Origin of the sequence: Ostreiculturibacter nitratireducens (assembly GCF_032670585.1) — a bacterium.
In the GTDB taxonomy this organism is placed as follows: domain Bacteria; phylum Pseudomonadota; class Alphaproteobacteria; order Rhodobacterales; family Rhodobacteraceae; genus Ostreiculturibacter; species Ostreiculturibacter nitratireducens.
In genome coordinates this window covers 444646-555518 of the sequence record NZ_JAVQHL010000002.1, presented here as the reverse complement: position 1 = coordinate 555518, position 110873 = coordinate 444646, and the positions used below count along the sequence as shown (strand labels likewise).

Annotated in this window: 110 protein-coding genes, 1 tRNA gene and 1 pseudogene (2 of these 112 only partly in view); 52 read left to right on the top strand and 60 right to left on the bottom strand. The window is 67.1% G+C overall.

Going from position 1 to position 110873, the window contains the following annotated elements:
- The 4 genes and pseudogenes from dapA to ABCN56_RS09975 all read left to right on the top strand — a co-directional run.
- A protein-coding gene (gene dapA / locus ABCN56_RS09990) for a 4-hydroxy-tetrahydrodipicolinate synthase (RefSeq protein WP_343080655.1) crosses the window boundary here: on the top strand, positions 1-223 show its 3' portion. The gene continues 653 nt to the left of window position 1, outside the view; only the last 223 of its 876 coding nucleotides appear in the window; its start codon lies off the left edge, out of view; its stop codon occupies positions 221-223.
- A gap of 115 nt (positions 224-338) precedes the next feature.
- Positions 339-1376 (top strand): annotated as a pseudogene (locus ABCN56_RS09985) (AMP-binding protein); the annotation flags it as partial.
- A gap of 85 nt (positions 1377-1461) precedes the next feature.
- Positions 1462-1896: an AMP-binding enzyme gene (locus tag ABCN56_RS09980; protein WP_343081472.1), complete on the top strand. Its 435-nt coding sequence runs from the start codon at positions 1462-1464 to the stop codon at positions 1894-1896.
- A 93-nt stretch (positions 1897-1989) separates the two neighbouring features.
- A complete protein-coding gene (locus ABCN56_RS09975) occupies positions 1990-3018 on the top strand; it encodes a trans-3-hydroxy-L-proline dehydratase (protein WP_343080654.1) in 1029 nt (342 codons plus the stop codon).
- 25 nt (positions 3019-3043) lie between these two features.
- On the opposite strand, the gene ABCN56_RS09970 is transcribed toward ABCN56_RS09975, so the two are convergent.
- Positions 3044-3487, bottom strand: coding sequence for an ion channel (locus ABCN56_RS09970; RefSeq protein ID WP_343080653.1), 444 nt, complete (start codon positions 3485-3487; stop codon positions 3044-3046).
- 111 nt (positions 3488-3598) lie between these two features.
- Between ABCN56_RS09970 and smpB the strand changes: the two genes are divergently transcribed.
- The 3 genes from smpB to ABCN56_RS09955 are packed head-to-tail and all read left to right on the top strand — an operon-like array spanning position 3599 to position 6170.
- The gene (smpB, locus tag ABCN56_RS09965) at positions 3599-4069 is read left to right on the top strand and encodes an SsrA-binding protein SmpB (protein WP_343080652.1); all 471 of its coding nucleotides are present in this window, start codon (positions 3599-3601) and stop codon (positions 4067-4069) included.
- A gap of 60 nt (positions 4070-4129) precedes the next feature.
- Positions 4130-4984, top strand: coding sequence for a 3-mercaptopyruvate sulfurtransferase (sseA, locus tag ABCN56_RS09960; RefSeq protein ID WP_343080651.1), 855 nt, complete (start codon positions 4130-4132; stop codon positions 4982-4984).
- A 1-nt stretch (position 4985) separates the two neighbouring features.
- A complete protein-coding gene (locus ABCN56_RS09955; RefSeq protein WP_343080650.1) occupies positions 4986-6170 on the top strand; it encodes an amino acid aminotransferase in 1185 nt (394 codons plus the stop codon).
- Between the two features lie 174 nt (positions 6171-6344).
- Here the strand turns inward: ABCN56_RS09955 and ABCN56_RS09950 are convergent, their stop codons facing one another.
- Together ABCN56_RS09950 and ABCN56_RS09945 are read right to left on the bottom strand one after the other, a co-directional pair.
- Complete coding sequence (locus ABCN56_RS09950) at positions 6345-7718, bottom strand: ammonium transporter (protein WP_343080649.1); 1374 nt, start codon at positions 7716-7718, stop codon at positions 6345-6347.
- 31 nt (positions 7719-7749) lie between these two features.
- A complete protein-coding gene (locus ABCN56_RS09945) occupies positions 7750-8088 on the bottom strand; it encodes a P-II family nitrogen regulator (RefSeq protein WP_343080648.1) in 339 nt (112 codons plus the stop codon).
- A gap of 257 nt (positions 8089-8345) precedes the next feature.
- Between ABCN56_RS09945 and ABCN56_RS09940 the strand changes: the two genes are divergently transcribed.
- The gene (locus ABCN56_RS09940; protein WP_343080647.1) at positions 8346-10685 is read left to right on the top strand and encodes a transglycosylase domain-containing protein; all 2340 of its coding nucleotides are present in this window, start codon (positions 8346-8348) and stop codon (positions 10683-10685) included.
- 15 nt (positions 10686-10700) lie between these two features.
- Here ABCN56_RS09940 and ABCN56_RS09935 read toward each other — a convergent pair whose 3' ends face one another.
- Complete coding sequence (locus tag ABCN56_RS09935; protein WP_343080646.1) at positions 10701-11306, bottom strand: MlaC/ttg2D family ABC transporter substrate-binding protein; 606 nt, start codon at positions 11304-11306, stop codon at positions 10701-10703.
- On the bottom strand, positions 11296-12021 hold the full coding sequence (locus ABCN56_RS09930) for an MlaA family lipoprotein (RefSeq protein WP_343080645.1): 726 nt from the start codon (positions 12019-12021) through the stop codon (positions 11296-11298). Before ABCN56_RS09930 ends, ABCN56_RS09935 begins: the two co-directional genes overlap by 11 nt.
- A 207-nt stretch (positions 12022-12228) precedes the next feature.
- Between ABCN56_RS09930 and ABCN56_RS09925 the strand changes: the two genes are divergently transcribed.
- The 7 genes from ABCN56_RS09925 to ABCN56_RS09895 all read left to right on the top strand — a co-directional run bounded on the left by ABCN56_RS09925 (position 12229) and on the right by ABCN56_RS09895 (position 18969).
- Complete coding sequence (locus ABCN56_RS09925) at positions 12229-13968, top strand: type I secretion system permease/ATPase (RefSeq protein WP_425466093.1); 1740 nt, start codon at positions 12229-12231, stop codon at positions 13966-13968.
- Positions 13965-15257: an HlyD family type I secretion periplasmic adaptor subunit gene (locus ABCN56_RS09920; protein ID WP_343080644.1), complete on the top strand. Its 1293-nt coding sequence runs from the start codon at positions 13965-13967 to the stop codon at positions 15255-15257. Before ABCN56_RS09925 ends, ABCN56_RS09920 begins: the two co-directional genes overlap by 4 nt.
- 133 nt (positions 15258-15390) lie before the next feature.
- A complete protein-coding gene (locus ABCN56_RS09915) occupies positions 15391-15855 on the top strand; it encodes a RidA family protein (RefSeq protein WP_343080643.1) in 465 nt (154 codons plus the stop codon).
- An 8-nt stretch (positions 15856-15863) separates the two neighbouring features.
- Positions 15864-16631, top strand: coding sequence for a glycerophosphodiester phosphodiesterase family protein (locus ABCN56_RS09910; protein WP_343080642.1), 768 nt, complete (start codon positions 15864-15866; stop codon positions 16629-16631).
- Positions 16632-16678: 47 nt separating this feature from the next.
- Entirely contained in the window at positions 16679-17860 is a 1182-nt protein-coding gene (locus ABCN56_RS09905; protein WP_343080641.1) for a GNAT family N-acetyltransferase, read from the top strand.
- 125 nt (positions 17861-17985) lie between these two features.
- Positions 17986-18603: a glutathione S-transferase family protein gene (locus tag ABCN56_RS09900; RefSeq protein ID WP_343080640.1), complete on the top strand. Its 618-nt coding sequence runs from the start codon at positions 17986-17988 to the stop codon at positions 18601-18603.
- A 3-nt stretch (positions 18604-18606) separates the two neighbouring features.
- The gene (locus tag ABCN56_RS09895) at positions 18607-18969 is read left to right on the top strand and encodes a 4a-hydroxytetrahydrobiopterin dehydratase (protein ID WP_343080639.1); all 363 of its coding nucleotides are present in this window, start codon (positions 18607-18609) and stop codon (positions 18967-18969) included.
- A 37-nt stretch (positions 18970-19006) separates the two neighbouring features.
- On the opposite strand, the gene ABCN56_RS09890 is transcribed toward ABCN56_RS09895, so the two are convergent.
- Positions 19007-19495 carry a peroxiredoxin gene (locus ABCN56_RS09890; RefSeq protein ID WP_343080638.1) on the bottom strand — a complete coding sequence of 163 codons (489 nt, stop codon included), beginning with the start codon at positions 19493-19495 and terminating at the stop codon, positions 19007-19009.
- 78 nt (positions 19496-19573) lie between these two features.
- On the opposite strand from ABCN56_RS09890, the gene ABCN56_RS09885 reads away from it, so the two are divergent.
- The 4 genes from ABCN56_RS09885 to ABCN56_RS09870 all read left to right on the top strand — a co-directional run bounded on the left by ABCN56_RS09885 (position 19574) and on the right by ABCN56_RS09870 (position 23136).
- Positions 19574-20779 carry an NAD(P)/FAD-dependent oxidoreductase gene (locus tag ABCN56_RS09885; RefSeq protein ID WP_343080637.1) on the top strand — a complete coding sequence of 402 codons (1206 nt, stop codon included), beginning with the start codon at positions 19574-19576 and terminating at the stop codon, positions 20777-20779.
- Entirely contained in the window at positions 20779-21342 is a 564-nt protein-coding gene (rsmD, locus tag ABCN56_RS09880; protein WP_343080636.1) for a 16S rRNA (guanine(966)-N(2))-methyltransferase RsmD, read from the top strand. Before ABCN56_RS09885 ends, rsmD begins: the two co-directional genes overlap by 1 nt.
- A gap of 173 nt (positions 21343-21515) precedes the next feature.
- Positions 21516-22388 (top strand): DUF2189 domain-containing protein, encoded by an 873-nt coding sequence (locus tag ABCN56_RS09875; RefSeq protein ID WP_343080635.1) that lies wholly within the window; start codon positions 21516-21518, stop codon positions 22386-22388.
- 100 nt (positions 22389-22488) lie between these two features.
- Positions 22489-23136: an HAD family hydrolase gene (locus ABCN56_RS09870; RefSeq protein WP_343080634.1), complete on the top strand. Its 648-nt coding sequence runs from the start codon at positions 22489-22491 to the stop codon at positions 23134-23136.
- 21 nt (positions 23137-23157) lie between these two features.
- Here the strand turns inward: ABCN56_RS09870 and map are convergent, their stop codons facing one another.
- Entirely contained in the window at positions 23158-23943 is a 786-nt protein-coding gene (map, locus tag ABCN56_RS09865; RefSeq protein WP_425466106.1) for a type I methionyl aminopeptidase, read from the bottom strand.
- 146 nt (positions 23944-24089) lie between these two features.
- Between map and ABCN56_RS09860 the strand changes: the two genes are divergently transcribed.
- The 4 genes from ABCN56_RS09860 to ABCN56_RS09845 are packed head-to-tail and all read left to right on the top strand — an operon-like array spanning position 24090 to position 27056.
- Positions 24090-24821, top strand: a complete 732-nt coding sequence (locus tag ABCN56_RS09860) for a competence/damage-inducible protein A (protein WP_343080632.1) — start codon at positions 24090-24092, stop codon at positions 24819-24821.
- Positions 24818-25522 carry a GNAT family N-acetyltransferase gene (locus ABCN56_RS09855; RefSeq protein WP_343080631.1) on the top strand — a complete coding sequence of 235 codons (705 nt, stop codon included), beginning with the start codon at positions 24818-24820 and terminating at the stop codon, positions 25520-25522. Before ABCN56_RS09860 ends, ABCN56_RS09855 begins: the two co-directional genes overlap by 4 nt.
- Positions 25523-25581: 59 nt before the next feature.
- Positions 25582-26115, top strand: coding sequence for a peroxidase-related enzyme (locus ABCN56_RS09850; protein WP_343081470.1), 534 nt, complete (start codon positions 25582-25584; stop codon positions 26113-26115).
- Positions 26112-27056 (top strand): OmpA family protein, encoded by a 945-nt coding sequence (locus ABCN56_RS09845; protein WP_343080630.1) that lies wholly within the window; start codon positions 26112-26114, stop codon positions 27054-27056. Before ABCN56_RS09850 ends, ABCN56_RS09845 begins: the two co-directional genes overlap by 4 nt.
- Before the next feature lie 72 nt (positions 27057-27128).
- Here the strand turns inward: ABCN56_RS09845 and ABCN56_RS09840 are convergent, their stop codons facing one another.
- From ABCN56_RS09840 to ilvD, 6 genes are all read right to left on the bottom strand, one after another.
- Entirely contained in the window at positions 27129-28034 is a 906-nt protein-coding gene (locus ABCN56_RS09840; RefSeq protein WP_343080629.1) for a LysR family transcriptional regulator, read from the bottom strand.
- A gap of 139 nt (positions 28035-28173) precedes the next feature.
- The gene (locus ABCN56_RS09835) at positions 28174-30195 is read right to left on the bottom strand and encodes an oxidoreductase (protein WP_343080628.1); all 2022 of its coding nucleotides are present in this window, start codon (positions 30193-30195) and stop codon (positions 28174-28176) included.
- A gap of 126 nt (positions 30196-30321) precedes the next feature.
- Positions 30322-30699 (bottom strand): hypothetical protein, encoded by a 378-nt coding sequence (locus tag ABCN56_RS09830; protein ID WP_343080627.1) that lies wholly within the window; start codon positions 30697-30699, stop codon positions 30322-30324.
- A gap of 7 nt (positions 30700-30706) precedes the next feature.
- Positions 30707-31477, bottom strand: a complete 771-nt coding sequence (locus tag ABCN56_RS09825; protein ID WP_343080626.1) for a DUF6478 family protein — start codon at positions 31475-31477, stop codon at positions 30707-30709.
- Between the two features lie 100 nt (positions 31478-31577).
- Complete coding sequence (locus tag ABCN56_RS09820) at positions 31578-32243, bottom strand: cation transport ATPase (protein WP_343080625.1); 666 nt, start codon at positions 32241-32243, stop codon at positions 31578-31580.
- On the bottom strand, positions 32224-33957 hold the full coding sequence (gene ilvD, locus ABCN56_RS09815) for a dihydroxy-acid dehydratase (RefSeq protein ID WP_343080624.1): 1734 nt from the start codon (positions 33955-33957) through the stop codon (positions 32224-32226). The genes ABCN56_RS09820 and ilvD overlap by 20 nt, the downstream gene beginning before the upstream one ends.
- Before the next feature lie 118 nt (positions 33958-34075).
- On the opposite strand from ilvD, the gene ABCN56_RS09810 reads away from it, so the two are divergent.
- The 4 genes from ABCN56_RS09810 to ABCN56_RS09795 all read left to right on the top strand — a co-directional run bounded on the left by ABCN56_RS09810 (position 34076) and on the right by ABCN56_RS09795 (position 38365).
- On the top strand, positions 34076-34981 hold the full coding sequence (locus ABCN56_RS09810; protein WP_343080623.1) for a CPBP family intramembrane glutamic endopeptidase: 906 nt from the start codon (positions 34076-34078) through the stop codon (positions 34979-34981).
- Between the two features lie 62 nt (positions 34982-35043).
- Entirely contained in the window at positions 35044-35976 is a 933-nt protein-coding gene (accD, locus tag ABCN56_RS09805) for an acetyl-CoA carboxylase, carboxyltransferase subunit beta (protein WP_343080622.1), read from the top strand.
- Entirely contained in the window at positions 35973-37247 is a 1275-nt protein-coding gene (locus tag ABCN56_RS09800) for a bifunctional folylpolyglutamate synthase/dihydrofolate synthase (protein ID WP_343080621.1), read from the top strand. Before accD ends, ABCN56_RS09800 begins: the two co-directional genes overlap by 4 nt.
- A gap of 86 nt (positions 37248-37333) precedes the next feature.
- Positions 37334-38365, top strand: a complete 1032-nt coding sequence (locus tag ABCN56_RS09795; protein ID WP_343080620.1) for an LLM class flavin-dependent oxidoreductase — start codon at positions 37334-37336, stop codon at positions 38363-38365.
- A 4-nt stretch (positions 38366-38369) separates the two neighbouring features.
- Here the strand turns inward: ABCN56_RS09795 and zapE are convergent, their stop codons facing one another.
- Positions 38370-39458 carry a cell division protein ZapE gene (gene zapE / locus ABCN56_RS09790; protein ID WP_343080619.1) on the bottom strand — a complete coding sequence of 363 codons (1089 nt, stop codon included), beginning with the start codon at positions 39456-39458 and terminating at the stop codon, positions 38370-38372.
- A 126-nt stretch (positions 39459-39584) separates the two neighbouring features.
- Here zapE and ABCN56_RS09785 point away from each other — a divergent pair, with 126 nt between their 5' ends.
- Positions 39585-40823, top strand: coding sequence for an MFS transporter (locus ABCN56_RS09785; RefSeq protein WP_343081469.1), 1239 nt, complete (start codon positions 39585-39587; stop codon positions 40821-40823).
- Here the strand turns inward: ABCN56_RS09785 and ABCN56_RS09780 are convergent.
- The 9 genes from ABCN56_RS09780 to ABCN56_RS09740 all read right to left on the bottom strand — a co-directional run bounded on the left by ABCN56_RS09780 (position 40820) and on the right by ABCN56_RS09740 (position 48547).
- On the bottom strand, positions 40820-41731 hold the full coding sequence (locus ABCN56_RS09780; RefSeq protein WP_343080618.1) for an ornithine cyclodeaminase family protein: 912 nt from the start codon (positions 41729-41731) through the stop codon (positions 40820-40822). The genes ABCN56_RS09785 and ABCN56_RS09780 overlap by 4 nt on opposite strands.
- On the bottom strand, positions 41728-42351 hold the full coding sequence (locus tag ABCN56_RS09775) for an HAD family hydrolase (protein WP_343080617.1): 624 nt from the start codon (positions 42349-42351) through the stop codon (positions 41728-41730). The genes ABCN56_RS09780 and ABCN56_RS09775 overlap by 4 nt, the downstream gene beginning before the upstream one ends.
- An 82-nt stretch (positions 42352-42433) precedes the next feature.
- The gene (locus tag ABCN56_RS09770; protein WP_343080616.1) at positions 42434-42892 is read right to left on the bottom strand and encodes a YaiI/YqxD family protein; all 459 of its coding nucleotides are present in this window, start codon (positions 42890-42892) and stop codon (positions 42434-42436) included.
- Complete coding sequence (fghA, locus tag ABCN56_RS09765) at positions 42892-43722, bottom strand: S-formylglutathione hydrolase (protein ID WP_343080615.1); 831 nt, start codon at positions 43720-43722, stop codon at positions 42892-42894. The genes ABCN56_RS09770 and fghA overlap by 1 nt, the downstream gene beginning before the upstream one ends.
- Positions 43723-43730: 8 nt before the next feature.
- Entirely contained in the window at positions 43731-44432 is a 702-nt protein-coding gene (locus ABCN56_RS09760) for a nitroreductase family protein (RefSeq protein ID WP_343080614.1), read from the bottom strand.
- Between the two features lie 91 nt (positions 44433-44523).
- A complete protein-coding gene (gene mbfA / locus ABCN56_RS09755; RefSeq protein WP_343080613.1) occupies positions 44524-45504 on the bottom strand; it encodes an iron exporter MbfA in 981 nt (326 codons plus the stop codon).
- A gap of 81 nt (positions 45505-45585) precedes the next feature.
- Positions 45586-46338: an NYN domain-containing protein gene (locus ABCN56_RS09750; protein ID WP_343080612.1), complete on the bottom strand. Its 753-nt coding sequence runs from the start codon at positions 46336-46338 to the stop codon at positions 45586-45588.
- Between the two features lie 246 nt (positions 46339-46584).
- Complete coding sequence (locus tag ABCN56_RS09745) at positions 46585-47358, bottom strand: potassium channel family protein (RefSeq protein ID WP_343080611.1); 774 nt, start codon at positions 47356-47358, stop codon at positions 46585-46587.
- Between the two features lie 61 nt (positions 47359-47419).
- On the bottom strand, positions 47420-48547 hold the full coding sequence (locus ABCN56_RS09740; protein WP_343080610.1) for an S-(hydroxymethyl)glutathione dehydrogenase/class III alcohol dehydrogenase: 1128 nt from the start codon (positions 48545-48547) through the stop codon (positions 47420-47422).
- Positions 48548-48621: 74 nt separating this feature from the next.
- Between ABCN56_RS09740 and ABCN56_RS09735 the strand changes: the two genes are divergently transcribed.
- Positions 48622-48891: an I78 family peptidase inhibitor gene (locus ABCN56_RS09735; protein ID WP_343080609.1), complete on the top strand. Its 270-nt coding sequence runs from the start codon at positions 48622-48624 to the stop codon at positions 48889-48891.
- 7 nt (positions 48892-48898) lie between these two features.
- Here ABCN56_RS09735 and ABCN56_RS09730 read toward each other — a convergent pair whose 3' ends face one another.
- Positions 48899-49333 carry a c-type cytochrome gene (locus ABCN56_RS09730; protein WP_343080608.1) on the bottom strand — a complete coding sequence of 145 codons (435 nt, stop codon included), beginning with the start codon at positions 49331-49333 and terminating at the stop codon, positions 48899-48901.
- A gap of 163 nt (positions 49334-49496) precedes the next feature.
- Between ABCN56_RS09730 and ABCN56_RS09725 the strand changes: the two genes are divergently transcribed.
- Positions 49497-51167, top strand: a complete 1671-nt coding sequence (locus ABCN56_RS09725) for a Y-family DNA polymerase (RefSeq protein WP_343080607.1) — start codon at positions 49497-49499, stop codon at positions 51165-51167.
- Positions 51168-51184: 17 nt separating this feature from the next.
- On the opposite strand, the gene ABCN56_RS09720 is transcribed toward ABCN56_RS09725, so the two are convergent.
- The 3 genes from ABCN56_RS09720 to paaI all read right to left on the bottom strand — a co-directional run bounded on the left by ABCN56_RS09720 (position 51185) and on the right by paaI (position 53602).
- Entirely contained in the window at positions 51185-51772 is a 588-nt protein-coding gene (locus tag ABCN56_RS09720; protein ID WP_343080606.1) for a TetR/AcrR family transcriptional regulator, read from the bottom strand.
- A 3-nt stretch (positions 51773-51775) separates the two neighbouring features.
- Positions 51776-53086 carry a phenylacetate--CoA ligase PaaK gene (paaK, locus tag ABCN56_RS09715; RefSeq protein WP_343080605.1) on the bottom strand — a complete coding sequence of 437 codons (1311 nt, stop codon included), beginning with the start codon at positions 53084-53086 and terminating at the stop codon, positions 51776-51778.
- A gap of 84 nt (positions 53087-53170) precedes the next feature.
- Positions 53171-53602 carry a hydroxyphenylacetyl-CoA thioesterase PaaI gene (gene paaI, locus ABCN56_RS09710; RefSeq protein ID WP_343080604.1) on the bottom strand — a complete coding sequence of 144 codons (432 nt, stop codon included), beginning with the start codon at positions 53600-53602 and terminating at the stop codon, positions 53171-53173.
- A 145-nt stretch (positions 53603-53747) separates the two neighbouring features.
- Between paaI and ABCN56_RS09705 the strand changes: the two genes are divergently transcribed.
- Positions 53748-54095, top strand: a complete 348-nt coding sequence (locus ABCN56_RS09705) for a DUF2794 domain-containing protein (protein ID WP_343080603.1) — start codon at positions 53748-53750, stop codon at positions 54093-54095.
- On the opposite strand, the gene ABCN56_RS09700 is transcribed toward ABCN56_RS09705, so the two are convergent.
- From ABCN56_RS09700 to ABCN56_RS09690, 3 genes are all read right to left on the bottom strand, one after another.
- Positions 54092-54919 carry a C40 family peptidase gene (locus ABCN56_RS09700; protein ID WP_343080602.1) on the bottom strand — a complete coding sequence of 276 codons (828 nt, stop codon included), beginning with the start codon at positions 54917-54919 and terminating at the stop codon, positions 54092-54094. The two genes, ABCN56_RS09705 and ABCN56_RS09700, sit on opposite strands and share 4 nt — an antisense overlap.
- Positions 54916-56301, bottom strand: coding sequence for a leucyl aminopeptidase family protein (locus ABCN56_RS09695; protein ID WP_343080601.1), 1386 nt, complete (start codon positions 56299-56301; stop codon positions 54916-54918). The genes ABCN56_RS09700 and ABCN56_RS09695 overlap by 4 nt, the downstream gene beginning before the upstream one ends.
- A 76-nt stretch (positions 56302-56377) precedes the next feature.
- The gene (locus tag ABCN56_RS09690) at positions 56378-56785 is read right to left on the bottom strand and encodes a hypothetical protein (protein WP_343080600.1); all 408 of its coding nucleotides are present in this window, start codon (positions 56783-56785) and stop codon (positions 56378-56380) included.
- 147 nt (positions 56786-56932) lie between these two features.
- Between ABCN56_RS09690 and ABCN56_RS09685 the strand changes: the two genes are divergently transcribed.
- From ABCN56_RS09685 to ABCN56_RS09675, 3 genes are all read left to right on the top strand, one after another.
- Positions 56933-57583, top strand: a complete 651-nt coding sequence (locus ABCN56_RS09685) for a carbonic anhydrase (RefSeq protein ID WP_343080599.1) — start codon at positions 56933-56935, stop codon at positions 57581-57583.
- A 121-nt stretch (positions 57584-57704) separates the two neighbouring features.
- Entirely contained in the window at positions 57705-58685 is a 981-nt protein-coding gene (locus ABCN56_RS09680; RefSeq protein ID WP_343080598.1) for a sodium-dependent bicarbonate transport family permease, read from the top strand.
- Between the two features lie 3 nt (positions 58686-58688).
- Positions 58689-59000, top strand: coding sequence for a P-II family nitrogen regulator (locus ABCN56_RS09675; RefSeq protein WP_343080597.1), 312 nt, complete (start codon positions 58689-58691; stop codon positions 58998-59000).
- Positions 59001-59050: 50 nt separating this feature from the next.
- Here the strand turns inward: ABCN56_RS09675 and ABCN56_RS09670 are convergent, their stop codons facing one another.
- The 6 genes from ABCN56_RS09670 to ABCN56_RS09645 all read right to left on the bottom strand — a co-directional run bounded on the left by ABCN56_RS09670 (position 59051) and on the right by ABCN56_RS09645 (position 64999).
- Entirely contained in the window at positions 59051-60118 is a 1068-nt protein-coding gene (locus ABCN56_RS09670; protein ID WP_343081468.1) for an FAD-binding oxidoreductase, read from the bottom strand.
- Between the two features lie 13 nt (positions 60119-60131).
- Positions 60132-61367: an aromatic ring-hydroxylating oxygenase subunit alpha gene (locus tag ABCN56_RS09665; RefSeq protein WP_343080596.1), complete on the bottom strand. Its 1236-nt coding sequence runs from the start codon at positions 61365-61367 to the stop codon at positions 60132-60134.
- Between the two features lie 209 nt (positions 61368-61576).
- Entirely contained in the window at positions 61577-62407 is an 831-nt protein-coding gene (locus ABCN56_RS09660; RefSeq protein ID WP_343080595.1) for a metal ABC transporter permease, read from the bottom strand.
- Positions 62407-63264 carry a metal ABC transporter permease gene (locus ABCN56_RS09655; RefSeq protein ID WP_343080594.1) on the bottom strand — a complete coding sequence of 286 codons (858 nt, stop codon included), beginning with the start codon at positions 63262-63264 and terminating at the stop codon, positions 62407-62409. Before ABCN56_RS09655 ends, ABCN56_RS09660 begins: the two co-directional genes overlap by 1 nt.
- Positions 63261-64112, bottom strand: coding sequence for a manganese/iron ABC transporter ATP-binding protein (locus ABCN56_RS09650; RefSeq protein WP_343080593.1), 852 nt, complete (start codon positions 64110-64112; stop codon positions 63261-63263). Before ABCN56_RS09650 ends, ABCN56_RS09655 begins: the two co-directional genes overlap by 4 nt.
- Positions 64109-64999, bottom strand: coding sequence for a metal ABC transporter substrate-binding protein (locus tag ABCN56_RS09645; RefSeq protein WP_343080592.1), 891 nt, complete (start codon positions 64997-64999; stop codon positions 64109-64111). Before ABCN56_RS09645 ends, ABCN56_RS09650 begins: the two co-directional genes overlap by 4 nt.
- Before the next feature lie 125 nt (positions 65000-65124).
- On the opposite strand from ABCN56_RS09645, the gene ABCN56_RS09640 reads away from it, so the two are divergent.
- Positions 65125-65568 (top strand): Fur family transcriptional regulator, encoded by a 444-nt coding sequence (locus ABCN56_RS09640; protein WP_343080591.1) that lies wholly within the window; start codon positions 65125-65127, stop codon positions 65566-65568.
- Positions 65569-65693: 125 nt separating this feature from the next.
- Complete coding sequence (locus tag ABCN56_RS09635) at positions 65694-66308, top strand: MliC family protein (protein ID WP_343080590.1); 615 nt, start codon at positions 65694-65696, stop codon at positions 66306-66308.
- An 89-nt stretch (positions 66309-66397) separates the two neighbouring features.
- On the opposite strand, the gene ABCN56_RS09630 is transcribed toward ABCN56_RS09635, so the two are convergent.
- From ABCN56_RS09630 to ABCN56_RS09595, 8 genes are all read right to left on the bottom strand, one after another.
- On the bottom strand, positions 66398-67420 hold the full coding sequence (locus tag ABCN56_RS09630) for an aspartate-semialdehyde dehydrogenase (protein WP_343080589.1): 1023 nt from the start codon (positions 67418-67420) through the stop codon (positions 66398-66400).
- A 99-nt stretch (positions 67421-67519) separates the two neighbouring features.
- Positions 67520-68728, bottom strand: a complete 1209-nt coding sequence (locus ABCN56_RS09625) for a trans-sulfuration enzyme family protein (protein WP_343080588.1) — start codon at positions 68726-68728, stop codon at positions 67520-67522.
- Positions 68729-68824: 96 nt separating this feature from the next.
- Positions 68825-69445 carry a glycosyltransferase family 29 protein gene (locus ABCN56_RS09620; protein WP_343080587.1) on the bottom strand — a complete coding sequence of 207 codons (621 nt, stop codon included), beginning with the start codon at positions 69443-69445 and terminating at the stop codon, positions 68825-68827.
- A 107-nt stretch (positions 69446-69552) separates the two neighbouring features.
- Positions 69553-70740 carry an MFS transporter gene (locus ABCN56_RS09615; protein ID WP_343080586.1) on the bottom strand — a complete coding sequence of 396 codons (1188 nt, stop codon included), beginning with the start codon at positions 70738-70740 and terminating at the stop codon, positions 69553-69555.
- A gap of 84 nt (positions 70741-70824) precedes the next feature.
- A tRNA-Pro gene (locus ABCN56_RS09610) sits at positions 70825-70901 on the bottom strand.
- Between the two features lie 63 nt (positions 70902-70964).
- Entirely contained in the window at positions 70965-71942 is a 978-nt protein-coding gene (locus ABCN56_RS09605) for a DMT family transporter (protein ID WP_343080585.1), read from the bottom strand.
- A 154-nt stretch (positions 71943-72096) separates the two neighbouring features.
- The gene (gene leuB / locus ABCN56_RS09600) at positions 72097-73206 is read right to left on the bottom strand and encodes a 3-isopropylmalate dehydrogenase (protein WP_343080584.1); all 1110 of its coding nucleotides are present in this window, start codon (positions 73204-73206) and stop codon (positions 72097-72099) included.
- 55 nt (positions 73207-73261) lie between these two features.
- Entirely contained in the window at positions 73262-74149 is an 888-nt protein-coding gene (locus tag ABCN56_RS09595) for a LysR family transcriptional regulator (protein WP_343080583.1), read from the bottom strand.
- A 92-nt stretch (positions 74150-74241) separates the two neighbouring features.
- Here ABCN56_RS09595 and ABCN56_RS09590 point away from each other — a divergent pair, with 92 nt between their 5' ends.
- On the top strand, positions 74242-75123 hold the full coding sequence (locus ABCN56_RS09590) for a Rossmann-fold NAD(P)-binding domain-containing protein (protein WP_343080582.1): 882 nt from the start codon (positions 74242-74244) through the stop codon (positions 75121-75123).
- Here the strand turns inward: ABCN56_RS09590 and ABCN56_RS09585 are convergent.
- The 4 genes from ABCN56_RS09585 to leuC all read right to left on the bottom strand — a co-directional run bounded on the left by ABCN56_RS09585 (position 75120) and on the right by leuC (position 79318).
- Positions 75120-76310: an endonuclease/exonuclease/phosphatase family protein gene (locus ABCN56_RS09585; RefSeq protein WP_343081467.1), complete on the bottom strand. Its 1191-nt coding sequence runs from the start codon at positions 76308-76310 to the stop codon at positions 75120-75122. The genes ABCN56_RS09590 and ABCN56_RS09585 overlap by 4 nt on opposite strands.
- Positions 76193-76960: a hypothetical protein gene (locus ABCN56_RS09580; protein ID WP_343080581.1), complete on the bottom strand. Its 768-nt coding sequence runs from the start codon at positions 76958-76960 to the stop codon at positions 76193-76195. The genes ABCN56_RS09585 and ABCN56_RS09580 overlap by 118 nt, the downstream gene beginning before the upstream one ends.
- Positions 76961-77282: 322 nt before the next feature.
- Complete coding sequence (gene leuD, locus ABCN56_RS09575; RefSeq protein WP_343080580.1) at positions 77283-77888, bottom strand: 3-isopropylmalate dehydratase small subunit; 606 nt, start codon at positions 77886-77888, stop codon at positions 77283-77285.
- A gap of 26 nt (positions 77889-77914) precedes the next feature.
- Positions 77915-79318, bottom strand: coding sequence for a 3-isopropylmalate dehydratase large subunit (gene leuC, locus ABCN56_RS09570; protein ID WP_343080579.1), 1404 nt, complete (start codon positions 79316-79318; stop codon positions 77915-77917).
- Positions 79319-79593: 275 nt separating this feature from the next.
- On the opposite strand from leuC, the gene ABCN56_RS09565 reads away from it, so the two are divergent.
- The 9 genes from ABCN56_RS09565 (at position 79594) to ABCN56_RS09525 (ending at position 90086) form a co-directional block, all read left to right on the top strand.
- Complete coding sequence (locus tag ABCN56_RS09565) at positions 79594-80910, top strand: mechanosensitive ion channel family protein (protein ID WP_343080578.1); 1317 nt, start codon at positions 79594-79596, stop codon at positions 80908-80910.
- Between the two features lie 147 nt (positions 80911-81057).
- Positions 81058-81441 (top strand): ribosome silencing factor, encoded by a 384-nt coding sequence (gene rsfS / locus ABCN56_RS09560; RefSeq protein WP_343080577.1) that lies wholly within the window; start codon positions 81058-81060, stop codon positions 81439-81441.
- Positions 81441-81911 carry a 23S rRNA (pseudouridine(1915)-N(3))-methyltransferase RlmH gene (gene rlmH, locus ABCN56_RS09555; RefSeq protein ID WP_343080576.1) on the top strand — a complete coding sequence of 157 codons (471 nt, stop codon included), beginning with the start codon at positions 81441-81443 and terminating at the stop codon, positions 81909-81911. Before rsfS ends, rlmH begins: the two co-directional genes overlap by 1 nt.
- 73 nt (positions 81912-81984) lie before the next feature.
- Positions 81985-83505: a 2,3-bisphosphoglycerate-independent phosphoglycerate mutase gene (gene gpmI, locus ABCN56_RS09550; protein ID WP_343080575.1), complete on the top strand. Its 1521-nt coding sequence runs from the start codon at positions 81985-81987 to the stop codon at positions 83503-83505.
- A 7-nt stretch (positions 83506-83512) separates the two neighbouring features.
- Positions 83513-84661, top strand: coding sequence for a murein hydrolase activator EnvC family protein (locus ABCN56_RS09545; RefSeq protein WP_343080574.1), 1149 nt, complete (start codon positions 83513-83515; stop codon positions 84659-84661).
- Between the two features lie 13 nt (positions 84662-84674).
- Entirely contained in the window at positions 84675-86018 is a 1344-nt protein-coding gene (locus ABCN56_RS09540; RefSeq protein WP_343080573.1) for a S41 family peptidase, read from the top strand.
- A gap of 54 nt (positions 86019-86072) precedes the next feature.
- The gene (locus ABCN56_RS09535; RefSeq protein WP_343080572.1) at positions 86073-86558 is read left to right on the top strand and encodes an RNA pyrophosphohydrolase; all 486 of its coding nucleotides are present in this window, start codon (positions 86073-86075) and stop codon (positions 86556-86558) included.
- A gap of 83 nt (positions 86559-86641) precedes the next feature.
- The gene (locus ABCN56_RS09530; protein WP_343080571.1) at positions 86642-89503 is read left to right on the top strand and encodes an error-prone DNA polymerase; all 2862 of its coding nucleotides are present in this window, start codon (positions 86642-86644) and stop codon (positions 89501-89503) included.
- Between the two features lie 28 nt (positions 89504-89531).
- Positions 89532-90086, top strand: a complete 555-nt coding sequence (locus ABCN56_RS09525) for a DUF6647 family protein (RefSeq protein ID WP_343080570.1) — start codon at positions 89532-89534, stop codon at positions 90084-90086.
- A 16-nt stretch (positions 90087-90102) separates the two neighbouring features.
- On the opposite strand, the gene ABCN56_RS09520 is transcribed toward ABCN56_RS09525, so the two are convergent.
- The 6 genes from ABCN56_RS09520 to ABCN56_RS09495 all read right to left on the bottom strand — a co-directional run bounded on the left by ABCN56_RS09520 (position 90103) and on the right by ABCN56_RS09495 (position 97441).
- Positions 90103-91386, bottom strand: coding sequence for a lytic murein transglycosylase (locus ABCN56_RS09520; protein ID WP_425466092.1), 1284 nt, complete (start codon positions 91384-91386; stop codon positions 90103-90105).
- A gap of 71 nt (positions 91387-91457) precedes the next feature.
- The gene (gene rnr, locus ABCN56_RS09515; protein WP_425466091.1) at positions 91458-93722 is read right to left on the bottom strand and encodes a ribonuclease R; all 2265 of its coding nucleotides are present in this window, start codon (positions 93720-93722) and stop codon (positions 91458-91460) included.
- Positions 93679-94323, bottom strand: a complete 645-nt coding sequence (locus ABCN56_RS09510) for a TIGR04282 family arsenosugar biosynthesis glycosyltransferase (protein WP_343080569.1) — start codon at positions 94321-94323, stop codon at positions 93679-93681. Before ABCN56_RS09510 ends, rnr begins: the two co-directional genes overlap by 44 nt.
- Positions 94324-94357: 34 nt before the next feature.
- A complete protein-coding gene (dapE, locus tag ABCN56_RS09505) occupies positions 94358-95515 on the bottom strand; it encodes a succinyl-diaminopimelate desuccinylase (RefSeq protein ID WP_343080568.1) in 1158 nt (385 codons plus the stop codon).
- Positions 95516-95585: 70 nt separating this feature from the next.
- Positions 95586-95915 (bottom strand): hypothetical protein, encoded by a 330-nt coding sequence (locus ABCN56_RS09500; RefSeq protein WP_343080567.1) that lies wholly within the window; start codon positions 95913-95915, stop codon positions 95586-95588.
- Between the two features lie 53 nt (positions 95916-95968).
- Positions 95969-97441: a preATP grasp domain-containing protein gene (locus ABCN56_RS09495; RefSeq protein ID WP_343080566.1), complete on the bottom strand. Its 1473-nt coding sequence runs from the start codon at positions 97439-97441 to the stop codon at positions 95969-95971.
- A gap of 181 nt (positions 97442-97622) precedes the next feature.
- Here ABCN56_RS09495 and ABCN56_RS09490 point away from each other — a divergent pair, with 181 nt between their 5' ends.
- Positions 97623-98459 (top strand): class II glutamine amidotransferase, encoded by an 837-nt coding sequence (locus ABCN56_RS09490; protein ID WP_343080565.1) that lies wholly within the window; start codon positions 97623-97625, stop codon positions 98457-98459.
- 161 nt (positions 98460-98620) lie between these two features.
- Here the strand turns inward: ABCN56_RS09490 and ABCN56_RS09485 are convergent, their stop codons facing one another.
- Positions 98621-100126 carry a nitrilase-related carbon-nitrogen hydrolase gene (locus tag ABCN56_RS09485; RefSeq protein WP_343080564.1) on the bottom strand — a complete coding sequence of 502 codons (1506 nt, stop codon included), beginning with the start codon at positions 100124-100126 and terminating at the stop codon, positions 98621-98623.
- A gap of 189 nt (positions 100127-100315) precedes the next feature.
- Complete coding sequence (gene dapD / locus ABCN56_RS09480) at positions 100316-101143, bottom strand: 2,3,4,5-tetrahydropyridine-2,6-dicarboxylate N-succinyltransferase (RefSeq protein WP_343080563.1); 828 nt, start codon at positions 101141-101143, stop codon at positions 100316-100318.
- A gap of 88 nt (positions 101144-101231) precedes the next feature.
- Here dapD and ABCN56_RS09475 point away from each other — a divergent pair, with 88 nt between their 5' ends.
- Both ABCN56_RS09475 and ABCN56_RS09470 read left to right on the top strand, forming a co-directional pair.
- Complete coding sequence (locus ABCN56_RS09475) at positions 101232-102038, top strand: LOG family protein (RefSeq protein ID WP_343081464.1); 807 nt, start codon at positions 101232-101234, stop codon at positions 102036-102038.
- A 131-nt stretch (positions 102039-102169) separates the two neighbouring features.
- Positions 102170-103282 carry an acyltransferase family protein gene (locus ABCN56_RS09470; RefSeq protein WP_343080562.1) on the top strand — a complete coding sequence of 371 codons (1113 nt, stop codon included), beginning with the start codon at positions 102170-102172 and terminating at the stop codon, positions 103280-103282.
- A gap of 6 nt (positions 103283-103288) precedes the next feature.
- Here the strand turns inward: ABCN56_RS09470 and rlmN are convergent, their stop codons facing one another.
- Entirely contained in the window at positions 103289-104473 is a 1185-nt protein-coding gene (gene rlmN, locus ABCN56_RS09465) for a dual-specificity RNA methyltransferase RlmN (protein ID WP_343080561.1), read from the bottom strand.
- 115 nt (positions 104474-104588) lie between these two features.
- Positions 104589-105083 (bottom strand): invasion associated locus B family protein, encoded by a 495-nt coding sequence (locus ABCN56_RS09460; RefSeq protein ID WP_343080560.1) that lies wholly within the window; start codon positions 105081-105083, stop codon positions 104589-104591.
- Between the two features lie 206 nt (positions 105084-105289).
- Here ABCN56_RS09460 and ABCN56_RS09455 point away from each other — a divergent pair, with 206 nt between their 5' ends.
- A complete protein-coding gene (locus tag ABCN56_RS09455) occupies positions 105290-106282 on the top strand; it encodes an asparaginase (protein WP_343080559.1) in 993 nt (330 codons plus the stop codon).
- Positions 106283-106354: 72 nt separating this feature from the next.
- Here ABCN56_RS09455 and ABCN56_RS09450 read toward each other — a convergent pair whose 3' ends face one another.
- Both ABCN56_RS09450 and serB read right to left on the bottom strand, forming a co-directional pair.
- Positions 106355-107113: a TSUP family transporter gene (locus ABCN56_RS09450; protein ID WP_343080558.1), complete on the bottom strand. Its 759-nt coding sequence runs from the start codon at positions 107111-107113 to the stop codon at positions 106355-106357.
- 1 nt (position 107114) lies between these two features.
- On the bottom strand, positions 107115-107987 hold the full coding sequence (gene serB / locus ABCN56_RS09445; RefSeq protein ID WP_343080557.1) for a phosphoserine phosphatase SerB: 873 nt from the start codon (positions 107985-107987) through the stop codon (positions 107115-107117).
- 152 nt (positions 107988-108139) lie between these two features.
- Here serB and ABCN56_RS09440 point away from each other — a divergent pair, with 152 nt between their 5' ends.
- A complete protein-coding gene (locus tag ABCN56_RS09440) occupies positions 108140-109297 on the top strand; it encodes a phosphoserine transaminase (RefSeq protein ID WP_343080556.1) in 1158 nt (385 codons plus the stop codon).
- A gap of 97 nt (positions 109298-109394) precedes the next feature.
- Positions 109395-110873 carry the 5' portion of a phosphoglycerate dehydrogenase gene (gene serA / locus ABCN56_RS09435; protein ID WP_343080555.1) on the top strand. It continues 117 nt past the right edge of the window, so 1479 of the gene's 1596 nt are visible here — the first part of the coding sequence; its start codon is at positions 109395-109397; its stop codon lies beyond the right edge, outside the window.

Genomic DNA, 110873 nt, shown 5'->3' with positions numbered 1-110873 from the left:
AGCGACCCTTCGCGGCGACTATGCCGCCGCGCTCGACTACCAGGACCGGCTGATGCCGCTCCATGAGGCGATCTTCATCGAGCCGGGCCTCGCCGGCGCGAAATACGGCCTGGCAAAGCTCGGGCTCTGCTCGGAAGAGGTGCGTTCGCCGCTGACTACGCTTCTGGACAGCACCAAGGCGAAGATAGACGCAGCGATGCGCCACGCCGGGATCATCAACTAGGACGGCTCGGCCGGTCCCGGCCCTCCGGCGCCGGCCGCCGCGGCAGACAGACGGCCCCTTCCGTGCTAGGCTTTTTCCGTCGGAAAAAGCGCGGCGATGTTCCAGGGAGGGGCGCATGGCTGTCTTCGAAAGCCCGTTCGGCGATATCCGGACAAGCGATCTGTCGATCACCGAACGCGTGTTCGAAGGAATGCAGAACCGTGACGCCGTCACGCTGATCGACGGCGTCACGGCACGCGAGTGGACCGCGGGGGAGCTTGCGGACAGCGTGAAGTCCTTCGCCGGCGGCCTCGCGGAACGCGGCTTCGGCAAGGGCCATGTCATCGCGCTGATGGCGCCGAACATCCCGGAATTCTTCACGATTTTCCATGGAGCCGCCTGGGCGGGGGCCACGGTCACCACGGTCAACCCGACCTATACTGCGCATGAGCTGCAATACCAGCTGAACGACGCGGGCGCGGACCTCCTCGTAACGGTTCCCGCCTTCGTCGAAACCGCGACCGCGGGGGTCGAGGGGACGAAGGTGAAGGAGATCGTCGTGATCGGCGAGGCCGAGGGGGCCGTGCCGCTGTCGGAATACATGGGCGCGCCGCTTGCCGCTCAGGCGCCTGTCGATGTGGCTGAGGACGTCGTGGCCCTGCCCTATTCCTCGGGCACGACGGGCCTGCCGAAGGGCGTGATGCTGACGCATCGAAACCTCGTCGTGAACCTCGACCAGATCATGCCGGTCGGCCGGATCGAGCCGGGCGAGGTCACCCCGGCCTTCCTGCCGTTCTTCCACATCTACGGGCTCGAGGTGCTTCTGAACCTCTACCTCGCCGCCGGGGCGAGGCTCGTCACGATGCCGCGTTTCGACCTGGAGCAGTTCCTGCGGCACGTCCAGGAGCACCGCGCGAAGAAGCTCTGGATCGTTCCCCCGGTGGCGATCGCGCTGGCCAAGCATCCGATGATCGACCAGTTCGACCTTTCCTCGGTCGAGCAGGTCAATTCCGCCGCCGCCCCCTTGGGCGCCGACCTCGCGGAAGCGGTGGGCAAGCGTCTCGGCTGCCACGCGACGCAGGCGTACGGCATGACCGAGATGAGCCCCGCGAGCCACGTGACGCCCCTGCCCGACGCTCGCGCGGGCTCCGTAGGCCAGACGGTCCCCGGCACCCGCTGCCGGATCGTCGATTCCGAAACCGGCGCCGATCTCGGCCCCGGGGGAGGAGGGAGAGCTCTGGGTTCAGGGTCCGCAGGTGATGAAGGGCTACCTGAACAACCCCGACGCCACGGCGAAGACCCTGACCGCGGACGGCTGGCTGAAGACCGGCGACGTCGCGATGTTCGACGAGGACGGGTTCCTCTTCATCCGCGACCGCGTGAAGGAACTTATCAAATACAAGGGGTTCCAGGTCGCCCCGGCGGAGCTCGAGGCCGAGATCCTGACGCATCCCGGCGTGGCGGACGCCGCCGTGATCGGCATTCCCGACCCGGAGGCGGGGGAGGTGCCGATGGCCTTCCTGGTTCCCGCGCCGGGTGCGTCCCCGACCGAGGAAGAGATCGCCGCGCATCTCTCGGACCGCGTCGCGCATTACAAGCAGGTCCACAAATTCGCCTTCGTCGACGCGATCCCGAAATCGGCCTCCGGCAAGATCCTGCGGCGTGTCCTCCGCGATCAGGTGGCGGCGGGCTGACACCTCGTTTCCGGGTCTATCCAACGGCCCGCTCCCGCGTTACGCATTGGACCGCCCGGGAAGGGGCGTAACAATCAGCTGCGGGGCCAGACCATGCGGAGCACGAAGACCATCCATGTCATCTCCGCCCATGCCGAGGGCGAGGTCGGCGACGTCATCGTCGGCGGCGTCGCGCCGCCCCCCGGCGAAACGCTCTGGGAACAGAGCCGCTTCATCGCGAGGGACGGGACCTTGCGCAACTTCGTCCTGAACGAGCCGAGGGGCGGGGTGTTCCGGCACGTCAACCTCCTGGTTCCGCCCAAGGATCCCCGCGCCCAGGCCGCCTTCATCATCATGGAACCCGAAGACACACCGCCCATGTCCGGCTCGAACTCGATCTGCGTTTCGACGGTGCTGCTCGATTCGGGCATCCTGCCGATGACGGAACCCGTGACGGAACTGACACTCGAGGCGCCGGGTGGTCTTGTAGCCGTCCGCGCCGAGTGCCGGAACGGGAAGGCAGAACGGATCACCGTCCGGAACCTGCCTTCCTTCGCCGACCGGCTCGGCGTCCCGCTCGAGGTCGAAGGAATCGGCACGCTGACCGTCGACACCGGCTTCGGCGGCGACAGCTTCGTCGTGGTGGACGCCGAAACCCTTGGCATTGCCATCGTGGAAAACGAGGCGCATGACATCGCCCGCCTTGGCGTTCGGATCACGGATGCGGCGAACGCCCAGTTGGGTTTCCGCCACCCGACCAACCCGGAATGGGCCCATATCTCGTTCTGCCTCTTCGCGGGCGCGCTCTCGACCACCGAAACCGGCTTCGCCGCGCGTTCGGCCGTCGCCATCCAGCCCGGCAAAGTGGACCGGTCGCCCACCGGCACCGCCGTCTCGGCCCGCATGGCGATCCTCCACGCCAAGGGGGCCATGAAGACCGGCCAGACGCTGGAGGCGACCTCGATCATCGGTTCCCGCTTCATCGGCCGGATCGCGGGTGAGACCGAAGAGGGCGGCCGCCCGGCGATCCTGCCCGAGATCACGGGCCGCGCCTGGATCACCGGGACCCACCAGCACATGGTCGACCCCGACGACCCCTGGCAGCAGGGTTACCGCCTCTCCGACACCTGGGGCGCGCGCTAGGTTCCCCGCGCGGCTGCCCTCTGGTTCAGACCTTGCCCTTGCGTGCTTCGAGCTGGCCCACGCGGACATGGCGGAGCACCTCGACCAGCATCGCGGTCAGGAGCCCCATGTTCAGAAGGCCGTTGGCTGCCGCCATGCCCGCCAGAAGCCGCCATTGCTGCGGCAGCAGGATGTCGCCGAAACCGAGCGTCGTGAAGGCGACGAGCGAGAAATAGACCGAGGCTTCCATCGTGATGAAGATGTCGAGAAGCCAGAGCGCGATGGCCCAGATCCAGACGCCCGCAGTCACCATGCCCAGCACCCAGACCACGGTGAGCGACAGGACGAGCATGAGCTTCGGCCGGTGAGGCTCCTTGGTGAGCCAGGGATGCGAACGGGCGAGCACTACTTCGATGCCCCAGAAGGCCGCGCCCGAGACGAGCACGGAAAGGAGCATCAGGACAGTGCCAAGCGCGATTTGTATGAACATTGACCCGGCCTCCGGTGTTTTCCCTTGTCATACGACATCCGGTCCCGATGTGAAGTCCGGCCTTCGCGGTGGCTGGACAGCGCGCTGCCCCTCCCCTATCTCGGAGCAGTCATGGCCCAGAAATCCGATCCCAACTACAAGATCATCGCCGAGAACCGGCGTGCGCGGTTCGACTATGCGATCGAGAGCGACATCGAGGTCGGGATCGTCCTGACCGGGTCCGAGGTGAAGTCGCTCCGGACCGGGCAGTCGAACATCGCCGAAAGCTACGCGAACGTCGAGGACGGTGAGCTTTGGCTCATCAACGCCTATATCGCGCCCTACAAGCAGGCCGGCGTCTTCGGTCACGAGGAACGCCGCAAGCGCAAGCTTCTCGTGTCGAAGAAGGAGCTATCGCGCCTCTGGCAGGCGATCGGCCGCGAGGGCATGACGCTCGTGCCTCTGGTCATGTATTTCAACGATCGCGGCATCGTGAAGCTGAAGATCGGCGTCGCGAAGGGCAAGAAGCTTGCCGACAAGCGCGAAACCTCGGCCAAGCGCGATTGGAACCGGCAGAAGCAGCGGCTCCTCAAGCACGGCTGAGACCCTTGCCTCACCGCGGCCCTGCGCGTATGGCTTTCGCCGCGAGCGAGGGAGGGTCTCATGGCCGAGGACGATCCGAAAACGCTGGTCTCAACCGACTGGCTCGAGGCGCATCTGAAGGATCCGGACCTGAGGGTGATCGATGCCTCCTGGTATCTTCCGGACATGAATCGGGACCCCAAGGCGGAATATGAAGCCGCCCATATCCCGGGTGCCCGTTTCTTCGACATCGACAGGATTTCGGACACGCGGTCCGGTTTGCCTCACATGGCACCGACGCCCGAAATGTTCGTCAGCCGGATGCGGGCGATGGGAATCGGTGATGGCCACCAGGTCGTCGTTTACGATGGCGCGGGGATGTTCTCGGCGCCGCGGGTCTGGTGGCTCTTCCGCCTCATGGGCAAAACCGATGTGGCCGTTCTGGACGGCGGCTTCCCGAAGTGGCAGGCCGAGGGCCGCCCGGTTGAGGACATGCCGCCCGTGATGCGGGACCGCCATATCAGCGTCAGCCGGCAGGCGAACCTCGTGAAGGACGTCACACAGGTCGCTTCGGCCTCCAAGCTTGGAGACCACGCGATCCTGGACGCGCGGTCCCCCGGCCGTTTCCGGGGCGACGAGGCCGAGCCGCGTCCGGGGCTCAGGTCCGGGCACATCCCCGGCTCGAAGAACGTGCATTACCGGAGCCTTCTGAACGACGACGGCACGATGAAGTCGCCCGAGGAACTCGTCCGGATCTTCGACGGCGTGGGCGTCGACTGGGGCAAGCCCGTCATCACCAGCTGCGGCTCCGGGGTCACTGCGGCCATCATAAACCTCGCGCTCGAACGCATGGGCCACAGGAATCACGCGCTCTACGACGGCTCCTGGGCCGAGTGGGGCATGTATAACGACCTCAAGGTCGTGAAAGGGGAATGAGATGCTGACAACGCTGAAGCCGCAGGCCGAGGACAAGATCCTCAAGCTCATGGGCATGTATCGCGCGGACCCGCGCGACAACAAGATCGACCTCGGCGTCGGCGTCTACAAGGATGCGAGCGGCAACACCCCCGTGATGCGCGCCATCAAGGCCGCCGAGAAGCGCCTTTGGGAAACCGAGACGACGAAGACCTACACGAGCCTGGCGGGCGACCCCGGTTTTCATTCCGCGATGTCGTCGCTGATCCTCGGCGGCGATGTCCCAACGGACCGCATCGCGGCCGCCGCCACGCCCGGCGGCACCGGCGCGATCCGGCAGGCGCTGGAACTCGTGAAGATGGAGGCGCCCGGCGCCACCGTCTGGGTTTCCGATCCGACCTGGCCCAACCACCTGTCGATCCTGAAGCACCTCGGGATCAAGACGCGCTCCTACCGCTACTTCGACAACGAGACCCGCGGCCTCGACCGGGAAGGCATGCTTGCCGACCTCGCCGAGGTGCAGAAGGGCGATGTGGTGCTGTTGCACGGCTGCTGCCACAACCCGACCGGCGCCAACCCGAACATGTCGGACTGGCAAGACATCGCGGCGCTTCTGGAGAAGGCAGGGGCCTTGCCGCTGATCGACCTCGCCTATCAGGGCTTTGGCGACGGGCTCGAGGAAGACGCCGCCGCGACGCGCTTCATTGCGGGGCGGCTCCCGGAAACGCTGATCGCGGCCTCCTGCTCGAAGAACTTCGGGATTTATCGCGAAAGGACCGGAATCCTCCTGGGCCTCACCCCGGACACGAAGTCCCGTGACCTCGCGCAGGGCACGCTCGCCTACCTCAACCGGCAGAACTATTCCTTCCCGCCCGATCACGGCGCCCGCCTGGTGACGATGATCCTGACCGACGAAGGGCTTCGCGCGGACTGGATGGCGGAACTGGAAGAGGTCCGGCGCTCCATGCTCGCGCTGCGCGAGAAGCTCGCTGGCGAGCTTCGCAGCCGCGCCGGGTCGGATCGCTTCGCGTTCATTGCCGAACACCGGGGCATGTTCTCCCGCCTCGGCGCGACGCCGGAACAGGTGGACGCGCTGCGCGAGAAGCACGCGATCTACATGGTGGGCGATTCGCGCCTGAACATCGCAGGGCTGAACGACAGGACCGTTCCTATCCTCGCCGAAGCGATCCTCGACGTCGGGATCTGACGCCTTTCAGCTTCCGCAACATGGTGCAAGGCCGCCGCCCTCACGGGCCGGCGGCCTTTTTTTTTGCGGCAGCGCGGCCGAGGGGGCTCGATGCCCCCGAGGCGGCCGCACCCCGGAAAGGTGAAAACCCGGGCCGCTTCGGCCCGGGTTCCCACCATCTGGCTGAGGGAGGCGTCAGCCCTTGGAGAACTCCGGATAGGCCTCCATGCCGAGTTCCGCCATGTCGAGCCCGTTGATCTCCTCTTCTTCGCTCACCCGGATGCCCATGACGGCCTTGAGGATGAACCAGACGACCGCCGAGACGATGAACACGAAGAGGCCGACGATCACGATCGACTTGATCTGGACGAAGAGCGAGGCGTCCTCGTTGGTGAAGACCACCGCGATCGTGCCCCAGATGCCGGCGCAGAGGTGAACCGGAATTGCGCCCACGACGTCGTCGATCTTCAGCTTGTCGAGGAACGGCACCGCGAAGACCACGATGACACCACCCACCGCTCCGATCAGCGTCGCCGCGCCGAGCGAGGGCGTCAGCGGCTCCGCCGTGATCGAGACGAGACCCGCGAGCGCGCCGTTGAGGACCATCGTCAGGTCGGGCTTCTTGAAGACGAGCGTTGTCAGGATCATCGCCGTGATCGCGCCGCCTGCCGCGGCGGTGTTCGTGTTGGCGAAGATGCGGCTGATGTCCGCGACGTTGCCGGCGGTGTCCATGTAAAGCTGCGAGCCGCCGTTGAAGCCGAACCAGCCGAGCCACAGGATGAACGTGCCGAGCGTCGCGAGCGGCAGGTTCGAACCCGGGAACGGATGCACGCGACCGTCCTTGTACTTGCCCAACCGCGGGCCAAGGATCAGTGCGCCCGCCAGGGCTGCCCAGCCGCCGACGGAGTGCACCACCGTCGAGCCGGCGAAGTCGAGGAAGTCGGTCACGCCCTCTTCACCCGGCGCGAGGAAACCGCCGCCCCACTTCCACGAAGCCTGGATCGGGTAGATGAGACCGGTCAGGACTACCGTGAAGATCAGGAACGGCCACAGCTTGATCCGCTCGGCCAGCGTGCCCGAGACGATCGAGGCGGTCGTCGCGCAGAACATCAGCTGGAAGAAGAAGTCCGAACCGACGGAGGCATAGGTGAGGTCGGTTTCGGTATCGGCCAGTCCCACCGGCTCCAGCGATGCCATCGAGAAGGCGCCGATCACGCCATCCATCGTCCAGCCGTCGCCGGGATACATCAGGTTGTAGCCGATGACGTAGTACATGAGCGCCGCGATGGAGAAGAGCGCGACGTTCTTCATCAGCTGCATCGTCACGTTCTTCTGCCGCACAAGGCCGGCTTCGAGCATGGTGAAGCCCGCGGCCATCCACATCACGAGGAACCCCGTGACGAGGAACATGAAGGTGGTGAAGATGTATCCGATCTCGGTCACCGGCGGCGTGTCGTCCACGACCTCCGCGGCCGCCTGCACGGCCTCCTGACCAAGGGCGGGTAGCGCCACGATGGCTACGAGCGCGGAGAGAAGTCCGGCGCCCGTGAATTTCATGCGATTCGACATATCCATATCTCTTTCCCTTGGATCCCGCGCCTCAAAGCGCCTCGTCATCGGTGTCGCCCGTTCTGACGCGCATCGCCTGCGCGACTTCGAGGACGAAGATCTTTCCGTCGCCGATCTTTCCGGTCTTCGCGGTCTTCGCGATCGTTTCCACCACCTGGTCCGCGAGAGCGTCGGACACGACAGTCTCGATCTTTACCTTGGGCACGAAGTTCACCGCGTACTCGGCCCCGCGGTAGATCTCCGTATGGCCGGACTGCGATCCGAAGCCTTTCACCTCGGTCACCATCATTCCGCGCACGCCGATGGCGGTGAGCGCTTCGCGCACCTCCTCGAGCTTGAACGGCTTGATCGCTGCAATGATGAGTTTCACGTCATATCCCCTTCCTTTGGCATGACCCTGGGGTGGGTCCACGCGGACAGGAGGGGCAATCCTCGGGCGAGGGACAAGCAAACCGGCGCCTATTCGCCGCGCCCTCGCGGCTTACTTGCACATTTTTTGCACATTTTTCCTTTCCTGCCTGTTTTTTAGGCAGTCAATAAACCGAATCGTGAAGGCAAACCGCTCCACATCCCGGGCGGCGGGCTGTATGGTGCGGCGAAAATAAGGCGGGCATCAGGTATCATCGAATGAGTGGGACAGGCGGCAAACGGCCGCCCTTGGTCGCGGACAAGCGCTATCCATCGGGCGGCACCACGAAGCCGAAGGCGGCGCGGAAACCCGCGCCGGCCAAGGCCGCGAAGTCCAAGGCCAAGGCCGCACCGGCCCGAAGGACTCGCGCGGCCCGGCCAAAGCGGGGCGGCAACATTTTCGTGCGCGCGATTTCCGGCTTCGTGTCGCTGATCTTCCGCGTGGTCTGGGGGATCGGCTGGCGCGTCACCGCCATCGTCACCGCCGTCGTCGCCGCGGCGACCTTCTTCGAATACACCAAGCTGCCCGAGCTTTCGTCTCTTCTGGACGGGCGCGCGCGCGGGTCGGTCACCATGCTCGATTCCTCGGGCAAGGTCTTCGCCTGGCGCGGCGAGACTTTCGGCGGCCAGATCACCGCGGCTCATGTCTCTCCGCACCTCAAGAACGCCGTCATCGCGACCGAGGACAAGCGGTTCTACAGCCATCTGGGCATCTCCCCCCGCGGCATCGCGGGCGCGATCCGCATCAACCTGAGCGAAGGGCGCGGCCCCCTGGAAGGCAACGGCGGCTCCACGATCACGCAGCAGGTGGCGAAACTCCTGTGTCTCGGCGTCGCCTACGACCCGAAGCAATGGGAAAGCGAAGCCGCCTACGAGGATGACTGCCGCAAAGGCGGGATCTGGCGGAAGATCAAGGAGGTCCCCTACGCGTTCGCGATGGAGGCGAAGTATTCCAAGGACGACATCCTGACGGTCTACCTGAACCGTGCCTACCTCGGCGCGGGCGCCCGCGGTTTCGAAGCGGCGGCGCAGCGCTATTTCGGCAAGTCGGCGAACGATGTGAGCCCGGCCGAGGCGGCGATGCTCGCCGGGCTTCTCAAGGCGCCGTCGCAATACGCGCCCACGAACAACCTCAAGCGCGCGCAGGACCGCGCCGCCGTCGTTCTCGGCCTCATGCACGAACAGGGCTACCTTACGGACAAGCAGTATTCGGAGGCGATGGCGTATCCGGCGGAGCTTTCGCCAGCGGCAGAGGCCAAGGCGGGTGGCTACTTCGCCGACTGGGTGATGGATTCAGGACCGGCCTTCCTGACTTCCGAAACGACCGAGGACGTCATCATCCGGACGACCCTCGACCAGCATATCCAGCAGGCCGCGGAAGAGGCGCTCGCCTATATCTTCGACAACAAGGTCAAGGCGGGATCCGAGGCGCAGGCGGCGATCGTCGTGATGAGCGCGGACGGCGCCGTCCGCGCGATGGTCGGCGGGCGCAAGACGAAGGTCGCGGGCGCGTTCAACCGCGCGACGCAGGCGAAGCGCCAGACCGGTTCGACGTTCAAGCCCTTCGTCTACGCCGCCGCGCTCGACATGGGTTACACGATGAACGACATCGTGCTGGACGAGCCGCTGACGATCTACGTTCCGGGCTCGGGCAACTGGTCGCCCAAGAACTACGACAAGGACTATCGCGGGCCGATCACCCTGACGACCGCGCTTGCGAACTCGATCAACACGGCGACGGTGCGGATCTCCGAGACCGTCGGACGCGAGGCGGTGCAGCAGGTCGCAGCCGATTTCGGCTTCGAATCCTCGCTCGCGGACGGTCCGGCGCTTGCGCTCGGTGTGTCCGAATCGACATTGCTGGAGATGACCGGCGCTTATGCGGGCATCCTGAACGGCGGCTCATCGGTGCGCCCCTACGGTCTCGTGGAGCTTCGCATCCAGGGCGACGATGCCGCCCTCATCGGCCAGGGCGGCGGTATCGGCGAGCGGGTGATCTCCGAGAACGCGGCGCGGCAGCTCACCTACATGATGAGCCGCGTGATCGAGGAGGGCACCGGCCGGCGCGCGAAGCTCGCCGACCGGGAGGCCGCCGGCAAGACCGGGACGACCTCGGCCTCTCGCGACGCCTGGTTCATCGGCTTCACCGCCGACTACGTGGCCGGCGTCTGGATGGGCTACGACGACAACACGCCGCTTTCGGGCGTGACCGGCGGCGGCCTGCCAGCCGAGATCTGGCACGAGGTGATGGTCCGCGTGAACGACGGCCTGCAACCGAAACCGCTGCCGATGATTCGCCCGGGCGAGCTTCCCGGCAGCAGCATCGCGCCGGCCTGGGGAGGGGATGTCTATTCGTCGGGCGTCCCGGGCGCAGAAGCCGTCGATGGCACCGCGCCGCCGGCGATCTACGGACCGGGTGACGAGGTTCCGGACGACTACGTGGCTCCGCAGGCCGAATCGCAGCAGCCCGGCAGCGGACGGCGTGGACGGCAGAACGAGCGCGACCTGGCGGACCAGATCCTGATCGACGTCCTGACGACGATCCTCAGAGGGAACTAGGGGGAAGCGCGGGCGTCAGCCCGCGCGCTTGAGATCCCCGATCAGCGCGTCGATGTCGCCGCGCCGCTTGTCCAGCATCGCGCCGATCTCCGTCCGCTCGGTCGCCAGCATGTTCACACCCTCGATGATGAGGTTGAAGAACAGGTCCTTCCCGGATTTGTCCGAGACGTGCCACCGAACGTCGAAGGGCTCGCGACCGCGAAGGTAGGCGATCGAGCTCACTTCGAAGAAACTCTTGACCGGCTTCGCCCCGGTCACCTCGATGCGCCCGCCGATGATCTCGCGGAACCGCCGGCCGTACTTGCGCGCCATGTAGCCGCGGAAAGCCGCGGTGAAGGCGTTCAACTGCCCTGCGGAGGCGCTGCGCGCCGCGACGCCGAGGGCGCTGCGGGCGATGATCGGCACGTCGGCGTATTTCGAGAAGATGCGCTCGAAGTCGGCAAACATCGCGCCTTCCGACTTGCCCGAATTGATGACGACATTGATTTCGTCCAGCACCCGGCCGATCAGGGCGGAAGCCTGGTCCGTCGTGAGCGCCTGCGCGCCGCGCGGCATGGCGGTCAGCGCGACGGCGCCGAGACCAAGCATCATGGCGCCGCGGCGCGTCAGTTCATTCTGCATAGATATCCTCGTACGGGTCATAGGCTTCTTCCTCGACTTCCTGGCCCAGTTCGTACCGGCGGTTCTGCAGGTAGAGCAGGCGGGCCTGCGCGTAGCTGTCCGCGCTTTCATAGAGAATTGAGTCGATGAAGTCCGAATAGCGATAGCGGTCACCGAATCGTGACATGACCTTCGCGCCCAGCGCGTATTCCCGTTCCGGTGATTCCAGCACGAGGTTCAACGGATTCAGCGCCATGTCGACGACCTTTCCGGCAAGGTCACGCTCGGTCGAAGGCCCGATGAACGGAACCTCGAGGTAGGCGCCCTCGGGCGCGCCCCAGACATGGAGCGTCTCGCCGAAATCGGTCGGATCATGCGCGACGCCGATCGAGGTCGCGGGGTCGAAGATCCCACCGATGCCAACCGTGGTGTTGATGACGAAGCGGAAGGTGTTCTGTACCGCGGGCTCCAGCCGGCCCTGCAGGATGTTGTTCACCACGTCGCCCGGCAGATCCAGGTTCGACGAGAAGTTCGAAAGGCCACGGCGCACGGGCTCCGGGATCACATCGCCATAGGTGCCTGAAGTGCCGCGGAGGAACGTGCGGTCGATTTCCCGGTTGGCTTCGTGGACGCGGCGGTTCTGCGCCTCGTAGGGGTCGTGGATGTCGGCGCCCGGCGGAGCGGGCGAGCACGCGGCAAGCGCGGCAAGCACGGCAGCCGATGCCCAGGGGCTCAATGCGAGGAATGAAAATGACTTTGCCACCAGAAATCTCAACCGCTTGTTTGTGGTTCGCCGCCAAGGATGAAGGGATCCGGCGTGTTCCGCCATCCGGCATTCGAAATGAATAGGCTTCCGACGGCGGGGAGACAAGCGCGGGACCGGTATTTCTTGGACCCGATGCGGCGTTCCCGCCGCCCGGGAGCGCATGGGCGGATTCCAGCGATGCGACGACATCCCCATCCAGAGGCAGGTCGGGCTGAACTCGGGACGGCTCTGAGGGAGGGATGGAGCCTCATGGGCTCGGCGGCACTGTTTTCATGTTTCGTCAACATTCTCACGCTGATCGGGCCATTGTTCATGCTTCAGGTGTACGACCGCGTGCTGAGCAGCCGGTCCGAGGAGACGCTCGCTGCTCTGTTCCTGCTCGTGACGTTCCTTTTCGTCGTCATGGGCGTCCTCGACCACGCGCGCGGACGCGTGATGGCGCGAGCGGCCCTGCGGTTTCGTGCCGCGATACAGGAACGGGTCTTTTCCGCGTCACTGCGCCACGCCGCGCAGGAGCCAGGAGCGGCGCTCCCCGCTGACGCCTTGCGGGATCTCGACGCGGTCCAGGGACTGATTTCGGCGCCTGTGATTCTCGCGTTGTTCGACATGCCGTGGGTTCCGATCTTCCTCGCATGCGTCTTCATGTTCCACCCCGCGCTTGGCGCGCTCGCGCTGGGCGGCGGGGCGGCCTTGATCCTCCTCACCATCCTCAACCAGCGCCTGACGCGGCGAAGGCTCGCGGAAGCCGCCGTCGCCGCAACCGCGGCCGAACGCCTTGCGGACCAGTTCAGGGACGAGGCCGAGGCCGTGCAGGCTCTCGGCATGTGCGGGGCGGGCCGCGCGCGCTGGCGCGAGGCACAAGCGCGCGCGCAGACGGAAGCCGTCGCCGTGGCCGACCGGGGTGGCCTTTTCGCGACGGTGTCACGGACGGTGCGGCTGTTCCTGCAGTCGGCGATGCTCGCGCTCGGAGCCCTGCTCGTGCTTCGCGGGGCGCTGACGCCGGGGGCCATGGTCGCATCGTCGATCCTGATGGGCCGCGCCCTCGCGCCGGTGGAACAGGCGGTGGCGGGCTGGGCCGGGGTCCAGCGGGCGACCGAAGGCTGGCGGCGGCTTGCCACCTTCCTCTCCGCCGTTCCGGCCGAAGCGCCGCGCACCGCGCTGCCACGCCCGCGCGGTTTCGTCGAGGCAAGCCAGTTGACGGTCGTGCCCCCCGGCCAGAGCCTCGCCGCACTGCGCATGGTCTCCTTCCGGCTCGAGCCCGGCCAGGCACTCGGCGTCATCGGCCCTTCGGGCGCGGGAAAGTCGACGCTGGCGCGGGCGCTGACCGGAACGTGGCGCCCGGCGGCGGGAACGATCCGGCTGGACGGCGCCGTACCTGACCAATACGGGGCCGAGGCAATCGGCCGGGATATCGGCTACCTGCCGCAGCGCGTGACACTGTTCGACGGAACGATCGCGGAGAACATAGCGCGCCTCGCCCCAGCTCCGGACCAGTCGAAGATCGTCGAAGCGGCGCGGATGGCAGGTGCGCATCGGATGATCCTGACGCTGCCGGAAGGATACGACACGCGGGTCACGCCCGGTGGCGGGACACTATCCGGCGGTCAGATACAGCGCATCGGACTTGCCCGCGCGCTTTTCGGGGATCCGGCGATCCTCGTCCTGGACGAGCCGAACTCGAACCTCGACAACGAGGGCTCGCTGGCGCTCAACGCCGCGATCCGGGCTGTGAAGGCGCGCGGCGGGGCGGTCCTCATCATGGCGCACCGCCCGGCCGCGATTGCGGAATGCGACCTTCTCATGGTGCTCGATGGCGGGGCGCGGCGCGCGTTCGGCCCACGGGACGAGGTGCTTCGCACCGTGGTCGGCAACTTCACGGAAATCTTCCGAGCCCCCGGGGCGGGGGGCGTCGCATGACCCCGCGCGATTCCTCATCGGCGCGCGGGCCGCTCCTTCTCGGCTATCTCGCGCTTCTTCTTCTGGTCGCGGGGTTCGGCGGCTGGTCGGTTTCCGCCTCCATCGCCGGCGCGATCGTGGCCTCGGGGGAGGTGGAGGTAGAGCGGCATCGGCAGGTCGTGCAGCACCCGGATGGCGGCGTCGTCGAAGAGATTCTCGTCACCGACGGAAACCCTGTCGCGGCGGGCACCGTGCTTCTGCGCCTCGACGGCAGCCTGTTGCGATCGGAGCTGGCCATCGCGGAGACGCAGTATTTCGAAATCCTCGCCCGCCGGGGACGGCTGGAGGCCGAACGCGACGGCGCCGACAGGATCGAGTTCCCACATCAACTCGCCGAACTCGCGCCGACAAGACCCGAACTCACCGGGCTGATGGAGGGCCAGTCCCGCCTTTTCGAAGCGCGCAACGCCTCCTTCGCCGCCGAGATCGAGCAGCTTGCGCGCCGCAGGGAGCAGATCGGAAAGCAGATCGCCGGCCTCGATGCCCAGGCGCGCGCGGTCGAACGCCAGTTGCACCTCATCCGTCGCGATCTCGTCGACCAGCGGGCCCTGCTGGCGAAGGGGCTCACCGAGGCGGCGCGCGTGCTCGCCCTGGAACGCGAGGAGGCGCGGCTTCAGGGACAGGCCGGCGAGATCTCCGCCACACGGGCCGAAGCGGAAGGCCGCGGCACGGAAGTCGCTATCGAGATCCTCCGGCGCGGATCGGAACTGCGTCAGGCGACCATCAGCGAGTTGAGGGACATCGGCTACCGGGAGATCGAGCTCGCCGAAAGGCGGCGAACGCTGATCGAACGGATCGGGCGGCTGGAGGTCCGCGCGCCCGTGGCGGGCATCGTCCACGCGATGCAGATAACGACACCGCGCGCGGTGGTCCGTCCGGCTGAACCCATCCTCTTCCTCGTCCCGCAGGATCGTCCTTTCGTCGTCGCGGCGCGGATCTCCCCGAACGACGTCGACGAAGTGCACCCGGGCCAGCAGGTGACGCTGCGCTTCGCCGCCTTCGACGCCCGCACGACACCCGAATTCGCCGGAACGGTGCTTCGCCTTTCGGCGGACACGATGACGGACGAGGCGCGGGGCATACGCTACTATCGCGCCGAGGTCGCAATTCTCCCCGGTGAGTTTGGGCGCCCCGGACTCGTCCCCGGAATGCCCGTCGAGGTCTTTGTCCGAACGGAGGAACGCACGCCGATCAGTTACCTCGTGAAACCGCTCGCGGAATATTTCCGCCGCGCGTTCCGCGAAAGCTGACGCGACGGGGGAGGAGGCCCCGCACGCCATCGCTCGGCAGGTCGGGGGCGCCTGGTGGCGCGTCGGTTTCCCCTCTTCCCCAATGGATGCTCCGCCGCTAGCTTCGGCTCCAACTCAATCGGAGGACTGAACGATGACCGGAAAGATCGAAGCGCGGCTCGCGGAACTCGGCGTGACACTGCCCGAAGCGCCCGCCCCGGCGGCAAATTACGTGCCCTACGTGCAGGTGGGCGACCTGCTGTTCGTGTCGGGCCAGATCAGCCAGTTTCCCGAGGGCATGATCAAGGGCAAGCTCGGCTTCGACATGGACGTGACCGAGGGTGCGATGGCGGCCCGCCGCTGCGGGATGAGCCTTCTGGCGCAGGCCCGCGCGGCCTGTGGCGGCGACCTCGACCGGATCGTGCGCGTGGTGAAGCTCACGGGCTTCGTCAACTCCACGCCAGACTTCGGCGACCAGCCCAAGGTCGTCAACGGCTGCTCGGACTTCTTCGTCGAGGTCCTGGGCGACGCCGGGCGCCATTCCCGTTCCGCAGTCTCGGCCTCGTCGCTGCCCTTCGGCGTCGCGGTGGAGATCGAGGCGATCTTCCAGGTCCGCTGAGCGCGGAAATGCCCGCGCTGTCGCCCGAGTTCCTGACGATCCCGCTCGCCCACCGCGCGTATCATGATCGCGCGGCCGGGCGGCCGGAAAACAGCCGCGCGGCGGTTCGGGCGGCGGTCGAGGCGGGCTATGGAATAGAGATCGACATCCAGCCGTCGAAGGACTGGGTGCCGATGGTCTTCCACGACTACGACCTCAGACGCCTCACGGGCCATCCGGGCCCGATCCGGTCGCTGACTGCGGCGGAACTCAGGGCGACGCGCCTTCTCGATGAAGAGGACGGCATTCCGATGCTTACCGAGGTCCTGAACCTCGTCGGTGGCCGGGTGCCGCTGCTCATCGAGATCAAGGATCAGGATGGCGCGCTGGGTCCCGACGTGGGCCGGATCGAGAAAGCCGTGGCCGGCGTGCTGACGGGATATGCCGGCCCCGTCGCGGTGATGTCGTTCAACCCGCACTCGGTCGCGGCCTTCGGCGCGGCTGCGCCGGAAATCCCCCGCGGCCTCACGACCTCCGCCTACCGCGCGGAGGGCTGGCATTTCACGCCGGCCTCCGTCCGCGGCCGGCTTCGGGACATCCCCGACTACGACCGCGTGGGGGCGTCCTTCATCTCGCACGAGGTGTCCGACCTTGCCCGCCCACGCGTGGCCGAACTGAAGGCAGGTGGAGCCGCCGTCCTGTGCTGGACCGTCCGCTCGCCAGAGGCGGAGGCAGAGGCGCGCGAGGTGGCCGACAACATCACGTTCGAGGGTTACGCCGCCGCCTTCCCGGCTTGACGCGCCCGCGGCTCACGCCATCTTCGGGGCCTAGGCCGGAGTCCCGAATGACCGACGCGAACATCGAAGTCATGATCCTATCCGCTATCTCGGAGATTCCGGCGGCGGAGTGGGACGCCTGCGCCTGCCCCGAGGCCGCGGACGGCGGGCGCCCCAGTGACCCGTTCACGACGCACCGCTTCCTTTCGGCGCTCGAGACCTCCGGGTCGGTCGGCCGGGGCACCGGCTGGCGGCCCGCGCATCTCGTCGCGCGCCTCGGCGGCGAGGTCATCGCCACCGCGCCGATGTACACGAAGTCCCACAGCCAGGGTGAATACATCTTCGACCATGCCTGGGCCGATGCCTGGGAACGGGCAGGAGGGCGCTATTACCCGAAGCTCCAGATGGCCGTGCCGTTCACGCCCGTGACGGGCCGCCGCCTTCTCACCCGTCCGGGGTGGGAGGATACCGGCCGCGCCGCGCTTCTGGAGGCGGCGATCCGCGTGACGGTATCCGCGCGCTATTCCTCTCTCCACATCACCTTCTGCACTGCAGAGGAGGCGGATGCCGGCGAGAGAATGGGGCTTCTGCGTCGCAAGACCCAGCAATTCCACTGGGAGAACCGAGGTTACGAGGACTTCGACGCCTTCCTCGCGGATCTTTCCTCGCGCAAGCGCAAGGCGATCCGGAAAGAGCGCGAGCGGGCGCAGGGTTTCGGCGGCACGATCCGCATGCTGACGGGCGACCAGATCGAGCCCGCGCACTGGGACGCCTTCTGGACCTTCTACCAGGACACCGGCAGCCGCAAATGGGGCCGGCCCTACCTGACGCGTGCGTTCTTCGACATCGCGCACGACAGCTTGCGCGACGACTGCCTTCTCATCCTCGCCGAACGCGAGGGCCGTCCGATCGCGGGCGCGCTGAACCTCATCGGACGTCACACGCTTTTCGGCCGCTACTGGGGCGCGATCGAGGATCACCCCTTCCTGCATTTCGAATGCTGCTACTACCAGGCCATCGACTACGCAATCGCCAATGGCCTCGCGCGGGTCGAGGCCGGCGCGCAGGGAGAGCACAAGCTGGCCCGCGGCTACCTTCCGACCGAGACGCATTCGCTCCACTGGATGGGCGACCCCGGCTTCCGTGACGCCGTCGCGCGCTATCTCGAGGCGGAGCGATCCGCCGTGGGCGAGGAGATCGCCTACCTCTCCGCCTTCGGACCTTTCCGGAGGATCGAAAGCCCGGACTGACACATCCGCGCTTTCTCCGGCGGGGACATCCCGCCGGATGCATCGAAGTTTTCTTGTCTGCGCCGAGGTTCTGTGTGCCAGAATGAACGGAGAAGACGGTCCCCAACACGAGCCATGAGGCGCAAATGACCGCACCCCTCACGCTTTATTCGAACGCCATGTCACGCGGGCGCATCGCCCGCTGGATGCTCGAGGAAGTCGGCCAGGCATACGACGTTGTCTACATCGACTTCGGCGAACAGATGAAATCGGCCGAGTATCTTGCCATCAACCCGATGGGCAAGGTCCCCGCGCTGAAACACGGCGATACGATCGTGACGGAATACGCCGCGATCTGCGCCTATCTCGCGGACGCCTTTCCGGAGGCGGGCCTCGTCCCGGCCAACCGGGGTCCCTATTACCGGTGGCTCTTCTTCGGCGCGGGTCCCCTGGAAGCCGCGATCATCAACGCCTCGCTCGGCTTCTCCGTCCCGGAGGGCAAGCGCGGGCAGGTCGGCTTCGGGTCGATCAAGACCACGCTCGACGCACTGGAATTCGCGCTGACGGAGAACCCCTATCTTGCGGGCGACAGCTTCTCGGCCGCCGACGTGGCGACCGGGTCCCAGATCGGATATGGGCTGCGCTTCGGCACGATCGAATCGCGCGGCGTCTTCGAGGCGTATTGGAACCGCATCGCGACACGCCCGGCGCACAAGCGCGCGGAGGCGCTCGACAACGCGGCGATGCAGGAGAGGAAAGGATAGGTCATGGCGGAACTTCTCGACGAGGCGACCCGGAACGACAACCTCCCCCCGCTGGGGGAGACGGGCTGGCGGGCGGTGCCCGATCGCGACGCGATCCGGAAGATCTGGAAGTTCAGGAATTTCTCCGAAGCCTGGGGCTTCATGTCCCGCGCGGCCTTGGTGGCGGAAAAGCTGAATCATCACCCGGAATGGACGAACATCTACAATGTCGTGGACGTGACGCTGGTCACGCATGACGCGGGCGGTCTGACCGACCTCGACCTGAAGCTCGCGCGCAGAATGGATTCGTTCGCCGGAGAGGCCGAGGTGCAGGGCGACCATTCGGAACCCGTGCAGTGCCTTTGCGAGATACACGCGCAGAAATGAGGGGCGCGGGCACCAGCGCGCGCCCCGTGGCGGGCGGTCAGATCGCCGCGAGCATGGATTCCCCACCCGACAGTTCGCAGACGCCCCGACCCACTTCCACGTGAAGGACCTTCACCACGCCATCTTCGGCATAGAGCGCAAAGCGCTTCATGCGGTTGATGAGTCCGTCGGCCGGGTTCGAGAACACCATGTCGATCGCCGTCGCGAATTCGGCCTCGGGATCGGCGAGCATCGTGATACCCGCCTCGGTCGCGCCCGAAATCTCGCCCCAGGCTTTCATCACGAAGGGATCGTTGACCGAGACGCAGATGATCTCATCCACGCCCTTCTTGTCGAATTCGGGTTTCGTGCGGATGAAGCTCGGGACATGCGCGGACGAACAGGTGCGCGTGAATGCGCCGGGCAGCCCGAAAAGCACGACCTTCCGGCCCTTAAGCCTTTCGGCCAGATCGACCGGTCGCGGCCCGTTTTCGCCCATCTCGAGGAGCGTCGCCCGCGGCAGACCTTTTCCCTCAGAAATCGTCATTCCATTGCCCCTCGCACGTTGCGTTTCCGTAAGTCGTGGTTATAGGCTCCGCCGCGCGATCGGCCAGAGGGGGAATGCATGTCCGGCATCGTTATCATCGGCGCGGGTCAAGCCGGCGCTTCACTCGCCGCGAAACTTCGCACGCTCGGTTATGAGGGTGCGGTGACGATGATCGGGGCCGAACAGCAACCGCCCTACCAGCGGCCGCCGCTGTCGAAGGACTACCTCCTCGGCAAGATGGAACTGGAACGGCTTTTCCTGCGCGCGTCTTCCTTCTGGGAGGAACAGAATGTCACGCTCCGCCTCGGCCAGCGCGTCGTCGGCATCGATCCGGCTGCAAAGACAGTGGCTTTCGACGGGGAAACGATCGCATACGACCATCTCGCCCTGACGACAGGCTCCGTGCCCCGCCGCCTTCCGGCAGCCATTGGCGGCGAGTTGCAGGGCGTCTACACGGTCCGCACGCTCGCGGACGTGGACGCGATGGAGCCCGAGTTCCGCGAAGGCCGCCGCCTTCTCATCGTCGGGGGCGGGTATATAGGCCTCGAGGCCGCAGCGGTGGCCGCGAAGCTTGGCCTGAAGGTCACGCTGGTAGAGGCCGCGCCCCGCATCCTCCAGCGCGTCGCATCGCCCGAAACCTCCGACTATTTCCGCAAGCTGCACCATTCGCACGGGGTCGAACTGATCGAGGGCGTCGGGCTCGAACGTCTTCTCGGCTCGCCCCGCGTCACGGGCGCGAAGCTTGCCGACGGCCGCGAGGTCGAGGCCGACTTCGTCATCCTCGGGATCGGCATCACTCCCGACACCGCGCTGGCCGAAGCCGCGGGCCTCGAGATCGAGAATGGCATCCGCACCGACGAGTTCGGCCGCACCTCCGACGCGTCCATCTGGGCGGCGGGGGACTGCGCCTCCTTCCCCTGGAAAGGCGGGCGCATCCGGCTCGAAAGCGTAGGCAACGCGATCGACCAGGCCGAAGTCATCGCCGAGAACATGCTCGGGGCGGAAAAGCCCTACGCTGCCAAGCCCTGGTTCTGGTCGGACCAATACGACACGCATCTTCAGATCGCGGGCCTCAACACCGGCTACGACCGGATCGTGACGCGCCGGGGCGACGATGGGGCAATGTCCTTCTGGTACTACAAGGGCGACGAGCTTCTCGCGGTGGACGCGATGAACGACGCGCGCGCCTACATGGTCGGCAAGCGCCTGATCGAGATGGGCAAGAACCCCGATCCGGCGGCGGTCGCCGACCCGGAAACGAACCTCAAGGCGCTTCTGAAGTAGTGCGTATCATCGCCGGCAAGTTCCGTGGCCTCGCGCTTGCCGCCGTCGGCAAGGGCGACGCCGAGGCGCATCTGCGCCCCACCTCGGACCGGGTGCGCGAGGCGATCTTCAATCTCCTGATGCACGGGGGCTACGGCGACCCCGTCGAAGGGGCCCGTGTGCTGGACCTTTTCGCCGGGACCGGGGCCCTCGGGCTCGAGGCGCTGTCGCGCGGCGCGGCACGCGTCACCTTCGTCGAGGACGGCGCGGCGGGCCGGGCGCTCATCCGGCGCAACATCGAGCTTACGCGCAGCATGGGCGTGACGGACCTCTACCGGCGCGACGCGACACGGCTGGGACCGAACCGCGGGGCGCCCTTCACGCTCGTCTTCCTCGACCCGCCCTACGGCAAGGGCATGGGCGAGAGGGCGCTGGCTTCGGCCATGGAGGGCGGCTGGATCGCCCCCGGCGCGATGATCGTCTGGGAGGAAAGCGCCGCCCCCGTCGTCCCCGAGGGCTTCGAGGAACTCGACCAGCGCCGCTACGGCGACACCATCGTGACCCTGCTGCGCGCGCCATCGTGATCCTGCGCTCACGTCCAAGCAAGAAACCGCGCGACAGCGTGATCCCTGTTACAGCCGAAAGTTGCTAGACTCGCGCCATCGAGGACGGCCGGACGGCGCTGAGCGCCCGGACCATCCGGCCCGACGCAGCGCCCGCCCTCCGGCCGCCCGCCAACTGGCGACGGAGAAGTAAAATGGCACAGACGATAGGCAATCCCCTCTCATGGGGTGCGCGTGCGGTGCAGAAAGCCGGCCATGAGGTCGGCGAGGCGGTGAATGCGATGCGTGGCGGCCGGACCAGGCCCAGGGTGCAGCGGATCACCGCGGCGGACCTGAGGGCTGCCCTCCGGGACGGCGCCGACGATTTCAAGGCGATGCGGTCCGATGTCATCACGCTGGTCGTGGTCTACCCCGCAATCGGCGCGCTTCTGGCGATCCTGGCGTTCAGCGCCGATGTCGTTCACCTCGTGTTCCCCTTGGCCGCAGGCTTCGTCCTGCTCGGCCCGTTGGCCGGCATCGGACTTTACGAGATGAGCCGGCGCCGCGAGGCGGACGAGCCCGTCGGCATCTCCAGCATCTTCGCCGCCCTGCGTCCGGGCGTGATCGGGCCGGTTGCGGGGCTCGGCATCGTGCTCGTGGCGATCTTCATCGCCTGGCTTCTCGTGGCGCAGACGATCTACGTCTGGACGCTTGGTCCGGCTGGGCCGATGGGCCTTGGCGAATTCTACCGCGCCGTGATCGGAACGTCGGAAGGCTGGACCATGATCGTTGCCGGCCTTGGGTTCGGCTTTCTCTTCGCCGCGGCGGTGCTGGCCCTTTTCATCGTGTCGTTCCCGATGATGATCGACCGTCAGGTGAGCGTCGCGGTCGCGCTTGCAACCTCGCTTGAGGTCACGCGGAAGAACACCGGGGCGGTGGCGCTCTGGGGCGTGATCGTGGCGGCGCTGATGGTGGCCGGGTCGATACCGTTTCTCATCGGGCTGGTCGTGGTCCTGCCAATCCTCGGACACGCCTCCTGGCACCTCTACCGCCGGGCGGTCGTCCACGTCGAGGACACGGAGCGCTGATCCAGACGTAGAAACACTGTCGCCGGCGGTCCGGACGGGTTTGAGCATCCCGTCCGGCGCCGCTATGGTGTCGCGACCCTGATTTTGCCGAGAGCCCCGCATGACACCTTCGGCCGTACTCTTCGACTGCGATGGCGTCCTCGTGGACAGCGAGCCGATGACGCTGGAGCTCCTTGCCGAGGACCTCGCCAACCACGGGCTCACCGTTTCGCTGGCCGAGATGGAGAAACTGTTCATCGGCGGGACCATGCGCGCCGTCGCGGCGAAAGCACGCGCGATGGGCGCCGATCTTCCAGCGACCTGGGTCGATGACTTCTACGAGCGTCTCTATGCCCTGCTGGCGGAAGGCACGCCGCTGATCCCCGGGATCGAGGAGGCGCTCGACGCTCTGGATGCTGCGGGGATTCCCTACGCGGTCGGTTCGAACGGGACCGGGCGGAAGATGCAGATCACGCTCGGGCAGCACCGCGATCTTTACGCGAGGCTCTCCGGGCTCATCTTTTCCGGGCAGGACCTCGGCACGCCGAAGCCCGCCCCCGGCCTCTGGCTGCACGCCGCGCAGGCGCTCGGCGCGGACCCGGATCGCGCGGTCGTCGTGGACGACAGCGCCACTGGCTGTGTCGCCGCGCGCGCGGCGAACATGCGCTGCCTCGGATTCGCCCAGCACAACGACGGCGCGAGCCTCGTCGCCGTGGGGGCGGAGGTCTTTCACCGGATGTCGGATCTGCCTGCCCTCGTCGGTCTGTGACGCGGGGCCAGCCGTGGCGGCTCAGTAGGTCGGGTGGAAATGGCCCGCCGGCGAAAGAGTGAAGATCTCCACCCCGTCGGAGGTCACGCCGACCGAATGCTCGAACTGCGCGGAAAGGGACTTGTCCCGCGTCACGGCGGTCCAGTCGTCGGCAAGGACCTTGGTCTCCGGCCGGCCGAGGTTCACCATCGGCTCGATCGTGAAGAACATGCCCTCCTCAAGGCGCGCGCCGGATCCCGGGCGGCCGTAGTGAAGGACGTTCGGCGGCGCATGGAACACCCGACCCAGGCCGTGCCCGCAGAAGTCGCGCACAACGCTCATCCGGTTCGCCTCGACGTAGGACTGGATCGCGTAGCCGATGTCGCCGAAGGTATTGCCCGGCTTGACCGCCTCGATGCCCTTCATCAGCGCGTCATGGGTGACCTGGATCAGACGCTCGGCCTTGCGGCTGAGACCGCCGGCCACGTACATGCGGCTCGTGTCGCCGTACCAGCCGTCGAGGATCACCGTGACGTCGATGTTCAGGATATCGCCGTCCTTGAGAACCTTGGGCCCCGGAATCCCGTGGCAGACGACATGGTTCACGCTGATGCACGAGGCGTGCTTGTAGCCCCGGTAACCGATCGTCGCTGACTTGGCGCCCGAAGCCTCGACCGCGTTGCGGATGAAGTCGTCCAGCGCCTCGGTCGTCACGCCAGGCTCCACGAGAGGCGCGACATCGTCGAGGATGCGCGCAGCGAGTTCTCCCGCCGCGCTCATGCCGGCGAAGTCCTCGGCTTCGTAGATCCTGATGCCGTCCTTGGTCATGCGGCCGCGCGGGTCGTCCACTCTGTTCCCTTTCGTTCGTTGTCCCGGATTAAATAGGAAACGAATCGTCCCTTGGCCAGACCGCACGGGGCTTTCCCGCCTGCACGGCCCGCCCTATAGATCAGGAAGCCACGACGGAGGCGAGTATGTCCAACCCAACCGCAGCGATCCTGATTATCGGCGACGAGATCCTTTCGGGCCGGACGCGCGACGCGAACATGCACTACCTCGCGGGCGAGCTTGTCCGCGTCGGCATCGATCTGAAGGAGGTGCGCGTCGTCTCGGATGACGAACCCGCGATCGTCGCGGCCGTAAACGCGCTGCGCTCCGCCTATACGCATGTATTCACCTCGGGCGGGATCGGCCCGACGCATGATGACATCACCGCCGACGCCATTGCCAAGGCTTTCGGGATGGGGCTCGACGTCCGGAAGGACGCGTATGACCTGCTCGGCGCCTACTACGCGGCTTCTGGGCTCGAGTTCACCGACGCCCGGAAGCGCATGGCCCGCATCCCCGAGGGCGCGACGCTGATCGCGAACCCGATCTCGGGCGCGCCGGGCTTTTCGCTTGAAAACGTGCATGTCATGGCGGGCGTGCCCTCGATCTTTCAGGCGATGGTCGCGGACCTGCTGCCGCGTCTCGCAGGCGGGAAGCCCGTGCTGTCGCAGTCGCTGCGCATCGACCTCGGCGAGGGAATCATCGCGGAACCGCTCGGCAAGCTCGCGAAGGAGTTCCCGGACCTCTCCTTCGGCTCCTATCCGTTCATCCGGAACGGTGCCTACGGGTCGAACGTCGTGATCCGGGGCACGGACGCCTCCCGGATCGACGCGGCAATGACGAAGCTCGCCGCCCTGTTTGCCGGCTCCACTGCGTGAACCTTTACGACGTCATCGACGCGACCTGGCCCGCCGCCCGCTGCCTGAGCCGGGGGCCGTGGAAGATCCGCGAAGGGCTGGGCGGGGGAAGCCGCGTCTCGGCCACGACGGCCGAGGGCGCGTGGACGGAAGACGACATCCCCCTGGCCGAGACCGCGCAGGCCGAGCTGGGGCAGAAGCCCCTCTTCATGATCCGTGACGGGGACGGCCGCCTGGACGCCGCTCTGGATGCCCGCGGCTATCACGTCGCCGACGCCGTCACGATCTACGCCGCCCCGGTCGCCACGCTCGCCCGGCACACTCCGCCGGTCACGACGTTCCGGCTCTGGCCGATGCTGGAAATCCAGCGCGAACTCTGGGCGGATGGCGGCGTCGGTCCCGAACGGCTGGCCGTGATGGAGCGCGCGCCCTTCCCGAAAACGACGGTCCTCGGCCGCATCAACGACCGCGCCGCGGGCACAGCTTTCATCGCGGCGGCGGGCGAAACGGCGATGCTGCACGCGCTGCACGTGATTCCCTCGCAACGTCGGCAAGGAATCGCCACCCACATGATGCGAGAAGCCGCGCGCTGGGCGCAAGATGTTGGCGCAAAACAGCTTTCCGTGCTGGTCACGCAGGCAAATGCCGACGCTGCCGCGCTCTACGCTTCCCTGGAAATGGAAGTTGTGGGACACTATTACTATCGCTCAAAACAAGCCTGACGAGGCAGGAGCAGTTGAAAGAAGAAACAGGCAAAAGCCCGACGGCCCTCGATCTGCCGATGGTCGAGCCACTTCCGGATGCAACCCGGAAGTATTTTGACATATGCCAGGACAAGCTTGGGCTCGTTCCGAACGTGCTCAAGGCTTATGCCTTCGACATCGGCAAGCTCAACGCCTTCACCGCGCTCTATAACGACCTGATGCTGGCGGAGAGCGGGCTTTCCAAGCTCGAACGCGAGATGATCGCCGTTGCGGTGTCTTCCCTCAATCGCTGCTGGTACTGCCAGGTCGCGCATGGCGCGGCGGTGCGCGAGTTGTCGGGCGACCCCCTTCTGGGCGAGGCGCTTGTGATGAACTGGCGCGTCGCGCGCCTGACCCCGCGCCAGCGCGCGATGCTGGAATTCGCGGAAAAGCTCACGCTGTCCTCGTCCAAGGTCGAAGAGCGGGACCGCCAGGCCCTGCGCGATGCGGGCTTCACCGACCGCGACATCTGGGACATCGCCTCGGTGGCAGGTTTCTTCAACATGACGAACCGCGTGGCCTCGGCGACCGGGATGGAACCCAACCCCGAGTATCACGAGGCGCACCGGTGAGGGTCCCGGTCCTCCTCCTCGCGCTCCTTCTGCCGGGCGCGGCCAACGCGGCGCTGACGCTGCCGGGCGATGCCGAACTGACCGTGCAGGCGAACGAGGCGTTGGGCAGCTTCGGTCTTCCCGTGGGTCCCTTCGCAGGTGGCGGGGTGGAGAAGCTTTCCGTCGAAGGGACCGTATCCCATTCCGCCTGGCGGATCGTGGGAACGCGCGCGACCACTCTTCAGATTCTCTCGCCGATGCGCGAGGAGCTTCAGGCGGACGGCTTCGAGGTTCTTTTCGAATGTGAGGCCGCGACCTGCGGCGGTTTCGATTTCCGCTACGAAACGCATGTTCTGCCGGAACCGGACATGCATGTGGACCTCGGCGATTACCGCTATCTCGCGGCCCAGAGCACGACGGGCGAAACGCCCGAATACATCGCGCTTCTGGTCAGCCGCTCTTCGGAATCAGGCTTCGTCCAGATGACCCGCGTCGGCCCTCCCGACCTCACGCCGGTCGCCGCCCCTTCAACCAAGGCGATGAACATCACACCGGTCACCGCCGCGCCCGCGCAGGATTTCTCGGCCGGCCTTGGCGATCGCCTGGAAAAGACGGGCTCCGTCGCGCTCGACGACCTGCTATTCGAAACCGGCTCTGCCGAGCTTGCCGACGGCGCATTCGCATCGCTTGCGGAACTCGCCGCCTACCTTGCCGCCAATCCGGCTCGGAAGGTCACGCTTGTTGGCCATACCGATGCCGTGGGCAGCCTCAGCGCCAACATCCAGCTTTCGGAGCGCCGCGCCTCCTCCGTGGTGAACCGCCTCGTATCGACCTTCGGCGTGTCTCCGACGCAGCTTGAGGCCGAGGGCGTCGGCTATCTCGCGCCGCGCGCCGCAAACCTGTCGGACGAGGGCCGGACCCTGAACCGCCGGGTCGAGGTGATCCTCACCTCGACGGAGTGACGCCTGCCGCGCCTTTCCGATTGCCGCTGCTCAGTTGAAGCCTGCCGGCCGCGAGCACCGGCCCCCTGCTTGTCACCAGTTGTCCGGGCCCTTGTCCGCGAAGGTGCGGGCCAGGAAATCGATGAATGCGCGGACCTTCGGCTGTGTGAAGCGCCCGGGCGGATAGACCGCGTAGATCCCCAGCGTCTCGATCGGGAGTTCCGGCATCGCCTCTTCGACGAGCCCCTGCCGCATCGCGTCGGCGTAGAGGAACTCCGGCAGGTAGGCGATCCCGAGCCCCGAAATCGCCGCATTGAGAAGCGACTGCCCATCGTTCACCGTCAGCCAGCCCGTGGTCCGGACCTGCCGCCGTTCGCCGGAGGGTGCGGTGATCTTCCACACGCCGCCCGCAGACTGATTCGAATAATGCAGAAGCTTGTGTTCGTTCAGGTCGTCGATCCGCGCCGGGCGGCCATACTTGGCGAAATAGGCCGGCGCGCCGATCATCCGCTTCGCGGTCTCGGAGAGCTTTCGCGCCCGGAGCGTGGAATCCTCGAGTTCGCCCACCCGGATCGCCATGTCGAAGCCTTCCGAAATGAGTTCGACATAGTTGTCGTTCAGCACCATGTTGACGGTGATGTCGGGGTATTCCCACAGGAACTTCCCGAGAATCGGTGAAAGCAGGTTCACGCCGAAGTCGGTCGCAACGGAAATTCTCAGAAGGCCCGAGGGCGCGGACTGCATCGAGGTGACGAGCGCATCCGCCTCGCCCGCATCCGACAGGACACGCCGCGCGCGGTCGTAGTAGGCAAGGCCGATCTCCGTGGGCGAAACCCGGCGGGTCGTCCGGTTCAGGAGCCGCGCTCCGAGCCGGGCCTCCAGTGCCGAAACGTGCTTCGACACGGCCGACTTGGAGATGCCCATTTTCTTGGCTGCGTCAGTGAATCCTCCCTGATCCACAACCGTTGCAAAGGCCTCCATTTCGGTGAGCCGGTCCATTGTTCACCCGTGCAGAACATTCCCCTATGTCCTTTGGTATCAACCCGGAATCGGGCAAGAATTAGGTGGCGGACGGACAATTGTCAGGAATTTTCGGACCGATTGTTCAACGCGATGAGGGTTCTTCGCCGTCCAACCATCACAGCCGCGCGGCAAGTCGCGCCCCCTGATCGATGGCCCGCTTCGCGTCAAGTTCCGCAGCCACGTCGGCGCCGCCGATCACATGCGCTTCGATCCCCTCGCGGGCCAGCGCATCCGCAAGCCCGCGCACGCTTTCCTGCCCGGTGCAGAGAACGACCGTATCGGCCTCGACAAGGGTCGGGTTCTCCCTGGATGGGCCGAAAGTCACGTGCAGCCCGTTCTCGTCGATCCGCTCGTAGTTTGCGCCGCCCAGCATCTTCACACCCTTCATCTGAAGCGCGGCCCGATGGATCCACCCGGTCGTCTTGCCAAGCCTGCGCCCCGGCTTTTCCGGCTTGCGCTGAAGGAGCGTCACCTGCCGCGCCGGCGGCTCGGGCTGCGGCGCCGCGACGCCGCCGCGCCGGGTCTCCGGATCGGCCACGCCCCATTCGGCGCGCCATTCTTCGGGGTGGAGCGTCGGGCTGTCGCCGCCCTGCACGAGGAACTCCGCGACATCGAAGCCGATCCCCCCGGCACCGACCACGGCGACGCGCTTGCCGACCTCGGCGCCCTTCGCGAGGACGTCGACATACGAAAGGACATTGGCCCGATCCTGGCCGGGGATCTCGGGGTCGCGCGGCGTCACTCCGGTCGCGACGATCACCTCGTCGAAGCCCTTCAGATCCGACACGCTCGCCTCGGCGCAGAGCCGCAGGTCGATCCCCGCCTTCGCGACCATGGTTTCGAACCACGCGACCAGCCCTTCGAATTCTTCCTTCCCCGGGATCATCCGCGCCATGTTGAGTTGCCCGCCGAGCCGAGCCGCCTTCTCGAAGAGCGTCACGCCGTGCCCCCTCCGGGCCGCGACCAGCGCCGCCATCAGCCCGGCCGGCCCCGCGCCGACGACGGCGATCCGCCTGGGCACGGGGGCGGGGTCGTAGGTCAGTTCGGTCTCGTGGCAGGCGCGGGGATTGATGAGGCAGGTGCTGATCTTGCCCGAGAACGTGTGGTCGAGGCACGCCTGGTTGCAGGCGATGCAGGGTGCGATCTCCTCGGCACGGCCTTGGGCCGCCTTGGTCACGAACTCCGGGTCGGCGAGGAATGGCCGCGCCATCGAAACCATGTCCGCGCATCCCTCTGCCAGGACGCTCTCGCCCACCTCGGGCGTATTGATCCGGTTCGAGGCGATGACAGGAATTCCGACCTTGCCCATCAGTTTCCGCGTGACCCAGGCGAATCCCGCGCGCGGGACGGAGGTGGCGATGGTCGGCACCCGCGCCTCGTGCCAGCCGATCCCGGTGTTGAGGATCGAGGCGCCCGCCGCCTCCACCGCCCGGGCGAGCGTCACGACCTCGTCGAAGGTCGAACCTTCGGGCACCAGATCGAGAAGCGAGATGCGGTAGATGAGGATGAAATCCTCGCCCACGACCTCCCGCACCCGCCGCACCACCTCGAGCGGGAAGCGCATCCGGTTCTCGTAGGACCCGCCCCAGCGGTCGGTGCGCTTGTTGGTGTGCGTCACGAGAAATTCGTTGAGGAGGTAGCCTTCCGACCCCATCACCTCGACGCCGTCATATCCCGCCTCGCGCGCGCGGGCGGCTGAAGTGGCGATGTCGGCGATCTGCTTCTCGATCCCGGCCTCGTCCAGTTCATTGGGCGGAAAGGGCGAGATCGGCGACTTGATCGGCGAAGGCGCGACGCAGTCCTTGCAGTAGGCGTAGCGTCCGGCATGCAGGACCTGCATCGCGATCCGCCCGCCGGCGTCGTGCACGCGCTTCGTCACGACCCGGTGGTTGGCGACGTCGTCGGCTCCGAAGAGCCCCGCTGCGCCCGGGAACACGCCGCCTTCCCGGTTTGGCGCCATGCCGCCCGTCACCATGAGCGCGACCCCGCCGCGGGCGCGGGCCGCGTAGAACTCCGCCACCCGGTTCCAGTCCCGCGTTTCCTCGAGGTTCGTGTGCATCGACCCCATCAGCACGCGGTTCGGCAGGACGACATGGCCAAGGTCGAGGGGCGCGAGAAGATGCGGATAGGGGCTCATCGGGATCTCCGTTTTGCCCGGCAGAATGGCGGCGCCGCGCGCCCGAGTCACGTCCGACGCCGCGTCACCGACTTCCGCTTTCCAGTCGGCCGCTCCCGACCGCACGTGCCGGGGCCGATGCGCGCCTCAGCCGCCGGTTTCTGCGCAATGCCGGCGGAACGCCTTCTTCAGGAGATCGAGCTCCGCCCGCAGAAGATCGATTTCCGCCCGCAGGTCGTCCTCGAGCGGCTCACCCGCCACGATGGCGAAGGAAGCCAGCCGTTCCCCCGTTTCCGCGTCGGATATCACGAAGGTCTGCACCCCGTCCGAAAGAAGCTCTGCCGGGATCGGCACCGACAGCGTCCACTTCCCCTCCGCGCCGGGCAGCGGATCGACCGCGTGTCCGGGAACGGGTTCGCCCAGATGGGTGACGGCGATCCCCGGAGGCTCGTCCGCCGAAACCTCCAGCAGCCCTTCCCAGCGGCCCGCATGGATGCGCGTCTTCGTCAGGATCGCCTTGCTCATGGTAGCCTCACAGTTCCGCCCTGAGGCGACGGCTCAGCGTCACGTCGCGCAGGAGCATCGCGTTCATCCGAGGCGCCTCGAAGATCAGGTCGAGCCATGCCCCTTCCACCCGGTTTTCCTGCAGCGGGCTGTCGCCCAGGTCGAATTCCGCCATCCGCTCCGATCCTTCCGAGGAAAGCTCCCGCAGGATCTGCTCGGTATTCGGGCCGTGCTTGATGTTGAGCCGGCCGAAGATCTTCACCGGCCGCTCGATTTCGATGACGGTCGAGAACCGCAGGATGTGCCGCCGTTTCAGCCCCTCCTCCAGCTCCGGCAGGTCGATGGCGAGCGACAGGAACGTCCCGTCGAAGCCGAGGGCGTCCAGCAGGAGGCCGAAAGGGGCCAGGTCGTCGCTGCGCCGGTTGCGCACCTGCCGCAGCGTGATCTCGCTGTCCCGGCAGTCGTGGAAGAGCGTCGTCCGCTCGTCGAGCTGCATCCTGTTGCCCGCCGATGCAAAGCCCGACGGCGAAATCGGGCCGCGCCAGAGTTCCGGACGCCACGCCCAGTCTGCCCCGAGCGGGCTCTGGATCACGTCCTCGCCGATGAACGGCCGCGTGAGACGGGCCTGCGCCTCGAACAGGAGCCGGTCGATCTCGCGGCGGAGCTGGCGGCCACGGTCGCGCTGCGCGCGAAGCGTGGCGATGTCGGCGGTCGCGGCATCCTTGGCGGCGCGCGCCCAGCTGAGGAGCGAGCGGTGGTGCCGAAGCCGATCCAGAAAGCTGTCCCTGCGCCCTGCCATCTTTTCCCGGATATCCGCCCGAAGGGGCAATGCCTGAATTACCTGTTAGCCGTTACCGGGCGGTTTCCGCAAATCGGAACGGTCAAGCCATGCCGCGCGCTCAGTTGGCCGGAGGTGGCGCGGCGGCCTCGGGGGCTTCGGCCGTGCGGGTCGGGTTCGCCGCAAGCATCCGCGCGAGGAACGCGTCGATCGCGGCGCGCTTGTCCCCGGCGGAAAGGGGCCGCGCCTGGTGGCCAAGGGCCGAGAGCGTCACGAGCCGTCCGTTCAGCGCAAGGACCGCCCGCCAGTATTCCGGCTCCACCGGCTGCCCCTGCGTGCCGCTCTCCGAGATGTCGCGGACCCTCAGGAACATGACACCGTCCGCCTCGAAGGTCTCGAGCACCTCGACGGTCTCGGCATTGCCCGAACGGCTAAGCGCGGCGCGGCCCGAGGCCGAGCGGAAGAATGCCGCCAGCGGCGCCGTTTCAGCGACGAGTTCCGCGCCTTCTGCGAGGACCGATGCCGTCAGGATCGCGGGCGCCTTTGGCGCGGGGGCGAAGGGCGTGCCCGCGAGCGAGGCGCAGCTGCCAAGGAGGACGAAGGCCGATTCCGCGCCGTCCCTGCTCGCCGTGCTGTCCACGCAATAGCCCCGCGGTCCCGCCACGGTTACCGAACTCCCCAGAACCGCCACCTGCGTGGGCGCGGAGCCGGTCCCCCCCGCCACGCAGGCGGAGAGGATAGCCGGTGCAAGGAGCGCGAAGGCTGCCTTACTGATCCATGTAGACATGCCGCTCCGCCTTGCCGCCGGGATGGGTGACCGCGCCCCAGCGCGCCCCACCAACGAGCTGGGCGTATTTCCACAGCGCGCCCGTCGCGTAGGCCGTTTCGCGCGGGCCCTTCCAGTCGGCCTTGCGCTTCGCGAGCTCCTCGTCCGACAGGTCGACCGAGATCTCGCCCGTCACGGCGTCGATGGTGATCATGTCGCCGTCCTTCAGGAGCGCGATCGGCCCGCCATGTGCGGCCTCCGGGCCCACGTGACCCACGCAGAAGCCCCGCGTCGCGCCCGAGAAGCGGCCGTCGGTTATCAGGGCGACCTTCTTGCCCATGCCCTGGCCCGAAAGCGCCGCCGTGGTCGCCAGCATCTCGCGCATGCCGGGGCCGCCAGCGGGGCCCTCGTTGCGGATGACGATGACCTCGCCTTCCTTGTACTGGCGCTTCTGGACGGCCTCGAAGGCGTCCTCCTCGCATTCGAAGACGCGCGCCGGGCCGGTGAAGACCTGCTCTTCCGATTTCATGCCGGCGACCTTCACGATCGCGCCGTCGGGCGCGAGGTTGCCCTTGAGGCCCACGACACCGCCCGTCGGCGTGATCGGCGCGTCCACCGGGTAGATCACCTTGCCGTCGACCGCGCGATCGACGAGATCGAGCTCCTCGCCTATGGTGCGTCCCGTCGCGGTGATGCAGTCCTCGTGGATCAGCCCCGCCCTGCGCAGTTCGCGCATCACGACCGGCACGCCGCCCGCCTCGTAGAGGTCCTTCGCGACGTAGTCCCCGCCGGGGCGGAGGTTCACGAAATAGGGCGTGTCGCGGAAGATGTCGCAGACGTCGAAGAGGTCGAAGTCGATCCCCGCCTCATGCGCGATAGCGGGCAGGTGCAGACCGCCGTTGGTCGAGCCGCCGGTGCAGGCCACGACGCGCGCTGCGTTTTCCAGCGACTTGCGGGTGACGATGTCACGCGCGCGGATGTTCTTCTCGATCAGGTTCATCACGGCGACGCCCGAAGCCTCGCCATACTGGTCGCGGCTCTCATAGGGCGCGGGCGCGCCGGAGGAATTCGGCAGCGCGAGGCCGATCGCCTCGGAAACGCAGGCCATGGTGTTCGCCGTGTACTGGCCGCCGCACGCACCCGCGGAGGGGCAGGCGACGCGCTCGAGGATGTCGAGTTCGGCATCCGTCATCTGGCCGGCCTGGTGCTTGCCCACGGCCTCGAACACGTCCTGGACGACGACGTCCTTGCCATTGAGTCTGCCCGGCAGGATTGAACCGCCGTAGATGAAGACGGACGGCACGTTGAGGCGAACCATCGCCATCATCATCCCCGGCAGCGACTTGTCGCAGCCCGCAAGGCCGACGAGCGCGTCGTAGCAGTGGCCGCGCATGGTGAGTTCCACCGTGTCCGCGATCGCGTCGCGCGAGGCGAGCGAGGAGCGCATCCCTTCGTGGCCCATCGCGATCCCGTCGGTCACGGTGATCGTGGTGAATTCGCGCGGAGTGCCGCCGCCGGCCTTCACGCCCATCTTCACGGCCTGCGCCTGCCGGTTCAGCGCGATATTGCAGGGCGCGGCCTCGTTCCAGCAGGTGGCGACGCCGACCCAGGGCTGGTGGATTTCCTCTTCGGAGATACCCATGGCGTAGAAGTAGGAGCGATGCGGCGCCCGGGCCGGACCTTCGGTGACATGGCGGCTGGGGAGCTTCGACTTGTCGAACGTGCGGTTTTTCATGGGGTCCTCCCGGATTTACTCGGGGAACGGAATAGAGAAGCTGCCCCGGGTGGGCAAGGAGGATTGCGGCCGCCGGGGGCTGCAGCTAGCCTCGCGATCGCTGGAGGACAGGAAATCGATGCCGGAGCCCGCGCGACGCGCCGACTACGCCCCGCTCGCGGGGTTCGCTGCCCCCGCGCGGCCACGCTCGGAACTCTGGCGGACGGCCGTTGGCGCCGCTCTGATGACCGCTCTCTACTTCATGCTGATCGTGGCGATGCTCTGGATCGCCGAGACGCTGTTCGGCACCTGGGCGGCGCTCAGCCTTGCCAACGACCTCTCGGGCGGCCGGACGCCGCGTGGCGTGCTGCTTCTGCTCTACAGCTTTCTCCTTCTCGTTCTCGCGGTGGCCATTCCGCTTCGGCTTCTGCACGGGCGCGGGCTCGAAACCCTTCTGGGCCCGCGCGACGCCGCCCTGAGGGACTTCGTGCGGGTCGCGGGGGGGCTGAGCCTTTTCGCCATCCTTCTCCTGCCGCTGTCCGCGATGTCGGAGCAAGCGGGTCGGCACCTGAGCTTCGGTGTCTGGCTTTCCTGGCTGCCGTTCGCCCTGCCGGGCCTCGTGATCCAGGTCGCGGCGGAAGAGATGGCCTTCCGCGGCTACCTGCAACAGCAACTTGCGGCGCGCTTCCGCGCGTCGGCGATATGGATGGGCGTTCCATCGGCGCTCTTCGCCTTCGCGCATTTCGCGCCCGGCACGTTCGGCGCGATGGCGTGGCTCATCGTCTTCTGGTCGGCGCTTTTCGGCGTCCTGGCGTCGGATCTTACCGCCCGGACCGGGAACCTCGGCGCCGCGATCGGGTTCCACTTTGCCAACAACTTCTCCTCCATCTTCCTGATCGGTGTCTTTGGCGACCTTGACGGGCTGGCGCTCTGGAACCTCGTCGTGAACCTCCAGGATCCCGCGCATCTCCTGCCGATCCTCGCCGTCGACGCCGTCTGGACGGTCGCCGCCTGGCTTCTCGCGCGCGTGATGCTTCGCGTCTGATTGCAATTCGTGGCCACCGGGGCTATCTCAGGCGCCTGACGCATCCGCCAAGGCACGCCCAGATGAACTGGATCACCAACTACGTCCGGCCAAAGATCAACTCGCTGTTCTCGCGCCGCGAGGTGCCCGAGAACCTCTGGACGAAGTGCCCCGAATGCGGGCAGATGCTTTTCCACCGGGAACTGGCGGACAATCTGAATGTCTGCAACTCCTGCGACCATCACATGGCGATCACCCCGAGGGAGCGTTTCAACGCGCTGTTCGACGGGGGCGTGTTCAGCGAGGTCAAGGTCCCCGAACCCGTCACGGACCCGCTGCATTTCCGTGATCAGAAGCGTTACCCGGACCGTCTGAAGGCGGCCCAGAAGTCGACCGGAGAGCGCGAGGCGATGCTTGTCGCGGAAGGTGAGATCGGGCGCACCCCGATCGTCGCCGCGGCGCAGGACTTCGCTTTCATGGCCGGGTCGATGGGCATGTACGTCGGCAACGCGATCATCGCCGCCGCCGAGCGCGCGGTGAAGCTGAAGCGGCCGCTCGTCCTCTTTTCCGCCGCGGGCGGCGCCCGGATGCAGGAAGGGATCCTGTCGCTGATGCAGATGCCGCGCACCACGGTCGCGGTCGAGATGCTGAAGGAGGCGGGGCTTCCCTACATCGTCGTCCTGACCCACCCGACGACCGGTGGCGTTACGGCGAGCTACGCGATGCTGGGCGACGTGCAGATCGCGGAACCGAATGCCCTGATCTGCTTCGCCGGCCCCCGCGTCATCGAGCAGACGATTCGCGAGAAGCTGCCCGAGGGCTTCCAGCGCGCCGAATACCTTCTGGATCACGGTATGCTGGACCGTGTGACCCACCGCAAGAAGCTGCGGGAGGAACTCATCACGATCACCCGGTTGCTCATGGGCAAGACCCCGGCCGTGGCCGGCGACCTGCCCGCCCCCAAGCCCGAACCCGCACCGGCCGAGCAGGCCGCGACTGAGGCCGCCAAGAAGTGACCACCCCAGGATCGGACGTCATCCTCACCCGGATGATGTCGCTTCACCCCAAGATCATCGACCTCACGCTGGACCGCGTCTGGCGGCTTCTGGAGGCTCTGGGCCATCCCGAACGCAACCTGCCGCCCGTGATCCACATCGCCGGGACGAACGGCAAGGGCTCCACCCAGGCCATGATCCGCGCCGGTCTCGAGGCCGAGGGCGGGCGCGTCCACGCCTATACCTCGCCCCATCTCGCGCGGTTCCACGAGCGCATCCGTCTGGCCGGGGAGCTCATCTCGGAACCCTACCTCTCCGAGGTCCTCGCCGAATGCGAGACCGCGAACGGCGGCATTCCGATCACCTATTTCGAGATCACGACCTGCGCGGCGCTTCTGGCCTTCGCCCGGACCCCGGCGGACTGGACCCTGCTGGAGGTCGGCCTCGGCGGGCGGCTCGACGCGACGAACGTCGTAGAGAAGCCGCGCCTGACCATCATCACGCCGGTGTCGCTGGACCACCAGCAATACCTGGGCGAAACGCTTCCCGAGATCGCGGGCGAGAAGGCCGGGATCATCAAGCGCGGCGTGCCCTGCGTCGTCGGCCCCCAGGCACCGGACGGCCTCGGGGCCATCGAGGAGAAGGCCGCCCGCCTTGGTGCGCCACTTCTCGTCCACGGCCAGCACTGGAACGCCTGGGAGGAACGCGGGCGCCTGATCTTCCAGGACGAGAACGGGCTTCTGGACCTGCCGCTGCCGAACCTGCCCGGTCCGCACCAGATAGACAACGCGGGCGCCGCACTCGCCGCACTCCGCCACCTCGGCGCCGGGGAGGAAGCCTGCGAGGCGGCGGTGACGCGCGCGTACTGGCCCGCCCGCATGCAGCGCCTCAGCCACGGGCCGCTCGTCGAAGCTGCGGGCTCCGCGGAACTCTGGCTGGACGGCGGGCACAACCCGGCCGGGGGCGAGGCCGTCGCGGCGACGCTCGCGCGGATGCCGAAGCGACCGACGCATCTCGTCGTCGGCATGCTCAACACCAAGGACATCGGGGGCTATCTGCGCCCCCTCGCCGCCGTGGCCGACAGCCTGACCGCCGTCTCGATTCCCGGAGAGCCGAACACGCTGTCCGCCGAGGACACGCAGGCCCATGCCGCGAAGACCGGGATCGAGGCCGGAACCTCCGACAGCGTGCTCGACGCGGTGCGGATGCTCGCCGCGCGCGACCCAGGCGGGCGCATCCTGATCTGCGGCTCGCTCTACCTCGCGGGCGGCGTCCTGCGCGAGAACGGCTGAGATTACGCACATGGCCTGCGCGTTCGGGCCCATCGCCTTGCGCCGGCCACCGCGATAAGACTCCGTGGAACCGCGCGGAGACAGACATGAGCGACAGCCTCGAATTCGGCCTCGACACTTTCGGCGACGTTCCGAAAGGACCGGACGGAACGCCCCTGCCTCAGGACCAGGTGATCCGCGACGTGATCGAAGAGGCGGTTCTGGCCGACGAGATGGGGATCGACTTCATCGGCCTCGGCGAGCACCACCGCGACGACTTCGCCATCTCGGCGCCCGAGATCATGCTGGCCGCGATCGCGTCCCGCACCTCGCGCATCCGGCTCGGCACCGCCGTCACTGTCCTGTCGAGCGACGATCCGGTGCGCGTGTTCCAACGATTCTCCACCTTGAACGCGCTTTCCTCGGGCCGGGCGGAGGTGATCCTCGGCCGCGGCTCCTTCACTGAAAGCTTCCCGCTTTTCGGCTATGAGTTGTCAGACTACGAGACGCTGTTCGAGGAAAAGCTCGACCTCTTCGTCAGACTGATGCGCGAGCGCGAGGTGACGTGGTCCGGCACGACCCGCGCCCCCCTGCGCAAGCAGCGCGTCTATCCGCCGCTCCCGCCCTCTGGCTTGCGCGCCTGGATCGGCGTCGGCGGCAGCCCGGAATCCGTGGTCCGCGCCGTCCGGCACGACCTGCCGATGATGCTCGCGATCATCGGCGGCAATCCCCGCCGATTCCGCCCCTTCGTCGATCTCTACCACCGCGCCTACCAGCAGATCGGCGGGACGTCCAAGGGCCTTGGCGTCCATTCCCCCGGTCACGTCGCCGAGACCGACGAACAGGCGCGGGAGGAGGCCTGGCCCGCCTACAAGGCACTGCACGACCGGATCGGGCGCGAACGCGGCTGGCCCCCGGTTACGCGCGAGGCGTTCCTGGGCGAAGTCGAGGGCGGATCGCTCTACGTCGGCTCGCCGGAGACGGTGGCGCAAAAGATGGCCGGGACGATCCGGACGCTCGGCCTTGCTCGGTTCCAGATGAAATACAGCCTAGGCCCTCTTGGGCACGAACCGCTGATGCGGTCGATCCGGCTCTATGGCGAAACGGTAATCCCCCGCGTGCGGGAGCTTCTGGCCTGAGCGGTCACTCCGCCCCCCAGTCGGCCCCCTGCATCTCCCGAAGGCGGCTGGCCGTGCGCGCGAACTCGAACGTGCCCTCGCCCTCGATGTAGAGCCGTTCAGGAACGTCGGCAGCCGAACAGATCAGCCGCACCTTCGCCTCGTAGAGCGTGTCGATCAGGGTGACGAAGCGCTTGGCCTCGTTGTAGTTGGCGGCCGAAAGAAGCGGGATTTCCTCGAGGATCAGCACCCGGACGGCCCCCGCCACCGCTAGGTAGTCCGCCGGGCCGAGCGGGCGGCCGCAGAGATCCCAGAACGAGGCCCGCGCAACGCCCGAACGCGCGTCGGGCAACGTCACTTCGCGTCCCTTGACGGTCAGGGTTAGCGGGCCCGCCCCGCCGCCACCCGTGAGTTCGTCCCACAGCCGTTCGATCGCCCCGCGCGCCTCCGCCCCGGCAGGGGTGAAATAGACCTGCGCACCGGCGAGCCGGTGCTGGCGGTAGTCGGTGGCGCTTTCGAGTTCCATGACCTCCATCCGCTCCTTCAGGAGCGCGATGAAGGGCAGGAAGAGCGGACGGTTCAGGCCATCCTTGTAGAGGTCGTCGGGTGGGCGGTTCGACGTCGTGACGATGGTCACGCCGTGTTCGAAGAGCCCCTGGAACAGGCGGCCGACGATCATCGCATCGGCGATGTCGGTGATCTGCATCTCGTCGAAGCAGAGAAGGCGCAGGTCTTCGGACACCGCCTCTGCAACGGGACGGATCGCGTCGTCCACGCCGGTCTTCCGGACCTCGTGCAAGCGGTTCTGCACGTCCTGCATGAAGGCGTGGAAATGGACGCGCCGCTTCGCCCGGATCTGCGTCTGTTCCATGAACAGGTCCATCAGCATGGACTTCCCGCGCCCGACCCCGCCCCAGAGGTAGAGCCCGGTGATCGGCGCCGGCGGCTTCGCGAAGAGACCGCCAAGAAGCCCGCGCTTCGGGGCCGGGGCCTCCAGCGCCTCGCGTATCCGCTCAAGTGACGGCAGCGCCGCGCGCTGTGCCGGGTCGGGCTTCAGCACGCCTTCGTGGACCATACGGTCGTAGATCTCGGTCAGCGTCACGGGCGGGGCCATGACGGCGGGATAGCGCGGGGCGGCGAAAAGGGGAAGCGGGTTCGGCAGGTCGGGGCCAAGCGACTGATTCCCATTGACGTTACCGCAACGCTGGTGATCCATGCGCCGGTCGAAAACGGAGCGGACATGGACACGCGCGCGCCTCTCGTGACCCCGGTGCTGATCGGGGGCTGCATCATCATCCTCGTGGGCTTCGCAATCCGGGCGAGTTTCGGCGTGTTCCAGATCCCGATCGCGGAGGAATTCGGCTGGCCGCGCGCCGAATTCTCGCTGGCCATCGCGATCCAGAACCTCGCCTGGGGCATCGGGCAGCCGTTGTTCGGCGCAGTCGCGGAGCGCTTCGGGGACCGGCGCGCGATCGTCGCGGGAGCCGTCTTCTACGCCACGGGCCTGATCCTCAGCGCGATGTCCACCACGCCGATCGCTCACCAGGCGCTCGAGGTTGCGGTGGGCTTCGGGATCGCGGGGATGGGCTTCGGCGTCGTTCTGGCCGTCGTCGGCCGCGCGGCCTCGGACGAGAACCGATCCATGGCGCTCGGCGTCGCCACGGCGGCCGGGTCGGCCGGGCAGATCGTGGGCGCGCCTTTCGCGGAATGGCTGCTGACGCACATGCAATGGCAGGGCGTCTTCTTCGTGTTCGCAGGGATCATCGGCGCGTCGCTTCTCGCGCTGCCGTTGCTGAAGGCGCCGGAGAGGGCGAGCCGGGCAGAGCTGGAAGAATCCCTGGGCGAGGTCCTGACGCGCGCGTCCAGGGACCCATCGTTCACGCTGATCTTCCTCGGCTTCTTTTCCTGCGGCTACCAGCTTGCCTTCATCACGGCGCATTTCCCGGCCTTCGTGACGGAGCTTTGCGGCCCGATCGCGCCCGGGAGCCTGCTGAGCGGGCTCGGGATCTCCTCCACCTCGACGCTTGGGGCGCTGGCGATCTCGCTGATCGGGGTCGCCAACATCGGCGGCACGCTGACCGCGGGATGGCTTGGGAAGCGCTACACGAAGAAATACCTGCTCGCAGGGATCTACGCGGCGCGGACGGTGGTCGCCGCCATGTTCATCATCCTGCCGATCACGCCCGCCTCGGTCATCGTCTTCTCGCTGGCGATGGGCGCGCTGTGGCTGGCGACGGTGCCGCTGACCTCCGGCCTCGTCGCCCATATCTACGGGCTGCGCTACATGGGCACGCTTTACGGGATCGTGTTCTTCTCCCACCAGCTCGGCGGGTTCCTCGGCGTGTGGCTCGGCGGTCGGATGTACGACATCTACGGCAACTACACGCTCGTCTGGTGGATCGGCGTGGCCGTCGGCGCCTTCTCGGCGCTGGTGCACCTGCCCATCAGGGAGCGCCGGACGGACTTCCTGCCGGCCTAGGCGGTCGTCGCGGCCAAGATGTAGCGCGCGGTCATCAGGTCGAGATGCGCGCCCCCGCCATTCTTGCAGAGCGTGATCTCCTCCTCGGAACCGCGTGAGAAGCGGCCGGAGGCGATGTCGTAGAAGTCGGCCACGACGTCTTCTCGGGTGATCGTGCCGTCGGCGAGTGGGGCCATCAGTTCGCCGATATGGTCGAGCGTCGTCGCGCGGGCGTCGACGAAGACCCGGGCGCGGGCGAAGCATTCGGAATCGACCTCGCGCATGTCGGGGCGGTAGGCGCCGATGAGGTCAAGGTGCGTGCCGGGCGAAAGCCACTCGCCCCGGATCAAGGGTTCGGTCGTCATGGTGGTGGTGGCGATGATCTGGGCTGACCGGACGGCCGTCTCGAGGTCGGTCGCGGCACTGGCGCCGGTTTCCTCGGCGAAGGCGCGGGCCGCCGCCTCGGTCCGGTTCCAGATGGTGAATTCGGCGCCGGGGAAGGCGGCGGAATAGGCCTCGACCATCGAATGCGCCACGGTGCCGGCTCCGACGATCAGGATGCGGCGCGCATCCGGCCGGGCAAGCCGCCGCGCGGCGAGGAGGGAATCGCCCGCCGTCTTCCACTTCGTGACGAGGTGGAAGTCGATGAGCGCCTCGAGCGTACCATCGCGGTCCGAATACAGATTCACCGCGCCGTTCAGGTTCGGCACGCCGAACGCGCCATTGCCCGGGAAGATCGTCGCGGCCTTCACCGCGAGCCCCATTCCATCGATCCAGGCGGAGCGGGTCAGGAGCGTGTCCTTGCCCCGGTAGAGGAAGGTATCGCCCACCTCGGCCTTCGGCAGAAGGTGCCCCGCCTCCAGAGCCTCGGTCAGCGCGATCCAGTCGAGCTTTGCCTCGGCCTCCTTGCCGATGATGTTGACGGTCATGGCCTTGCCTCCTCGCGGCTCAGAAGACCAGCGGAGACGAGTCTTTCGGCCCAGCCCTCCGGTCCCTCGAACAGATGTGTCTGCCAGCCGTGCCTTTCGGCCTCGGCGATGTTGTCGTGGCGGTCGTCCGTGAACAGAAGGCTTCCGGGCGGAAGGCCGCAATCCTCCTGCACCATGTCGAAAATCCGGGGATCGGGCTTGATGACGCCCATGTGCCCCGAAACGTAGCGGCGGTCGAATTCCTTCAGGAAGTCGTATTGGGTCTCGGCGAAGGCGAAGCTGCCGATTCCGAAATTCGTCAGCGCGAACACCGGGACCCTGCGGGACCTGAGCGCGCGCAGGAGAGCCACCGATCCGGGAATGGCCGGGGAGGCCATGTCGATCCAGCGGTCATGCCAGAGCCGGATCATGTCCCGCCACTCGGGGTAGAGTTCGGCCGTTTCATAGACCGTTTCGCGGAACGGGGCGCCCTTGTCGATCGCGTCGTTCATCTTGTGAAGATCGATCTCGGAGAACATCCGGCGGCGTTCGGCCGGGTCCATGACGGTGTCGTAGAACCGCTCAGGGTTCCACTCGATCAGGACGTTCCCGATGTCGAAGATCACCGCCTCTGGCTTCACGCCGCTCCTCCGGATTCCGTGCCTTGCCGCCGAGACCGCATAGAGCCCCGCGCGGCCGGGGAGTGCAATAGCGAAGCCGCCGTCAGGATGCCGCGTCCCGCGCGGCGGCGCGGAGCATCCGGTCGAGCGCGTCGAGGAAGCGGGAACGGTCGGCCTTGCCGAAGCCCTTGCCGCCGCCCGGCCGGAAGGGATCGGCGGACCGGAGGTCGGCCATCAGGTCGCGCGTCGCGAGCGCCATGCCGATGTTGGCGGGCGTCAACGCCTCGCCGTTGTGCTTCAGCACGCGGGCACCCGCAGCCACGCATTTCGCGGCGAGCGGGATGTCCCCCGTCACGACCACGTCGCCCGGCCCCGCGCGCTCGGCGATCCATTTGTCGGCGATGTCCGGTCCTTCGGGGACGAAGACGGTTTCGACCAGCGGATGCGACGAGGGGCGGAGCCCCCCGTTGCACACGAGGAAGGTCCGGACGCCGAGCCGTTCGGCGACTCGGGTCGCCTCGTCCTTGACGGGGCAGGCATCGGCGTCGACGTAGAGCGCCATCAGGACCAGAGCGCCTCGGCGTGGAAGGCCACGTGCTCTTCCATGAAGGAGGCGACGAAGAAATAGGAATGGTCGTAGCCCTCCTGGAACCGGATCGCGCCGGGCTGACGGCGCGCGGCCATCGCGGAAGCAAGCGATTCGGGTTTCAGCAGTTCGAGGAACTGGTCCTTCGTTCCCTGGTCGATCAGGATTTCGCCGTCGAAGCCGGTTTCGAGCATCAGATGCGTGGAATCGTGCGGAAGCCAGAGCGATTCGTCGGCCCCGAGGTATGCGGAGAGCTGTTTGCGGCCCCAATCCGACTGCGACGGGTTGGCGATCGGCGCGAAGGCCGAGACGGAGCGGAAGCGGCCCGGATGGCGCATGGCGAGCGTGAGCGCGCCGTGTCCGCCCATGGAATGACCGGTGATGGCCTGGCGATCTTCCTCTACCTCGAAATTCGCGGTGAGGATGCGCGGCAGCTCGTCCGCGATGTAGTCCCACATCCGGAAATGCGGGGCCCAGGGGGTCTCGGTCGCGTTGACGTAAAAGCCCGCGCCCTGGCCGAGGTCATAGGCCTCGTCGTTCGCCACGCCCTCGCCGCGGGGCGACGTGTCGGGAAAGACCAGAGCGATTCCGTGTTCGGCGGCGAATTGCTGCGCCCCCGCCTTCACCATCGCGTTTTCATGCGTGCAGGTGAGGCCGGAGAGATACCACAGAAGCGGCACGGGTCCGTCCTGGGCCTCGGCGGGCAGGAAGAGGCCGAAGGTCATCTCGCACTGGCAGGCGTCGGAAGCATGGGCATAGACGCCCTGGATGCCGCCGAAGCAGCGGTTTTCGGAAATCGTTCGCATGAGGCTCCTCAGGTTTCGGCGCGGAAGACCGCCATGATCTCTTCCAAGGGTTTCTTGATCTTTGCAACCGCCGGAACGGTCGCATTTTCCGCCGGATGGCCGACGGCAAGGATCATCACCGGTTTTTCGTGGTCCGGCCGCGCGCAGGCCTCGTTCAGGAAGCCCATCGGGTTGGGCGTGTGCGTCAGACAGGAAAGGCCCGCGTTGTGCAGCGCGGCGATGAGAAAGCCGGTGGCGATGCCGACGCTTTCGGGAACGTAGTAGTTCTTGTAGCGCTTGCCATCCCTGGTCATCCCGTAGCGCTGGGCGAAGATCACGATGAGCCAGGGGGCGATCGTCAGGTGGGGCTTGGAAACGCCCGTGCCGATGGGTTCGAGCGCCTTCAGCCATTCCTCGCCCGCGCCGCCGGCGTAGAACTTCTCCTCTTCCGCCTCGGCGGCGTCGCGGATGCGCGCCTTGAGCGCGGGGTCGGAGATCGCGGCGAAGAACCACGGCTGGTGGTTCGCGCCGGAAGGCGCGGAACCCGCCGTGCGGATGCAGTCCGCGATCACGGATTCGGGCACCGGGCGCGAGTCGAAGTCGCGCACGGAATGGCGCTTGCGCATCAGGGCGAGGAAGTCCCGCGAGGCCGCCGCCATCTCCTCGTCGGTCAGGTCACGCCGGTCGGGAAGAGGCAGGGCTTCGTATTCGACCTTGTCGCTGAAATACATGGTTCCCCCCGGATTCGCCGACCGGGCGCAAGACTATCAGCCACGCCCGACCGATGGCCAGCCGCCCTCTGCGCCGCGCGGACCCGGGTTTCTATCCCCCGCCGATCAGCGCGCCCGCACCGAAGACGAGCGCACCGCCCAGGACGACCTGGAAGGTCGCGCGCAGGAACGGCGTTTCCATGTAGCGGTTCTGGATCCAGGCGATCGCCCAGAGTTCCACGAAGACGACGATCATCGCGGTGATCGTGGCGGTCCAGAAATGCGGGATAAGGTAGGGGAGCGCGTGGCCGAGACCGCCGACCGCAGTCATGACGCCCGCCGCAATGCCCCGCTTGACCGGCGAACCGCGTCCCGAAAGCTGGCCGTCATCGGAGGCCGCCTCGGTGAAGCCCATCGAGATGCCGGCGCCGACGGATGCGGCGAGGCCGACGAGGAACGTCGTATGGGTGTTCTGCGTGGCGAAGGCCGTCGCGAAGATCGGCGCGAGGGTCGACACCGAGCCATCCATGAGCCCGGCAAGTCCGGGCTGCACCCAGGTCAGCACGAACTGGCGATGCGCGGCGCGGTCCTCGTCGCTCTTTTCGTCGGCGCCGAGGTGTTCCTCGGCCAGGCCCACGGCCTTCGCCTCGTGCTTCGCCTCGGCGGCGGCGAGATCGCCAAGAAGTTTCCGCGTCCCGGCATCTGTCGTCCGCGCCGCGGCCTTGCGGTAGAACGCCTCCGCTTCGCGCTCCATGGCCTCGGCCTCGCCCCGGATACGGTCGAGCCCGAGGTTCTCCACCAGCCAGACCGGGCGGCGGGCGTAGTATCCGGCGACGTGTTCGCGGCGGATGAGGGGGATCACCTCGCCGAAGCGTTCGCGATGCGCCTCGATCAGGCGGCGGCGGTGTTCGTCCTCCTCCTTCGCCATCGCCTCGAAGATCTGGGCCGAGGCGGGGAAATCCGAACGCAGCCGTTCGGCGTAGCTGCGGTAGATGCGCGCGTCGTCCTCCTCGGACGAGATCGCGAGCGCGAGGATTTCCTGTTCTGAAAGGTCGGAGAAACGGCGACGGGAAGACGCAATTCCGGGTATCATGCTCTGGGTCCTCTGAGAACGCCCCCACGCTATTGCCCAGGATCGGTCACGGCAAGAGCGCGCGGACCCGCGCGTCGCCCGTCAGGCCAGGTCGCGCACCACGAGGTGGTTGCCCTGGCCCTGCTTCACCTCGAACCGGCCGGTCTTCCGCATCAGGTCGCTGAGTTTCGAACTGCCATAGGTGCGGGTGTCGAAATCGGGGTTGGCCTGGGTGATGTACTGGCCGATCTGCCCCAGGGAGTACCAGTCCTCGTCGCCGCCGATCGCCCGCATGGCGGCCGCGATCAGCGGGATCGCGTTCTTGGCAGGCTCCTTGCGCCCGGTGGCCTCGGCCCGGTCGCGGCCCTTGGGCTCCGCACCGGCGGCTTCGGCCACCTCGGCGGACTCCGGCGCCGCCATCAGGTTCTCGATGTAGATGAAGCGCTTGCAGGCCTTGCGGAAGGCTTCGGGCGTCTTCTTCTGGCCGATGCCATAGACGTCGAGACCCTGTTCGCGGATGCGCGAGGCGAGCCGGGTGAAGTCGCTGTCAGAGGACACCAGCACGAAGCCGTCGAAACGGCCGGCATGGAGGATGTCCATGGCGTCGATGACCAGCGCGATGTCGGAGGAGTTCTTGCCGATCGTGTTCGCCGGCTGGTGATGCGGAACGAGCGCCAGGGGCGCCATCTTCGTCTGCCAGCTTTTCAGGTGCGGGTTGGTGAAGTCGCCATAGATCCGGCGCACCGAGGCCTCGCCGAGCGAGGCGATCTCCTCGAACACGGCTTCGGCCCATTGGGCGGAGGTATTGTCTGCGTCTATGAGGACGGCGAGAAGGGGGGTCGTGCCATTCGGCATGTCTGTCTTGTCTTTCTTCTTGGGGCGCCGCCTTGGGGCGCGCCCTGAATTGGGTTGAACAATAGATGGGGGCGGAAGGCGCGGGAGTAAAGCGGCGAAGGCGAGATGGGTCGCCGCGGGCGGACGGGTCCACACGCGGACCGGATGGGCAGGCAGGCGGCCGCGAGCGCTTCCTGCTGCGACAGGCCGCTTAACCGGCGGCTCTCGGGACGAGCACGGACCGCTGGGCGGATTGCCGCGCCGGGATCAGCCAGCCCCTTCCGTCTCGATCCGGATGAGCGCGCCACAGTGCTTGCAGTGGACCGCGTCCGGGTCGTGCAGCACGAGGCCGCAGTGTTCGCAGGGCTGGCGCACCTTGGGCGGGCGGAAGAGAACCTGCGCGAGCCTGAGGAACAGCGTCACGCCGAAGATCATCACGAGGACCGAGATCATCCGCCCCGTCGTCCCGGTCAGGGTGATATCCCCGAACCCGGTCGTCGTGAGCGCGGTCACGGTGAAATAGAGCGCGTCGGCGTAGTTCTTGATCTGAGGGTTCGTGGTGTATTGCGTCGCGTAGACGAGACCCGTCATGACGAACAGGAAGACGATAAGGTTGATCGAGGCGATCACCACGTCTTCGTTGCGGCGGAAGAACGAGAAGTCGGAGCGCAGCCGGTTCAGAAGCTGGTAGGTGTGCAGAAGCCTCAGCGTCCTCAGGATGCGCAGGAAACCAAGCCCCTCGCCGGCGAGCGGCGCAAGGAACGACACGATCGCCACCATGTCGGCAAGCGTGACCGGCAGGATCAGGAAGCGCAGCCGCCGCTGCGCGATCGCGACGCGGGCGCCGAAATCCACGAGGATGAATACGCCGAATATGGCGTCGATGGCCTCGATCACCGGGCCGTGCCTGGTGAAGGAAGTGCCGATTACGAAGAGGATGGTGACGAAGTCAAAGACGAGAAGCCCGTAGCGGAAGCTGTGTGCCCGGGCAGTATTGCCTTCGTAGAGTTCATGCAGCGTCTTGAGCCTGCCGCCCGCCATCGCCCGCCTTCTTCTCCGGCGCGCGCCCCGGTCCGCCTGACGGCCGGGGCGCGCGACTGATTCAGTATACCACGACCGAACGGATCGACTCGCCCGCGTGCATCAGGTCAAAGCCCTTGTTGATCTCGTCCAGCGTCAGCGTGTGCGTGATCATCGGGTCGATCTCGATCTTCCCGTCCATGTACCAGTCGACGATCTTCGGAACGTCGGTCCGGCCGCGCGCGCCACCGAAGGCCGTGCCTTTCCAGACCCGGCCCGTGACCAGCTGGAACGGACGCGTCTGGATCTCGGCGCCGGCGGGCGCGACGCCGATGATGATCGACTGGCCCCAGCCGCGGTGGGTGCATTCCAGCGCGTCGCGCATCACCTTCACGTTGCCCGTGCAGTCGAACGAATAGTCGGCCCCGCCGATCTGGTCGAAGGGCGTCTTCGTCATGTTGACGATCTCGGCAACGACGTTGTCGACATCCTTCGGGTTGACGAAGTGCGTCATGCCGAAGCGCTCGGCCATCTCCTTCTTCGCCGGGTTGAGGTCGACGCCGATGATCATGTCGGCACCCGCGAGGCGCAGGCCCTGGATCACGTTCAGGCCGATGCCGCCGAGGCCGAAGACCACGGCCTTGGCGCCGATCTCGACCTTCGCGGTGTTGATGACCGCGCCGATGCCCGTCGTCACGCCGCAGCCGATGTAGCAGACCTTGTCGAAGGGCGCGTCCTCACGGATCTTCGCGACCGCGATCTCCGGCAGGACCGTGTAGTTCGAGAAGGTCGAGCAGCCCATGTAGTGCAGGATCGGGTCGCCATCGAGCGTCGAGAAGCGCGAGGTCCCGTCGGGCATCAGGCCCTGGCCCTGGGTCGAGCGGATCGCTGTGCAGAGGTTCGTCTTCTGCGAAAGGCAGGAGGGGCAGGCGCGACATTCCGGCGTGTAGAGCGGGATCACGTGGTCGCCCTTCTTCACCGAGGTCACGCCCGGCCCCACGTCCACCACGATGCCCGCGCCCTCGTGTCCGAGGATCGCCGGGAAGATGCCTTCCGGGTCCGCGCCGGACAGGGTGAATTCGTCGGTGTGGCAGATGCCGGTGGCCTTGATTTCGACGAGAACCTCGCCCGCCTTCGGGCCTTCAAGGTTCACGTCCATGATTTCCAAGGGTTTTCCGGCGGCAACTGCAACGGCGGCGCGGGTTCTCATCTTGGGGTCCTCCCTGTATCTTGGCGGGCAAGAGCCTTAGCGAAAGCCTCAGCCAATGCAAGGAGGGGTAAGCAATGTGGGTGAGATTGTTCTCGATTTGCGCAGTCGTCTCGGCGCTCTCGGCCTGCGTCGAGGAGCCCGTGCCGGTCTCGCCAAGGGTCTGCGAGGCCGGCGATCTGCAGTATCTCGTCGGCCGGCCTGAGTGGGCGCTGGAGGGCATGGTCTTCGCCGGCCCGGTCCGGCTGATCCGGCCGGGCACCGCGATCACGATGGACTACCGCCAGGAGCGGCTGAACATCGAGATCGGCAGGACAGGCCGGATCATCCAGGTCTATTGCGGCTGATCCGACGTCACATCCGGTAGGCTGTGTGGCAGGACTTGCAGGCGCCACCCAGCGCGCCCATGCCGGCCTGGAGGCCCGAGACGGACGAGGTGTCGATGGCCTGCGCCGCGGCGACGACGGCGTCGGACTTTGTCGTGAAGTCGGCGAAATCCATCCAGATGTCCGGCAGCGCCTCGGAGGCCGGGTCGTCCTCCTCCGCCTCGAAGAGGCCGGGCACGGTAAGCGCAGTCGCGGCGACGACCGCGGCGGCCTCGGCGGCCTTCGCCTCGTCGAACTCGGCCTTTCCGCCGGCCATGTCGCCCAGCACCTTCACGTTTGCCGCGATCGTCTCCATCGCGTTCTGGCGGGCCTTCACGGCCGGGTTCTGGGCTTCTTCCTTGGCGATCGCGACGCCTGCGGAAAGCGCGAGGATGAGGGCGATCGTTCTCGTCGGCTTGATCACTTCTGAACTCCAATCGTGGTCACTGTCCGGATTCTCCGAAGAACGACTATAGCCACGCCCGAGGCGCGTGCAGTCAAGAATGCGTCATCGGCCGGGACTCGACTCTGGACGCGCGGGCGGGTAGCGTGAACAAAGCAAGAACACAGTTGCCGCCCCTGCTGCCATGCCCGCCCGACGCATCCTTTCGCTGTGGTTCCCCCGCCTTGGCGCGGAACGGCTTCTGCGCGGCATGCGCGGCCTTCCGCCCGCCCCTTTCGCCGTCATCACCGAGGTCGGGAACGCGCAGGTCCTGTCCTCCCTCAACGCCGAGGCGGAGGCCGAGGGTCTGCGCATGGGCCAGCCCCTCCGCGACGCGCGGGCGATGTGCCCGGATCTCACCACGCGGCTCAGGAACCCGCAGGCGGAGGCGGCGTTCCTGTCGGTGCTCCGGCGCTGGGCGGGGAAGTTTTCGCCCTGGGTGGCGGAGGAACCGCCCGCCTCCCTGGTGATCGACCTGACGGGCTCGGCGCATCTGTACGGTGGCGAAGAGGGCGTGCTGGCGGCGGTGGCCGAGGATTGCACGGGCCTGGGGCTGACGGTTCAGACCGGGATCGCGGACACGGTGGGCGGGGCGTGGGCGCTTGCCCGCTTCGCCGGAAAGGGAGGCGAGGCGGCGCGCTCGGGCGACGCGATCGACCAGGAGGCGCGAGCCACGCGGAGCCGGGCCGTGAAGCGCCACTGGACGCGGGGCGGGGCGGCGCCGACCCTGGCCGCCCCGCCCGCGCCGGTCGGACGGATCGCGGCGCCGGGGCAGATCCGGCAGGCGCTCGCACCCCTGCCGCTCGCCGCGCTCAGGATCGACAAGGACACGGTTGCGGCGCTGTCGCGGCTGGGGCTCCGGCAGGTGGGGGACATCGCGGGGATGCCGCGCGCGGCACTTGCCCGGCGCTTCGGCGCGGGGCTGGTGCGCCGGCTCGACCAGGCCTTCGGGGTGGAGCCCGAGCCCGTCTCGCCCGCGCGGCCAGAGCATCACTTCGCGGTGCGGCTTTCCTTCCCGGACCCGATCGGACTGCCTGACGACATCATGGCCGGGATCGACCGGCTTCTGCCCGCGCTGTCGGAGCGGCTCAGCGCCAAGGGACGCGGGGCGCGGCGGGTGCGGCTTCAGGCCTTCCGCGCAGACCACACGATGCAGGAGATAGAGCTTGGCCTCGCCCGGCCCTCGGCGGAGCCCGACCGGATCCGGGGCCTCCTGATGCTGAAGCTCGCCGAGATCGAGCCGGGCTTCGGCATCGACGCGCTGCGGCTCGAGGCGCATGTGACCGAACCCGTGCATGCGCGCCAGCATCGCGGTCATCTCGACGCGGCCGAGGCGGCGATCGCGCGGCAGGAAGGGGCGCGGCGGAAGGATGCGGAAACCGCGCTCGACGACCTGATCGGACGCCTCGGCGCGCGGATCGGCATGGAGGCGATCACGAGACTTCTGCCTGCGGAAAGCCACATCCCCGAGAAATCCGCGCAGGTCCTTGCCGCCGCCTGGTCGGAGCCCGCCGGGGCCTGGCCCCCGCGCGCGGCGCCGCGACCCCTGCTCCTCTTCCGCCCGGAACCCGTGGCCGCGCCGGAGGTGGCCACGCCCCCCGCGAGCTTCCGCTGGCGGCGGCGCGATTTCGTGACGGCGCGGGCGACGGGGCCGGAGCGGATCGCGCCCGAATGGTGGCTGGACGAGCCCGACTGGCGATCCGGGCCGCGCGACTACTGGCGGGTGGAAACCGAGGGGGGCGAACGGCTCTGGCTTTACTACGCTCACGGCGGGGCGATGAGCGGGGGCTGGTTCTGCCAGGGGGTCTTCGGCTGAGGCCGGGCGGCGCGGCCTCAGGAACGGACCGCGGGCAGCCCTCCGAGGACGAGGTCCGCGACAAGGCCGGCATAGCTTTCGCGTGCCATGTCACGGTCAGGCCGATGCCAGAGGAAGAACCAGTTGAGCATGCCGAAGACCGACATGGCGAGGGCACGGATGCGGTCATCGCCAAGGTCCGGACGGTGTGCGGAAAGGGCGTCCGCCACGATCGCGACGAGGCGGCGCTGAAGCGTCACGAGTGGCTGGCGGAGCTCTGGCGGCAGCGTCGCAAGCGCGTCGAGCTGGAGCTTGTGTTCCGCGTCGGCGTCCCGGTAGGCGTCGAGGATCGCCGCGATCAGCCTGCGGAGCCGGGGTTCCGGTTCGGCCTCGCCGACGGACTCCACAATCGCGACGAGGTCCGAGAGGTGCGTTTCGAGAATGTCGTGAAGCAGCGCCTCCTTCGAGGCGTGGTAGTGATACAGAAGCGCCTTCGACACGCCGCAGGCGCGCGCGGCCCCTGCCATCGAGGCTCGGTCAAAGCCGCGCTCGGCGAAGTAGGCGGCGGCGCGCTCGCGGATATGGGCGCGCTTGTCCGCGTGGTCGCGGGCGAGGCCCCGTGGCATCGCTCAGCCCTTCGGGCGGTTGTCTATGATCCGCACGGCCTTGCCCTGGCTGCGGGCGACGCCGCCCGGGTCGGCGATATTGATGGCCACGGTGACCCCGATGGCGTCCTTGATCGCCTTCTGCAGCGTGGCACCGGCATGGGCGCGGGTTCCGGGGTCGGAAAAGCCTTCGGCGGCCTCGACATGAACGGTCATCGTGTCCATCCGGCCCTCGCGGGCGAGCTCGATCTGGAAATGCGGCGCGAGGCCCCGGACCTTCAGAAGATGCTCCTCGATCTGGGTGGGGAAGAGGTTCACGCCCCGGAGGATGATCATGTCGTCGGAGCGCCCCGTGATCTTCTCCATCCGCCGCATCGACCGCGCGGTGCCCGGCAGCAGGCGGGTCAGGTCGCGCGTGCGGTAACGGATGATCGGGAAGGCCTCCTTCGTGAGGGAGGTAAAGACCAGTTCGCCCCGCTCGCCGTCCGCGACGGGTTCGCCGGTCTCGGGGTTCACGATCTCGGGGAAGAAGTGATCTTCCCAGATGTGCAGGCCATCCTTGGTCTCCACGCATTCGTTGGCGACGCCCGGGCCGATCACCTCCGACAGGCCGTAAATATCGACCGCGTGCATGTCGAAGGCCGCCTCGATCTCGGCCCGCATGGCGTTGGTCCAGGGCTCCGCGCCGAAGATGCCGACCTGGAGCGGGCTTTCGCGCGGGTCCTTCCCCTGCGCGCGGTACTCGTCGAGGATCGAGAGCATGTAGGAGGGCGTGACCATGATGGTCGAGGCTCCGAAGTCCTCGATCAGCGTCACCTGCCGGGGTGTCATGCCGCCCGAAACGGGGACGACGGTGCAGCCCAGTTTCTCCGCTCCGTAATGCGCGCCGAGGCCGCCGGTGAACAGGCCATATCCATAAGCCACGTGGACGACGTCGCCGGGGCGCGTGCCCGAGGCGCGCATGGAGCGGGCGACGCAACTGGCCCACGTGTCGATATCTCGCTCCGTATAGCCAACGACGGTCGGCTTTCCCGTGGTGCCAGAGGAGGCATGGATACGGACGATCTTGTCACGTGGAACGGCGAACATGCCGAACGGGTAGTTGGCCCGCAGGTCCGCCTTCGTGGTGAAGGGAAAGCGCGCGAGGTCCTTCAGATCCTTCAGGTCGTCGGGATGGACGCCGGCGGCGTCGAAGCCTTGGCGATAAAAGGGGACGTTGTAATAGGCGTGACGCAGCGACCACTTGAGGCGCGAGAGTTGCAGCGCCTCGATCTCGTCGCGGCTGGCGATCTCGATCGGGTCGAGGTCGGAGCGGCGCGGGGTGAGGTCTTTCATGGATGTCCTCCCTGTCAGGGGTTTACGCGCTCGGGCCAGAGCGGCCGAGGGAGATGCAGAGGTCGTCGCGGATGCGCGCCCGCGTCATCCCTCCTCCTCGAAATGGCGGCCCTCGATCTCGCGCGAGGCACCACGGAAGACCGCGACGACCCGGCCGTCCGCGCCGGTCACGGTGACGTCGTAGATGCCGGACCGTCCCGTCCGCGCGGCTTCGGTCGCCGTCGCCGTCAGGCGTTCGCCCGGGCGGCCGGGGGAGAGGTAGCTGATCGTGTTGTGCTGCGCGACGACCAGGCGGTTGTAGCTGTTGCAGGCGAAGGCGAAGGCGGAATCCGCCAGCGTGAAGATGTATCCGCCGTGGCAGATGTCATGGCCGTTGAGATGGTGGTCCTTGACCGTGAAGGACGTGACCGCGCGGCCCGGACCGATGGAATCGAGGCTCATCCCCAGCCATTTCGAGGCGCGGTCCTTCCCCCACATCGCTTCGGCGCTTCGCCGCGCGCGCTCGTCCGGCGTCATTGATGTCCTCCCTGCGGGGATGCTGCACATAGCCGACCGGGCGGTCAAGAGTGTTGCGCGGACCAGTCGAGCCTTCCCGGACGCCCGGCCGGCTCCTCCTCGCCAGGACGCTTGATTTGGGCGCTAACAGGCGTAACATCTGACCATGACGGTCCAGACGCCGACCCCTTTTCCCTTCCCCTCCCAGCCACCGGAGCAGGTCGCGTTCGACCGCTCGGAGCTCGGCTGCATCCTCGGACTCTACGGCCGCATGGTCGCGGCAGGCGAATGGCGTGACTACGCCATGAGCTTCCTGCGCGAGGTCGCGGTCTTTTCGGTCTTCCGCCGCGCGGCGGAACACCCGCTCTACCGGATCGAGAAGCGCCCGAAGCTCAGGTCTCGGCAAGGGATGTATGCCGTGATCGGGATGGACGGGCAGGTACTGAAACGCGGCCACGACCTGCCCACGGTCCTGCGCGTCCTCGAACGGAAGCTGATCCGCCCGGTCGACTAGAGCCGCTTCACCGCAAGGAGCGGCCCCTCCCCCTGATCGTCGATCCGGGCGATGCAGGCGTCGATGTCCTCGTATCCCACGGCCATGTGCAAACCGTTCGCGTGGATGAGCCGGTCGGACGAGACGGCGATCGCGACATGGCCCTTCCAGAAGAAGAGATCGCCGCGCCTGTAGGGCTCGCCCGGCGGCAGGTCGGCACCCAGAGCTTCGCGCTGGAGGTCGCTGTCGCCGGGACATGCGATGCCAGCCGCCACGAGCGCCGCCTGAACGAGGCCGGAGCAGTCGAGGCCGCTGCGCGAATTGCCACCCCAGAGGTAGGGCGTGCCGAGGAGGCTTTCGGCGACGCCAACCGGGTCGTCGGTCCAGTCGCCGATGGCGCGGACATGAGGACGCGGGACGAACAGTCCGTCGGCGGTCTCGCAGAACCTCGGGAATTCGGCCGTGATTGTCAGGCGCGATCCATGAGACAGCGCCGCCACTTCGCGCGACTTGATGCTCGGGTCCGGATAGAGATGCGTTGCGGGAGCCGAGACCCAGTGGGTCGCCTCGCGCGCCTCGCCCAACGCTTCTTCCGCCACGTAGCCGCAGTAATGATCCTTGTCGGCACGGATGAAGGCGTAGCCTTCGTGGCGGTCGAGGACGAGGACGCTTTCACCGTAAAGGATCTGGCGGTCGCGGGCTCCGTCCGGCCTGGCGAGAAGATTGGCGACGGGCCTGGTGACCCGGGCCGGCTCGCCCTCCGTGAAGCGGTCGGCCTCGACCCGGCCCTTGAGCGAGACATGCGCGACGCGGGCGTTCGCGGGGGTGATGCGGCGGTCGGTCATGGGCGGAGGACCTTCGGCAGCGCGTCCAGGATCGCCCGCGCGCCCTGCCCAACGCCGCCTTTTGGCCGGGCCGGCGCGGCGGTGGGTTGCCAGCCGTAGATGTCAAAATGCGCGTAGCGCGGGCTTTCGGTCACGAAGCGGCGCAGGAACAGCGCCGCCGTCACCGCCCCGGCCATCCCGCCGGAAGGCGCGTTGTCGAGATCGGCGATGCCGGGTTCGATCATCGGCTCATAGGGCGCCCAGAACGGCATCCGCCACAGCGGGTCGGCGACCCGCGCGGAGGATGCGGCGAGCGCGGTGGCAAGCCCGTCGTCATCGGTGAAGAAGGGCGGCACGTCGGGCCCCAGCGCCACGCGCGCGGCCCCCGTCAGCGTCGCCATCGAGACGATGAGATCGGGCTTCTCCTCGTCCGCGAGCGCCAGAGCGTCGGCGAGGACAAGGCGGCCCTCGGCGTCGGTGTTGTTGATCTCGACCGTCAGGCCCTTGCGGCTTTTCAGGATGTCCTGCGGACGGAAGGAATTGCCGGAAACGGCGTTCTCCACCGCCGGGACCAGCACGCGGAGCCGGAGCTTCAGGCCAAGACCCATGATCATCTGGGCAAGCCCCATCACGGTCGCGGCGCCGCCCATGTCCTTCTTCATCAGCCCCATCGAGGACGAGGGCTTGATGTCGAGCCCGCCCGTGTCGAAGCAGACACCCTTGCCGACGAGCGTGAGGGTCGGGCCCTCCTCGCCCCAACGCAGGTCGAGAAGGCGCGGGGCGCGCGGCGAGGCGCGGCCGACGGCATGGATCATCGGGAAGTTCCGGGCGAGAAGGTCCTCACCCCGGATCACCTCGGTCCGGGCGCCATGCCGCGCGGCGAGGGCGAGAAAGGCGTCCTCCAGCTCTTCGGGGCCCATGTCCGAGGCCGGCGTGTTGATCAGGTCGCGGGTCAGCGCCTCGGCATTCGCGACAACTTCGATCCGGGCCGCGTTGACGCCCTTCGGCGCCTTCAGTAGCGCCTTCGGAGCGGAGCCGGTCTTGTAGCGGGTGAAACGGTAGGAGGCGAGAAGCCATCCCAGCGCCGCCTCCTCTGCCTCGGCGCGCGTGAGCTTTCCGTCCAGATGCCAGGCGCCTTCCGGCAGTTCGGCGACGGCGCGGGCAATGTGGAACCGGCCGCGCGCGCGGGCCTTGGCGGTGCCTAGGCCGAACGCCGCGCCTGCGGGACGGCCGCCCGCGCCCGGCAGGACGCACAGCTGACCGAGCGCGCCTGTGAACCGCTGCGCCTCAAGCCATGGCTTCTGCGCGGCGCGGCGTTTGGCGACGAAGGCCCCGGCCTTGTCCTCCTCCACGAGGTAGAGCGGCAGCGACTTTGCATCTGCGGCGGCGAAAGCAAGCGGCATCGGAACCTCCTCGGGAACAGGCCGCAAGCCTAGCCGCTTGGTGGCGGCCCGCAAGGGGCGGCGTGTCGCCTTCGGATCAGATCGTGATGTCCTGCAGATCCCAGACGGCGGTCACCGATCGGTCCCCGATGCGTTCGAGCCTCGCGAGCGTCGCGGCAAGGCCCGCCATGTCGCGGCTTCGCGCGCAAGTGCAGACATCTCCGGCGACGCGGGACAGCGTGGCCATCCCGACCTGCGTCGCGATCTTCGCCAGAAGTTCTCCCGCGCGCGGCAGCGCCGCAAAGTCGCCCGAGGCCACGAAGTTCCGCATGTCCGCTATGCGTACCGCGAGTTCCTCCGTCGCGCGGCAGATGACGCGCTCCGCCCCGGCCTCGCCCAATCCTGCGTAAAGCGCGATGAGGCGGTCGGGATCGAGCCGAACGCCCTCGTCGTGGCGCAGCACGGAAAGCTCCGCGCCTGCGCGTTGTTCTGATGGTCCTGCCACCCCGCACACTCCAATCCGGTGTCCCCACACCTCGGCGCAATCTGGCGCCGTCCCCCTCAAGAAAAGGTTCATGCACGAGGAAAAACCTCTCGAACTTTCGGGATCGCAAAGGTATCTGACGGCAAGCACCGACAAGGGGGGCGTCAGATGGAACATGCGCGGCCATTGCCGGGCTACCTGGTGCAGCGCTACCATGGCTGGAAGGCGACGGTATATGCCGAGAACCGCGCCTGGTACAAACGCCTTGCCGCCGGGGGGCAGCATCCTCGGGCCATGGTCATTTCCTGCTGCGATTCGCGGGTCCACGTGACCTCGATCTTCGGGGCCGACCAGGGCGAGTTCTTCATCCATCGCAATATCGCCAACCTCGTGCCGAAGCACGAGCCGGACGGCCATCTTCACGGCACTTCGGCGGCGGTGGAATTCGGCGTGACCGCGCTCAAGGTCGCGCACATCATCGTGCTCGGCCATTCGGGCTGCGGCGGCGTCCGCGGTTGCCGCGACATGTGCTGCGGCAAGGCGCCGGAACTGCTGGAAAAGTCGAGCTACGTCGGACGCTGGATGGATATCCTGCGCCCCGGCTACGAGCGCGTGAAAGGGATCGCCGACGAAGTCGAGCAGCTGCATTCGCTGGAACAGCAGGCAGTGCTCGTGAGCCTCGAGAACCTGATGACCTTCCCCTTCGTGCGCGATGCGGTGGAGGCCAACGACCTGACGCTGCACGGACTCTGGACCGACATCGGCGAAGGCGGCCTCATGCATTACGATCCGGCGGCGGGAACCTTCCTGTCGGTCTGACGCGAGAACCGCGGGCAGGTCCGACGGATGCCCGCATACCCGATCCTTCACCAAGAACATCTTGCCCGACGGCGCCGAGCGTCATAGATGCGCGCAAGTTTCGAACCGGGAGACCAACACGTTGCAGGCGATCCTAGCCACGGCAGAGCAGAACCTGCTTTCGCCGATGATCCTGTCCTTCGCGCTCGGGCTGTTCGCGGCACTGGCGCGGTCCACGCTTTCGGTTCCCGAGGCGGTCGCGAAGGCGCTTTCGCTCTATCTGCTCTTTTCGATCGGCTTCAAGGGCGGCGCGAGCGTCGCCGCCCATGGCGTCGACCTGCGTCTTGGGCTGGCACTCGTCGCGGGGATTGCGCTGTCGGCGCTGATCCCGATCGTGGCCTACGCGCTGGCGCGGGTGATGACGCCGCTTGGCGCCGTCGATGCGGCCGCGGTCGCGGGGCACTACGGCTCCATTTCCATCGTCACCTTCGTCTCCGCCACGGCCGTCCTCGCGGGCGGCGGCGTGGCCTCCGAGGGCTTCATGGTGGCCGTCGCCGCCGCGATGGAGGCGCCCGCGATCGTCGTGGCGCTCTGGCTCGCGGCACGGGGCGGCGGCGGAGGCGGCCGGATCGAGGCCGGGCTCTGGCGCGAGGTCCTTCTGAACGGGTCGATCGTCCTGCTGATCGGGGCCTTCCTGATAGGCGCGGCGACGGGCGAGCGCGGCCTGGCCGAGATCGAAAGCTTCATCGTGGCCCCGTTCAAGGGTGTGCTTTGCCTCTTCCTGCTGGACATGGGGCTGGTCGCGGGGCGCGGGCTTCGGCAGGCGAGGGGCGTGCTCGGGGTGGGCACGGTAGCCTTCGGCCTCGTGATGCCGCTCGTTGGCGCATCGCTCGGGCTTGTTGCGGCTCTGGCCGTAGGACTTTCGCCGGGGGGCGCGGCGCTTCTGATGACGCTGGCCGCGTCGGCCTCCTACATCGCGGTTCCCGCCGCGATGCGCGTCGCCCTGCCAGAAGCGAACCCGTCCATCTACCTCACCCTGTCCCTCGGGATTACCTTTCCCTTCAACCTCGTCCTCGGCATCCCGCTCTACGCGGCAATCGCCGGGGCAGCGACCGGAGGCTGAGCCATGCAGACCCATCCCGCGAAACGCGTGGAAATCATCATCGAGGCGCCGATGGAACGGCGTCTGACCGAAGTGCTCGTGAAGGCCGGCGTGTCGGGGTTCACCGTGCTGCCGGTCCTCGGCGGCTCCGGCCGATCCGGGCTGTGGAGCCGGGAAGGCCAGGTTTCCCCGGCGGGAGGCATGGTGGCCGTGGTCTGCATCATCCGCCCGGAACGTCTGGACGGACTGCTGGAAGCCGCCTTCTCGGTGGTGGAGCGCCATATCGGCGTCGTCAGCGTGACGGAGTGCGAGGTTCTTCGCGCCGAGCGGTTCTAGGAACGAAGAACGGCCGCCCCGAGGGGCGGCCGGCTTGATTTCCAGGACAGTCAGATCGCCACTTCGACCTTGCCCAGCGGGTGCGAGCAGCAGGCGAGTATGTAGCCCTCGGCGATGTCCTCGTCGCTGATCCCGCCGTTGTGGACCATGTGCACCTCGCCTGCGGTCTTTTTCACCTTGCAGGTGCCGCAGACGCCGAAGTTGCAGCCAGACGGGATGTTGAGACCCGAACGCTTCGCCACGGCGAGAACCGTGTCGGTTTCGGTGCAGGACGCGGTGACGCCGGAGCCGCTGAACGTGAGTTCGGCAGGTGCCTTTTCCTGCGGGACGACGTCGTCGGGAACCGGGATATCCTCGACCCGCTCGACCGGCGCGCCGAAGCTTTCCTGGTGATAGCGCGACATGTCGTAGCCGAGCGCGTGAAGCATGTCGCGGACCGACTGCATGAAGCCCTCGGGGCCGCAGCAATAGACGTCGCGCTCCAGGTAGTCGGGCGTCGTCAGGCCGAGCATGAGCTGATTGAAGCGGCCGCGATAGCCGGTCCAGACCTCGTAGGGCTCGTCCTGATCCACGACGAAGTGGAGCTTCAGCCCCTGCACCCGGCTCGCCATGTATTCGAGCCTTTTGCGGAAGATCAGCTCCGACGGCTTCTTCGCGCAGGAGACGAAGCTGATGTCGGGCTCCTCGCCGCGCTCGAAGAGGAAGGTCGCCATCGACATCATCGGCGTGACACCCGATCCCGCCGAGATGAAGAGGTACTTGTTGTCGGGCTGTCGCGGCAGGTGGAAGACACCCGCCGGGCCGAAAGCCTTGATCCGCATCCCGGGCTTGAGGTTGTCCATCATCCACTGCGAACCGCCACGCCCGTCAGGCTGGGCCTTGACCGTCACCGAAAGGTAGACGTTCGAGGTCGGGCTCGACGAGATCGTGTAGGTGCGGTGGTCCGGCCCGCCCGGCATGGGCAGTTCGAGCGTGATGAACTGCCCCGCGCGGAACAGGAAGGTCGCCCCCGAGGGCGGGCGGAAGACGAAGGTCTTCACGCCCGGCGCCTCGGGCACTACCATGACGCATTCAAGAGGTTCGCTGTCCTGCCAGAGGGGCGTGTCCTCGCGGGGCATCGGGATCATGGCTTCACTCCGCCGCGATCAGGTTGCGCCCGGTCAGCGCCTTCTGCATGGCCTTGGTGTACCAGTCGATGAACTGGATCACGCCGCTTTCCTGCCGCGCCGAATAGGGGCCGGGTTCGTAGGCGGGCGTGTTGATGCCGAGCTGGTTCTCTTCGACAACGCGGCGGTCCTCGTCGTTGGTCGCTTCCCAGACTTCGGTCAAGCGCTGGATGTCGTAGTCCTCGCCTTCGACCGCATCCTTGTGGACGAGCCAGGTCGTGGTGACCTGCGTCTCGGTCGGGCTGACCGGCAGGACGCGGAAGTTCAGCACGTGGTCCGACAGGAAGTGGTTCCAAGTGTTCGGGTAGTGGAAGAACAGGAGCGAGCCGGCGTTGGCGAAGGGCATGCCGGGGATCAGCTTCTTCACGGCCTGCTTGCCGTCCATCGTGTAGCTGACCGCATCGCCCACGAAGGGGATGCGGACGAGGCGCCACTGCTCGTTCGGGTCGAGGAGATACTTCGAGGGCAGACCCGCCGCCTCGCAGCGCTCCACATGCGCGGCGCCAGCGGGCGAGCCGATGGAGTCTTCGCCACCGACGAGGTCCGGATCGTCGTCGAAGGTGCGGCAGAGCGCGGGGTGCGAACCCGAGCAGTGGTAGCACTCGCGGTTGTTTTCCAGCACGAGCTTCCAGTTGCCGTTCTCGGTGATGGTGGACTGGAAGGCGACCTTCATCTCGTCCATCCGGTGCGGTGCGGTGTAACGGTCGGCGGCGGCCTTGACACCGTCGAACGCGGGCGCGGCCTCGGCGAGGCAGATGAACACCATCCCGGCCGCGACGCGGGCATGCACCGGCTTCAGCCCGTGCTTCGCGGCGTCGAAATCAGGCCCCATGTCGCGCGCCCAGAGCAGCCGGCCGTCGAGTTCGTAGGTCCACTGGTGATACGGGCAGACGAGCTTCGGCGACGAGCCTTTTGCGGACGAACAGATGCGCGAGCCGCGGTGGCGGCAGCTGTTGTGGAAGGCGCGGACTTCGCCGTCGGCGCCGCGGACGACGATGACCGAATAGGCACCGATCTGGACCGTCACGTAATTCCCGGTCTTCGGAATCTCGGCCGCGGAGGCCGCGAAGATCCACTCGCGCGCCCAGATGTTCCGCAGCTCGGAATCGTAGATGCCGGGGTCGGTATAGAAGGGCTGGGCAAGCGAATGCTGCGGCTTGCGGGTAAGGAGAAGGGAAAGGAGCTCGGGATCTTTCAGCATGACAGTTCTCCAGGCCGGGCCACTTTGGTCCGGGACAGGCGCACAAGTGATCCTGGGCGGGGATTCCGTCGTGTCGAAAAACGGCATTTTTCGGATAAAGCATGACATTTGGTCGCACGCAGAACGCGACGTGATTCGCGCCAGGGGCGGTGATCGCAACGACCCGGGAGGCCGACGCTTCCGCCTGTGCGCAGCGGACGAAGTACGGCTCAGGCTCTCCCTGTGCTCCGGCGCAGGCTCAGCGTCCTGATCGCGAAGGCGGTCAGGAACATCGCCGTCAGCACGAGCACGATGGTGGGCGCGGGCGCGCTGTCGATCCAGAAGCTCAGAAAGATCCCGGCGGTCCCGGCGAACAGGGCCGCGACGATCGACACCAGCATCATCGCGGCGAAGCGCCGGGTGAGCAGGAACGCGATGGCCCCGGGCGCAATCAGAAGCGCGATCGACAGGATGATGCCGACCGAGGAAAGCATGGCGACTATGGTAGCGGACAGGATCGCCAGAAGCCCATAGTGGAGCAGCTTGACCCGCAGCCCCACCATCAGCGCCTGGACCGGATCGAAGGCATGGGCGAGGAAGTCGCGCCACTTGAACGCGAGAAGCACCGCCACCGCCCCCGCGATGATGCCGGCCGTCCAGAGGTCCTCCGGCCCCACGCCGAGCATGTTGCCGAACAGGATATGGTCGAGGTGCAATTCCGTCTCGATCTGCGTGTAGATCAGGATGCCGAGCCCGAACATGCCCGAGAAAACCACCCCCATCGCCGTGTCCTGTTTCACCCGGGAGTGATCCTTGATGAACCCGGTCGCGATGGCGCAGACCAGCCCGGCCAGGAAAGCCCCGAGGATCAGGGGGGCGCCGACGATGTAGGCGAGCACGACGCCGGGCAGGACCGCGTGGCTTACCGCGTCGCCCATGAGCGACCAGCCCTTCAGCACGAGAAAGCAGGACAGCATCGCGGCGGCAGGCGCGATCATCATGGTGATCAGGAGCGCGTTCCGCATGAACGGGAATTGCAGCGGGAGGAGCAGCGCATCCATCAGGCAGGTCCTTTCACCGACGCACGCGCGCGGCGGCGGGCCGCGAGTGTCCCGTGGGTCGGCGCGAAGACGAAGGCCAGCAGGAACAGAAGGGTCTGCAGGCAGACGATCACCCCGCCGGTCGCCCCGTCGAGGAAATAGCTGAAATAGGCGCCGAGGGCGCTCGTCCCGGCGCCGATGGCGACCGAGAGGCCGATGACCCTCGGGAACCGGTCGGTGAGCAGATAGGCCGTCGCCCCCGGCGTCACCACGAGCGCGATGACCAGGAATGCGCCGACCGTCTGCATCGCCGCGACCGTGCAGGCCGACAAGAGGGTGAAGAAGACCACGCGCAGCGCGCCGGCGTTGAGCCCGATGCTGCGGGCATGGGCCTCGTCGAAGAACACCGCCAGAAGATCGCGCCACTTCGCCAGAAGCACGACCAGGGACACTCCGCCGATCAGCGCCAGTTGCAGCGTGTCCTCCGGAGTGATCGCCAGGATGTTGCCCATGATGATCGTCTGGATCGACACCGACATCGGGTCGAGCGAGATCATGAACAGACCGAGCCCGAAGAAGGAGGTGAAGATCAGCCCGATCACCGCGTCCTCCTTGAGGCCGGAGCGGCTTCGCAGGAAGAGCATGGCGAGCGCCGCGAGCCCGCCGGACAGGAAGGCACCGAAGGCGAAGGGCAGACCCAGCATGTAGGCCCCCGCGACGCCGGGCACGATCGAATGGCTCAGCGCGTCGCCGATAAGCGACCAGCCCTTGAGCATGAGATAGGCGGACAGGAACGCCGTGACGGAACCGACCAGCGCCGAAACCCAGATCGCGTTGGTCATGTAACCGTAGGCGAAGGGTTCCAGCAGCCAGCTCACTCTCGTTTCTCCGAGGGTTGCTGCTGTCCGTCGTAGAAGACGAGGGCGCGCTCGTCGTCGGTGAAGACATCGACGCGGCGAGTATCCTCGTCCTCGTGCAGACGTTCACCGGCCAGCATGAAGTGCCGAAGGACGCCGCCGAAGGTCACCCGCAGGTTCGCGGGCGTGAAGACCTCGGCCGTGGGGCCATGCGCCAGCACCGTTCCCTTCACCAGCACCACCCGGTCGCAGAACTCCGGGACGGAGCCCAGGTTGTGCGTGGCCACCAGCATCACCCGCCCCTCGGCACGCAGGTCGCGAAGGAGGGCGATAATCTGCTCTTCTGTCTTCACGTCGACGCCGGTGAAGGGTTCGTCCAGGAGGATGACGCGCGCGTCCTGCGCCAATGCGCGAGCGAGGAAGACGCGCTTCTTCTGTCCGCCGGACAGTTCTCCGATCTGGCGATGGCGGAACCCGGTCATGTTCACGCGCTCCAGCGCCTCGTCGACAGCGGCGCGATCCGACGCGCGGGGGCGGCGCAGGAAGCCCATGTGGCCGTAACGGCCCATCATGACGACGTCCTCGACGAGCACGGGAAAGGACCAGTCCACCTCTTCCGCCTGGGGCACATAGGCCACGTGTTGGGCCTTCAGCGCGTTCCTGACCGGCTGGCCGAGGATTTCGACACGGCCGGCCGCAAGCGGCACGAAGCCCATCAACGCCTTGAACAGGGTCGACTTGCCAGCGCCGTTGACGCCGACGAGCGCGGTGATCGTGGAGGTCGGAATGGTGAAGGACGTATCGCGAAGCGCCGTGTGACCGTTGCGGTATGTGACGGTGACGCCCTCGGCCTCGATGCCAACCGTCATTGCGACAACCCCGCGAGGATCGTTTCGCTCGTCACCCGGATCAGGTCCAGGTAGGTCGGCACCGGCCCGCCCTCTTCGCTCAGGCTGTCGACGTAGAGAACGCCGCCATAAGCCGCCCCGGTTTCCCGCGCGATCTGCTTCGCGGGACGGTCCGAGACCGTGGATTCCGAGAAGACCACCGGAATGCCGTGTTCGCGCACGGCGTCTATGACCGCGCGCACCTGCTGCGGCGTACCCTGTGCGTCGGCGTTGATCGGCCAGAGGTAAAGCTCGTTCAGCCCGAAATCGCGGGCAAGGTAGGAAAACGCGCCTTCCGAAGTCACAAGCCACCGGCGCTCTTCCGGCAGGGCTCGCAGGGCGTCGCGCAACGGGGCGATCACCTCGGCTATCTCCGCCTTGTAGGCCTCCGCGTTGGCCGCATAGACCGCCGCATTCTCCGGATCGACGCGGGACATCGCGTCGCGAATGTTGTCGACGTAGATCTCGGCCGACGAAAGCGCCATCCATGCGTGCGGGTTGGGCTTACCCTCGTAGGCGCCGCCGGAAATCGACATGGGCTCTATCCCGTCGGACACGATGGCTGCGGGAACATCGCTCAGGTTCCAGAAGAACTGCTCGAACCAGCGTTCGAGGTTGAGCCCGTTCCACAGGACAAGGTCGGCATCCTGCGCGGCGAGGAGGTCGCGCGGGGTGGGCTCATATCCGTGGATCTCGGCGCCCGGCTTGGTGATCGAAACGACCTCGGCCGCGTCGCCTGCAACGTTCTGCGCCATGTCCGCGATCACGGTGAAGGTCGTGACCACCTTCAGCCGTTCCTCGGATAGCGCGGGCAGGCCCACAAGGCCGAGCGCCGCGACAAGACCGAGGGTCGATCTTCTGGTCAACATCTGTGTTTCCTACTGGCCCGAGCAACCGCTTCTGCATTTCGGAATGGTTTGCATCTGCTAGCACAGCTGCAAATGGTTCGCAACAAGGGGTTGATGATCCGAACGCCCTCGGGCAAGTATCTCGCATGAACAAGACGCAGCAACGCACCGACCGGTTGACGCAGGCGCTCCGCGATGCGGGCGTCCGCATCACGCGCCAGCGTGCCGCGCTTCTGGGCGTGCTGGCCGAGGCCGACGACCATCCGGATGCCGTGGAACTGCATCGCCGGGTGGAGGCGGTTGTGCCCGGCATCTCGATTTCCACCGTCTACCGCACCCTGACCGCACTGGAAGGCCAAGGCGTCATCCTCCGCCACCAGTTCGAGGGCGCGCCCGCGCGGTTCGAACACGCGGAGGCGGCGCACCACGACCACATGATCGACGTGGACACCGGCGAGGTGGTCGAGTTCTGCTCCGACCGGATCGAGAAGCTGCAAGCCGAACTGGCCGCGGAACTCGGCTACGAGATCGTGCGCCACCGGATGGAGCTCTACGTCCGCAAGAAGCCGTGTGAGAACGGAACCGCCTGAGCGCGCTCCGGTGCGCGGCACCATGACGGGCTCCGCATCCACAATTGCCGTCAACGTTGCGTCCGCGCCATTCGTCGCTTTCAATGACTTTCCCCATATTCATTTCGACATTGGAGGCATGACACATGCTGCGCACATTGCGTTTGCTTGGTGTTCTGGCGGCGACGCCGGCGTTCGCCCAGGACGGCCCGTCCTTCGACTGCAGCAAGGCCGACAGTTCCGCCGAGGACCTGATCTGCGAGGATGCGGACCTCGCCCGCCTCGACAGGCGATTGGCCGAACGCTACGCGGCGGCGCTCGAGGCGGTCCGTGGGCTCGATGTGGCCGCAACCGAGGCCGAGACCGAACTTCGTGCCGGTCAGCGGGGATGGATCAAGGGTAGGAACGACTGCTGGAAGGCAGATGACCTTCGAGGCTGCGTCGAGCGGTCGTACCTTCGCCGCGAGGGAGAACTGGTCGCCCGATGGATCCTTGAGGAACCCACGGGGATCGCGTTCTGGGCCTGTGGCGGAAACCCGGCCAACGAGGTCGTAACCTTCTTCTTCGACACCGAACTGCCGAGCGTCCGGTTCGAGCGTGGAGACCAGATCGATACAGGATCTCTAGTGCCGGCCGCATCGGGGTCGAGCTACGAGGGCAACTTCGGCCGGTCCATCTGGATCAAGGGCGACGAGGCGACCTACCGCGAGCCTGATCCGGACGGCACCTCATATGCCTGCGTCCTCGCGCAGCAGCGATGAGGGCGCGGCGGAGATATCCGGCCAATGAAAAAACGCCCCGCGCGGTGACACGGGACGGTTCTCCGTTTTTTCACTGCCAAGCGGAAGGATCAGCCCTTCTTCAGGCAGCGGTTCCCAAGGACCTCGGCGATCTGCACGGCGTTGAGCGCCGCCCCCTTGCGGAGGTTGTCGGAAACGCACCACAGGCTCAGGCCGTTCTCGACGGTCGAGTCCTGGCGGATCCGGCTGATGAAGGTCGCGTAGTCGCCGACGCATTCGACAGGCGTGATGTAGCCGCCCGGCTCGCGCTTGTCGACGACCATGATGCCGGGTGCCTCGCGCAGGATGTCGCGGGCCTCGTCCTCGTCGAGGAAGTCCTCGAACTCGATGTTGATCGACTCGGAGTGGCCGACGAAGACCGGCACCCGCACGCAGGTCGCCGTGAGCTTGATCGACGGGTCGAGGATCTTCTTCGTCTCGGCGACCATCTTCCATTCTTCCTTGGTCGAGCCGTCTTCCATGAAGACGTCGATATGCGGAATCACGTTGAAGGCGATCTGCTTGGTGAATTTCTTGGGCTCGACTTCCTGGCCCGGAACGTAGACGCCCTTGGTCTGGTCCCAGAGCTCGTCGATGCCTTCCTTGCCCGCGCCGGAAACCGACTGGTAGGTCGACACGACGACGCGCTTGATCCGCGCGCGGTCGTGCAGAGGCTTCAGCGCGACGACCATCTGCGCGGTGGAGCAGTTGGGGTTGGCGATGATGTTCTTGTTCTTGTAGCCCTCGATCGCGTCCGCGTTCACTTCCGGAACGATCAGCGGGATCTGCGGGTCGTAGCGGTAGAGCGACGAGTTGTCGATCACGACGCAACCGGCGGCGGCGGCCTTCGGCGCGTAGGTCTTCGTGGCTTCCGAACCGACAGCGAAGAGTGCGATATCCCAGCCGGTGAAGTCGAAAGTGTCCAGGTCCTTGGTCTTGACGGTCTTGTCGCCGAACGAAACCTCGGTGCCGAGCGACCTGCGCGAGGCAAGCGCGGCGATCTCGTCGACGGGGAACTCCCGCTCGGCGAGGATGTTCAGCATTTCGCGGCCCACATTCCCCGTGGCGCCGGCGACAACGACCTTGTAGCCCATCTGGGGGTCTCCTCAAGTTAAGGACGAGGCCCCTTAGCCGATCGCGTCTCTCAGTTAAAGGCCCCGCCGCGCCGCAGCGTGGAAAAAAGGGCCGCGGGATCACAGCACCCGGGCGAGATCGGCGATCAGGTCCTCGGTATCCTCGAGCCCGACCGAAAGCCGGAACACCCCGTCGCCGGCGAAGGCGCGATAGCTCTCCCGCGCGGCGCCATCGAGCCGGAAGGAGCTTTCCATCAGGCTGTCGGTTTCCATCCAGAAGATGAGGCTGCGGTGATGGCCGAGCGAAACCGCGTAATGGATGATCTCCAGCCGGTCGATGAAGTCCTGCGCCAGCGCCCGGCCCCGTGCCGCATCGCCGACCTGGAACGAGATCATGCCCGACGTGTTGGTCATCTGCCGCCGCGCGAGCTCGGCCTGCGGATGCGAGTCGAGGCCGGGATGGATCACCCGCGTCACCGAGGGCCGGGTTTCGAGCCATTCCGCGATCCGGCGCGCGTTCCGCTCATGCGCCTGCATCCGCAAGGGCAGCGTCGCCATGCCCCGCGCGATCAGCCAGGCGTTGAAGGGCGAGAGGATCCCGCCATGATGGATCGCCGCCTCGGTCCTGAGCTTCGCGATGAGTTCGGCACTGCCCGCCACCGCGCCGCCGACCGCGTCGCCATGACCGCCGATATACTTCGTCACCGAATGCATGATCAGGTCGACGCCGAGCCCCCGGCAGTCCTGCCCGAGCGGCGAGGCGAAGGTCGCGTCGCAGGAGAGCAGCGCCCCCACCGCGTGGGCGAGCCGAGCCACCGCCGCGAGGTCTGTGAGCCGCCCGATCGGGTTCACCGGCGTTTCGGTGTGGACGAGCTTCGTCTCCGGCCGGATTGCCGCCGCCACGGCGGCGAGGTCCGACATGTCGACCAGCGTCACCGCGATCCCGAGCCGGGGCAGCGTGTCACGCACAAGCTCCGCGACGCCGGCATAGGAGACGTCCGAGACCACCGCGTGATCGCCAGCCGAAAGGAACGTCAGGAAGGTCGCCGTCGCCGCAGCCATGCCCGAGGCGAGGCAGAGGCAGTCCTCGGTGCCTTCGAGTGCCGCGATCTTGCGCTCCAGCATCGCGACGGTGGGATTGCCCCAGCGGGCATAGAGAAACCCGGCATTGTCGCGGAGGTCATGGGCAGAGAAGCCGGCCGCCTGGTCGGTGACGAAGGTCGAGGACATGTGCAGGGGCGGCGCCGAGGCGCCAGTCGCGGGGTCCGGCGCCTCGCCGGCATGGATGGCGGTGGTGTTCGGGCCGAGCGGCGTGTTGCGATTTTTCATGGCGATCCTCTCCGGTTTCCCCGAAGCCTCGCGGCGAATGCCGGCCCGCGCATCCCCGAATGCGACATGGTCGCGGCGCTTCCCGGTTCCGGGCGCTCACGCCCCGGCCTGAGTGACGCGGGAATCCTCGCTCATGAGCCGCTCGACGAACGCCTTCTCGGCGGCGAAATCATGCGGCACCTGATCGGCGCGGCGTGATCCGGTGAGCGAGAGCGAGGCAAAGAAGTCGAAGCCGTGCAGGCGCAACGCCGCGAGGTCGCTTCGCGCCAAAAGGTCGATCATCATCGCCCCCGTGGTCGGCGGCGCACCCATCCGGTCGCGCAATGCGGCAAACTCGGACAAGGGATGCAGGTAGAAACCGGGCGAGGTCGCCACGGACCAGCTCAGCCTCTTTCGCTTGTGCGACATCCAGAGAATGCGCGCAGGGTCGATGCGGCCAAGGTCGTCCTCCCCGATCGACGTCGCGAGCGCCAGCCAGTCTGTCCGCGTTCCATGCGAGGCGGCGCTTGGCATCGGCGCGCGGTTGATGCGGATCACGAGGTCGGCCGCGTCGATCTCCGCGCCCTCGGCGCGCTCGGCCAGCGACCGCGCATTGCCCACTAGAGCCACGCGCTTGCCGGAAAGCTCCGCCATCAGGTCGGCGGCGGGCACGGACAGTGTTTCAAGCGGCGCCTCCCGCCGGAGCGTCCGCGCCACGAGGAATCCGAGCCGGTTCAACTGCCGCCCCTCACCGGACGCCGCTTCGGGTCGAGCGCGCTCATGCAGAGATCGGGTGCCATGCTGTCTCCTTCGGCCCGATGGTTAGCCCAAGGGGCGGGACAAGGCTAGTGCGGCGCGTCCCGGCTGAAGAGGTAGAGCGCGAGCCCGAGGATCAGCGGCACGAGGAAGAAGAGGAACAGGAGCGCGAAGGGCGCCTCCGGCGTGGCCGCGCCGACAGCCGCCGCGTTGTAGACCCTGCCCGAGGCGAATTGCATGATCCCCGCCCCGCCGATCCCGAACATGTTCAGGAAGGTCACGCCGCGCCCGACCAGTTGCGCCGGGAAGAAACCGCGGGCATGCGCCATTATCATCGGGAAGGAAGACCCGAAGATCGCAACCCCTGCAAGCAGCGCCGTGGCCGTCCCGAGGCCGGAGGCGGGGAACAGCCAGAGGCCGGCCAGGCATGTCGCGGCGAGGGTGTTGCCCCAGAAGACGACCCACTTCCGCGTGCCGAAGACCCGGTCGAGGGGGCCGTAGGCGAAGTTCCCCGCGACCATGGCGAGGCCCATCGCCAGCGTCACCGTGCCGATGACCGTCACGTCCGCGCCGAAGACCCGCTCGGCATAGGGGCCGGACCAGAGGCCGCGAAGGGCGGCGGCAGGCGCGTAGCTGACGGCCATGAGCGGCAGGATCGCCCAGAGCCCCGGAACTTTCAGGAGGTCGAGAAGCGTGGCCTTGGTTTCCTCCCCGGTCAGGACGACGGGCGGCGGGTCCTGGACGAAGCGGTAAAGCGCGAGCGCGACGACGAGCGTCACGCCCGCCAAGCCGAACAGCGTCTCCCTCCAGCCCACGGCCTCGACCGTCCATGCCAGGGGTGCCGCGCCGAGGATGTTGCCGAGCGAGCCGGCCCCGATCATCGCTCCGGCGAGCGTGCCGAAGACCGCCGGGCGGAACATGCGCGCGAAGATGACGTAGGAGGCCATGAGGACCGGCGAACAGCCGATCCCGATCAGCACCATCGCCGCCTGCACGGCGAGCGGGCCCTCGGCCAGCGCGAAGATCGTGGCGCCGCCCGCGCCGCCGATCGCCAGCAGGACCGAAGCCGTCCGCCGCGGGCCGATGCGGTCGAGCGCGGCGCCGACCGGAATCTGCATCAGCGCGAAGGCGAGGAACCAGAGGCCCGAGGCACGGGCCAGGGCTTCGGGTCCGGCGCCTATCTCGGCGCCGAGAACGGGAGTCAGAACTGCGAGGAACGCCCGGTAGAACTGGCTGAGCACGTAGCCCGCCACGAGAAACGCTATCCCTGTCTTCATGTCCTGCCCTCTGCCCCGCGCAGCAAGGTGCACGGGTTGCGCGGGAGGCGCAAGCGGGGCTTCGAATGTTCCGTGGGGGGGAATTGGTCGGAGCGAGAGGATTCGAACCTCCGACCCCCTGCTCCCGAAGCAGGTGCGCTACCAGGCTGCGCTACGCTCCGACCGTGGGCCGGGGGTTACAGATTCGCGGGGGGATTGGCAAGAGGGACTTGCGCGGTCCGTCATCAACGTCCGGCGCCCGTTGCCTGGAACCGCAACCTTTCGAGAATCGAGGACCTTGGGGCGGTCCCCACCTCGCCGCGCCCCCTGGTTCTGAGCACGGGCCGGTATTCGGAAACCTTCACTCGGCCCTCGCGGACCACGATGTAGATGCCCGAGGCGATGATGACCGCCGCGCCGATGGCCGTGGCGCCATCGGGCTTCTCGTCGAAGAGGAAGTAGCCGTAGGCCGAGGCCCAGAGGATCTGGGAATACTGCATCGGGGCGACCACCACCGCCTCGCCCGTGCGGTAGGCGGCGATGATGAGCATCGATCCGATGAAGCCCAGCGCCGCGATCAGGGCGAAGCCCCCCAGGTGCAGGCCCGGCATCGGTTCGTAGTAGAATGGCAGCGCGGCTCCCATGACCACGAAGTTCGCCACCATCGGGTAGAGAAGGAGGACGGCGGAACGCTCGTTCTGGCCGATCTTGCGCACGATGACGGACGCCGTCGCGCCGCAGATGGCGGCGGCCACCGCCGCCAGATGGCCAAGCGAAAGCTCCGCCTGGCCGGGCCTGAGCACGATCAGGACCCCGATCAACCCGACGATCACCGCCGCCCAGCGCCGGAACCGCACCGTCTCTCCCAGGATCGGAATCGCGAGGATCGTGATGAGAAGGGGCGAGGCGAAGAGGATCGCGTAGGTCTGCGTCAGGGGCAGAACGGAAAAGGCGTAGAAGGCCGAAACGCCCGTCAGGGTAGTGCAGAGCGTGCGCAGCGCCGTCCACCAGGGGTGCCTCGGACGGAGGTTGTCCATCTCCCGGTCGGTCATGAGCATGACGGTGACGATCGGGAACCCCAGCGTGACGCTGAAAAACAGGACCTGGACCGGGGAATATGTCGCGCCCAGCCATTTCACGACGACGTCATGGGTCGCGTAGATGCCGAAGCAGACCAGCGCCAGCAGCGCGCCCTTGACGTTGGATCTGACGATTTCGGCCATGCCAGGAGCAACCCATGTGTCTGATGAGCGGGCCTTTCAGGCTCCCCCACCTATGCCTTTTTCGGCCCGCAAATGAAAGGCCGAAGCGGGCCGGCCGGGCCCCGTCTCCGACCTTCGCAGGTTTCGCGACCGGGGGCGCGCCCCGGTCGAAGTGTCAGAGACTCGCGTCCAGCGCCTTGACGATGAAGTCGCCCATCTCGCTGGTCGACACGGGCTTGCCGCCTTCGGGGCCCATGAGGTCGGCGGTGCGGACGCCATCGGCGAGCACCTTCTCGACCGCCTGCTCAAGCCGCGTGGCCTCGTCGCCCTGATCGAAGGAATAGCGCAGCGCCATCGCGAACGACAGGATGCAGGCGATCGGGTTTGCCTTGCCCTGCCCCGCGATGTCGGGGGCCGAACCGTGCACGGGCTCGTAGAGAGCCTTCGGCCGGCCATTCTCCATCGGCGCGCCGAGCGATGCCGAGGGCAGCATCCCGAGCGAGCCCGTCAGCATCGCCGCGAGGTCGGACAGGAGGTCGCCGAAGAGGTTGTCGGTGACGATCACGTCGAACTGCTTGGGCCAGCGCGTCAGCTGCATCGCGCCCGCGTCGGCATACATGTGCGACAGCTCGACATCCGGATACTCGTTGTCGTGCACCCACTGCACTTCCTCGCGCCAGAGGATGCCCGATTCCATCACGTTGGCCTTCTCCATCGAGCAGACCTTGTTGTTCCGGCGGCGGGCGAGCTCGAAGGCCGACCGCGCGACGCGGCGGATCTCTTCAGTCGTGTAGCGTTGGGTGTTGATGCCGATGCGGCCGCCCTCGTTGTCGGGGAAGATGCCGCGCGGTTCGCCGAAATAGACGCCCGAGGTCAGTTCGCGGACGATCATGATGTCGAGGCCCGCAACGACCTCCTTCTTCAGCGAGGAGAAGTCCGCGAGCGCGTCGAAGCACTGCGCCGGGCGGAGGTTCGCGTAGAGGTCCATCTCCTTGCGGAGCCGCAGGAGGCCGCGTTCCGGCTTCACCGAGAAGTCGAGGTTGTCGTATTTCGGGCCGCCCACGGCGCCGAGCAGCACGGCGTCGACCGACTGGGCCTTCGCCATCGTCTCGTCGGTCAGCGGCGTGCCGTGCGCGTCATAGGCCGCGCCGCCCACGAGGTCCTCGGAGACGTTGAACCTCAGCCCGCGCTTCGCGCCGAACCAGTCGATGACCTTGCGCACCTCGGCCATGACTTCGGGGCCGATGCCGTCGCCGGGAAGGATGAGAAGAGAGGGGATAGCCAAGGGAAATCTCCTTCGGAATGGGTTCCAGCCCGCCTAGCCGAGGCCCCGCGCGGGGTCAAGGCGCGGGCAGGGATTTGAAGGCCTGGGACAGGAAATCGAAGACCCGGCGGATTCGCGGCGTCCGCCTGAGTGCCTCCGGGGCCGTAAGCCAGACCGGCAGCGGCGGAAGGTCGATCAGCGGCAGACGCTCAAGCTTGGGGTCCGGGTCCGCGATCAGGCGCTGCATTCCCCCGACCCCGCACCCCGCGCGCACGAGGTTCCAGTAGACGATCTGGTCGTCGCAACGGACGCCGAAGTCCTCGCGCCGCCGCTCGACCCCGAGGCTCCGCATCGTGCGCAGGATCAGGTCCGAGGTCAGGAAGCCCACGAAATCGAGCGCGAGGAGGTCTTCGACCGTCGCGGGCCTGCCCTTCCGGTCGAGGTAACGCTTCGCGGCGTAGAGGCCCACCGGAAGGTCCGCCACGTGGGCGGCGATCAGATCCTCCTGCGTCGGCCGGTACATGCGCAGCGCGATGTCCGCTTCCCGGAAAAGGAGGTTCTCGGTGGCGTCGGAAGGAACCAGTTCGATTTCGATCTCGGGCTCCTCGGCACGCAATGCCGCGATCATGTCGGGGAGGACGTAGTGCGCGACTATGCGGCTCGCGGTGATACGGACGGTGCCTGACAGCGTTTCCGATCGTCCGGCGGCGGCGAGCGCGGCGCGCGCCGCCGCCTCGCGCATCTCTCGCGCGGCGGGAAGAAGCTCGGCCCCCGCCTCCGTCAGCTCGACGCCCCTGGCCGCACGGGTAACGAGCGGCACGCCAAACTGCGCCTCAAGCTCGCGGATATGGCGGCCGAGGCTTGGCTGGCTGATGCCGGTGGCGCGCGCGGCGGCGGAAAGCGACCCGGCCTCGGCCACGGCAAGGAAGGAACGGAGAAGGGACCAGTCGGGATCTGCGCTCATTCATTTTTGAATACCATATCGTTGGATTTTCGCAATTCTCCAGTCACCTGCGAATGGATATCTTTCTCGCACAGACCTTGATGGAGGCATGAATGACGGGAACGGTTCTGGTCCTGGGCGCCTCGGGACATTTCGGAAGCAATGCGGCGCAGGAATTCGCGACGGCTGGCTGGCAGGTTCGGCGCTGGCGGCGCGGAACCGACATGGCGGCTGCGGCGAAGGGAGCGGATCTGATCGTGAACGCGCTCAATCCGCCGAACTACCACGACTGGGCGCGGCTGATCCCCGCCATCACTGCCGATGTGATCGCTGCGGCCAAAGCCTCCGGCGCCACGGTCCTGGTTCCCGGCAACGTCTATGTATACGGTCGGGAACCCGGCCCCTGGGGGCCCGAGACGCCGCAGCGCCCCGTGGCGCGGAAGGGCAGGATCCGGTCGGAGATGGAAGCGGCCTATCGCGCGGCGACCGGGGAAGGTGTGCGGGTGATCCTTCTGCGCGGCGGCGATTTCATTGACCCGGCCTCGGAGAAGTCCTTCCTCAACATGCTCGTCCTGAAGGGCGTTCCGAAAGGCAAGATCACCGCCTTCGGGCCGCCCGACGTGGGTCGTGCCTACGCCTATCTCCCGGACATGACGCGGGCGGCGGTCGCACTTGCGGAGAGGAGGGCGGACCTGCCCGCTTTCGCCGACATCCCCTTTCCCGGCTTCGCCTTCAGCACGCTCGACCTGAAACGGCTGGTGGAGGCCGAGACAGGGCGGTCGATGCGCCTGTCGCGGTTTCCGTGGTGGCTCATGCGGCTCGCATCGCCATTCTGGGAACTGGCGCGGGAACTGATGGAAATGCGCTACCTCTACGAGACGCCCCACGAGCTTTCGGGAGAAACGTTCGCACGGCTGCTGCCGGACTTCCGGCACACCCCGCTTGAAGAGGTTATCGCCGCGCATCCGCCTGTTCAGGCGGCCAAGCGCGGCTAGGGAAGCTCCACGTCTACCCAGACAAGGCGGTGGCGCGAGGCCGCTTCGGCGGCCTCGGCGCCGTCCTCGCCCGGAGCTGGCCACCAGACGCCGGAACCCGTTATGTCGAGGTCAGCCGACGGGAGAACGTAGTCCACACGCATGTTGCCGATGCCACGCGTCTCGTCCCAGTCCGCGGTGTCGAGGGCGGGATCCCCCTTCTGTCGGGCATTCGGGCCGCCCTGAAGCGCCGCCGCCGCCCCGCCCCGGCTGAGGGGCGCAGGGTGCCGGAGGCGGGGGTCCGAAAGAAGCGCCGCGATTGCCTCTGGCCTCCCCTCGCCATCCATTGGGTCCAGATTCGCGTCTCCGAGGATGACGAAGACCCCCGAAGTTGGCGCGAATGGCAGATCGCCATCGAGGAAACGCGACCAGAAGGCCGTTTCATCGTGGTTCCGCCGGCCGTTCCGGTCTTCCGGTCCGTCGAAGACCGGGGGCGTGGCGTAATAGGCAAGAAGCGACAGCCGATCGCCCGTGGGCAGGATCACGGGGATATCCCAATGGCCGGTGGTGGACAGGCGCTGGATCGCCTCGGCCTCGGGCGAAAGCCCTGCGCCGTCGATGAGCGCCCCCGGAAGATCGCGCCAGAGAAAGTCCGAAAAGTCCCGTGCCGCTGCCGCGTCGATGGGCAGGCGGGATAGAACGGCCATGCCGCCCTCGCCCGCGAACGCGCCGAAACCCTGCGAGTCGCCCGGGCCTCGCAGACGCCCGTCCCCGTCAAGATCAAGGTCGGTCGTCATCCCGGTGTTCGGGCGGAACGCGAAACGATGTGGGTAGTCGCCCCCGTTCGCGGCGACGCGGTCAGCAAGCGCGGAAAGCGCCGCTAGGCCGAGATCGTAGTCGATGCCGGTAAGCAGGAGGACGTCCGGGTGCGCGGCGGCGATGACCTCGGCAACGGCCTCGGCCTGGGCGTCGCGCCCTTCAAGGATGTCGCGCAGAAGCAGGCCGGGGCCGCGGCGGGACAGGCCAGTGTTGTATGTGGCGATTCGCAGCGTCTCGGCGGCGGCCGGCGCGGCGAGTATGACGGCCAGGCTCAGGCCGGCTGCAAACCGGCCTCGTCGCGGGCGTTGCTCATCCGGCGGCGCGCCGCGATCATGCCGGCGACCCGGCCCATCGCGATGCCGCGCATGAAAAGGCTGGCCGGAAGGAATGCCCATGCCGTCATTGTCCAGATCAGGGTCTGGTCATCCTCCAGCGTCACCGGCGAAAGCGACAGCGACGCGGTCATCACGACCAGCGGAATGAGGAAGGGCAGCAGGAAGCCCATCACGATGTTGAAGACCGCGTCGCGGTTCAGCCGGCGCACGACGTCGCCGCCCGTGGTCGGGTCAAAGGTCGGGAGGTTCACCCAGACGTTGAACATGCCTTCGCGCGAGGGCCAGCCAAGCGTCCGCATCAGGATCACGAAGATCGCGAGCGTCAGGAGCGAAACGAGGTAGGCCACGCCGCCGGCCATCTGGACGAACGCAAGACGCGCCGGGTCGACACCTTCGGGCAGCATCTTCGTCATTATCTGGACGGGGCTGAACGGGAAGTCGAAGGCAGCGCCCACCTTCTGCCCGAGGATCTCGACGAAATAGGTGAGCGTCGTAGGCTCGGTCCGGCCCTTGCAGACCAGGGACAGCAGAACGACCGTCAGGAAAAGCGACATGAAGCGCACCCGGTTGAAGGGCGGCGCATCGCGGAATTCCACGAGACAGGGATAGGGTGAAGCGTATTCGAAGTAGGTGAGCGCCGCGGCGAAAAGCGCGACCAGGGCGACGACCTGCGTCGTGTCCGACGGAACCCCCGGAACGATCAACGAGGGCGTCGCAATCAGAACTAGGACCAGAACGGCACGACCCAGCGCGCCACTTATCCGGGCAAACACATCCCCATCCCTTCAAACTGGCCGGAGCCGGTCATCGCCGGGCACTTCTTCCAGCTCGTTTCCCCGCCCTTCGAGACGGGCTGCCTCATACCGCGCAATCCTTACGTGCATTCAGAGGCGGTTCAATCGGCCCTAGGAGAAAAGCAAGGATTTCCGGCATTTTGACGGCAGAACTGGTGCATCCGGGCCTCAGTTTGCGGCAAAAAAAAGGCCGCCCCGAAAGGCGGCCCAATATCTTGTAGCGCAAGCGTTCTCAGGCCCAAGGGCGCTCCTGCTGCGCCTTCGATTCGAAAGCGTCGATAGCTGCGGATTTCTCCATCGTGAGACCGATATCGTCGAGTCCGTTCAGCAGGCAGTGCTTCTTGAACGGGTCGACGTCGAAGGAGAAGCTCTGGCCGTCGGACGATGTGACGGTCTGCGCCTCGAGGTCGACGGTCATCCGGGCATTCGAGCCCTTCCGCGCATCCTCCATCAGGACCGCCACGGCCTCCTCGGGCAGGACGATCGGCAGGATGCCGTTCTTGAAGCAGTTGTTGAAGAAGATGTCGGCGAAGCTCGTGGAGATCACGCAGCGGATGCCGAAGTCGAGAAGCGCCCAGGGAGCGTGCTCGCGCGACGAACCGCAGCCGAAGTTGTCGCCGGCGACGAGGATCTCGGCGTCGCGGTAGGCGGGCTGGTTCAGCACGAAATCGGGGAGTTCGTTGCCGTCCCGGTCATAGCGCATCTCGTCGAACAGGTTCTTGCCCAGCCCCGAACGCTTGATCGTCTTAAGGAACTGTTTCGGGATGATCATGTCCGTGTCGATGTTGACGAGCGGCATGGGCGCGGCGATGCCGGTGAGCTTGGTGAACTTTTCCATCGTTCTTGTCCTTTATCTGGTCGCCGTCACATCATCTCGCGCACGTCGGTCAGGTGGCCCGCCACCCCCGCCGCCGCGGCCATCGCCGGGCTCATCAGATGCGTGCGGCCCTTGAAGCCCTGCCGCCCCTCGAAGTTCCGGTTCGAGGTCGAGGCACAGCGCTCGCCCGGGGCGAGCTGGTCGGGGTTCATCGCCAGGCACATCGAGCAGCCGGCGAGCCGCCATTCGAAACCCGCCGCCTTGAAGATGTCGGCGAGACCCTCTTCCTCGGCCTGGAGCCGCACGAGACCCGAACCGGGCACCACCATGCCGCGCACGCCCGGCGCGAGGTGCTTGCCCTTCAGGATCTCGGCCGCGGCGCGCAGGTCCTCGATCCGGCCGTTGGTGCAGGAGCCGATGAAGACCGCGTCGATCTTGACCTCGTTGAGCGGCGTGCCGGGCTTCAGGCCCATGTAGTCGAGCGACCGCTTCGCGGCGTCGACCTTGCCGCCGGCGAAGTCCTCGGGCGCGGGCACGGCGCCGGTGATCGGCAGAACGTCCTCGGGCGAGGTGCCCCAGGTGACGACCGGGGCGATGTCCTCGCCGCGGATGGTCACGATCTTGTCCCAGTGCGCGCCATCGTCCGAGTAGAGCGTCTTCCACCAGTTGAGCGCGGCTTCCCACTGCGCGCCCTTCGGCGCGTGGGCGCGGCCCTTGACGTATTCGAAGGTCTTTTCGTCCGGCGCGATCAGGCCCGCGCGCGCGCCGCCCTCGATCGCCATGTTGCAGACCGTCATGCGGCCTTCCATCGACAGGTCGCGGATTGCCTCGCCGCAGTATTCGATGACGTAGCCGGTGCCGCCCGCGGTGCCGGTGGCGCCGATGACCGACAGCGTGATGTCCTTGGCCGTGACGCCGGGGCGGAGCTTGCCGGTGATCTCGACCTTCATGTTCTTCGACTTCTTCTGGATCAGCGTCTGGGTGGCGAGCACATGCTCGACCTCGGACGTCCCGATCCCGTGCGCAAGCGCGCCGAAGGCGCCGTGCGTCGCGGTGTGGCTGTCACCGCAGACGATCGTCATGCCCGGCAGCGTCCAGCCCTGCTCGGGGCCGATGATGTGCACGATGCCCTGGCGGATGTCGGAGACGGGGTAGTAGTTGATACCGAAGTCCTTGGCGTTATTGTCGAGCGCCTCGACCTGGATGCGGCTCTCCTCGTTCTCGATGCCCTTCTCGCGGTCCCAGGTGGTGGGAACGTTGTGGTCGGGCACGGCGATGGTCTTTTCCGGGCAGCGCACCTTGCGGCCCGCCATGCGCAGGCCCTCAAAGGCCTGGGGCGAGGTCACCTCGTGGACGAGGTGGCGGTCGATGTAGAGCAGGCAGGTGCCGTCTTCGGCCTCGTGGGCGACGTGGGCATCCCAGATCTTGTCATAGAGTGTCTTGCCAGCCATGGCTTTGATCTTTCGAATAGCGATAGGATAGGGGTGACAGGCGGCCGCGCGCGTGCGACGGCTGCGTCAAAGTCGCGCGAGAACGGAGCGGCTTTCGCCGTGAAAGCGCCACGGAAGGCGGGCGCGGTCTCCGATGTCGAAAAAGCGTGTCATGGCGCGCTATCTAAGCGCTTTCGCGCCTCTAGGCAATGGCTCGCATCCGGCCAGAGCGGGCTTGCGCCGCGTGGCCAAGCTGCCAAAGTGGCACCAGAGGAAAGGGAGGGCATGCGCAGTCGATGGATCCGACACTGGTCGATTCCGCACAGGGCATCTGGGGGCAGATCGAGAGCTTCCTCAAATCTCTCGTCCTGCCGCCCAGACGGGAGCAGATCGCGATCATCGTCGCCATCGCCATCGTCGCGCACGGCGTGCGATTCCTTTTCGCCCAAAGGATCTACGACTGGCTGAAGGCGCGTGAAGGCTGGGCCAAATGGCGCCTTCGACTGACCCTCACGTTCCAGCAGCGGACGAGAGGCATCGTGTTCGTCACCCTGGCGTGGGTCGCGGTCGGCGTACTCCGGCAGATGTCGCCCTTTCCCTCGCGCTGGCTCCTGGTGGAGGGCGTGGCGACGCTTGCGACCGCCTGGCTCGTCGTCAGCCTGGCCGCACGGATTGTCCGCAACACGACGCTCAGGCGAATCGTGCGCTGGGGCGCCCTGACCTACGTGACGCTCCACTTCCTCGGTCTCGCCGATGACATCGCCGTGTTCCTCGAAAACCTCGCCATCGAGTTCGGGGACTTCCGGCTTTCGGTGCTGGCGATCCTGAAGGCGCTCGTCGTCACCGCCCTCCTGTTCATGGCCGCGCGGTTCCTGTCCCAAAACGCCGCACGGAGGATTCGCGAAAACGAGGACATGTCGCCCTCGATGCGGGTCCTCACGGTCAAGTTCCTGCAGATCCTGCTCTATGGTTCGGCCTTCTTCATCGGCCTGAAGGCGGTGGGCTTCGATCTCACCGGCCTTGCGGTCCTGTCGGGCGCGATCGGCGTCGGCCTCGGCTTCGGCCTGCAGAAGGTCGTGTCGAACCTCGTTTCGGGCATGATCATCCTTCTCGACAAGTCGGTGAAGCCCGGGGACGTGATCTCGCTCGGCGACACCTTCGGCTGGATCAACTCGCTCGGCGCGCGCTACGTCTCGGTCGTCACGCGGGACGGCAAGGAATACCTGATCCCGAACGAGGACCTGATCACCGGGCAGGTGGTGAACTGGTCCCATTCCAACGACTTCGTCCGTCTCGACCTGTTCTTCGGCACGTCCTACGACAATGACCCCCACAAGGTCCGCAAGATCGCCGTCGAAGCCGCGATGTCGGTGCCTCGGGTCCTCGGCAACAAGCCCGCGGTCTGCCATGTCGTCGGCTTCGGCGACAGTTCGGTGGACTACATCCTGCGCTTCTGGATCCGCGATCCCGTGGAGGGTCTGACGAACATCCGCGGCAACGTCTACCTGGCGCTCTGGGATGCGTTCAAGGAACACGACATCTCTATCCCCTTCCCTCAGCGCGAGATTCGTGTTCTCGAGGGCAGCCGGATCGAGACAAGATCCGCCGAATAAGCCCTCCATCCATTGAGATTTCACTATCGCGATGCTATTTTTTGACTGTGCCTCGCGCCGGGGCAGTTACGGCGCGCAACCAAGGAGGACAATGTCCTGTCTATCAACGCAACGGCGGTTGGCGTTCAGACCGCATCGGCGGCGCCCATGACGGCGGCGCTGAAGGAAGTTTCCAGTGACGAGCTCCTGGAACGCATCCTTTCCTCACTCGATGACGACAAGGCGGAAGAGGTGGTGACGATCGACCTGCGCGGCCGGTCCGCCATGGCCGATCACATGGTGATCTGCTCCGGCCGCTCGTCGCGCCAGGTCGCGGCCATCGCGGAAAAGCTGATGGAGCGGCTCAAGCACGAGTATGGCATCATCTGCAAGACCGAGGGCAAGGACGCGGGCGACTGGGTGCTGATCGACGCGGGCGATGTCATCGTCCACGTGTTCCGCCCGGAAGTGCGCGAGTTCTACCAGCTCGAGAAGATGTGGCACCCGTCGGGCTCCGCGGCGGGCACGGGGGCGCAGCCGGTCAAGGCCTGATGCGCCTGCATATCTGCGCCGTGGGCCGCCTGAGGGCGGGGCCGGAACGTGCGCTGGTCGACGACTACCTGACACGGTTTGACCGAACCGGGCGGGCCTTGGGGCTCGGCCCGGCGGTCGTGCATGAGGTCGAGGACAAGAAGGGCGGTGGCATGGCTGCCGAGGCCGAGCTTCTGTCCCGCGCGGTGCCGGACGGCGCGGTTCTCGCCGTTCTCGACGAACGGGGAAAGACGCTGTCCTCGCCGGATTTCGCCGCGGAACTCGCGCGCTGGCGGGACGCCGGGCGCGGCGACGCGGCCTTTGTCATCGGCGGCGCCGACGGGATCCATCCCTCGCTGCGCGACCGCGCGGATTTCTCGCTCTCCTTCGGCAAGATGGTCTGGCCGCACATGCTTGTGCGGGTGATGCTGGCCGAACAACTCTACCGCGCCGCCTCGATCCTCGCCGGCACGCCGTATCACCGGGTCTGACGGCCCGGGCAGGCGGTTGCTACCCGTCACGGGCAGGCGTAGAAGAGGCGCGCATTCGTGAAGGGATCCCGCCATGGCCGTGCCGAAACCCGTCATTCTCTGCATCCTGGACGGCTGGGGGCTCCGCGAGGAGCGTAAAGCCAACGCCGTGGCGCTTTCCAAGACACCGAACTACGACCGGGTCATGGCGACGTGCCCGCATTCGCGGCTGATCACGCATGGCCATGACGTGGGGCTGCCGGCGGGCCAGATGGGCAACTCCGAAGTCGGCCACACGAATATCGGCGCCGGGCGGGTCGTGGCGATGGACCTCGGCCAGATCGACCTCGCGATCGAGGACGGGTCCTTCTTCCGGAACAAGGCCCTTCTCGCCTTCATCGACAAGCTGAAAGCCTCGGGCGGGACGGCGCACCTGATGGGGGTCGTGTCCGACGGAGGCGTCCACGGGCATATCCTGCACATCCTCGCCGCAGCGAAAGCGATCGCCGGCGCGGGCGTCCCGGTCGTGATCCACGCGATCACCGACGGGCGCGACGTGCCGCCGAAGTCGGCCGACGCCTTCGTGCCGCAGCTGGCCGCGGGGCTGCCCGAGGGCGCGAAGATCGGGACCGTCATCGGCCGCTACTGGGCGATGGACCGCGACAACCGCTGGGAGCGCGTCGAGCGCGCCTTCCGCGCGATGGTGTCGGGCGAGGGCGAGACCGCCGCCGACGGCGCGACGGCCGTGGCCGCAGCCTACGGGCGCGGCGAGACGGACGAGTTCATCGCCCCGACCGTGATCGCGGGCTATGAAGGCGCGAAGGACGGCGACGGGTTCTTCTGCCTCAACTTCCGCGCCGACCGCGCGCGGGAAATCCTCGCGGCCCTCGGCGCAGCGGGCTTCGACGGCTTCGACGCCTCGGCCCGGCCGGAATGGGCGGCGCTTCTCGGGATGGTCGAGTATTCGGACGCCCACAACGCCTACATGACCACGGTCTTCCCGAAGCGCGAGATCAGGAACACGCTCGGCGAATGGGTGGCGAAGCACGGATTGCGGCAGTTCCGCCTGGCCGAGACAGAGAAATACCCACACGTCACCTTCTTCCTGAACGGCGGCAAGGAAGACCCCGAGAAGGGCGAGGACCGCTACATGCCGAAGTCCCCGAAGGTCGCCACATACGACCTTCAGCCCGAGATGTCGGCGCCGGAGGTGACGGACAAGCTCGTCGAGGCGATCGGCAGTGGATATGACCTGATCGTGGTGAACTACGCCAACCCCGACATGGTTGGACACACGGGCATCCTTTCCGCGGCGATCGCGGCCTGCGAGGCGGTGGACCGGGGGCTCGGCCGCGTGCTCGAGGCGCTCGAAAAGGCCGGGGGCGCGATGATCCTGACGGCCGACCATGGCAACTGCGAGACGATGGTGGACCCTGTCACGGGCGGGCCGCATACCGCGCACACGACGAACCCGGTGCCGGTCGCGCTGATCGGAGGCCCGAAGGGTGTCAGCCTGCGCGAGGGGCGGCTTTCCGACCTCGCGCCGACGGTCCTCGACCTCATGGGGCTCGAGGTGCCGCCGGAGATGACCGGAAAAACGCTGATCGTGCGGTGACGAGGCTGTGAGGCAGGCGCGCGCGATACTGCTCGCCCTGGCGCTCTTCGCGCCGGGCGCAAGGGCCGAAGAGGGGCTCGCAGCCTCTGCCATGGCCGCTTCCGAAAGCTTGCGCGCCGCGACGGACCGGCTCGACGCAGCCCAGGGCGCATCGGACCGCGTGGCCGCGCTGACGGCAACGATCCGCGCCTACGAAGACGGCCTGGCCGCGCTGCGCGGCGCGCTCCGCCGAACGGCCCTGCGGGAGGAAGAGATCCGCGCCGAGTTCGAAGCCGAGCGGGTCAGGCTTGGCCGGCTTCTGGGCGCGATGACCGCGATCGCGAACGAGGCGCCGGGGCCGCTGCTGACGTTGCATCCGGAGGGCCCCGAAGGAACGGTGCGCGCCGGGATGATCCTGTCCGACGTGACGCCCGCGCTGCAGGCCGAAGCAGAGGCGCTTCGTGCCGATCTCGAGGAGATCGCCATGTTGCGCGATCTTCAGGAGAATGCCGCCGCCACGGTTTTGGCCGGCCTCGCGAGCGCGCAGGCTGCGCGCACCGCGCTGAGCCAGGCGATGCAGGACCGCACCGACCTGCCCCGCCGCTACCTCGAGGACCCCGAAGAGATTCGGAAACTCGTCGAAAGCGCGGACACGCTGGAAGGCTTCGCCGTCGGGCTCGCCACGATGGAAACCGACATCGGCGCGCCGATGGACGATTTCGAAGGCGCCAGGGGCAGCCTCCCGATGCCGGTGCACGGCACGATCCTGCGCCGAGCGGGCGAAGCGGATGCCGCGGGCATCACCCGGCCCGGAATCGTGATCACCACGCTGCCGCAGGCGCTCGTCACTGCGCCCTGGCCCGCGACGATCCGTTACCGGGGCCCGCTCCTCGACTACGAAAACGTGATGATCGTTGAGCCCGCGGAAGGTTATCTCCTGGTGCTCGCCGGTCTCGGAACCGTTTATGGTGAAACCGGAGACGTGGTGGCTGCGGGAACGCCTCTCGGCCTCATGGGCGGGGCGGACGCCGCGGCCGCGGAATTCGCGGCGGAGTTTCTTGCCGGCACGAAAGAAGGCGGTGGTAACGCGGGGGCGGAAACGCTCTATATAGAGTTGAGAGAGGGCAAGGAGCCTGTGGACCCCCTGGAATGGTTCGCGCCTCCGGGCTCCGAATAGGGAAAAGCTGACGATGCGGAAATACATGATGGCCCTCCTGGGCGGCACCCTGGCCGGGACGTTGGTGACGACCCAGTTCGCCGGGCCACTGATCGCGCAGGAGGCTGCGAAGACCACTTCGGTCTACGAACAGCTCGACCTCTTCGGTGACATCTTCGAGCGCATCCGCGCGCAATATGTCGAGGAGGTGGACGAGAAGGCGCTGATCGAGGCGGCGATCAACGGAATGCTGACCTCGCTCGACCCGCATTCGAGCTACCTGCCGCCCGACGCCTTCGACGACATGCGCGTTCAGACGCGCGGCGAATTCGGCGGTCTCGGGATCGAGGTCACGCAGGAAGAGGGCTTCGTGAAGGTCGTCTCTCCGATCGACGGCACGCCCGCGGCCGAGGCCGGGATGCAGGCGGGCGACTTCATCACCCACGTGGATGGCGAAAGCGTCCTTGGCCTGACGCTCGACCAGGCGGTCGAGATGATGCGCGGGCCGGTGGGCTCGGAGATCATCATCACCGTGGTCCGCGAGGGCATCGATGAACCATTCGACGTCTCGATCATCCGCGACACGATCAAGCTGACCGCCGTGCGCACGCGTCTGGAGGGCAACACGGTCGTCCTGCGTGTGACTACCTTCAACGACCAGACCTACCCGAACCTCGTGGAAGGGCTGAAGAAGGTGGTCGAGGAAGCCGGCGGCATGGACAAGGTCAATGGCTTCGTCCTCGACCTTCGCAACAACCCGGGCGGCCTCCTGACCCAGGCCATCGCGGTGTCGGACGCCTTCCTCGACAAGGGCGAGATCGTCTCCACCCGCGGCCGCAACCCGGGCGACAGCGAACGCTTCAACGCCGAACCGGGCGACCTCGCCGAGGGCAAGCCGATCGTCGTGCTGATCAACGGCGGCTCTGCCTCGGCTTCGGAAATCGTCACCGGCGCGCTGCAAGACCACCGTCGCGCGATCGTCGTGGGCACGAAGAGCTTTGGCAAGGGCTCGGTCCAGACCGTGATGCCGCTGAAGGGCGAAGGCGCCATGCGCCTGACCACGGCGCGCTACTACACGCCGTCCGGCCGCTCGATCCAGGCGCTCGGCATCGCGCCCGACATCGTCGTGCAGCAACCCACGGTGCGCCCGGCGGACGAGACCGACGAGTCCGAGGAAAGCGCCGCGACGCGGTCGCGGTCGGAAGCCGACCTGCGTGGCTCGCTGACGAACGACTCCATGACCGAGGACGAGAAGCGTCAGGCCGAAGAGGAACAGGCCCGCGCCGAGGAAGCCGCGAAGCTGCGCGAGGAGGATTACCAGCTCGCCTACGCGATCGACATCCTGAAGGGCCTGTCGGCGATCCAGCCGGCCGAGTGACCCCGCGAGGGAGCCGGTCCGCCGGCTCCCGTTCACCCCGCCGCGAGACCGTCCATGACCCCGGAAGAGATTTCCCGCCTTCCCTATCGCCCCTGCGTCGGCGTCGTTCTGATGAACGGCGAGGGCCGGATCTTCGCCGGCCAGCGCAAGGACACCGAGCAGCCCGCATGGCAGATGCCGCAGGGCGGGATCGACAAGGACGAAAAGCCCCGCGCCGCGGCGCTCCGCGAGCTTTGGGAAGAGACCGGCGTGACGTCCGACCTCGTCGAATTCGTCGCGAAGTCGCCGGACTGGGTCACCTACGACCTGCCAGACGATCTCGTCGGCAAGGTCTGGGGCGGCAGGTTCCGCGGTCAGAAGCAGCGCTGGTTCCTGTTCCGCTTCAAGGGCACCGACGACCAGATCGACATCGAGACTGAACACCCCGAGTTCTCGACCTGGCGCTGGGTCACGGCCGACGAGATGCTCGCCGCCATCGTCCCCTTCAAGCGCAAGGTCTATGGCGAGGTGGTCGACGCCTTCCGCGACCACCTGGCCTGAGCCGCCCCGGCCCCGTGCGCGCAGCCAGAAAAGCGTCACGCAGAGGACTCGAAAATAGAACAAAACGTGAATATTATCGCGCCATGTTCGCTGAACTCTCCGCCACCTCGAACTTCACCTTCCTCACCGGGGCCTCGCACCCCGAAGAGTTGATGGCCCGCGCCGCCGAGCTTGGCCTCCCGGCGCTCGCCATCGCCGACGAGAATTCCGTCGCGGGCATCGTCCGCGCCCATGTCGCGGGGCGCGAGATCGCCCGGAACGGGGATACCCCGCCGCGTCTTCTTCCCGCGGCACTCATCCGGCTCCGCGACGGCTTCACCCTCACGGCGCTTCCTCGCGACCGGGCGGCCTGGGGACGGCTCTGCCGGCTTCTCTCGCTCGGCCGGCTCCGGGCCGAGAAGGGGGAATGCGACCTCGGACCCGACGACCTCCTCGCCTGGGCGGAGGGGATACGCCTCCTCCTGCATCCGCCGACAGGGGCGCTGGCGGTGACGGGCGGCGCGGGCGCGTGGCTGCCGCTGGCGCAAAGGCTCGCGCGCCGCCTCGGCCCCGGTTCCGCTGCGCTCCTGATGGCGCCGCGCTACGACGGGCAGGACGGCACCCGCTTCGCCCGGCTCGCCGCGCTTGCGGAACGGCTGGGCTTGCCCACCGTCGCCTCCGCCCGGCCGCTGATGCACCACGCCTCCCGCCGCCGTCTCGCCGACGTCCTGACCGCGATCCGCGAAGGCGTGCGGGTGGACGATCTCGGCCGCGCCGCGCTCGCCAATGCCGAGGAGCGGCTGCGTTCCGAATCCGAGATGCTGCGCCTCTTCCAGGGACACGAGGATGCCGTGCACCGGGCTGGAGAGATCGCCGAAAGCCTCTCCTTCTCGCTCGACGAACTCTCTTACGAATACCCCTCCGAGATCGCCGATGGCGAAACCCCCGCCCGCCGCCTCGAACGCCTCGCCCGTGCGGGCCTGCGCTGGCGCTACCCTTCCGGCGCGCCGGAGCGGGTGCGGGCGATGCTCGACCACGAACTCGCGCTCATCTCGAAGCTCAGGTACGAGCCCTACTTCCTCACCGTCCACGACATCGTCGCCTTCGCCCGCTCGCGCGGCATTCTCTGCCAGGGGCGGGGGTCGGCGGCCAACTCGGTGGTCTGCTACTGCCTCGGCGTCACCTCCGTCTCGCCCGAGATCGGCACGATGGTCTTCGAACGCTTCGTCTCGGAGGCCCGCGACGAGCCCCCCGACATCGACGTCGATTTCGAACACGAGCGGCGCGAGGAGGTGATCCAGCACATCTACGAACGCTACGGCCGCCACCGCGCCGGACTCTGCGCCACGGTGATCCACTACCGCGGCAAGCGCGCGGTGCGCGAGGTGGGCCGGGCGATGGGCCTGTCGGAGGATACGCTCTCGGCCATGTCCGGCCAGATCTGGGGCTGGAAGGGCGGCGAACTCGACGAGAAGCGGCTGCGCGAGATCGGCCTCGACCCGGCCGACCGGCGGCTCAGGCTGACGCTCGACATCATCGCGGAAATCCAGGGCTTTCCCCGCCACCTCTCCCAGCACGTGGGCGGTTTCATCATCACCGAGGGACGACTCGACGAACTCGTCCCGGTCGAGAACGCGCGGATGGAGGACCGCACCGTCATCCCCTGGGACAAGGACGACATCGACGCGCTGAAGATACTGAAGGTCGACGTGCTGGCCCTGGGGATGCTTTCCTGCATCCGCAAGGCCTTCGACCTGATCCAGCAGCACCACCGGACGAGCTACACCCTCGCCACGCTCCCGCCCGAGGATCCGGCGGTCTACGACATGCTCTGCAAGGCCGACAGCCTCGGCGTCTTCCAGGTCGAAAGCCGGGCGCAGATGAACTTCCTGCCCCGGATGCGGCCCCGGAGCTTCTACGACCTCGTGATCCAGGTCGCGATCATCCGTCCGGGCCCCATCCAGGGCGACATGGTCCATCCCTATCTCCGCCGCCGCCGGGGGGAGGAGAAGGTGACCTTTCCCTCCGACGAACTCGGCAAGGTCCTGGGCAAGACGCTGGGTGTCCCCTTGTTCCAGGAACAGGCGATGCAGATCGCGATCATCGGCGCGGGCTTTTCGCCCGAAGAGGCGGACCGGCTGCGCCGGTCGCTCGCCACCTTCAAGAAGCACGGGTCGGTCAGCGAATTCCACGACCGCTTCATGTCGGGCATGGCCGCGAACGGTCACGACCCCGACTTCGCCGCGCGCTGCTTCGCCCAGATCGAGGGCTTCGGCAGCTACGGCTTTCCCGAAAGCCACGCCGCCTCCTTCGCGCTTCTGGTCTATGCCTCGGCCTGGCTGAAGCGGCACCATCCCGGCATCTTCGCCTGCGCGCTGCTCAACTCGCAGCCGATGGGCTTCTACGCGCCTTCGCAGATCGTCCGCGACGCGCGCGAGCATGGCGTGACCGTTCGGCCCGTCTGCATCAATTCGAGCTACTGGGACAACGTGATGGAACCCGACGGCAAGGGCGGGCTCGCGCTGCGGCTCGGATTCCGGCAGCTGCGCGGCATGCGCGAGGAGGAAGCGGACTGGATCGCGGCGGCGCGCGGCAACGGCTACACGGCGGCCGAGGATGTCTGGCGGCGGGCGGGCGTCACCCCGCGCACGCTCGCGCTTCTGGCCGAGGCCGACGCCTTCGCTTCGCTCGGCCTGACCCGCCGCGAGGCGCTCTGGGCCGCGCGCGCCGTCACCGGCGACGAACCCCTGCCCCTCTTCGCGGGTGACATCGACGGCGAGGGGATCGTGGAGCCCGCCGTCCACCTCGCCCGGATGAGCGAGGGCGAGGAGGTCGTGGAGGATTACGTCGGGATGCGCCTGACGCTGCGCACCCATCCGCTGGCGCTTCTGCGGCACATCCTCACGCCGGGCTTGCCCCCGCCCGTCCGGGATGCGACCCTGCGCCCGAAGCGAGAGACCGCCTGACGGGAGACAGATGCCCACGGACATGAGAGTGAAGTTCCGACGGGCTGCGGCCGTCCCGCTCGCGCTCATGCTCGCACAAGCCATCGCGACACCGGCCGCAGCACAGACGCCCGAATGCCACGTGGACCCACAGGAACCACCGCTTCCCGCCGCCGGGACGGTCGATCCGGCCCTCGTTCGCGAATTGACGCTCTGGATCGGCGAGAACAGCCAGTACGATGTCTCCGCACTGATCACGGAACCGCCGGAGGTCAATTTCTGCCACGAAGGGGAGCACGTCCATTACGGCAAGGCCGAATTCGTCGTCGAGCAAGACATGCGCGCCGCCTACGACCCTTCGGCGCGAAGCATCTACCTCGTCCTGCCATGGTCCGCCGAAGCACCCCGCGACCGCGCCGTGCTGGTGCACGAGCTTTTCCACTGGGTGCAGCTCGAAAGCAGGGAATGGCCCTGCTACCAGGCGCTGGAGATCGGCGCCTACGGCATCCAGGCCAGATACCTGCGCGAACACGGCCTGACAGTCGATTGGGACTGGTTCGATATCTACCTGCGAGCACGCTGCCCCACGGAGGTGCACCCGTAGAACAGTCCGCGCAGGCTCACCGGAGCCGGTTCAGTATCTCGAGGCTCGCATAGCCGTCGGGCAGCATCCCGATCGAACGCTGGAAGGCCTTGACCGCCGAAATCGTGTTGGGCCCGATCTTGCCGTCCACCCCGCCCGGGTCGAAGCCCGCGGCCTGGAGCCGTTCCTGCAACTCCCTCCGCTCCGCGAACAGCAGCGCCCGGTCGCCACGCGGCCATGACGCCTGGATCGGCGCGCCGCCCCGGATCCGGTCGGACAGGTGCCCGACCCCGATCACGTAGGCGTCGGCGGCGTTGTAACGTTCGATCACGTGGAAGTTCCTGAAGATCATGAAGGCCGCGCCGCGCGCGCCGCCGGGCAAGAGGATCGAGGCGGCGCCATGATTCGGGACCGGCCGTCCATCTACCCCGCGCACGCCGAGCGCCGCCCACTCCGCGGGCGATTTCTTGACCCGGTCGCCGGTCAGCCCGAAATCGAAATTCGACGGCAGGCGGACCTCGACCCCCCAGGGCCGGCCCCTCTGCCAACCCGAGCGGGCGAAGTAGGCCGCGGTCGAAGCCAGCGCGTCGGTGGGGTTGTCGGACCATATGTCGCGCCTGCCATCGCCGGTGAAGTCGACCGCGAAGGAAAGATAGGAGGTCGGGATGAACTGCGTGTGCCCCATCGCACCCGCCCAGCTTCCCGTCATCCGCTCCGGCGCCACGTCGCCCGCCTGGACGATCTTCAGCGCCGCGATGAGCTGGCTTTCGAAGAAGGAGCCACGCCGTCCGTCATAGGCGAGCGTCGCCAGGGCCTCGATTACCGGGATGTTGCCCCGGAACTCGCCATAGGCACTTTCGAGCCCCCAGACCGCGACGACGACCTCCTTGTCGACGCCGTAATGCGCCTCGATCTGCTCGAGCACCTTGCGGTGCTTCCTGAGCGCCTCCTTGCCATTGCTGATCCGCGAATCCGACGCGGCGCTGTCGAGGTATTCCCAGATCGTCTTGGTGAACTCGGACTGGTTGCGATCCTTCTGGATCACGTTGGTATTGTAGGACACGCCCCGGAACGCCCGGTCGAAGACCCGCGCGCTGATGCCCTGGGCCATCGCGCGGCCCCGAAAGCCCGCGATCCACCGGTCGAAGCCCTGGTTCGCCGTGGCGAGGGTCAGCCGCTCCGGCCCGCCTTGGCTCGTCATGTCCTGCATGATTCCTCCCGGCCGCGCCTCCGGGCGCGGAGACCTCTCGACCGGGCCGGCCCCGGCAACGCCCGGAAGCACTGCCACTGCCAGCGCCAAGGCCCTGATCCCAAGCTTCATGGTACACCTGCTCGCGTTTGCCCGCCGTTGTTGCGCAAAGGATAGCGCGAAAACCGGTTCGGGCAAAGGCATCAGCGGCGGCTGCGCGAGACCTTGCGTTTTCCCTTTTCGGCCTTGGCCTTGGCCTTTCCGGGCTTGCGCCGCACGGGCCGGCCGCGCTTCTTCGACGCGCCGCCCGGCATGTCGCGCCCCTCGATCGAGAGGAGTTCCAGCATGACGCCCCCCGTCACCGGCACCGCCTCGGCGAGCCGCACGGTCACGCGCTGGCCGATCCCGATTACAGTGCCCGTGTCCGCGCCCATCAGCGTCTGGCTGTGCGGATCGAAGTGGAAGAACTCCCGCCCGATGGATCGGATCGGGATCAGCCCGTCCGCCCCGGTCTCGTCGAGCTTCACAAAGGCGCCGAACCGGGCGACCCCGTTGATCCGGCCGGTGAATTCACTGCCAACGCGGTCGGTCAGGTAGGCCGCGACATAGCGGTCGGTCGTGTCGCGCTCGGCCGTCATGCTGCGACGCTCGGTTTCCGAGATATGCTCGGCCGTTTCCTCGAGTGTCTCGATGTCCTGCGCCGAAAGACCGTCCTTGCCCCAGCCATGCCCCGAAATCAGCGCCCGGTGCACGACCAGGTCGGAATAGCGCCGGATCGGCGAGGTGAAGTGCGCGTAGGACCTGAGCGCCAGCCCGAAATGCCCGAAATTCTCGGGGTGGTAATAGGCCTGCGTCATCGACCGGAGCGTCGTGATGTTCAAAAGCTCGTCGAATTCCGTGCCCTCGGCCTGAGCCAGCAGCCGGTTCAGGTGCGACGTCTTCAGCACCTGTCCCTTGGCGAGCGTGAATCCGGAAGCCTCCGCCACCTCGCGCAGAGCATCCAGCTTCAGCGGCGACGGCTCTTCGTGCACCCGGAAGAGAAGCGGGCGGCGCATCCGGGTCAGCTCCTCGGCGGCCGCGACGTTGGCGAGGATCATGAACTCCTCGATCAGGCGGTGCGCGTCGAGCCGTTCGCGGATCGCGATCGAGGTGACATGGCCGTCCTCAGACAGCTCGATCTTCCGCTCCGGCAGGTCGAGGTCGAGGGGCTGGCGCATCGCGCGGGCCTTCTTCGTCGCCTCATAGGCCTCGTAGAGGGGGTCGATCACCTCCTCCATGAGGTCGGCGCAGCGGTCGTTGGGGTGCCCGTCGCGCGCCTCCTGCACCTCGCCGTAGTTCAGAGAGGCCACGGACTTGATCATGGCGCGGGTGAAGCGGTGGCCGATCTTCTGGCCCTTGGCGTCAAGCTTCATCCAGGCCGCGATCACCGGGCGCGGCACACCCTCGTGCAGCGAACAGAGATCGCCCGACAAGCGGTCGGGCAGCATCGGGACGACGCGGTCGGGGAAGTAGGTGGAGTTGCCACGCCGACGGGCCTCTCGGTCGAGCGCGGATTGCGGCGTGACGAAATGCGCGACGTCCGCGATCGCGACCCAGACGATATGGCCGCCCTCGTTCTTCGGATCGGTATCGGCATGGGCGAAGCAGGCGTCGTCATGGTCGCGCGCATCCGAGGGGTCGATCGTCACGAAGGGCAGGTGGCGCAGGTCCTCGCGGTCCCCCAGGGGCGCGGGCTTCGCCTTGTCCGCCTCGTCGATGGCCTCGTCGGGGAATTCGTCCGGGATGCCGTGCTGGTGAATCGCGATCAGCGACACGGCCTTCGGCGCCGACGGGTCGCCGACCCGTTCGATGATCCGAGCCTTCGGCAGGCCGAGACGGTCCTTCGGCCCGACCTGTTCGGCCTCGACAAGCTCCCCGTCCTTTGCGCCCTGCGTGGCGTCCTTCGCCACGCGCCATTCCTTTTCCGCGCCCTTCTCGATCGGCACGATACGGCCGCCCTCGGTCTCCTTGCGGAAGATGCCGAGGATCTTGTGCGGGTTCTGGCCGATCTTGCGGATCAGGCGGGCTTCGTACTGGTAGTCCTCGCCCCTGACCTCGATCACGCGGGCGAGGATCCGGTCGCCTTCCGCCACCGGGGCGTCCGCCTTCCGCGGCATGAAGAGGACGCGCGGCTCCGGGCTTTCGCCCTGCCATTCCAGCGGCCGGGCGAACTGGTCGCCGCTGCGGTCAGGCGGCAGGATCGACAGGATCGTGACGGGCGGCAGCTTCTCCGGGTCGCGGTAGCTCTTGCGGCGGCGCTCGAGCTGGCCTTCCGCCTCCAGCTCCTTGAGAAGGCGCTTCAACTCGATCCGCACCGCGCCCTTGATGCCGAACGCCTTGGCGATGTCGCGCTTGGCCGAGGACCCGGGGTTGTCGGCAATCCACTCAAGGATCTGGTCTTTTGTGGGAAGGGTATTTGTCATTTTCATCTGCTATCACATGCGCATTCGACCCGCCATCTGCAAGGCGGGTCTGCCGCGCCCCGACGAGGTCCGCGGCCTCGTCCACGTCGGCGAGCGTATCGACGAAGGCCACGGGGCCGGGCAGGGTCGCCAGCGTGTCCGCAAGCGCGTGGCGCGTGGACCATCTGACGCCCCGAAAGAGCCCGGCGGGGGGCCTCGCCAAGCGCTTCAACCCGATGAGCCAGTAGCCCCCATCCTCGGCTGGCCCGACGACGGCGGCGGAGTGTCCAAGCGCCGCGAAGGCCGCCGCCACATGGGCCCGCCGCAGCCCGGGAATGTCCGCCCCGACGATCACGACGGGGCCCGGCGGAAAACGTCGGAAGATCCGACCCATGCGCGCGCCGAGGTCGCCCTTGCCTTGCGGGACGCGCGGCAGGTCGCGGGGCCATACGCGGCTGTTCATGCCCTCGGCATCGGGGCTGACGGCCAGAACGGTGTCCCATCGCGGGTCACGAACCTCGCGCAGGATCCGTGCGGATTGACGCCGGAACCACCAGGCAGCGGCCACCATCCCGATCCCGCGCCCGAGCCGCGTCTTCACCCGCCCGGCGCGCGGTTCCTTGACCATGACGACAAGGCGAGGCCTTGTCGCCGGTCGCTTCCTACCGGAAGTAATCCGCAAGGATCCGGCCATAGATCGCCTTCAGCTTCTCGATCTGGGCGACCTCCACCCGTTCGTCGACCTGGTGCATGGTCTTGCCGACCAGGCCGAATTCCACGACCGGGCAGTGATCCTTCACGAAGCGCGCGTCCGACGTGCCGCCCGAGGTGGAGAGGACCGGCGTCTCGCCCGTTTCCGCCTCGACCGCCGCCTTCACGAGATCGACAAGCGGTCCGGGCGGCGTCAGGAAGCTTTCGCCCGAAACCTCGACGCGCAAGACGACGTCGACGCCCGTCTCCGCCTCGATCTTCGCGACCTCGGCCTTGAGCCGTTCCGTGATGCTCGCGGAGGAGTGCGCGTCGTTGAACCGGATGTTGACCGTCGCGCTCGCCTTCGCGGGAATGACGTTCGAGGCCGGGTTGCCGCAGTCGATCGTCGTGATCTGCAGCGTCGAGGCGTCGAAGTGGTCGGTCCCGCCGTCCAGCGGATGCGCGGTGAGCCGGTCCATAAGCCGCACCAGCGCGTGCAACGGGTTGTTCGCCCGGTGCGGATAAGCGGCATGGCCCTGCACGCCCTTCACGGTGAAGAACGCGGTCATCGAGCCACGGCGCCCGATCTTCATCATGTCGCCGAGCCGCTCCGGGCAGGTCGGTTCGCCGACAAGGCAGACGTCCATCCGCTCGCCGTTCTCTGCCATCCAGTCGAGGATCGCGACCGTCCCGTCCTTGCCGGGCCCTTCCTCGTCGCCGGTGATCGTCAGGATCACCGCGCCGTCGGGGGGCGTTTCGCGGACGAAGTCCACCGCCGCCGCCGCGAATGCCGCGACGCCCGATTTCATATCGGTCGCGCCCCGGCCCCAGAGCCAGCCATCCACGATATCGCCGCCGAAGGGATCGCGCGTCCAGGAGGCTGCGTCGCCCACCGGCACGACGTCCGTATGCCCGTTGAACCCGAACGCGCGGTTCGCGCCCTTCTGGCCCCAGCGGGCATAGAGGTTCGGGGTCCCGTTACGGTCCACCCTGGCGCATTCGAACCCCGCGTCCGAAAGGAGCCGTTCCAGCAGCACCAGCGCCCCGCCCTCCTCGGGCGTGACCGAGGGGCAGCGGATCAGGTTCGCGGTCAGCGCGACGGGATCGACGGGGTCATGGCGAGCGGTCATGGGGAACTCCTCCTGTCGGGCCAGACCTAGCCCTGCGGCATGGCAAGCGCAATCGCCGCGAGCCGGGCTCTCACTTGTCGAAGAAGGGATCCATCTGCGCCACGATGACCGCGTTTTCTTCGAGCGCGCGGTCCATCAGCGCCCGTTCCTCCGGCCCGATCTCGTGGCCCTGCGCCTCACGTTCCGCCAACGTGCCGTAACCCGTGACATCCAGGGGCGCGAGGTCGGCCTGCTTCAGGATCGCCACCGTCTCGCGCACGGCCTCCGCCTCGTCGACGCCCGAGGCGTAGCAGAGGATCGCCGCTCCGGTCGCGCCCTTGGGCAGCCCGTCGCCAGCCTTCCGGCCAACCTCGACCAGCAGGGTGTAGACTTCCTGCGGGCGCTTCTCCTTGCCGCTCATGTGATCTCCCGATCTCCGACCCGTGCCGGGGGTGCGCCGCCACGCGGCTCTTGTCAACCGATTTGGCCCGCCGCCCGCAGCCGGGCCATGACCTCGCGCGAGGTCTCGAGGGCCGCCTCGCGCGTGGCCGCCCGCACTAGCAGGTGAACGCCCCGCCCCGCTTCCAGAACGCCGGGGCTGAGAAGGATCAGCTGAATGTCGCCGTTCCGTTCCCGCTCATATTCCTCGACGATGCGCCGGGCGACGGCGAAGCGCAGTGGCCGTTCCTCCAGCCCCTTTTCCTGCACGATGACATGGGCGGCGAAGCGGTCGCGCTCGGGAAGTCGGTTCACCAGGGACATCGGGATCGAAACGCCACCCCAACGCCCGTTGCACTCGACCCAGAGAATCCTCGCCTTCTCGATCGACGGCCCCGTCAGGATGGCGTCGAAGCTGCACCGGCCGAAATAGCCGAGCTTCTGGAACAGGACGGCGATCTCCATCGCCTGAACGGAGAACACCTCCTCCAGATCCGGCGGAAGCATTGCCATGGCGGCCCCGGCGAACGCCTTCTGCTCGCCTTCGAGGATCTGTTCGTAGATCCCTTCGAACAGGGGCGGCCCATCCTCGGGGCGCGGGATCCAGAGCTGCGCAGATGGGCTTGAAAGCACGTTCGCGTCCCAGACCTCGACTGCGAGGGGATAGGGGATGCCGGCGCCGAGCGTATCGACCCGGGCGCGAAGTTCCGCAAGGACCTCGCCGGGGCGCAATCCGCGCAACTCCTCCATCTGTACGAGGACGTTCCCGGCCGACCCGGCGCTGTCGGGGACCTTCAGGACCAGCCGGTCCCATTTTCCGCCAAGATCGATCACGTGGCGCACCAGAGCCGAGCCGCAGAAGGCCGAACGTTTCTCCGGGATAGCCGCCGCGCCGAGCAGGCGGCTGACGATGTCGCCGAACCAGAGCTTGTCGTTTACCCTCCGCGTCAGGAGCGGCGGCGAGCCCGCGACGTTCACCCGCGCGCCCGTGTCGCGTGCCAGCTGCGCCGCCAGGCCCCAGATCGTGCCGGTGGAAATGTGGGGCATCAGAGTGATGTCGTCCTGCCCCGAGCAGATCCCGCAAAGGCGCCGGTACACGCTCTCTTCCTTCAGGCAGACGATGGGCGCGGGCCGCCTGATCCCGTTCCGCTCGGTCTCCACATGCAGGTAGCGGACCCCGGGCTCCCCGAGGGTCTGCCGCTGGTAGTCCTCGAACTCGGCGCTCGCCGGCCCGCCGATGACCGCAGTGTCGCCCGACCGGGCAAGCCAGACCAGCCGGTAGTCGTGATGCACCTCGCCCGGGACTGAGAGAAGGCGTATCTCGGCGGCGTCTCCGAGAAAGATCGCCATCCCCTCGCCGAGGCCCTGGCGGACGTTGGGGCCGAAGGGCTCCACCTCGCCAATGCGCGGCTCTGCGGCAAGGATGCCGGACGCAAGGCGCGCGATCCTCTCGAGGCCGGCGGCGCTTGGCTCGGGCTGGCGCCGGGGAACTATGGCGAGCCGATGCAATCCACCTTCCTTTCTGAAGTGCCCGGCAGATCGGTCCTTGGTGTTCGGTGTTCGTGCGCGCGGAACGCCGCGCGATGAAAGGCAATCTGCCAGAATCGCAGGCGCCGCGTCTTGATCCGGCTCAATGCGCCCGACTGTCGGATGACGGTAGGAAGGATTCGCGCAATAAGGGAACAAATCGATGTGCCGCCTTTACGCGATGCGCTCGAACGAACCCACCCGGGTCGAATGCAGCCTCGTCAACGCCCAGAACGCGCTGATGCGTCAGAGCCGCCAGGACATGGAGGGGCTGATGCATGGCCACGGCTGGGGCGTGGCCGACTATCGCGACGGGCTTCCGCTGGTCGAAAAGCAGACCTGGGCCGCCTTTCACGGCGAGCATTTCGCAAAGGCCGCAGCGCGGGTCTACGCCCATACGGTCATCGCCCACGTGCGCCGCGCCACCGTTGGCGAACCATCGATCGAGAACACCCACCCGTTCAGCCACGGCCCCTGGATCTTCGCCCACAATGGCACGATCCCGAACTTCCTGAAGGTCCGCGACCGGATGATGCCCGAAATCGAGCGGATGTTCCGGAACGACATCCGCGGCACCACCGACAGCGAGCACATCTTCTATTACATCCTGAGCCTTCATTACCGGAACCCGAACGCGTCGCTGCGCAGGCTGGTCGGCAAGGCACTGAGCCGGATCGTCGAATGGTCGGCCGAGGTCGACCCGGACGCGAAGATCGGGCTGAACGTGATCCTGACGGACGGGCAGTTCTTCGTCGGCTCGCGCCTCGGCCGCACGCTCTGGCACCTGACGCGGGAAAGCGTCTTCGTCTGCCCCATCTGCGGCAAGAGCCACGTGCACCACGAGCCCAAGACCGACTACCGCGCGGTGGAGATCGCGTCCGAACCGATCACCGACGACAACTGGCGGGAGGTCCCGGACGGCACCGTCTACTCCGTCGACGAGTTCTTCTACCTCGATGCAGAATCGATCGCGGGCTGCGTGGATGAGGTCCTGGCCTGAGGCGAGGTCGGGGCTTCCGCACCTCGGTGCGCGACGGCGTCCACGACGCGGACGAAGCGGACACGAACCACGGTTTCGCTCATCCTCCGGCAAGCTTTGAATTCGTCGCCTGACGACGTCGCGGCGACCGTCAGTCGTGGCGCGTTCCCGCGGTCGCGGGTTTACCTCTGCCTCCTGGCGAAAAGCGCCATGACCGCGAAGACGAGGATCGCTGCAACCGAGAGCCAGCCGAGCCAGTCGCCGAAGCGGGCGTAGAGGGTGCGTACGCCCTTCATCGGCACGTCGGCGAACATTATCCCTGGCTGGCCCGTCCCCTTGTCCATCTGCGCCAGCACGCGGCCATAGGGATCCATCGCGTAGGTGATGCCGTCAAACGTAGGCCGGACCAGGGTAAAGCCGCTCTCGACCGAGCGGTAGGGATCGTTGAGGGTGATGCCCTTGGGGAACTCGTGCGAACCCGTGAGCATGAGATCGGCCCCGGCCCGGCCCGCCTGAAGTGCGAAGCGGGGGAAGCTCATGTCGCGGCAGATCGAGACAGCGATGCGGCCGAAGGGGCTGTCGGCGGTCTGGATCACCTCGGCCCCCTTCTCGAAGACGGCGGTTTCGCCCATGTCCCCCAGGCCCAGGAGGAAACGCTTCTGGTAGTCCGCCCGGATGGCGCCGGTGTCGTCGAACAGCATGTGCCGGTTCTGGCCCTTGCCGGTTTCCGGCACCCAGGCATAGGGCAGTGCCAGCCAGACCCCGTTTTCGGCAGCGATACGGGAGAAGGCCGCGCGGGCGCGATCGTTGTCCGCCTCGCTCACGATGATCGAGAATTCCGAGAAGGCCACGATCTTCGCGCCGCCTTGCGCGGCCTCGGCGGCCATCGCCTCGATCACGGCCATCGTGGGCTCGTAGGGCGACGTCATTCGGTCCTCGAATACTTGCGTCATCGTGACGATGCCGCCCTCCTCGGCTGGCATCACGACGGCCGCGAGCCGGACCGTCGGGACCTCGGGCGCCGTCAGAAGCCGCAGACCGCCCCAGGCGAAGAGCCCCCCGGCGACGATCACGAAGGCCAGTGCGGCGGCAAGGGTCGGGCGGCGCGCGAAGCCGCGTTCCCAAGCGTGATTCACGCAGGCCGCCAGCCAGGACCATAGGAATACAAAGCCCCAAAGCCCGGTCAGCGCATAGAGTTGAAGCAGCGGCAGCGGCGCGGTGGCGAAGACGTTCTTCGCCTGGGTGCCGTTCAAGGGCGGCTCGAGCGAGGCGAGGAACATGACCGCGGTCACCGCGGCCGGGAAAACCAGCGAAGTATATAGGTTCTTTCCGAGCCGGGGCGTGATGGCGCGATCGACGACATAGGGCAGCGCATATAGGAGCGCGATCATCGTCGAGCGGACGGCGTTGAACACGAGACTCAGCGCCGGATCGCCCATGTCGAAGACGCCCCACAGGGCGATGTTGAAGGCGAGAACGAAGCCCAGCGTGGTCAGCAGACTTGAGCGCAGGAACGGCAGCACCCGGCTGAAGCGCAGGATCAGGATCGGCGCGACGATGATCGTCACCGGGACGTAGGGCAGGAAATCGCTGCGTCGGCAGAACATGAAGAGCCCGAAGCCGAGGACGAAACACCCGGCGGCTTCGGGAAAGCCTGCACTGCGCGAGATCCGTGAGGCTGTCGCCATCCGTAACCTCTCCTTTCAGCGGCCTTTCGAGGCGCGGTCCCTTGGGGAAGGCGCGCCTGCGCTGTCTACCCGCCAGCCAAGCTAACTTGGCCCGAGCAGTGCCGAGAGGCATTGACCTCTGTCAATCTGACCTTGGCGACCGTCCCGCCTTGCCGCGGGGTGCGCGCAAGTCTGGCCCTCCTGGCCCCGTCAGTCGCGCAAGAGCTCATTGATCGAGGTCTTCGAACGCGTCTGGGCGTCGACCTTCTTCACGATCACCGCGCAGTAGAGGTTGACCCCGCCCTTCGACGGCATCGACCCCGCGACGACGACCGATCCCGCCGGCACTTCGCCGTACATGACCTCGCCGGTTTCCCGATCCACGATCTTCGTGGACTTGCCGATGAACACGCCCATCCCGAGGACCGAGCCCTCGCGCACGATGCAGCCCTCGACGACTTCGGAACGCGCGCCGATGAAGCAGTTGTCCTCGATGATGGTCGGGCCAGCCTGCATCGGCTCAAGCACGCCGCCGATGCCGACGCCGCCGGACAGGTGCACGTTCTTGCCGATCTGCGCGCAGGAGCCGACCGTGGCCCAGGTGTCGACCATCGTGCCTTCGTCCACGTAGGCGCCGAGGTTCACGAAGGACGGCATCAGGACCACGCCCGGCGCGATGTAGGCCGACCGGCGCACGATGCAGTTCGGCACCGCGCGGAAGCCTGCCTTGCGCCATTCGGTGTCGCCCCAGCCGGCGAACTTGGAATCGACCTTGTCCCACCAGGAGCCGCCCTGCGGCCCGCCGTGGTGCTGCGACATGTCCTTCAGGCGGAAGCCGAGAAGAACGGCCTTCTTCGCCCACTGGTTCACGTGCCATTTTCCATCCGGCTGCCGTTCGGCCACCCGCAGGCTGCCGGTGTCGAGCGCGGCGAGCGTCGCCTCGATCGAGTTGCGGGCCTCGCCCTTCGTTGCGGGGGTGATCGTGTCGCGCACCTCCCAGGCGGCTTCGATGGCGGCTTCGAGCTCGGCGTTCGACATGGCTCTTCCTCGTGTTTCCGGTGGCTTCGTCGGGGACGAGCCTATAGACCGGGACCAGCAGTGGCGCAATGCGCGCGAGGAGCGGAAGATGAACGACGAGGCAAGCAGACAGCATTCGTTCCGCCACAGCATCGAGGATGCCGAAGCGGCGGGGCGCATTCCCGACACGCCCCAGACACGCGCCCCGGCCTACCGTCTGGCCTACGCGGACCGGGAATTCCTCATGCGGGAGGAGCTTCGACCCGTCCGGCTGCAGCTCGAGCTTCTGAAGCCGCAGATGATCATGGACGAGCGCGGGATCGAGTCGACGATCGTCCTCATGGGCAGCGCGCGCGTTCGGCCCGATGACGGGTCCGGACCATCGCCCCTTGCGGGCTACTACGAGGAGGCGCGTCGCTTTGCCCGGCTGATGACCGAAAAGAGCCTCGAAAGCTACGGGCGGGAACATGTCATCGTGACGGGCGGCGGCCCGGGGATCATGGAGGCCGGCAACCTCGGCGCGCATGAGGCCGGCGGGCATTCGATCGGTCTGAACATCGTGCTGCCGCACGAACAGGCGCCCAACGAATACGTGACGCCCGACCTCTGCTTCAACTTCCACTACTTCGCGATCCGCAAGATGCATTTCCTGATGCGCGCAAAGGCGATCTGCATCTTCCCCGGCGGCTTCGGCACGATGGACGAGATGTTCGAAAGCCTGACGCTCATCCAGACGCGGCGGATGAAGCGGGTTCCCTTCCTGCTGTTCGGGCGGGACTTCTGGGAAAAGGTCATCAACTGGCAGGCGCTCGTCGACGCGGGCACGATCTCGGCTGGCGACGTGGAGCTCTTCAGCTACGTCGAGACGGCAGAGGAAGCCGCCAAGATAATCGCCGAATGGAAAGAGGCATGCTAGGCCCCACCGGCTGCAATTGACGCAGGTCATGGCCGGGAACGTGCTTTCGCCCGATCGTTGCCGCTCCGGCGCGGGACGCGGCGAAATGCACTGCCTGACCGCCGCGGGTGCGCTGCTGAGTGGGTGGTGACATGGCCGCGACGTCTGCAACTCCTTCGGAGCGCCTGCACTTCGTGCAATGGCTGCGGGTCTTCCTGACTTCGCTCGTCATCGCACATCACGCGGGCCAGCCCTACGGCCCCACGGGCGGCGAGTGGCCCGTGAGCGACCCGGCGAATACCGGGATCCTCGGGGCCTTTTTCGGGATCAACGCGGCGTTCTTCATGGGTTTCTTCTTCCTGATCTCGGGGTATTTCACGGAGGCGAGCTTCGACCGGAAGGGCCCCGCCGCCTTCCTGAAGGCGCGCCTGGTCCGCCTTGGCATCCCCCTTCTCGTCTTCACCGGGATCCTGTTCCCGATCACGGTCTACGCATTCTCGCAACCGCCGAAGAGCTTCTCCGCGTTCCTGATCCAGGACTATTTCGGCCGCCTCGACCTCGAATTCGGCCCGCTCTGGTTCGTCGCGCACCTTCTCCTCTACGCGGTCCTCTACGCGGCCTGGCGCCTTGTCGCCCCTGCTCCTCGCCCGGATCACGGGCCTCCGCCCCTGGGACTGGGGGTGATCCTCGGTTACGCGCTGGCGCTCGCGCTCGTTTCCGTCTTCGTTCGGACCATCTATCCGCAGGACGCATGGGTCCGGCTCTTCTGGCTGATCCCGGCCGAACCCGCGCACCTGCCGCAATATGCGAGCCTCTTCGTCATCGGCATCGTCGCGGCACGCGTGCGGTGGTTCACCGAACTGCCGGGGCGCACCGCTTCTGCCGTCTTCCTCATCGGGCTCGCGGCGCTCTTCCTCGCGGGCCTCTTCGACTACGGAGTTCTGCCCCTGCCCGGGTTTCTCGACATGAACCTGATCTGGGGCTTCTTCGAAGCCTTCGTCTGCGTGGGAATTATCCTCGGGCTCCTCGCCCTGTTCCGGCGCTTCCTGGACCGTCCTGGGCCATGGCTGACCCGGCTCGAAGGAAATGTTTACGGCGCCTACCTGATCCACGTGTTCATCGTGGTCGCGCTGCAGATCGCGATCGTGGACCTCGCACTCACGGCGCTCGCGAAATTCGCGATCGTCAGCGCCGCGGCCATCGTGATCAGCTTCGCCCTCACGGCCGCGCTCCGCCGCATCCCGCCCGTCCGCGCCGTGATCTGAGGCGCCTCAGCCCAGCCCGGCTTCCGCCGCGATCTCCGCCCGGCTCTTGCGCGCCCGCTCCGTCGCGGACTTGAGCTGCCCGCAGGCCGCCATGATGTCCTCGCCCCGCGGGGTCCGGATCGGCGAGGCGTAGCCCGCCTTGTAGACGATATCCGCGAAAGCCTCGATCCGCTCCCAGTCCGACCGCTGATAGGGCGCGCCGGGCCACTCGTTGAAGGGGATCAGGTTGATCTTCGCTGGGATGCCACGGATCAGCTTCACCAGCCGCTTGGCATCCTCGTCCGTGTCGTTCACGCCCTTCAGCATCACGTATTCGAAGGTGATCCGTTCCGAGTTCGACAGGCGCGGGTATTCCCTGAGCGCGTTCAGAAGCGTCTCGATGTTCCAGCGCTTGTTGATCGGCACCAGCTTGTCGCGCACCTCGTCCGTCGTGGCGTGGAAGGACACCGCCAGAAGGCAGCCGATCTCTTCCGCCGCGCGCGCGATCTCCGGCACGACGCCAGAGGTCGAAAGCGTGATCCGCCGGCGCGACAGGCTCAGCCCCTCGCCGTCCATGACGACCTTCATCGCGTCGCGGACGTTCTCGAAGTTGTAGAGCGGTTCACCCATGCCCATCAGCACGATGTTCGACACGAGCCGCGTCTCGTCCTTCGGCGCGCCCGGCTCCGGCCATTCGCCGAGGTCGTCGCGTGCCACCATCACCTGGCCCACGATCTCGCCCGCCGTGAGGTTGCGGACAAGCTTCTGCGTGCCGGTGTGGCAGAAGGAACAGGTCAGCGTGCAACCCACCTGCGAGGAAATGCAGAGCGTCCCCCGATTCTCTTCGGGAATGTAGACCGTCTCGACCTCGTGCCCGCCGGCGATGCGCAGGAGGTATTTCCGCGTCCCGTCGGCCGAAACCTGCTTCGACACGATCTCGGGCACGTCGATCGTGAACTTCTCGGCCAGCATCGCCCGGTAGTCCTTGGCGAGGTTCGTCATCGCCGAGAAATCGCGCACGCCCCAGTGGTAGATCCACTGCCAGATCTGGCCCACGCGCATCTTCGCCTGCTTCTCGGCCGTTCCCGCCGCGATCAGAGCCTCGCGCAGCTGATCGCGCGTCAGACCGACGAGGTTCATGCGGTCTCCCTCCGGCAGTTTCCGGGGAAGCGTCAGCACATCCTGGGTGATGGGCGCTGTGGCGTCGGTCATGGGTCGGTCCTCGTGGAAGCTCGCCCTTATATGGGATTCGTGCCGCAAACGGAACAGGGCATGAAAAAACCCCGGTCGCGGCGCGTCCGGGGCCTTCGTGTCCTTGGCGCCAGCATCACTCCGTGCAGCGCTTCTCGGCCTCCTCCATCGCTGCGGTGAACCCGAGCAGCGAGAACGTGTCCTTCGTCTGCGTGCCGCGAGACGAGCGCGCGGTCAGAATGGCCGACGACCCGACCTTCATGGCCTCGATGATCTTCTTGTCCTCGTCGGGCGAAGCGCCCCAGGCCCATTCCCCGTCCGTGAACAGGTCGAAGCTCTGCCCGTCCACCTGCATGGACACGGTCGATCCGTCCGCGAACGGATAGCCGCCGGTGAAGGAAACTTCGCCGACAGTGCCAGAATCCGGACGGTAGGTGACGAACAGAAGGATGTCGCCTCGGCGCACGGCGACGACCTGACCGTCCTTTGTGTTCACGGTTTCCTTCGGGGCCGAGACGCCCCAGCACTCCTTGGGATCCGCCTCGACGAAGACGCTCCAGTCGGTCTTGGCCGCGACGCGATTGGTCGTCTCCTGCGCAAAGCCGGGAGCCGTTCCAGCCAACAAGATCATAGTGGCCGCAATGCCACGCCAGTTGTTCAATGCCATTCTTGCCAAAGCCTCCAGCCCGTTCCTGCCTCTCGTCGGCGTCCCCCGTGCTTTGTCGCACCTTTTCCGATGGAATACGCCGTTTCAACCCGATACGCCATGTGTAACGCAAAAGTGCCCCGCCGAAAAAGCCCATTGGCGGCTTTTCGCACAATTTCAGAGGCCCGCCGATGTCCGCACATCCGATGATCGAACTCTGGCGCGGCGGAAGGCTGGAAAGCGCCCATGCCGGCCACGCCGTCATCTGCCGCCCCGACGGCAGCATCGTGGACGCCTGGGGCGACCCGGAGGCGGTGATCTTTCCGCGATCCTCCTGCAAGATGATCCAGGCGCTGCCCCTGATCGAAAGCGGCGCGGCCGAGGCGGCGGGTCTGACCGACGCGCAGCTCGCGCTGGCCTGCGCGAGTCATGGAGGCGCGAAGATTCATACCGACAAGGTGGCGCGCTGGCTTGCGGACATCGGCCTGACTGAAAGGGACCTGCGCTGCGGCGCGCATCTTCCCTACGACCCGGATGCAAGGAAGGAACTTGTCTGCGCGGATACCGAGCCCTGCCAGATCCACAACAACTGCTCGGGCAAGCACGCGGGCTTCCTTACCCTGTCGAAGCATCTCGGCGCCGGCCCGGAATACGTGGACCCGACCCATCCGGTGCAGCTCACCGTGCGCGCCGTCTTCGAGGAGGTGACAGGCGAACCTTCGCCGGGCTTCGGGATCGACGGCTGCTCGGCCCCGAACTTCGCGACGTCCGTCCACGGCCTCGCCCGCGCGATGGCCTTCTTCGCTCAAGCCTCCGACGCGGGGGACACCCGCGCCCGCGCGGCGCACCGGCTTACCCGGGCCATGACCGCCTTCCCCGAACTCGTCGCCGGCGAAGGCCGCGCCTGCACGGAGCTCATGCGTGCGATGGGCGGCAGCGTCGCGGTCAAGACCGGCGCCGAGGCCGTCTTCGTGGCGATCCTGCCGGAGCAGAAACTGGGCGTCGCGCTGAAGATCATCGACGGCGCCACACGCGCCTCGGAAGCGGCGATCACCGCGATCCTGATCCGCCTCGGCGTTCTCGACCCCGGTCATCCGGTCGCGGACAAGCTCCTGTCCGGCCCGCTCACGAACTGGCGCGGCATCGTCACCAGCGAGCTCCGCCGCGCCCCCGGGTTCTGCTGACCGTTCCCTATTCCGGCCCCGGTGTCCTTCGGGCCGCCCGGGGGCAAGACTTCCCCTGCGCCACCGCCCCTGTCACAACATCTGCCAGATGAGCCGCAGTGCGAGGGCCGTCGACGTCACCACGAGGAGCGGCTTGATGATGCGCGCGCCCGCCCGCATCGCCAGTCGCGACCCGATCCGGGCCCCGGCGATCTGCGCCGCGCCCATGCAGAGCCCGATCACCCACCAGGGCGCGCCCTGCGCCGCAAAGGCGGCGAGGCCGCCGAGATTCGAGGCGAAGTTCAGAAGCTTCGTGTGCGCCGTGGCCCTGAGGACCCCGTAGCCCGCGAGCGTCACGAAGGCGATCATGAAGAAAGCGCCGGTGCCCGGCCCGACGAGCCCGTCATAGAAACCAATCAGCGGCACGACGAAGGCGGTGAAGGCGGCGGGCCGGATCCGCTCCGCCCGGTCGAGGTCGTTGAGCCCCGGTTTCAGCGCGAAGAAGGCCGCGATGCCGATCAGGATGACCGGAAGCGCGAGGCGCAGGCCGCCGGTCGGCAGGACCGACACCAGAAGCGCCCCCGCCACGCCTGCCGCGAAGGCAAGCGCGGCCGCGCCGATCTGACGGCGCGGGTTCACGTGCCCCGCCCGGGCGTAGGCAATCGCCGCCGTTGCCGCGCCGAAGGTGCCTTGCACCTTGTTCGTGGATAGCGCCTCGACCGGCGAAGCCCCGGCGAGGAGAAGCGCGGGAACCGTGATGAGCCCGCCGCCGCCGGCGATCGAGTCGACGAAACCCGCCGCGAAGGCCGCAGCGATAAGGAAGGCCGCGAGGTCCAGCGATACTTCGAGCAATTCAGGCGAACTCGTCCACAGTGTAGCCCTGGATGTAGAGAAGCGCGCTCAGATCGCCGTGGTTCACGCGGATGTCGCATTGCGCCGCGACGCGGGGCTTCGCATGGAGCGCCACGCCCGCTCCCGCGAGCCCCAGCATGCCCAGGTCGTTCGCCCCGTCACCCACTGCCATCACGCGGTCATGCCTGATGCCGAGCCGCCCGCTCACCTCCCTGAGCGTCGCCATCTTCGCCTCCCGCCCCAGGATCGGCTGCGCGACCTTGCCGGTGAGCTTCCCGTCCTCGATCAGAAGCGTGTTCGCCCGCGTCTCGTCGAAACCCAGATGCGCCGCGACCGCCTCGGCGAAGTTGGTGAACCCGCCCGAGACTAGCACGGTATGGCCGCCGTTCGCCTTCATCGTCGCGATAAGTTCCCGCCCCCCGGGCGTGTAGGTGATCCGCTCGCGGAGGACCTGGTCGATGACCTTTTCCGGCAGGCCCTTCAGCAGCCCCACACGCTCGGTCAGCGCACCCTCGAAATCGAGTTCGCCATTCATCGCCCTCGCGGTGATCTCGGCCACGCGCGGCCCGACGCCGGCGAGGTCGGCGAGCTCGTCGATGCATTCCTGCCCGATCATGGTCGAATCCATGTCGGCGATCAGCATCGCCTTCCGGCGCCCGTCCTCCTCCTGCACGACGAGGTCGACGCCGAGCCCCTGGAGCCCTTCCCAGGCCTCCCACCGATTCGCAGGGATCACGGGCATGGCGAATTCCGCCGCGATTCCGGGGTTCAGCCATCGCGCCTCGCCACCACCCCAGGCATCGCGCAGGCTTTCCACTATGGCGCGACCGAGGTCCGCGCGGGCGGGGCTGGCAAGAAGCGTGGCGATGTACATGGGGGGTTCCGATCGTCTGGGCTGCATGTCGCAAAAAACGGGCGATGCGGCGCAATAGCGCGATTTTCCACCTTGTGCCAGTGCCCGACGAGGCGTATGTGCGGCGGTGGGACACCCCTCCCCAACGAGGGGCGTATATCTGGAAGGATACCATGACAGACCCGACTACCCCGGCCGCGCGGCCGGCAAATCCGCGCTTCTCCTCCGGCCCCTGCGCCAAGATCCCCGGATACTCGCTGGACCTTCTCGCTGACGCGCCCCTGGGCCGTTCGCATCGCGCCGCGATCGGCAAGGCGAAGTTGAAGGAGGCGATCGACCTCACCCGCGAAATCCTCGGCGTTCCCGCCGACTACCGCATCGGCATCGTCCCCGCCTCCGACACCGGCGCGGTCGAGATGGCGATGTGGTCGCTCCTCGGGGCGCGCCCCGTCGAGATGCTCGCCTGGGAAAGCTTCGGCGAGGGCTGGGTCACGGATGCGGTCAAGCAGCTGAAACTCGACGCGACAGTGCGCAAGGCGACTTTCGGCGAGATCGTCGACTTCGCGGAAGTCGACTTCGACAAGGACGTGGTCTTCACCTGGAACGGCACGACCTCGGGCGTGCGGCTTCCGAACGGCGACGCCATCCCGGCCGACCGCGAAGGCCTCACGATCTGCGACGCGACCTCGGCCGCCTTCGCGATGGACCTGCCGTGGGACAAGCTCGATGTCGTCACCTTCTCCTGGCAGAAGGTGCTGGGCGGCGAAGCGGCGCACGGGATGCTGATCCTGTCGCCCCGCGCGGTCGAACGGCTCGAATCCTACACCCCCGCCTGGCCGATGCCGAAGATCTTCCGCATGACCAAGGGCGGCAAGCTCATCGAAGGCATCTTCGTGGGCGAAACGATCAACACGCCCTCCATGCTCGCGGTCGAGGACTATCTCGCGGCGCTCAAATGGGCGAAATCGATCGGCGGCCTGCCGGCGCTCATCGCGCGGGCGGAGGCGAACTCCGCCGTGATCGCGGACTTCGTCGCCAGGCGCGACTGGATCGAGAACCTCGCCGTGGATCCGGCGACGGCCTCGACCACCTCGGTGTGCCTGAAGTTCACCGATCCCCGCATCACAGACGGCGCGGCCTTCGCCAAGGCGGTCGCGAAGCGGCTGGAGAAGGAAGGCGTCGCCTATGACGTCGGTGCCTACCGCGACGCGCCTCCGGGCATACGCATCTGGTGCGGATCGACGGTCGAGACGGCCGATGTAGAGGCGCTGATGCCCTGGATCGACTGGGCCTTCGGGGCCGAGATCGCCGCGATCAAGACCGCGGCCTGAACAGAAGCCGTCGCCGCCCTCCCGGCTGTTCCGTCGCCTCCGCGGCGGGTGCCCGGGCGGCGATGAACGCTCCCGTATTTCCTGAAGGATTCCGAAAATGGCTCCGAAAGTTCTCGTTTCCGACAAGCTCAGCGAAACCGCCGTCCAGATCTTCCGCGACCGCGGGGTGGAGGTCGATTACATGCCCGACCTCGGCAAGGACAAGGACAAGCTCCTCGAGGTGATCGGCCAGTATGACGGCCTTGCGATCCGCTCGGCGACCAAGGTGACCGAAAAGGTCCTCGAGGCCGCGACCAACCTGAAGGTCGTCGGCCGCGCCGGCATCGGCGTCGACAACGTCGACATCCCCGCCGCCTCGAAGAAGGGCGTGATCGTGATGAACACGCCCTTCGGCAACTCAGTCACCACGGCCGAGCACGCGATCGCGATGATGTTCGCCGTCGCGCGCCAGCTGCCCGAGGCCTCGGCCTCGACCCATGCCGGCAAGTGGGAAAAGAACCGCTTCATGGGCGTCGAGGTCTTCAACAAGACCCTCGGCGTGATCGGCGCGGGCAATATCGGCTCGATCGTGATCGACCGCGCGCATGGGCTGAAGATGAAGGTTCTGGCCTACGACCCCTTCCTGTCGGAGGAGCGCGCCAAGCAGATCGGCGCGCACAAGGTCGAACTGGACGAGCTCCTTGCCAAGTCGGATTTCATCACGCTCCACGTACCTCTGACCGACAAGACCAAGAACATCCTCTCGCGCGAGGCGCTGGCCAAGACCAAGAAGGGCGTCCGGATCATCAACTGCGCGCGTGGCGGCCTGATCGACGAGGAGGCGCTGGTCGAGGCGCTGAAGTCCGGCCAGGTGGCCGGCGCGGCGCTCGATGTCTTCGCCGTCGAGCCGGCGATGGAAAGCCCGCTGTTCAACCTGCCGAACGTGGTTGCGACCCCGCACCTCGGCGCCTCGACCACCGAGGCGCAGGAAAACGTCGCCATCCAGGTCGCCGAGCAGATGGCGGACTACCTCCTGACCGGCGCCGTGCAGAACGCGCTGAACATGCCGTCGGTCACCGCCGAGGAAGCCGCCGTCATGGGGCCCTGGCTGAAACTCGCCGGCCATCTCGGCGCCTTCGTAGGCCAGATGACGGACGAGCCGATCAAGGCGATAAACATCCTCTATGACGGCGTCGCCGCACTTATGAACCTCGAGGCGCTCAACTGCTCGGCCATCGCGGGCGTGATGCGGGCCACAAACCCCGACATGAACATGGTTTCGGCCCCGATCGCCGCGAAGGAGCGCGGCATCAAGGTCGCGACCACGTCGCAGGGCAAGTCGGGCGTCTTCGACGGCTACATCAAGCTCACCGTGGTCACCGGAGAGCGCGAACGCTCCATCGCGGGCACGGTCTTCTCGGACGGCAAGCCGCGGTTCATCCAGATCAAGGGCATCAACATCGACGCCGAGATCGGCCGCCACATGCTCTACACGACGAACGAGGACGTTCCCGGCATCATCGGCACGCTCGGCATGACGATGGGCGAGAACGGCGTGAACATCGCGAACTTCACCCTGGGCCGTTCGGGCGTGGGC

Coding starts and splice junctions, on each gene's coding strand:
- ABCN56_RS09745 (WP_343080611.1), bottom strand. CDS start 47,358: ATGGCGGGCGGCAGGCTCAAGACGCTGCATGAACTCTACGAAGGCAAT.
- rlmN (WP_343080561.1), bottom strand. CDS start 104,473: ATGACCGACGCCACAGCGCCCATCACCCAGGATGTGCTGACGCTTCCC.
- ABCN56_RS09540 (WP_343080573.1), top strand. CDS start 84,675: ATGCGGAAATACATGATGGCCCTCCTGGGCGGCACCCTGGCCGGGACG.
- ABCN56_RS09910 (WP_343080642.1), top strand. CDS start 15,864: ATGCCCGCGCTGTCGCCCGAGTTCCTGACGATCCCGCTCGCCCACCGC.
- ABCN56_RS09940 (WP_343080647.1), top strand. CDS start 8,346: ATGAGTGGGACAGGCGGCAAACGGCCGCCCTTGGTCGCGGACAAGCGC.
- ABCN56_RS09485 (WP_343080564.1), bottom strand. CDS start 100,126: ATGGCGACAGCCTCACGGATCTCGCGCAGTGCAGGCTTTCCCGAAGCC.
- ABCN56_RS09850 (WP_343081470.1), top strand. CDS start 25,582: ATGGTCGAGCCACTTCCGGATGCAACCCGGAAGTATTTTGACATATGC.
- ABCN56_RS09860 (WP_343080632.1), top strand. CDS start 24,090: ATGTCCAACCCAACCGCAGCGATCCTGATTATCGGCGACGAGATCCTT.
- ABCN56_RS09665 (WP_343080596.1), bottom strand. CDS start 61,367: ATGCTGAAAGATCCCGAGCTCCTTTCCCTTCTCCTTACCCGCAAGCCG.
- ABCN56_RS09685 (WP_343080599.1), top strand. CDS start 56,933: ATGGAACATGCGCGGCCATTGCCGGGCTACCTGGTGCAGCGCTACCAT.
- ABCN56_RS09980 (WP_343081472.1), top strand. CDS start 1,462: ATGAAGGGCTACCTGAACAACCCCGACGCCACGGCGAAGACCCTGACC.
- ABCN56_RS09890 (WP_343080638.1), bottom strand. CDS start 19,495: ATGACGATTTCTGAGGGAAAAGGTCTGCCGCGGGCGACGCTCCTCGAG.
- ABCN56_RS09820 (WP_343080625.1), bottom strand. CDS start 32,243: ATGTCTACATGGATCAGTAAGGCAGCCTTCGCGCTCCTTGCACCGGCT.
- leuD (WP_343080580.1), bottom strand. CDS start 77,888: ATGGAAAAGTTCACCAAGCTCACCGGCATCGCCGCGCCCATGCCGCTC.
- smpB (WP_343080652.1), top strand. CDS start 3,599: ATGGCCCAGAAATCCGATCCCAACTACAAGATCATCGCCGAGAACCGG.
- ABCN56_RS09535 (WP_343080572.1), top strand. CDS start 86,073: ATGACCCCGGAAGAGATTTCCCGCCTTCCCTATCGCCCCTGCGTCGGC.
- ABCN56_RS09830 (WP_343080627.1), bottom strand. CDS start 30,699: ATGAGCAAGGCGATCCTGACGAAGACGCGCATCCATGCGGGCCGCTGG.
- ABCN56_RS09760 (WP_343080614.1), bottom strand. CDS start 44,432: ATGTATTTCAGCGACAAGGTCGAATACGAAGCCCTGCCTCTTCCCGAC.
- ABCN56_RS09975 (WP_343080654.1), top strand. CDS start 1,990: ATGCGGAGCACGAAGACCATCCATGTCATCTCCGCCCATGCCGAGGGC.
- ABCN56_RS09615 (WP_343080586.1), bottom strand. CDS start 70,740: ATGAAGACAGGGATAGCGTTTCTCGTGGCGGGCTACGTGCTCAGCCAG.
- ABCN56_RS09700 (WP_343080602.1), bottom strand. CDS start 54,919: ATGACCGACCGCCGCATCACCCCCGCGAACGCCCGCGTCGCGCATGTC.
- paaI (WP_343080604.1), bottom strand. CDS start 53,602: ATGACGCCGGACGAGCGCGCGCGGCGAAGCGCCGAAGCGATGTGGGGG.
- ABCN56_RS09750 (WP_343080612.1), bottom strand. CDS start 46,338: ATGCCGAATGGCACGACCCCCCTTCTCGCCGTCCTCATAGACGCAGAC.
- ABCN56_RS09645 (WP_343080592.1), bottom strand. CDS start 64,999: ATGTTGACCAGAAGATCGACCCTCGGTCTTGTCGCGGCGCTCGGCCTT.
- ABCN56_RS09725 (WP_343080607.1), top strand. CDS start 49,497: ATGCCCGCCCGACGCATCCTTTCGCTGTGGTTCCCCCGCCTTGGCGCG.
- ABCN56_RS09825 (WP_343080626.1), bottom strand. CDS start 31,477: ATGGCAGGGCGCAGGGACAGCTTTCTGGATCGGCTTCGGCACCACCGC.
- ABCN56_RS09925 (WP_425466093.1), top strand. CDS start 12,229: ATGCGACGACATCCCCATCCAGAGGCAGGTCGGGCTGAACTCGGGACG.
- ABCN56_RS09475 (WP_343081464.1), top strand. CDS start 101,232: ATGAACGACGAGGCAAGCAGACAGCATTCGTTCCGCCACAGCATCGAG.
- ABCN56_RS09605 (WP_343080585.1), bottom strand. CDS start 71,942: ATGGCCGAAATCGTCAGATCCAACGTCAAGGGCGCGCTGCTGGCGCTG.
- ABCN56_RS09595 (WP_343080583.1), bottom strand. CDS start 74,149: ATGAGCGCAGATCCCGACTGGTCCCTTCTCCGTTCCTTCCTTGCCGTG.
- ABCN56_RS09875 (WP_343080635.1), top strand. CDS start 21,516: ATGGCACAGACGATAGGCAATCCCCTCTCATGGGGTGCGCGTGCGGTG.
- ABCN56_RS09490 (WP_343080565.1), top strand. CDS start 97,623: ATGTGCCGCCTTTACGCGATGCGCTCGAACGAACCCACCCGGGTCGAA.
- zapE (WP_343080619.1), bottom strand. CDS start 39,458: ATGGCCCCGCCCGTGACGCTGACCGAGATCTACGACCGTATGGTCCAC.
- ABCN56_RS09510 (WP_343080569.1), bottom strand. CDS start 94,323: ATGGTCAAGGAACCGCGCGCCGGGCGGGTGAAGACGCGGCTCGGGCGC.
- ABCN56_RS09735 (WP_343080609.1), top strand. CDS start 48,622: ATGTGGGTGAGATTGTTCTCGATTTGCGCAGTCGTCTCGGCGCTCTCG.
- fghA (WP_343080615.1), bottom strand. CDS start 43,722: ATGCGAACGATTTCCGAAAACCGCTGCTTCGGCGGCATCCAGGGCGTC.
- ABCN56_RS09590 (WP_343080582.1), top strand. CDS start 74,242: ATGACGGGAACGGTTCTGGTCCTGGGCGCCTCGGGACATTTCGGAAGC.
- ABCN56_RS09635 (WP_343080590.1), top strand. CDS start 65,694: ATGCTGCGCACATTGCGTTTGCTTGGTGTTCTGGCGGCGACGCCGGCG.
- ABCN56_RS09650 (WP_343080593.1), bottom strand. CDS start 64,112: ATGACGGTTGGCATCGAGGCCGAGGGCGTCACCGTCACATACCGCAAC.
- gpmI (WP_343080575.1), top strand. CDS start 81,985: ATGGCCGTGCCGAAACCCGTCATTCTCTGCATCCTGGACGGCTGGGGG.
- ABCN56_RS09455 (WP_343080559.1), top strand. CDS start 105,290: ATGTCCGCACATCCGATGATCGAACTCTGGCGCGGCGGAAGGCTGGAA.
- ABCN56_RS09970 (WP_343080653.1), bottom strand. CDS start 3,487: ATGTTCATACAAATCGCGCTTGGCACTGTCCTGATGCTCCTTTCCGTG.
- ABCN56_RS09895 (WP_343080639.1), top strand. CDS start 18,607: ATGGCGGAACTTCTCGACGAGGCGACCCGGAACGACAACCTCCCCCCG.
- ABCN56_RS09660 (WP_343080595.1), bottom strand. CDS start 62,407: ATGGATGCGCTGCTCCTCCCGCTGCAATTCCCGTTCATGCGGAACGCG.
- serB (WP_343080557.1), bottom strand. CDS start 107,987: ATGTACATCGCCACGCTTCTTGCCAGCCCCGCCCGCGCGGACCTCGGT.
- ABCN56_RS09955 (WP_343080650.1), top strand. CDS start 4,986: ATGCTGACAACGCTGAAGCCGCAGGCCGAGGACAAGATCCTCAAGCTC.
- map (WP_425466106.1), bottom strand. CDS start 23,943: ATGACCAAGGACGGCATCAGGATCTACGAAGCCGAGGACTTCGCCGGC.
- ABCN56_RS09840 (WP_343080629.1), bottom strand. CDS start 28,034: ATGGACCGGCTCACCGAAATGGAGGCCTTTGCAACGGTTGTGGATCAG.
- ABCN56_RS09795 (WP_343080620.1), top strand. CDS start 37,334: ATGAGCGACAGCCTCGAATTCGGCCTCGACACTTTCGGCGACGTTCCG.
- ABCN56_RS09720 (WP_343080606.1), bottom strand. CDS start 51,772: ATGCCACGGGGCCTCGCCCGCGACCACGCGGACAAGCGCGCCCATATC.
- rnr (WP_425466091.1), bottom strand. CDS start 93,722: ATGAAAATGACAAATACCCTTCCCACAAAAGACCAGATCCTTGAGTGG.
- ABCN56_RS09920 (WP_343080644.1), top strand. CDS start 13,965: ATGACCCCGCGCGATTCCTCATCGGCGCGCGGGCCGCTCCTTCTCGGC.
- paaK (WP_343080605.1), bottom strand. CDS start 53,086: ATGAAAGACCTCACCCCGCGCCGCTCCGACCTCGACCCGATCGAGATC.
- ABCN56_RS09520 (WP_425466092.1), bottom strand. CDS start 91,386: ATGAAGCTTGGGATCAGGGCCTTGGCGCTGGCAGTGGCAGTGCTTCCG.
- accD (WP_343080622.1), top strand. CDS start 35,044: ATGAACTGGATCACCAACTACGTCCGGCCAAAGATCAACTCGCTGTTC.
- ABCN56_RS09640 (WP_343080591.1), top strand. CDS start 65,125: ATGAACAAGACGCAGCAACGCACCGACCGGTTGACGCAGGCGCTCCGC.
- ABCN56_RS09675 (WP_343080597.1), top strand. CDS start 58,689: ATGCAGACCCATCCCGCGAAACGCGTGGAAATCATCATCGAGGCGCCG.
- ABCN56_RS09740 (WP_343080610.1), bottom strand. CDS start 48,547: ATGAGAACCCGCGCCGCCGTTGCAGTTGCCGCCGGAAAACCCTTGGAA.
- ABCN56_RS09705 (WP_343080603.1), top strand. CDS start 53,748: ATGACGGTCCAGACGCCGACCCCTTTTCCCTTCCCCTCCCAGCCACCG.
- ilvD (WP_343080624.1), bottom strand. CDS start 33,957: ATGAAAAACCGCACGTTCGACAAGTCGAAGCTCCCCAGCCGCCATGTC.
- ABCN56_RS09630 (WP_343080589.1), bottom strand. CDS start 67,420: ATGGGCTACAAGGTCGTTGTCGCCGGCGCCACGGGGAATGTGGGCCGC.
- rlmH (WP_343080576.1), top strand. CDS start 81,441: ATGCGCCTGCATATCTGCGCCGTGGGCCGCCTGAGGGCGGGGCCGGAA.
- ABCN56_RS09810 (WP_343080623.1), top strand. CDS start 34,076: ATGCCGGAGCCCGCGCGACGCGCCGACTACGCCCCGCTCGCGGGGTTC.
- ABCN56_RS09905 (WP_343080641.1), top strand. CDS start 16,679: ATGACCGACGCGAACATCGAAGTCATGATCCTATCCGCTATCTCGGAG.
- ABCN56_RS09500 (WP_343080567.1), bottom strand. CDS start 95,915: ATGAGCGGCAAGGAGAAGCGCCCGCAGGAAGTCTACACCCTGCTGGTC.
- ABCN56_RS09900 (WP_343080640.1), top strand. CDS start 17,986: ATGACCGCACCCCTCACGCTTTATTCGAACGCCATGTCACGCGGGCGC.
- rsfS (WP_343080577.1), top strand. CDS start 81,058: ATGACGGCGGCGCTGAAGGAAGTTTCCAGTGACGAGCTCCTGGAACGC.
- ABCN56_RS09915 (WP_343080643.1), top strand. CDS start 15,391: ATGACCGGAAAGATCGAAGCGCGGCTCGCGGAACTCGGCGTGACACTG.
- ABCN56_RS09785 (WP_343081469.1), top strand. CDS start 39,585: ATGGACACGCGCGCGCCTCTCGTGACCCCGGTGCTGATCGGGGGCTGC.
- ABCN56_RS09530 (WP_343080571.1), top strand. CDS start 86,642: ATGTTCGCTGAACTCTCCGCCACCTCGAACTTCACCTTCCTCACCGGG.
- ABCN56_RS09460 (WP_343080560.1), bottom strand. CDS start 105,083: ATGATCTTGTTGGCTGGAACGGCTCCCGGCTTTGCGCAGGAGACGACC.
- mbfA (WP_343080613.1), bottom strand. CDS start 45,504: ATGATACCCGGAATTGCGTCTTCCCGTCGCCGTTTCTCCGACCTTTCA.
- ABCN56_RS09770 (WP_343080616.1), bottom strand. CDS start 42,892: ATGGCGCTCTACGTCGACGCCGATGCCTGCCCCGTCAAGGACGAGGCG.
- dapD (WP_343080563.1), bottom strand. CDS start 101,143: ATGTCGAACGCCGAGCTCGAAGCCGCCATCGAAGCCGCCTGGGAGGTG.
- dapE (WP_343080568.1), bottom strand. CDS start 95,515: ATGACCGCTCGCCATGACCCCGTCGATCCCGTCGCGCTGACCGCGAAC.
- ABCN56_RS09670 (WP_343081468.1), bottom strand. CDS start 60,118: ATGCCCCGCGAGGACACGCCCCTCTGGCAGGACAGCGAACCTCTTGAA.
- ABCN56_RS09835 (WP_343080628.1), bottom strand. CDS start 30,195: ATGAGCCCCTATCCGCATCTTCTCGCGCCCCTCGACCTTGGCCATGTC.
- ABCN56_RS09950 (WP_343080649.1), bottom strand. CDS start 7,718: ATGTCGAATCGCATGAAATTCACGGGCGCCGGACTTCTCTCCGCGCTC.
- ABCN56_RS09935 (WP_343080646.1), bottom strand. CDS start 11,306: ATGCAGAATGAACTGACGCGCCGCGGCGCCATGATGCTTGGTCTCGGC.
- ABCN56_RS09870 (WP_343080634.1), top strand. CDS start 22,489: ATGACACCTTCGGCCGTACTCTTCGACTGCGATGGCGTCCTCGTGGAC.
- ABCN56_RS09780 (WP_343080618.1), bottom strand. CDS start 41,731: ATGACCGTCAACATCATCGGCAAGGAGGCCGAGGCAAAGCTCGACTGG.
- leuC (WP_343080579.1), bottom strand. CDS start 79,318: ATGGCTGGCAAGACACTCTATGACAAGATCTGGGATGCCCACGTCGCC.
- ABCN56_RS09695 (WP_343080601.1), bottom strand. CDS start 56,301: ATGCCGCTTGCTTTCGCCGCCGCAGATGCAAAGTCGCTGCCGCTCTAC.
- ABCN56_RS09565 (WP_343080578.1), top strand. CDS start 79,594: ATGGATCCGACACTGGTCGATTCCGCACAGGGCATCTGGGGGCAGATC.
- ABCN56_RS09885 (WP_343080637.1), top strand. CDS start 19,574: ATGTCCGGCATCGTTATCATCGGCGCGGGTCAAGCCGGCGCTTCACTC.
- ABCN56_RS09470 (WP_343080562.1), top strand. CDS start 102,170: ATGGCCGCGACGTCTGCAACTCCTTCGGAGCGCCTGCACTTCGTGCAA.
- ABCN56_RS09625 (WP_343080588.1), bottom strand. CDS start 68,728: ATGAAAAATCGCAACACGCCGCTCGGCCCGAACACCACCGCCATCCAT.
- sseA (WP_343080651.1), top strand. CDS start 4,130: ATGGCCGAGGACGATCCGAAAACGCTGGTCTCAACCGACTGGCTCGAG.
- ABCN56_RS09440 (WP_343080556.1), top strand. CDS start 108,140: ATGACAGACCCGACTACCCCGGCCGCGCGGCCGGCAAATCCGCGCTTC.